Origin of the sequence: Pseudomonas sp. KCJK9016 (assembly GCF_046231795.1) — a bacterium.
Classification (GTDB): domain Bacteria; phylum Pseudomonadota; class Gammaproteobacteria; order Pseudomonadales; family Pseudomonadaceae; genus Aquipseudomonas; species Aquipseudomonas bananamidigenes.
Genome location: NZ_JBJJMM010000014.1, coordinates 56,729 through 165,386, shown reverse-complemented (window position 1 = coordinate 165,386; position 108,658 = coordinate 56,729). Strand labels below are relative to the sequence as shown.

At 60.9% G+C, this 108,658-nt stretch carries 91 protein-coding genes, 1 tRNA gene and 1 pseudogene (1 of these 93 only partly in view); 42 read left to right on the top strand and 51 right to left on the bottom strand.

Features of this window, described 5'->3' with window-relative positions:
* Window positions 1-167 precede the first annotated feature (167 nt).
* Together betB and betI are read right to left on the bottom strand one after the other, a co-directional pair.
* Window positions 168-1,640, bottom strand: coding sequence for a betaine-aldehyde dehydrogenase (gene betB / locus ACK6BI_RS15960; protein ID WP_065261009.1), 1,473 nt, complete (start codon window positions 1,638-1,640; stop codon window positions 168-170).
* Between the two features lie 79 nt (window positions 1,641-1,719).
* Window positions 1,720-2,322, bottom strand: coding sequence for a transcriptional regulator BetI (gene betI, locus ACK6BI_RS15955; RefSeq protein WP_409317811.1), 603 nt, complete (start codon window positions 2,320-2,322; stop codon window positions 1,720-1,722).
* A gap of 424 nt (window positions 2,323-2,746) precedes the next feature.
* Between betI and betT the strand changes: the two genes are divergently transcribed.
* Window positions 2,747-4,744: a choline BCCT transporter BetT gene (gene betT / locus ACK6BI_RS15950; protein ID WP_065261011.1), complete on the top strand. Its 1,998-nt coding sequence runs from the start codon at window positions 2,747-2,749 to the stop codon at window positions 4,742-4,744.
* Window positions 4,745-4,937: 193 nt separating this feature from the next.
* Here betT and choV read toward each other — a convergent pair whose 3' ends face one another.
* The 3 genes from choV to ACK6BI_RS15935 form a co-directional block, all read right to left on the bottom strand.
* Window positions 4,938-6,116 (bottom strand): choline ABC transporter ATP-binding protein, encoded by a 1,179-nt coding sequence (choV, locus tag ACK6BI_RS15945; protein ID WP_065260186.1) that lies wholly within the window; start codon window positions 6,114-6,116, stop codon window positions 4,938-4,940.
* The gene (gene choW, locus ACK6BI_RS15940; RefSeq protein WP_065260187.1) at window positions 6,113-6,958 is read right to left on the bottom strand and encodes a choline ABC transporter permease subunit; all 846 of its coding nucleotides are present in this window, start codon (window positions 6,956-6,958) and stop codon (window positions 6,113-6,115) included. The genes choV and choW overlap by 4 nt, the downstream gene beginning before the upstream one ends.
* Before the next feature lie 66 nt (window positions 6,959-7,024).
* The gene (locus ACK6BI_RS15935; RefSeq protein ID WP_409317810.1) at window positions 7,025-7,969 is read right to left on the bottom strand and encodes a choline ABC transporter substrate-binding protein; all 945 of its coding nucleotides are present in this window, start codon (window positions 7,967-7,969) and stop codon (window positions 7,025-7,027) included.
* Window positions 7,970-8,403: 434 nt separating this feature from the next.
* Here ACK6BI_RS15935 and ACK6BI_RS15930 point away from each other — a divergent pair, with 434 nt between their 5' ends.
* Together ACK6BI_RS15930 and ACK6BI_RS15925 are read left to right on the top strand one after the other, a co-directional pair.
* Window positions 8,404-9,780 carry an L-serine ammonia-lyase gene (locus tag ACK6BI_RS15930; protein ID WP_409317809.1) on the top strand — a complete coding sequence of 459 codons (1,377 nt, stop codon included), beginning with the start codon at window positions 8,404-8,406 and terminating at the stop codon, window positions 9,778-9,780.
* 445 nt (window positions 9,781-10,225) lie between these two features.
* Window positions 10,226-11,329: a GlxA family transcriptional regulator gene (locus ACK6BI_RS15925; protein WP_065260190.1), complete on the top strand. Its 1,104-nt coding sequence runs from the start codon at window positions 10,226-10,228 to the stop codon at window positions 11,327-11,329.
* Here the strand turns inward: ACK6BI_RS15925 and aac(6') are convergent, their stop codons facing one another.
* The 7 genes from aac(6') to ACK6BI_RS15890 all read right to left on the bottom strand — a co-directional run bounded on the left by aac(6') (window position 11,330) and on the right by ACK6BI_RS15890 (window position 17,159).
* Window positions 11,330-11,776 carry an aminoglycoside 6'-N-acetyltransferase gene (gene aac(6') / locus ACK6BI_RS15920; RefSeq protein WP_409317808.1) on the bottom strand — a complete coding sequence of 149 codons (447 nt, stop codon included), beginning with the start codon at window positions 11,774-11,776 and terminating at the stop codon, window positions 11,330-11,332.
* 55 nt (window positions 11,777-11,831) lie between these two features.
* Window positions 11,832-12,092, bottom strand: a complete 261-nt coding sequence (locus ACK6BI_RS15915) for a hypothetical protein (RefSeq protein ID WP_085688602.1) — start codon at window positions 12,090-12,092, stop codon at window positions 11,832-11,834.
* Window positions 12,093-12,351: 259 nt separating this feature from the next.
* Window positions 12,352-13,515, bottom strand: a complete 1,164-nt coding sequence (locus tag ACK6BI_RS15910) for a gamma-butyrobetaine dioxygenase (RefSeq protein WP_409317807.1) — start codon at window positions 13,513-13,515, stop codon at window positions 12,352-12,354.
* 24 nt (window positions 13,516-13,539) lie between these two features.
* Window positions 13,540-14,016, bottom strand: coding sequence for a thioesterase family protein (locus ACK6BI_RS15905; RefSeq protein WP_409317806.1), 477 nt, complete (start codon window positions 14,014-14,016; stop codon window positions 13,540-13,542).
* 129 nt (window positions 14,017-14,145) lie between these two features.
* Window positions 14,146-15,111, bottom strand: a complete 966-nt coding sequence (locus ACK6BI_RS15900) for an L-carnitine dehydrogenase (RefSeq protein WP_409317805.1) — start codon at window positions 15,109-15,111, stop codon at window positions 14,146-14,148.
* A gap of 141 nt (window positions 15,112-15,252) precedes the next feature.
* The gene (locus tag ACK6BI_RS15895; protein WP_409317804.1) at window positions 15,253-16,140 is read right to left on the bottom strand and encodes a 3-keto-5-aminohexanoate cleavage protein; all 888 of its coding nucleotides are present in this window, start codon (window positions 16,138-16,140) and stop codon (window positions 15,253-15,255) included.
* Between the two features lie 74 nt (window positions 16,141-16,214).
* On the bottom strand, window positions 16,215-17,159 hold the full coding sequence (locus ACK6BI_RS15890) for a choline ABC transporter substrate-binding protein (protein ID WP_409317803.1): 945 nt from the start codon (window positions 17,157-17,159) through the stop codon (window positions 16,215-16,217).
* Window positions 17,160-17,513: 354 nt separating this feature from the next.
* On the opposite strand from ACK6BI_RS15890, the gene ACK6BI_RS15885 reads away from it, so the two are divergent.
* Both ACK6BI_RS15885 and ACK6BI_RS15880 read left to right on the top strand, forming a co-directional pair.
* The gene (locus tag ACK6BI_RS15885; protein ID WP_065260197.1) at window positions 17,514-18,458 is read left to right on the top strand and encodes a GlxA family transcriptional regulator; all 945 of its coding nucleotides are present in this window, start codon (window positions 17,514-17,516) and stop codon (window positions 18,456-18,458) included.
* Window positions 18,459-18,526: 68 nt separating this feature from the next.
* Window positions 18,527-19,699, top strand: a complete 1,173-nt coding sequence (locus ACK6BI_RS15880) for a hypothetical protein (protein WP_409317802.1) — start codon at window positions 18,527-18,529, stop codon at window positions 19,697-19,699.
* Here the strand turns inward: ACK6BI_RS15880 and ACK6BI_RS15875 are convergent, their stop codons facing one another.
* The 3 genes and pseudogenes from ACK6BI_RS15875 to ACK6BI_RS15865 all read right to left on the bottom strand — a co-directional run bounded on the left by ACK6BI_RS15875 (window position 19,700) and on the right by ACK6BI_RS15865 (window position 20,709).
* The gene (locus tag ACK6BI_RS15875) at window positions 19,700-20,116 is read right to left on the bottom strand and encodes a DUF3010 family protein (RefSeq protein ID WP_409317801.1); all 417 of its coding nucleotides are present in this window, start codon (window positions 20,114-20,116) and stop codon (window positions 19,700-19,702) included.
* A gap of 32 nt (window positions 20,117-20,148) precedes the next feature.
* Window positions 20,149-20,472, bottom strand: coding sequence for a helix-turn-helix domain-containing protein (locus ACK6BI_RS15870; protein ID WP_409317800.1), 324 nt, complete (start codon window positions 20,470-20,472; stop codon window positions 20,149-20,151).
* Window positions 20,456-20,709 (bottom strand): annotated as a pseudogene (locus ACK6BI_RS15865) (type II toxin-antitoxin system RelE family toxin). The gene ACK6BI_RS15870 and the pseudogene ACK6BI_RS15865 overlap by 17 nt, the downstream one beginning before the upstream one ends.
* Window positions 20,710-21,113: 404 nt before the next feature.
* Between ACK6BI_RS15865 and ACK6BI_RS15860 the strand changes: the two are divergent.
* Window positions 21,114-21,731 (top strand): tyrosinase family protein, encoded by a 618-nt coding sequence (locus tag ACK6BI_RS15860; RefSeq protein WP_409317814.1) that lies wholly within the window; start codon window positions 21,114-21,116, stop codon window positions 21,729-21,731.
* On the opposite strand, the gene ACK6BI_RS15855 is transcribed toward ACK6BI_RS15860, so the two are convergent.
* Window positions 21,728-22,198: a hypothetical protein gene (locus tag ACK6BI_RS15855; RefSeq protein WP_409317799.1), complete on the bottom strand. Its 471-nt coding sequence runs from the start codon at window positions 22,196-22,198 to the stop codon at window positions 21,728-21,730. The two genes, ACK6BI_RS15860 and ACK6BI_RS15855, sit on opposite strands and share 4 nt — an antisense overlap.
* 145 nt (window positions 22,199-22,343) lie before the next feature.
* Window positions 22,344-22,745: a lysozyme inhibitor LprI family protein gene (locus ACK6BI_RS15850; protein WP_065260201.1), complete on the bottom strand. Its 402-nt coding sequence runs from the start codon at window positions 22,743-22,745 to the stop codon at window positions 22,344-22,346.
* A 231-nt stretch (window positions 22,746-22,976) separates the two neighbouring features.
* Between ACK6BI_RS15850 and ACK6BI_RS15845 the strand changes: the two genes are divergently transcribed.
* The 9 genes from ACK6BI_RS15845 to ACK6BI_RS15805 all read left to right on the top strand — a co-directional run bounded on the left by ACK6BI_RS15845 (window position 22,977) and on the right by ACK6BI_RS15805 (window position 38,417).
* Window positions 22,977-23,954 carry a dipeptidase gene (locus ACK6BI_RS15845; protein ID WP_007959776.1) on the top strand — a complete coding sequence of 326 codons (978 nt, stop codon included), beginning with the start codon at window positions 22,977-22,979 and terminating at the stop codon, window positions 23,952-23,954.
* A 77-nt stretch (window positions 23,955-24,031) separates the two neighbouring features.
* Window positions 24,032-24,562: a DUF5943 domain-containing protein gene (locus ACK6BI_RS15840; RefSeq protein ID WP_003228980.1), complete on the top strand. Its 531-nt coding sequence runs from the start codon at window positions 24,032-24,034 to the stop codon at window positions 24,560-24,562.
* A 15-nt stretch (window positions 24,563-24,577) separates the two neighbouring features.
* Window positions 24,578-26,638 carry a dimethylglycine demethylation protein DgcA gene (dgcA, locus tag ACK6BI_RS15835; protein ID WP_409317798.1) on the top strand — a complete coding sequence of 687 codons (2,061 nt, stop codon included), beginning with the start codon at window positions 24,578-24,580 and terminating at the stop codon, window positions 26,636-26,638.
* 155 nt (window positions 26,639-26,793) lie between these two features.
* Window positions 26,794-28,743, top strand: a complete 1,950-nt coding sequence (gene dgcB / locus ACK6BI_RS15830) for a dimethylglycine demethylation protein DgcB (RefSeq protein WP_409317797.1) — start codon at window positions 26,794-26,796, stop codon at window positions 28,741-28,743.
* Window positions 28,743-29,963 (top strand): electron transfer flavoprotein subunit alpha/FixB family protein, encoded by a 1,221-nt coding sequence (locus ACK6BI_RS15825; RefSeq protein ID WP_409317796.1) that lies wholly within the window; start codon window positions 28,743-28,745, stop codon window positions 29,961-29,963. The genes dgcB and ACK6BI_RS15825 overlap by 1 nt, the downstream gene beginning before the upstream one ends.
* A gap of 9 nt (window positions 29,964-29,972) precedes the next feature.
* The gene (locus ACK6BI_RS15820; RefSeq protein WP_409317795.1) at window positions 29,973-30,743 is read left to right on the top strand and encodes an electron transfer flavoprotein subunit beta; all 771 of its coding nucleotides are present in this window, start codon (window positions 29,973-29,975) and stop codon (window positions 30,741-30,743) included.
* A 986-nt stretch (window positions 30,744-31,729) separates the two neighbouring features.
* Complete coding sequence (locus ACK6BI_RS15815; protein WP_409317794.1) at window positions 31,730-35,182, top strand: alpha/beta fold hydrolase; 3,453 nt, start codon at window positions 31,730-31,732, stop codon at window positions 35,180-35,182.
* 96 nt (window positions 35,183-35,278) lie between these two features.
* The gene (locus ACK6BI_RS15810) at window positions 35,279-37,147 is read left to right on the top strand and encodes a hypothetical protein (RefSeq protein WP_409317793.1); all 1,869 of its coding nucleotides are present in this window, start codon (window positions 35,279-35,281) and stop codon (window positions 37,145-37,147) included.
* Between the two features lie 25 nt (window positions 37,148-37,172).
* The gene (locus ACK6BI_RS15805) at window positions 37,173-38,417 is read left to right on the top strand and encodes a metallophosphoesterase family protein (protein WP_409317792.1); all 1,245 of its coding nucleotides are present in this window, start codon (window positions 37,173-37,175) and stop codon (window positions 38,415-38,417) included.
* 111 nt (window positions 38,418-38,528) lie between these two features.
* Here the strand turns inward: ACK6BI_RS15805 and gbcA are convergent, their stop codons facing one another.
* Window positions 38,529-39,821 carry a glycine-betaine demethylase subunit GbcA gene (gbcA, locus tag ACK6BI_RS15800; RefSeq protein ID WP_409317791.1) on the bottom strand — a complete coding sequence of 431 codons (1,293 nt, stop codon included), beginning with the start codon at window positions 39,819-39,821 and terminating at the stop codon, window positions 38,529-38,531.
* Window positions 39,822-40,101: 280 nt separating this feature from the next.
* Between gbcA and gbcB the strand changes: the two genes are divergently transcribed.
* The gene (gene gbcB / locus ACK6BI_RS15795; protein ID WP_065260212.1) at window positions 40,102-41,202 is read left to right on the top strand and encodes a glycine-betaine demethylase subunit GbcB; all 1,101 of its coding nucleotides are present in this window, start codon (window positions 40,102-40,104) and stop codon (window positions 41,200-41,202) included.
* Between the two features lie 50 nt (window positions 41,203-41,252).
* Here gbcB and ACK6BI_RS15790 read toward each other — a convergent pair whose 3' ends face one another.
* Window positions 41,253-42,077, bottom strand: coding sequence for an SDR family oxidoreductase (locus ACK6BI_RS15790; protein WP_409317790.1), 825 nt, complete (start codon window positions 42,075-42,077; stop codon window positions 41,253-41,255).
* Between the two features lie 123 nt (window positions 42,078-42,200).
* A complete protein-coding gene (locus tag ACK6BI_RS15785) occupies window positions 42,201-43,241 on the bottom strand; it encodes a low specificity L-threonine aldolase (RefSeq protein WP_007959802.1) in 1,041 nt (346 codons plus the stop codon).
* A 127-nt stretch (window positions 43,242-43,368) separates the two neighbouring features.
* Between ACK6BI_RS15785 and ACK6BI_RS15780 the strand changes: the two genes are divergently transcribed.
* The 8 genes from ACK6BI_RS15780 to fdhA all read left to right on the top strand — a co-directional run bounded on the left by ACK6BI_RS15780 (window position 43,369) and on the right by fdhA (window position 53,331).
* Complete coding sequence (locus ACK6BI_RS15780; RefSeq protein ID WP_409317789.1) at window positions 43,369-44,079, top strand: TraX family protein; 711 nt, start codon at window positions 43,369-43,371, stop codon at window positions 44,077-44,079.
* Window positions 44,080-44,352: 273 nt separating this feature from the next.
* Window positions 44,353-45,606 carry a serine hydroxymethyltransferase gene (gene glyA / locus ACK6BI_RS15775; protein WP_260521292.1) on the top strand — a complete coding sequence of 418 codons (1,254 nt, stop codon included), beginning with the start codon at window positions 44,353-44,355 and terminating at the stop codon, window positions 45,604-45,606.
* A gap of 20 nt (window positions 45,607-45,626) precedes the next feature.
* Window positions 45,627-46,877, top strand: coding sequence for a sarcosine oxidase subunit beta (locus tag ACK6BI_RS15770; RefSeq protein ID WP_065260219.1), 1,251 nt, complete (start codon window positions 45,627-45,629; stop codon window positions 46,875-46,877).
* Window positions 46,878-46,891: 14 nt separating this feature from the next.
* Complete coding sequence (locus ACK6BI_RS15765) at window positions 46,892-47,221, top strand: sarcosine oxidase subunit delta (RefSeq protein WP_169432215.1); 330 nt, start codon at window positions 46,892-46,894, stop codon at window positions 47,219-47,221.
* Window positions 47,218-50,235 carry a sarcosine oxidase subunit alpha gene (locus ACK6BI_RS15760; RefSeq protein WP_409317788.1) on the top strand — a complete coding sequence of 1,006 codons (3,018 nt, stop codon included), beginning with the start codon at window positions 47,218-47,220 and terminating at the stop codon, window positions 50,233-50,235. Before ACK6BI_RS15765 ends, ACK6BI_RS15760 begins: the two co-directional genes overlap by 4 nt.
* Window positions 50,236-50,377: 142 nt before the next feature.
* Complete coding sequence (locus ACK6BI_RS15755) at window positions 50,378-51,010, top strand: sarcosine oxidase subunit gamma (protein WP_207863740.1); 633 nt, start codon at window positions 50,378-50,380, stop codon at window positions 51,008-51,010.
* Between the two features lie 49 nt (window positions 51,011-51,059).
* Complete coding sequence (purU, locus tag ACK6BI_RS15750; RefSeq protein WP_085688556.1) at window positions 51,060-51,917, top strand: formyltetrahydrofolate deformylase; 858 nt, start codon at window positions 51,060-51,062, stop codon at window positions 51,915-51,917.
* A gap of 214 nt (window positions 51,918-52,131) precedes the next feature.
* The gene (gene fdhA / locus ACK6BI_RS15745) at window positions 52,132-53,331 is read left to right on the top strand and encodes a formaldehyde dehydrogenase, glutathione-independent (protein WP_065261892.1); all 1,200 of its coding nucleotides are present in this window, start codon (window positions 52,132-52,134) and stop codon (window positions 53,329-53,331) included.
* A gap of 78 nt (window positions 53,332-53,409) precedes the next feature.
* Here fdhA and ACK6BI_RS15740 read toward each other — a convergent pair whose 3' ends face one another.
* Entirely contained in the window at window positions 53,410-53,796 is a 387-nt protein-coding gene (locus tag ACK6BI_RS15740) for a hypothetical protein (protein WP_409317787.1), read from the bottom strand.
* Between the two features lie 317 nt (window positions 53,797-54,113).
* Here ACK6BI_RS15740 and ACK6BI_RS15735 point away from each other — a divergent pair, with 317 nt between their 5' ends.
* A complete protein-coding gene (locus tag ACK6BI_RS15735) occupies window positions 54,114-54,665 on the top strand; it encodes a DUF2780 domain-containing protein (RefSeq protein ID WP_409317786.1) in 552 nt (183 codons plus the stop codon).
* On the opposite strand, the gene ACK6BI_RS15730 is transcribed toward ACK6BI_RS15735, so the two are convergent.
* Window positions 54,666-55,553 carry an acyltransferase gene (locus ACK6BI_RS15730; RefSeq protein WP_409317785.1) on the bottom strand — a complete coding sequence of 296 codons (888 nt, stop codon included), beginning with the start codon at window positions 55,551-55,553 and terminating at the stop codon, window positions 54,666-54,668.
* A 172-nt stretch (window positions 55,554-55,725) separates the two neighbouring features.
* On the opposite strand from ACK6BI_RS15730, the gene ACK6BI_RS15725 reads away from it, so the two are divergent.
* The 3 genes from ACK6BI_RS15725 to creC all read left to right on the top strand — a co-directional run bounded on the left by ACK6BI_RS15725 (window position 55,726) and on the right by creC (window position 58,426).
* Window positions 55,726-56,229, top strand: coding sequence for an ATP-dependent zinc protease (locus tag ACK6BI_RS15725; RefSeq protein WP_409317784.1), 504 nt, complete (start codon window positions 55,726-55,728; stop codon window positions 56,227-56,229).
* Between the two features lie 68 nt (window positions 56,230-56,297).
* The gene (creB, locus tag ACK6BI_RS15720) at window positions 56,298-56,978 is read left to right on the top strand and encodes a two-component system response regulator CreB (RefSeq protein ID WP_409317783.1); all 681 of its coding nucleotides are present in this window, start codon (window positions 56,298-56,300) and stop codon (window positions 56,976-56,978) included.
* A complete protein-coding gene (gene creC / locus ACK6BI_RS15715) occupies window positions 56,978-58,426 on the top strand; it encodes a two-component system sensor histidine kinase CreC (RefSeq protein ID WP_409317782.1) in 1,449 nt (482 codons plus the stop codon). The genes creB and creC overlap by 1 nt, the downstream gene beginning before the upstream one ends.
* On the opposite strand, the gene ACK6BI_RS15710 is transcribed toward creC, so the two are convergent.
* On the bottom strand, window positions 58,401-59,411 hold the full coding sequence (locus tag ACK6BI_RS15710) for an acyltransferase family protein (RefSeq protein ID WP_409317781.1): 1,011 nt from the start codon (window positions 59,409-59,411) through the stop codon (window positions 58,401-58,403). The two genes, creC and ACK6BI_RS15710, sit on opposite strands and share 26 nt — an antisense overlap.
* Before the next feature lie 164 nt (window positions 59,412-59,575).
* Between ACK6BI_RS15710 and creD the strand changes: the two genes are divergently transcribed.
* Window positions 59,576-60,946 (top strand): cell envelope integrity protein CreD, encoded by a 1,371-nt coding sequence (gene creD, locus ACK6BI_RS15705; RefSeq protein ID WP_409317780.1) that lies wholly within the window; start codon window positions 59,576-59,578, stop codon window positions 60,944-60,946.
* A gap of 87 nt (window positions 60,947-61,033) precedes the next feature.
* Here the strand turns inward: creD and ACK6BI_RS15700 are convergent, their stop codons facing one another.
* The 8 genes from ACK6BI_RS15700 to ACK6BI_RS15665 form a co-directional block, all read right to left on the bottom strand.
* Entirely contained in the window at window positions 61,034-61,663 is a 630-nt protein-coding gene (locus tag ACK6BI_RS15700; RefSeq protein ID WP_409317779.1) for a glutathione S-transferase, read from the bottom strand.
* Between the two features lie 66 nt (window positions 61,664-61,729).
* A complete protein-coding gene (locus ACK6BI_RS15695; protein ID WP_085709174.1) occupies window positions 61,730-61,909 on the bottom strand; it encodes a hypothetical protein in 180 nt (59 codons plus the stop codon).
* Complete coding sequence (locus ACK6BI_RS15690; RefSeq protein ID WP_409317778.1) at window positions 61,906-63,036, bottom strand: PepSY-associated TM helix domain-containing protein; 1,131 nt, start codon at window positions 63,034-63,036, stop codon at window positions 61,906-61,908. Before ACK6BI_RS15690 ends, ACK6BI_RS15695 begins: the two co-directional genes overlap by 4 nt.
* Before the next feature lie 74 nt (window positions 63,037-63,110).
* Window positions 63,111-65,537, bottom strand: a complete 2,427-nt coding sequence (locus ACK6BI_RS15685; RefSeq protein ID WP_409317777.1) for a TonB-dependent siderophore receptor — start codon at window positions 65,535-65,537, stop codon at window positions 63,111-63,113.
* Between the two features lie 150 nt (window positions 65,538-65,687).
* A complete protein-coding gene (locus ACK6BI_RS15680) occupies window positions 65,688-66,662 on the bottom strand; it encodes a FecR domain-containing protein (RefSeq protein WP_409317776.1) in 975 nt (324 codons plus the stop codon).
* Window positions 66,659-67,177 carry an RNA polymerase sigma factor gene (locus ACK6BI_RS15675; RefSeq protein WP_409317775.1) on the bottom strand — a complete coding sequence of 173 codons (519 nt, stop codon included), beginning with the start codon at window positions 67,175-67,177 and terminating at the stop codon, window positions 66,659-66,661. Before ACK6BI_RS15675 ends, ACK6BI_RS15680 begins: the two co-directional genes overlap by 4 nt.
* A gap of 112 nt (window positions 67,178-67,289) precedes the next feature.
* Entirely contained in the window at window positions 67,290-67,997 is a 708-nt protein-coding gene (locus tag ACK6BI_RS15670) for a PolC-type DNA polymerase III (protein ID WP_409317774.1), read from the bottom strand.
* On the bottom strand, window positions 67,994-69,928 hold the full coding sequence (locus ACK6BI_RS15665) for a putative nucleotidyltransferase substrate binding domain-containing protein (protein WP_409317773.1): 1,935 nt from the start codon (window positions 69,926-69,928) through the stop codon (window positions 67,994-67,996). The genes ACK6BI_RS15670 and ACK6BI_RS15665 overlap by 4 nt, the downstream gene beginning before the upstream one ends.
* Before the next feature lie 259 nt (window positions 69,929-70,187).
* On the opposite strand from ACK6BI_RS15665, the gene ACK6BI_RS15660 reads away from it, so the two are divergent.
* Window positions 70,188-70,652, top strand: coding sequence for a response regulator (locus ACK6BI_RS15660; protein WP_065259096.1), 465 nt, complete (start codon window positions 70,188-70,190; stop codon window positions 70,650-70,652).
* Window positions 70,653-70,716: 64 nt separating this feature from the next.
* Here ACK6BI_RS15660 and ACK6BI_RS15655 read toward each other — a convergent pair whose 3' ends face one another.
* A complete protein-coding gene (locus tag ACK6BI_RS15655) occupies window positions 70,717-72,894 on the bottom strand; it encodes a malate synthase G (protein WP_409317772.1) in 2,178 nt (725 codons plus the stop codon).
* A gap of 454 nt (window positions 72,895-73,348) precedes the next feature.
* On the opposite strand from ACK6BI_RS15655, the gene ACK6BI_RS15650 reads away from it, so the two are divergent.
* Entirely contained in the window at window positions 73,349-73,867 is a 519-nt protein-coding gene (locus tag ACK6BI_RS15650; RefSeq protein ID WP_065259098.1) for a glycine cleavage system protein R, read from the top strand.
* A 225-nt stretch (window positions 73,868-74,092) separates the two neighbouring features.
* Here the strand turns inward: ACK6BI_RS15650 and rarD are convergent, their stop codons facing one another.
* The 5 genes from rarD to ACK6BI_RS15625 all read right to left on the bottom strand — a co-directional run bounded on the left by rarD (window position 74,093) and on the right by ACK6BI_RS15625 (window position 79,675).
* Window positions 74,093-74,980 carry an EamA family transporter RarD gene (gene rarD, locus ACK6BI_RS15645; RefSeq protein ID WP_409317771.1) on the bottom strand — a complete coding sequence of 296 codons (888 nt, stop codon included), beginning with the start codon at window positions 74,978-74,980 and terminating at the stop codon, window positions 74,093-74,095.
* A gap of 66 nt (window positions 74,981-75,046) precedes the next feature.
* Window positions 75,047-76,021, bottom strand: coding sequence for a serine/threonine protein kinase (locus tag ACK6BI_RS15640; RefSeq protein ID WP_409317770.1), 975 nt, complete (start codon window positions 76,019-76,021; stop codon window positions 75,047-75,049).
* A 116-nt stretch (window positions 76,022-76,137) separates the two neighbouring features.
* Entirely contained in the window at window positions 76,138-78,039 is a 1,902-nt protein-coding gene (locus ACK6BI_RS15635; RefSeq protein ID WP_409317769.1) for a PhoX family protein, read from the bottom strand.
* Window positions 78,040-78,111: 72 nt separating this feature from the next.
* Window positions 78,112-78,876: a TOBE domain-containing protein gene (locus ACK6BI_RS15630; protein WP_409317768.1), complete on the bottom strand. Its 765-nt coding sequence runs from the start codon at window positions 78,874-78,876 to the stop codon at window positions 78,112-78,114.
* A 58-nt stretch (window positions 78,877-78,934) separates the two neighbouring features.
* Window positions 78,935-79,675 carry a ComF family protein gene (locus tag ACK6BI_RS15625; RefSeq protein WP_409317767.1) on the bottom strand — a complete coding sequence of 247 codons (741 nt, stop codon included), beginning with the start codon at window positions 79,673-79,675 and terminating at the stop codon, window positions 78,935-78,937.
* Window positions 79,676-79,766: 91 nt separating this feature from the next.
* Between ACK6BI_RS15625 and bioB the strand changes: the two genes are divergently transcribed.
* The 6 genes from bioB (at window position 79,767) to ACK6BI_RS15595 (ending at window position 84,678) form a co-directional block, all read left to right on the top strand.
* On the top strand, window positions 79,767-80,822 hold the full coding sequence (gene bioB, locus ACK6BI_RS15620; RefSeq protein WP_409317766.1) for a biotin synthase BioB: 1,056 nt from the start codon (window positions 79,767-79,769) through the stop codon (window positions 80,820-80,822).
* 68 nt (window positions 80,823-80,890) lie between these two features.
* Window positions 80,891-82,069, top strand: coding sequence for an 8-amino-7-oxononanoate synthase (gene bioF, locus ACK6BI_RS15615; protein WP_409317765.1), 1,179 nt, complete (start codon window positions 80,891-80,893; stop codon window positions 82,067-82,069).
* A complete protein-coding gene (locus ACK6BI_RS15610) occupies window positions 82,062-82,793 on the top strand; it encodes an alpha/beta fold hydrolase (RefSeq protein WP_409317764.1) in 732 nt (243 codons plus the stop codon). The genes bioF and ACK6BI_RS15610 overlap by 8 nt, the downstream gene beginning before the upstream one ends.
* Window positions 82,786-83,598 (top strand): malonyl-ACP O-methyltransferase BioC, encoded by an 813-nt coding sequence (gene bioC / locus ACK6BI_RS15605; RefSeq protein WP_409317763.1) that lies wholly within the window; start codon window positions 82,786-82,788, stop codon window positions 83,596-83,598. Before ACK6BI_RS15610 ends, bioC begins: the two co-directional genes overlap by 8 nt.
* Entirely contained in the window at window positions 83,595-84,275 is a 681-nt protein-coding gene (bioD, locus tag ACK6BI_RS15600; RefSeq protein WP_409317762.1) for a dethiobiotin synthase, read from the top strand. Before bioC ends, bioD begins: the two co-directional genes overlap by 4 nt.
* Before the next feature lie 106 nt (window positions 84,276-84,381).
* Window positions 84,382-84,678, top strand: coding sequence for a hypothetical protein (locus ACK6BI_RS15595; RefSeq protein WP_011336239.1), 297 nt, complete (start codon window positions 84,382-84,384; stop codon window positions 84,676-84,678).
* A gap of 79 nt (window positions 84,679-84,757) precedes the next feature.
* Here ACK6BI_RS15595 and ACK6BI_RS15590 read toward each other — a convergent pair whose 3' ends face one another.
* Window positions 84,758-85,993, bottom strand: a complete 1,236-nt coding sequence (locus ACK6BI_RS15590; RefSeq protein WP_409317761.1) for a hypothetical protein — start codon at window positions 85,991-85,993, stop codon at window positions 84,758-84,760.
* 345 nt (window positions 85,994-86,338) lie between these two features.
* On the opposite strand from ACK6BI_RS15590, the gene ACK6BI_RS15585 reads away from it, so the two are divergent.
* From ACK6BI_RS15585 to ACK6BI_RS15575, 3 genes are all read left to right on the top strand, one after another.
* Window positions 86,339-88,144: a phenylacyl-CoA dehydrogenase gene (locus ACK6BI_RS15585; RefSeq protein ID WP_409317760.1), complete on the top strand. Its 1,806-nt coding sequence runs from the start codon at window positions 86,339-86,341 to the stop codon at window positions 88,142-88,144.
* Window positions 88,145-88,477: 333 nt separating this feature from the next.
* Window positions 88,478-89,767: a GGDEF domain-containing protein gene (locus tag ACK6BI_RS15580; protein ID WP_065259111.1), complete on the top strand. Its 1,290-nt coding sequence runs from the start codon at window positions 88,478-88,480 to the stop codon at window positions 89,765-89,767.
* A gap of 202 nt (window positions 89,768-89,969) precedes the next feature.
* A complete protein-coding gene (locus ACK6BI_RS15575) occupies window positions 89,970-91,748 on the top strand; it encodes an acyl-CoA dehydrogenase C-terminal domain-containing protein (protein WP_409317759.1) in 1,779 nt (592 codons plus the stop codon).
* Between the two features lie 228 nt (window positions 91,749-91,976).
* Here ACK6BI_RS15575 and ACK6BI_RS15570 read toward each other — a convergent pair whose 3' ends face one another.
* Entirely contained in the window at window positions 91,977-92,906 is a 930-nt protein-coding gene (locus tag ACK6BI_RS15570; protein ID WP_409317758.1) for a LysR family transcriptional regulator, read from the bottom strand.
* Between the two features lie 169 nt (window positions 92,907-93,075).
* On the opposite strand from ACK6BI_RS15570, the gene ACK6BI_RS15565 reads away from it, so the two are divergent.
* Both ACK6BI_RS15565 and ACK6BI_RS15560 read left to right on the top strand, forming a co-directional pair.
* Window positions 93,076-94,359, top strand: coding sequence for an aspartate aminotransferase family protein (locus tag ACK6BI_RS15565; RefSeq protein WP_409317757.1), 1,284 nt, complete (start codon window positions 93,076-93,078; stop codon window positions 94,357-94,359).
* A 203-nt stretch (window positions 94,360-94,562) separates the two neighbouring features.
* Window positions 94,563-94,721, top strand: coding sequence for a YqaE/Pmp3 family membrane protein (locus ACK6BI_RS15560; RefSeq protein ID WP_065259115.1), 159 nt, complete (start codon window positions 94,563-94,565; stop codon window positions 94,719-94,721).
* Between the two features lie 3 nt (window positions 94,722-94,724).
* Here ACK6BI_RS15560 and ACK6BI_RS15555 read toward each other — a convergent pair whose 3' ends face one another.
* From ACK6BI_RS15555 to ACK6BI_RS15500, 12 genes are all read right to left on the bottom strand, one after another.
* Entirely contained in the window at window positions 94,725-96,533 is a 1,809-nt protein-coding gene (locus ACK6BI_RS15555) for a prolyl oligopeptidase family serine peptidase (protein ID WP_409317756.1), read from the bottom strand.
* Window positions 96,499-97,635: a pyrroloquinoline quinone biosynthesis protein PqqE gene (pqqE, locus tag ACK6BI_RS15550; RefSeq protein ID WP_409317813.1), complete on the bottom strand. Its 1,137-nt coding sequence runs from the start codon at window positions 97,633-97,635 to the stop codon at window positions 96,499-96,501. The genes ACK6BI_RS15555 and pqqE overlap by 35 nt, the downstream gene beginning before the upstream one ends.
* 7 nt (window positions 97,636-97,642) lie before the next feature.
* Entirely contained in the window at window positions 97,643-97,918 is a 276-nt protein-coding gene (gene pqqD, locus ACK6BI_RS15545) for a pyrroloquinoline quinone biosynthesis peptide chaperone PqqD (protein ID WP_409317755.1), read from the bottom strand.
* Entirely contained in the window at window positions 97,915-98,667 is a 753-nt protein-coding gene (gene pqqC, locus ACK6BI_RS15540; protein WP_409317754.1) for a pyrroloquinoline-quinone synthase PqqC, read from the bottom strand. Before pqqC ends, pqqD begins: the two co-directional genes overlap by 4 nt.
* A gap of 21 nt (window positions 98,668-98,688) precedes the next feature.
* Window positions 98,689-99,600: a pyrroloquinoline quinone biosynthesis protein PqqB gene (gene pqqB / locus ACK6BI_RS15535; protein WP_409317753.1), complete on the bottom strand. Its 912-nt coding sequence runs from the start codon at window positions 99,598-99,600 to the stop codon at window positions 98,689-98,691.
* An 84-nt stretch (window positions 99,601-99,684) separates the two neighbouring features.
* On the bottom strand, window positions 99,685-99,759 hold the full coding sequence (gene pqqA, locus ACK6BI_RS15530) for a pyrroloquinoline quinone precursor peptide PqqA (protein ID WP_003444522.1): 75 nt from the start codon (window positions 99,757-99,759) through the stop codon (window positions 99,685-99,687).
* Between the two features lie 159 nt (window positions 99,760-99,918).
* Entirely contained in the window at window positions 99,919-102,345 is a 2,427-nt protein-coding gene (gene pqqF / locus ACK6BI_RS15525) for a pyrroloquinoline quinone biosynthesis protein PqqF (protein WP_409317752.1), read from the bottom strand.
* Between the two features lie 38 nt (window positions 102,346-102,383).
* Window positions 102,384-103,178, bottom strand: coding sequence for a carbon-nitrogen hydrolase family protein (locus ACK6BI_RS15520; RefSeq protein WP_409317751.1), 795 nt, complete (start codon window positions 103,176-103,178; stop codon window positions 102,384-102,386).
* Between the two features lie 12 nt (window positions 103,179-103,190).
* Window positions 103,191-104,873 (bottom strand): flavin monoamine oxidase family protein, encoded by a 1,683-nt coding sequence (locus tag ACK6BI_RS15515; RefSeq protein ID WP_409317750.1) that lies wholly within the window; start codon window positions 104,871-104,873, stop codon window positions 103,191-103,193.
* A gap of 146 nt (window positions 104,874-105,019) precedes the next feature.
* On the bottom strand, window positions 105,020-105,481 hold the full coding sequence (locus ACK6BI_RS15510; RefSeq protein WP_409317749.1) for an Lrp/AsnC family transcriptional regulator: 462 nt from the start codon (window positions 105,479-105,481) through the stop codon (window positions 105,020-105,022).
* Window positions 105,482-105,538: 57 nt separating this feature from the next.
* Window positions 105,539-105,615 (bottom strand) — tRNA-Ile (locus ACK6BI_RS15505).
* A 15-nt stretch (window positions 105,616-105,630) separates the two neighbouring features.
* Window positions 105,631-108,658, bottom strand: partial view of a bifunctional diguanylate cyclase/phosphodiesterase gene (locus ACK6BI_RS15500; protein ID WP_409317748.1) — the 3' portion only. The gene runs 719 nt beyond the window's last position; 3,028 of the gene's 3,747 nt are visible here — the last part of the coding sequence; the start codon falls outside the window, past its right edge — the gene reads right to left on this strand; its stop codon occupies window positions 105,631-105,633.

The following is a 108,658-nucleotide window of genomic DNA, read 5'->3' as shown; positions in this document are numbered from 1 at the left end:
ATTGGTGGGGGGGGGGGTTCTGCCCCCCAGGGCACGCAGCGGAACCAAAACCCGCTCCACCGTGGCCGTGTGATGAAAAGGGGGGGGGGAGGGGGGGGGGCTGCTGCGCAGCCGGGCGGGAGCAAGCTCCCTCGCCACAAAGGCCCCGACTTCAACGTTGCGTCGGATCAGAACACCGAGACGTAATCGCCCAGCTCGACCTGTACCGATTTGATGCGAGTGAAGTTGTTCAGCGAGCTGATGCCGTTCTCACGACCGACGCCCGACTGCTTGTAACCGCCAACCGGCATTTTTGCGTCGGACTCGCCCCAGGCGTTGATCCAGCAGATACCGGCTTCCAGCTGATGGATGATGCGGTGGGCGCGGTTCAGGTCGCGGGTGACGATACCGGCGGCCAGGCCGAAGTCGGTGTCGTTGGCGCGACGGATCACTTCTTCTTCGGTTTCGTAGGTCAGGATCGACATTACCGGGCCGAAGATTTCTTCACGGACGATGGTCATGTCGTCGGTGCAGTCGGTGAACACGGTCGGTGCCACGAACGCGCCCTTGGCGAATTCGCCGTCGGTCATGCGCTCGCCGCCGCACAGAACGCGGGCGCCTTCTTCTTTACCCTTGGCGATGTAGCCCAGCACGTTTTCCATGTGCGCGAAGCTGACCAGCGGGCCGAAGTTGGTGTTTTCGTTTTCCGGGTTGCCAACGCGGATGCGGGCGACGCGCTCGACGATCTTGGCTTCGAAAGCGGCTTTCAGGTGGCTCGGCACGAACACGCGAGTGCCGTTGGTGCAGACCTGACCGGAGCTGTAGAAGTTGGCCATCATCGCGGTGTCGGCGGCGCGATCCAGATCGGCGTCGTCGCAGATGATCAGCGGGGACTTGCCGCCCAGCTCCATGGTCACGTCTTTGAGCGACGAGGCCGAAGCGCTGGCCATGACCTTCTTGCCGGTGTCGGTGCCGCCGGTGAAGGAGATTTTCTCGATGCGCGGGTGCTCGGTCAGCCAGGTGCCGACTTCACGGCCGCTGCCGGTCAGGACGTTGAACACACCGTTCGGCAGGCCTGCTTCGGTGTAGATCTCGGCCAGTTTCAGGGTGGTCAGCGAGGTGACTTCGCTTGGCTTGAAGATCATCGCGTTACCGGCCGCCAGGGCTGGCGCGGATTTCCACAGGGCGATCTGGATCGGGTAGTTCCACGCGCCGATGCCGGCGACGACGCCCAGAGGCTCGCGACGGGTGTAGACGAAAGAGGTATCACGCAGCGGGATCTGTTCGCCTTCGATGGCGGGTACCAGGCCGGCGTAGTATTCCAGCACGTCGGCGCCGGTGACGATGTCGACGTATTTGGTTTCGGAGAAGGCTTTACCGGTGTCCAAGGTTTCCAGGGCAGCCAGTTCATCGTTGCGCTCGCGCAGGATGTCGACGGCGCGACGCAGGATGCGCGAACGCTCCATGGCGGTCATCGCGGCCCAGATTTTCTGGCCCTTTTCGGCGCTGACCACAGCGCGCTCGACGTCTTCCTTGGTCGCACGTTGCACGTGTGCGAGGACTTCACCGTTAGCCGGGTTGATGGCTTCGAAGGTGGCATCGCTGCCGGCGTCGGAGTACGCGCCATCGATGTAGAGTTTTTGCAGTTCGAAACGGGCCATAGTGTCCTCGCAAGTGCATAAGTGGTTGGCCTTGGCCACCGCGATCAGGCTGCGGCGGCGTTCAGGGGCCGAGCGTTTTCTATGTGCTCTGGCTCACCTTCTTGGCCAATTGGAAATCCATGTATTCGTAAGCGATCTGTTGCGCCTGCGCAGTGTCGAAAGCGTCTCCCGACAGCGCGCCGCGCAACCACAAACCGTCAATCAGAGCTGCCAGTCCACGGGCGGCGCTGCGCGCGTCTTCGAGCGGCAGCACACGGCGGAACTCGCAGCACAGGTTGGAATACAGACGGTGATCGTTGATCCGCTGCAACCTGTGCAAAGACGGCTGGTGCATGCTGGTGGCCCAGAAGGCCAGCCAGGTTTTCATTGCCGGGCCATTGACCTGGCTGGCGTCGAAGTTGCCTTCGATGATCACCTGCAGATGCGCCCGGGGGCTGCTGTCTGCCAGCGCCTGACGGCGCGCGGTGACGTTCTCGCTGAGGACGCTCATCAGATACCGCATCGTGGCGGCGATCAGGCCGTTCTTGTCCTGAAAATAGTGACTGATGATGCCATTCGAGACACCGGCCAGACGGGCGATCAGCGCAATGCTGGCGTCCCCCATTCCGACCTGATCGACGGCCTGCAAAGTGGCTTCGATCAGTTGTTGGCGGCGGATGGGTTGCATACCGACCTTGGGCATCTTGCACATCTCCTTAGGCCTTCCGACGGGCGATGAACGCCGATCGGATCGAGGGCCAGTCTATTTTGTTTTGATTGAACGTTCAATCAACAAAGAATAAGATCTGCGACAAATCGTCGCTGCCTACAGTTTTTTCCTACGAGTAAGTGGCGATAAACCGACATCCGAAAATGCTCGAAACCTGCGCGGGGCAAGGCGCGGTTCGACGTTCGATGGACGTGTTGAATGGGCAAGACGCTCACGGCCAGGTTTCGGATGAACGTTCGGACCCCGGCCACGACGGCGATTCGCGGTGCCATCTCTGCAGGTTCGGGTTTTTTCGGGGTGTCTTTATATCACCCGCCGGTCGGCTGCCAACTAACCGATTGGTCGGGTTCCGTGTTGCCTTGTGTTCTTCTCTCGCACTGCCTGGAGCATTTGTGCCATGAGTTCTGCCTCGCTTATAAAGACCCCGCCCGAGAAGGTGACGGTCAACGGTTGGGTGTTCTACACCTCGACCGTGCTGATTCTGTTGTTGACCGCCATTCTGATCATCGCCCCGCAAGAGGCCGGCAGAATGCTGGGAGTGGCTCAGGCCTGGTTGTCCCGCAGCTTCGGCTGGTACTACATGGTGGTGATCGCCGCTTACCTGGTGTTTGTGGTGGGCCTGGCGTTTTCCTCCTACGGCAAACTCAAACTGGGTGGCAAGGACGATACCCCTGATTTCAGCTACGGCGCCTGGGCGGGGATGCTGTTCTCGTCGGGTATCGGTATTTCGCTGCTGTACTTCGGCGCATCCGAACCGCTGGATCATTACTTCAACCCGCCGGAAGGTGCTTCGGCCACCAACCTGGCGGCGCGTCAGGCTGTTCAGCTGACCTTCCTGCACTGGGGCCTGCACGGCTGGGCGATCTACGCACTGGTCGGTCTGGCCGTTGCCTATTTCGCCTACCGTCACAACCAGCCGCTGGCGCTGCGTTCGGCGCTGTACCCGCTGGCGGGCGAGCGTTGGGTCAAGGGCGCTGCCGGTCATGCGGTGGACGGCTTCGGCATGTTCGTGACCCTGCTGGGTCTGGTGACCAACCTGGGGATCGGTTCGCTGCAGGTGTCCTCCGGCCTGGAAAACCTGTTCGGCATGGAGCACAGCAACACCAATCTGCTGATCGTGATCATCGTGATGAGCACCGTGGCGACCATCGCTGCCGTGTCCGGTGTGGAAAACGGCATCCGTCGTCTGTCCAACCTCAACATCATTCTGTTCAGCGGCCTGCTGATTTTCGTGCTGCTGTTCGGCCCGACCCTGCACCTGCTCAACGGCTTCGTGCAGAACATCGGCGACTACCTCAACGGCGTGGTCATGAAGACGTTCGACCTGTACGTCTATGAAGGCGACAGCGCCAAGTCCGACCGCTGGCTGGGCCTGTGGACTCTGTTCTACTGGGCCTGGTGGATTTCCTGGGCGCCATTCGTAGGCATGTTCATCGCGCGTATTTCCCGTGGTCGTACCGTGCGTGAACTGGTAGCCGGCGTGCTGCTGATTCCGCTGGGCTTCACCCTGGCGTGGCTGTCGATCTTCGGTAACTCGGCGCTGGATCTGGTGATGAACCAGGGCGCAGTCGAACTCGGCAAGACGGCGCTGGAACAGCCGTCGATGGCGATCTATCAGTTGCTGGAACACTACCCGGCGTCGAAAGTCGTGATCGGTGTGTCGATTTTCGTGGGCTTCGTGCTGTTCCTGACGCCTGCGGACTCCGGTGCGGTGATGATGGCCAACCTGTCGTGCAAGGGCGGCACCGTCGACGAAGACGCGCCGCACTGGTTGCGTATCTTCTGGTCGGTCGTGATCACCCTGGTGACCATCGGCCTGCTCTTCGCCGGTAACTTCGAAGCCATGCAGACCATGGTGGTGCTGGCCGGTCTGCCGTTCTCGGTGGTGCTGGTGTTCTTCATGTTCGGCCTGCACAAGGCGATGCGTCAGGACACGCAGATCGAACAGGAGCAAGCGCAACTGGCTGAACGGGGTCGTCGTGGTTTCAGCGAGCGTCTGACTCAACTGGACCTGCAACCGAGCCAGTCGGTCGTGCAGCGTTTCATGGACAAACACGTGACTCCGGCGCTGGACGATGCGGCGGCGCAGCTGCGTGCCCAGGGTCTGGAAGTGCAGACGTTGCTCGGTAAATCCAAGCGCTGCATGGGCGTGCGGGTCGAGATGGAAGAGGGCAACCCTTTTGTCTACGAAGTGAGCCTGGACGGCTATCTGGCGACCCCGACCGAATCGGCCCAGTCCGATGAAGCGCGCCAGCGTTACTACCGCGCCGAGGTGTACCTGCACAACGGCAGCCAGGATTACGACCTGATGGGCTTCACGCAGGATCAGATCACGCGCGATGTGCTCGATCAGTTTGAAAGCCATCGGCAGCTCCTTGGCCGGGTGTACAGCTGAGTTGTAAGTGACGCGGTGTTTCAGTGAATCCGCGTCGCCTTCATCGCGGGCAAGCCCGCTCTCACATTGGAATGCGATTCTCTGTGGGAGCGGGCTTGCCCGCGAAGGGGCCATCAGATGCACAGATGATTTAGCCGATGCCCCAAAACAAAAACGCCGCGATCCTCTCGCGGCGTTTTTGTGTCTGCTCTCTTTACCCCAGGTTCTTGCCGAGCAGCGCGTGATACAGCTCGCTGTCGCCGAGAATCCCCACCACATGGTTGTTGTCGTGCAGCACCAGCTTGTTGCCGGTCTGATAGCGAATCTGCAACGCGTCACGCATGCCGATGTTCGAGTCCACCAGCGTCGGACGACGGTCCAGGCCTTCCACCGCTTGCCCCGGCACCCAGTTCTGCAGGTCGAGTACCGAGCCGTTCTTGCGTGCGCCCTTGATGGTGTTGCCTTCGGCCAGATCCAGCCAGGAGTCGGCGCCCGGATCCAGGCACACAGAACCGTTGATGCGCTTGCAGTTGTCCAGGGTGCGCATCAGGCTGCGACCGCACAGCACGTTCAGCGGGTTGGTGTGGGCGACGAAGGTCCGCACGTAATCGTCCGCAGGGTTGAGCACGATTTCTTCAGGCTTGCTGTACTGGATGATCCGGCCGTCTTTCATGATTGCGATGCGGCTGCCGAGTTTCAGCGCTTCGTCGAGGTCGTGGCTCACGAATACGATGGTTTTGCTCAGCTTGCGTTGCAGTTCCAGCAGTTCATCCTGCAGGCCCTGACGGATCAACGGGTCGAGGGCCGAGAACGGTTCGTCCATCAGCAGGATGTCGGCGTCCATCGCCAGCGCACGGGCCAGGCCCACGCGCTGCTGCATGCCGCCGGACAGCTCGTTGGGCTTCTTGTTGCGCCACTGGGTAAGGCCCACCAGCTCCAGCTTGTCGTCCACCAGTTTGCGCCGTTCCTTTTCAGGGCGGCCCTGCATTTCCAGACCGAAGCTGATGTTCTCGCGCACGGTCAGCCAAGGCATCAGGGCGAACTTCTGGAACACCATGGCAATGCGCTTGGTGCGCATCATTTTCAGTTCGGCAGGGCTGCAGGAGGCGATGTCGATCTGCTTGCCTTCGTGCTCGACGAACAGCTTGCCGCGACTCACGGTGTTGAGGCCGTTGATGCAGCGCAACAGGCTGGATTTGCCCGAACCGGACAGGCCCATCAGTACGCAGATTTCGCCTTTCTTGATATCCAGGCTGGCCTTTTCGACACCGACGATCTGTCCGGTCTTTTTCAGGATTTCATTGCGGGTCATGCCTTGATCCAGCAGCTTGAGCGCTTCACGTGGATCCTTGGCGAAGATAACGTCGACGTTATCGAAGCGAATAATGCTCATGCGTCACCCCCTGCTTTGGCATCGGGTTGTTTGCAGATACGGTCGAGCATGATCGCCAGCAGTACGATCGCCAGGCCTGCTTCGAAGCCCAGGGCGATATCAGCAGTGTTCAGTGCGTTGACCACCGGTTTGCCGAGTCCGTCGGCGCCCACCAGTGCCGCGATCACCACCATCGACAGCGACAGCATGATGCACTGGGTGATGCCGGCTGCGATGCTCGGCATCGCGTGAGGCAGTTCGATCCGTGAAAGCAGTTGACGACGCGAGCAGCCGAAGGCCTTGCCGGCGTCCATCAGTTCTTCCGGGACATCGCGGATGCCCAGGTAGGTCAGGCGGATCGGCGCAGCGATGGCGAACACCACCGTGGAGATCAGGCCCGGGACCACGCCCAGCCCGAAGAGGGTCAGGGTAGGAATGAGGTAAACGAAGGTCGGTACGGTCTGCATCAGATCGAGCACCGGCCTCATCAGCGTGTAGAACATCGGTTTGTGCGCGGCGACGATGCCCAGCGGCACGCCGATGACCACGCAGACCAGGGTCGCGAACATGACCTGGGCGAGGGTTTCCATGGTTTCCTGCCAGTACCCCAGATTGAGGATCAGCAGAAAGGAGGCGACCACGAACGCGGTCAGGCCCCATTTGCGTTGAATGAAGTGCGCGAGCAGGGCGATGAGACCGATCAACACCAGCGGGTTGAACCAGGTCAGCGCAAACGTCACGCCGTGGATCATCGTTTCCAGGGTCACGGCGATTGCGTCGAAGGTGCTGGCGCCGTGTTGCGTCAACCATTCGACGAAGCCCGCGATGTACTGGCCTAAAGGGATTTTCTGATCAATCAGCATGGTAGTGAACGTCCGCATGCAAGGAAATAAACAGCCCGGACGGCCGGAGCCGTCCGGCATAAACGATTACTGCAGTTTGGCTTTCACGGCCTCCAGGCCAGGTTTACCGTCAATGGTGGTCACGCCAGCGAGCCAGGTATCGAGCACCTGTGGATTCTTTTTCAGCCAGGCCTTGGCGGCCGCTTCAGGCTTCATCTTGTCGTCGAGGATGTTGCCCATCAGGGTACTTTCCATGTCGACGGTGAACTCCAGGTTTTTCAGCAACTGGCCGACATTGCTGCATTCCTCGACGTAGCCCTTGCGGGTGTTGGTCGCGACGGTCGCCGCGCCGAAGTCCGGGCCGAAGAAATCATCGCCGCCAGTCAGGTATTGAATCTTGAAGCGCTTGTTCATCGGGTGCGGCGCCCAGCCGAGGAACACCAAGGCGCTGTCGCGTTTCTGCGCGCGATCGACCTGCGAAAGCATGCCGGCTTCGGACGACTCGACGACCTTGAAGCCGGCGTCCTTCAGGCCGAAGGCATTCTTGTCGATCATGCTCTGGATCAGGCGGTTGCCGTCGTTGCCAGGCTCGATGCCGTAGATCTTGCCGTCGAGTTCCTTCTTGAACTTGGCGATGTCGGCGAAGTCATGCAGGCCCTTGTCGTACAGCGCCTGCGGAACGGCGAGGGTGTATTTGGCGCCCTTGAGGTTGGTACGCACCACTTCCACGGTGCCGGCATCGCGATAGGCCTTGATGTCGTTTTCCATGGTCGGCATCCAGTTGCCGAGGAACACGTCCATGTTCTTGCCGTCGGCCAGCGACTTGTAGGTCACGGGCACGGAGATCATGGTGGTCTTGGTCTTGTAGCCGAGGGCTTCGAGCACCACGCTGGTGGTGGCGGTTGTTGCGGTGATGTCGGTCCAGCCGACATCGGAGAAGTTAACGGTACTGCACTGCGCCGGTTCTGCGGCTTGAGCCAGCAACGGCAGACTCAGCATGGCGGCCAACAACAACGACGGGGAACCTTTCATGGATGGACTCCTTGGTGTTTTTTTTGGCAGTGTTCCGACTGGACCACCGCACTTATAGGTTGCGGTTGGGTGGCGTTCTGGAGACAGCTCTGTCACGGCGCCTTGCAATCGAGTCGATACGATCATGTACCAGTGAAAAACTGACGCCTACAGGGTGCGTCGTATCCAGTACAGGGATGGTCGCATCCAGTGTCGGTGACGTCGCTTACAGCTTTTTTCAGCCCTTTTTGGCCATCTGAACCGCATAAAAACGGCGAAAACACGGGGCGAAACCGGCACGGCGTTCGTGGGCATGAGTGCGTCGGTGTCAGACGCCGCACGACCCGGGAAAAGTCCGATGATGCGGGCATTCCGGCGGATCGCAGCTTGAGCGTAGCAGCTCCGCCAGCGGGCGCTTCACGCCCCGGACCGGCACTCTCAGGAGCTCTGCATCAATGGCTATCAGCGTTTTCGACCTGTTCAAAATCGGCATTGGTCCCTCCAGTTCTCACACCGTCGGGCCGATGCGCGCCGCGGCGCTGTTCGTCGAGTCATTGCGCGACAAGCACCTGCTGGAGCAGGTGCGGCGGATCGAAGTGCAGTTGTTCGGTTCGCTGTCGGCCACCGGCGTCGGTCACGGCAGCGACAATGCGGTGATCATGGGCCTGATGGGCGAGTGGCCGGACGCAATCGATCCGTCGCAGATCGGCCCGCGCATCCAGGCCCTGCGTGAAACCCACACCCTTTTGCTGGATGGTCGTCTGTCGGTGCCTTTTATATGGGCCCGGGACATGCGTCTGATCGACGAGAACCTTCCGTTCCACCCCAACGCCATGACCCTGGTTGCCGAAGGCGATCACGGCGAGATTCATCGCGACACCTACTATTCGGTCGGCGGCGGTTTTGTCGTCGATGAGGCGCAGGCGTCCAGCGGTGTAGTGGATCTGGATCGCACCGAATTGCCGTATGACTTCTCCAGCGCCGTCGAGCTGTTGGAATTGTGCAAGCAGAACAACCTGCGCGTGGCTGAACTGATGATGGCCAACGAGAAGGTCTGGCGCAGCGAAGAGGAAATACGCGCCGGGCTCATGAAACTCTGGCAGGCGATGCAGGATTGCGTCGAGCAGGGCCTCAAGCACGAAGGGATCCTGCCCGGCGGCCTGAACGTGCGTCGGCGGGCGGCAAAACTGCACCGCAGTCTTCAGGAGTTGAACAAGCCCAATGTGATCGGCTCGACCCTCAGCGCCATGGAGTGGGTCAACCTGTTCGCCCTGGCGGTGAATGAAGAGAACGCGGCCGGCGGGCGCATGGTCACGGCCCCGACCAACGGTGCGGCGGGGATCATTCCGGCGGTGTTGCACTACTTCATGAGGTTCAGCGAAGCGGTGACCGACGCCAACGTGGTCGACTTTTTCCTTGGCGCGGCGGCGGTGGGCATCCTGTGCAAGAAAAACGCTTCGATCTCCGGTGCCGAAGTCGGTTGCCAGGGCGAAGTCGGTTCGGCCTGCGCCATGGCGGCGGCGGGGCTGGCGGAAGTGCTCGGCGCCACGCCGGAACAATTGTGCAATGCGGCGGAAATCGGCCTGGAGCACAACCTCGGCCTGACCTGCGATCCGGTTGGCGGTCTCGTCCAGGTGCCGTGCATCGAGCGCAACGCGATTGCGGCGGTCAAGGCGATCAACGCGGCGCAGATGGCCTTGCGCGGCGACGGTCAGCACTTCATTTCCCTCGACCGGGTGATCCGCACCATGCGCGATACCGGCGCCGACATGCATGACAAATATAAAGAGACTTCGCGGGGCGGGTTGGCGGTCAGCGCGGTTGAGTGCTGATCCGCCGACAGCGCCAGACCAGTCAAAACTGCGCACCAAGTGAGCATCGACAATAAAGCGCGCCACCTTTTGGCGCGTCGCAATCAGATAAGAGCGTTTCCCACTTCCATGGCGGGCTCCGCTCAGCCTGCCGTTCGTCACCCGTGCCATCGGTGACACTGCAGGACAATCCCCCGCAGCCCTGTTCCCACAAGTGCTACCGATCTGCTCACGCATGCCGGGGCAGGGCTCTCTCCGCCGCTGATGGCACTTCGAATTGCCTTTCGTCGGACCGCTTGTATAGACGCGTCGCGACGTCGTTTTCAGGAGTTATTGAACAGCCATTCAATTTCAGGCATGGCAATTGCTCTGTCATAACAAAGCCCCGTCTCACGCAAGAGAACGATGGCAATAACAAGAGCCTCCGCCTGAGGCCATCACCCGCTTTGTGTGAGGAGATACCGCGATGACGTCGTTCAACTCCGGGGCTCAACCCCAGAACCGTGCGCCTCAATCCATCGGCTTTCTGCTGCTGGACAATTTCACGCTGATTTCCCTGGCTTCCGCAGTCGAACCGCTGCGCATGGCCAACCAGTTGTCCGGTCGCGAGCTGTATCGCTGGACCACCCTCACCGTCGATGGTGGCCAGGTCTGGGCCAGTGACGGCCTGCAGATCACACCCGACGCCTCCATGCACAAAGCCCCGGCCCTCGACACCATCATCGTGTGCGGCGGGATCGGCATTCAACGCACTGTTACCCGTGAACACGTCTCGTGGCTGCAAAGCCAGGCGCGCCAGTCCCGTCGCCTCGGCGCCGTGTGCACCGGCAGTTGGGCCCTGGCTTGCGCCGGGCTGCTCGATGGCTTCGATTGCAGCGTGCACTGGGAATGTCTGGCGGCGATGCAGGAAGCCTTTCCGCGCGTGGCGATGAGCACCCGTCTGTTCACGCTCGACCGCAACCGTTTCACCAGCTCCGGCGGTACCGCACCGCTTGACATGATGCTGCACCTGATCAGCCGCGATCACGGCCGTGAGCTGTCCGCCGCGATCTCCGAGATGTTCGTCTACGAGCGTATCCGCAACGAGCAGGATCACCAGCGCGTGCCGCTCAAGCACATGCTCGGCACCAACCAGCCGAAACTGCAGGAAATCGTTGCGCTGATGGAAGCCAACCTGGAAGAGCCGATCGACCTCGATGAACTGGCGGTGTACGTCGCCGTCTCCCGTCGCCAGCTCGAACGCCTGTTCCAGAAATACCTGCACTGCTCGCCGTCGCGCTACTACCTCAAGCTGCGCCTGATCCGCGCCCGGCAACTGCTCAAGCAGACGCCGATGTCGATCATCGAAGTGGCGTCGGTGTGTGGTTTCGTGTCGACGCCGCACTTCTCCAAGTGCTACCGCGAATACTTCGGCATTCCTCCGCGTGACGAGCGCGTCGGTTCCAACACCACCCAGCAGGTGGCGATGCTGCCGCTGCCGCAGGCCATCGTGATGTCGCCGCTGTCCGGGCCGATGTCGGCGCTGAGCCAGGCGCGCAACGAATCGACCTTCGCCAGCGTGCGTCTCTGATCAGAGCGCTCGTTTGAAGTACACGACGCGCTCGGTTTCCTCGAAGCCGAGCGCCTTGTGTGTTGCCTGACTGGTCAGGTTGTCGACGCCGGTGTCGGACGCCATTTCCACGCAGCCGTTTTCCCGTCCCCACTGCGCGACATGCTCGATCAACCGGGCCGCCACACCTTGGCGGCGTTGTTGCGGTATCACGTAGATACCTTCCAGGTACACCACTGGTGAACTTTCGGTGCCATTGACGTAATCGGTGCGTAGTGAGGCTTCGGCGAATCCGACCGGGTGGAGCTGTATGTCGTAGGCGACGAAGTTGATATAGCGCTGCGGCGCTTTCAGTTGCTGCGCGGTTTCATCACGATGCTCGTGTTCCGAAGCATCGGGCCAGAGGGCCTGGCGCAGGGGCAGCCAGCCCGGTTGTTCGCTGGACTGGCAGATCTGGATATGGAACATCGGCGTTCGCTCGTGATGGCCTTCAGGGCCGTCACTCTAGCAAACGCCACAGAGGTCAGGCGCGGGTCTGCTGATACTGCGCCAGGGCCGGCAGCAACTGCTTGTCGATGGCTTCGCGCACGATCGGCTGGATGCTCGCGCTGCTGGTGTACATTTGCTTGACCATGGTGCGCAGCGTGTTGGCGCGCACATCGTCCAGCCCCCGTACCGCGCACTCACAGGCCTGCTGGGCCGTCGAGCCGGACGGTACTTCGAATCCCAACGACTTGAGTTGGCCCAACAGGTCTTCCTGATCGATCAAATCGGCATACATCATGAGGCGAATCCTTCTTCGGCAACGGAGGTCGTGACTCGATTCTGGTAGGCCCGGACAGGCACGGCAAGGGCGATTTGTCGCAGTGGCCGCGACGACTATGAACAGGTCGTTTTCGGCTAACTTGCGGACCGGAGGAGTGGGCACACTGGCCTCAGCTCGCTTCACGAAGGTTTGGTCACCCTCGCCGCGGCAGCTCCTCAACAGTACCCTTGCCCCGATCCTGTCACGGCTTGTATCGGGGCTTTTTTTGTCGATGCTTTCAGCGTTGCAACACCAGTATCCGTGACAGCAATTCATCCCTGTCGATATAACAGCCCTGAAAATGCCGGGCCCCGGTGCTCGGATCAAACGCGTTGCGCGCATGCAGGGTGCGGCGGTTGTCGAAGCACCACAGTTCGCCCGGATTGAGCCGCTGCATCACCCGGAAGCGTGGCTCGCGGGTCATGGCGATAAAGCGCCGGTAAGCCCGGTACAGCAGCGGCATTTGCTCCACGGATGTGTCGAATGCGCCGCGCAGAAAGTTGGCCATGCGGATTTCCGCGACCCGGCCCGACGCATCCAGAGCGATGATCGGCGCCAGGCAGCGATAGTCGCTGTGGCGATCCTTGTTGCGAAATTCCACCGGGATCTCGCACAGCGCCTGAAACGACGATGGATCTTGCTGACGCAACGCTTCGGCAATCGCAAACCCATCGACAAAGATGCTCTCGCCACCCTCGGCGTCATTCACCAGACAATGCAGAAATTGCAGCCCCGGTTGCAGCTCGCGGGTCGGCAGGTCGGTATGCAATGGCAGGTTGAAAGCGGTGTAGGCATTGCTGTCGGCATCGGCCCTGGATTGCACGTTGAACAGCACACCGAAATTACTCTCGCGGATGAACGAAATGCGCTGGGCGATCAGCTTCAGCGAGCCGGGCTCGGTGGGCACACCGCGCACCAGGGTCAGGCCGATGTCGCGTACCGCCAGCAACCATTGCAACAGCGCGGCGTTGTCGTTCATCAGGGCTGCGTGGTCGAACACCGGCAACTGTAAATCGCTGTGCCACAAAAAGGCTTTCGGCCTGGCGGCGAGGCGTTCGGCGCGGGACGCGTCGTCATAAGCGTGGGCCCGCAGCCAGCCGGCATCGAAGCGGCTGCGGTGGCCGTCCTGCCAGTCGACGCGCAGGCAGCCGTCGGTGTCGATCTGCACGGTGGAGGGCGACAGGTCTTGCGCCGCATCGACGATCTCGAACACCTGCTCGCGGGTCACGCTGTAGACGCATTGCGGACACGGGCAGTTGTCCCGCAGCCACACATGGTGGAACGGGCTGGTGCGCCCGTCGGCCCAATCGATGAGGATGCGATCCGCCAGGTTCTGCGCGCCGTCCAGCGCGCTGATCAACGGATAGGTACGGTAATCGGCAACAGCGGCGGCGGTTTGCATGACGGCTCCTTGCGTTGGATGGATTTACCGGGTCGGGGGCAGGGCAATGACCCGGCCGATGTACGTCGGGGCGGGCAGGTCGGCCTGCTCGGCGACGATGGCTTGCAGACGGCTCAGGGTGTCCGGGGTAAAGGGTGCGGAACGCGGCCCGGCGAGGTCGACGTGCAGCAGCATCTGTTCGTTGCCGGCCAGTTCCTTGTCACCGCCGGCCAGATGCAGGCTGTGATAGAGGTGCAGGCGTTTCTGGTCGTGGCCGATGATCTGCGTGCGCACTTCGACTTCGGCATCGAGCTTCACTTCGTGCAAATAGTTGAGGTGCAGTTCGAGAGTGAACAGCGAGTGGCCGCTGGCTTCGCGGTTGTTGCTGTCCATGCCGAGGCGATCCATCAGGGCGTCGGTGGCGTAGCTGAAGATCAGCAGGTAGAAGGCGTCGCGCAGGTGGCCGTTGTAGTCGACCCAGTCGGGGATGATGCGGGTCTGGTAGGTGGTGAGGGTGGGCATGGTCTCTGTTCCGCCATTGAGGGTGTCTGGGCTGCAGTCTTCGCGAGCAGGCTCGCTCCCACAGGGGATTGCATTTCAACTGTGGGCGCGAGCCTGCTCGCGAAAAGGCCGGTATTGCTGGCGCAAGGATTATTCGCTGAAGCTCATCCCGTGTTTCTCTTTGGTGGTCTTCACCGCCTCAAGCACTGCCAGCAGACAATCATCACGATAGCGCTCCAGCGCCGAAATACTGTGCCGGCCCAGTTGAACGGTGGTGCCATCCACTACATCGTCGATCAACTTGTCGGTCAGTTCCGGTGCCGGCAGGTACGTCCATGGCAACTGCAATGCCGGGCCGAACTGCGACATGAAATGACGCATGCCCGCATCGCCGCCGGCCAGGGTGTAGGTCAAAAATGTGCCCATGAATGACCAGCGCAGACCGGCGCCAAAGCGGATCGCGTCGTCGATTTCACCGGTGGTCGCCACCCCATCGTTGACCAGGTGCAGCGCCTCGCGCCACAGCGCTTCGAGCAGACGGTCGGCGATGAAGCCCGGCACCTCCTTGCGCACATGCAGCGGGCGCATGCCGAGGGATTCGTAGACTTTCATCGCGGCCTGCACGGCTTGCGGCGCGGTGTTCTTGCCGCCGACCACTTCCACCAGCGGCAGCAGGTAAACCGGGTTGAATGGGTGGCCGACCACGCAGCGTTCCGGGTGGGTCGAACTCTCGTAGAACTCGCTTGGCAACAGGCCCGAGGTGCTGGAGCCGATGAGTGCATTGGGTTTGGCCGCCGCGCTGATCTTGCTGTGCAGCTCCAGTTTCAGTTCGAGGCGTTCCGGGGCGCTTTCCTGGATGAAATCCGCCTCGCGCACGCACTCTTCGATGGTCGCCACAAAACGCAGGCGATCCTGCGAAGCGCCCGGTGCCAGGCCGTTTTTCTCCAGCGCGCCCCAGGCATTGGCCACGCGTTTGCGCAGCGCCGCTTCGGCACCCGGCGCCGGGTCCCAGGCCACCACGTCGAGGCCATGGGCGAGGGCGCGGGCAACCCAGCCGCTGCCGATGACGCCGCTGCCCAGTGCTGCGAAGGTTTTGATTTCGGTGATAAAGCTCATGGTGATTTCCTAGGAAAATTCGGTGATTCCCTGTGGGAGCGAGCTTGCTCGCGAAAGCGGCGGCACAGCTGATGAAGATGCTTCGGATGTACCGGCCTCTTCGCGAGCAAGCTCGCTCCCACAGGGTTTGATGTGTGGCCGTCAGCCGCGCTGGGTCAGGCCCATCTTCTTGCGACCTTCCGCCGGGGTCAGTACCCGGGCGCCGAGGCGGCTGAGGATCTCGGTGGCGCGTTCGACCAGTTGGCCGTTGGTCGCCAGTACGCCTTTGTCCAGCCACAGATTGTCTTCCAGGCCGACCCGCACGTTGCCGCCGAGCAGCACCGCTTGCGCAGCCATTGGCATTTGCATCCGGCCGATGCCGAAGCCGGCCCATACGGCGTCGGTCGGCAGGTTGTCGACCATGGCTTTCATGGTGGTGGTGTCGGCCGGCGCGCCCCACGGGATGCCCAGGCACAACTGGAACAGCGGATTGTCGAGCAGGCCTTCCTTGATCATCTGCTTGGCGAACCACAGGTGACCGGTGTCGAAAATTTCCAGCTCCGCCTTCACGCCCAGCTCGGTGATGCGTCTGGCACCGGCGCGCAGCTGTGCAGGGGTGGAGACATAAATGGTGTCGCCGTCGCCGAAGTTCAGGGTGCCGCAATCCAGGGTGCAGATCTCCGGCAACAGCTCTTCGACGTGAGCCAGCCGGGTCAGCGGGCCGACCAGATCGGTGTTCGGACCGAATTCCATCGGTTTTTCGCCCGGGCCGATCTCCAGGTCGCCACCCATGCCGGCGGTGAGGTTGACGATGATGTCGACGTCGGCTTCGCGGATGCGCTCCATGACTTCTCGGTACAGCGCCACGTCGCGGCTGAACTTGCCGGTCTGCGGGTCGCGGACGTGGCAGTGCACGACCGTGGCGCCGGCCTTGGCCGCTTCGACGGCGGCTGCGGCGATCTGCTTGGGAGTGACCGGTACGTGAGGGCTCTTGGCGGTCGTGTCGCCAGCACCGGTGAGTGCGCAGGTGATGATGACGTCGTGGTTCATGGTGAGTTTTCCTTCAGGCGTGATGGGGCTGTCCGCAGCCCGTGCGGGCTGCGAAATGGTTCATTCGTTGCGGTTTATTTGCTGGTGAGCTGGAGGTTTTCAGCCGCCGGTTTGCCATCGAAAGTGGTGACACCTTCGAGCCAGCGCTGTTTGTCCTGCGGGTGATCCTTCAGCCACTGTTTGGCGGATTCGAAGGCGTCCTTGTGATCGAGCAGCGGCTGCATCATCCGGCTCTCGTCTTCGGCGGTGAACGTCAGGTTGCTCAGCAGGCGGCTGACGTTCGGGCATTGTTCGGCGTATTTCGGCGCGGTGACGGTCCACACGGTGGCCATGCCTTCGTTCGGGCCGAGGGCGTCTTCGCTGCCGGTCAGATAAGTCATTTGCACGTTGACGTTCATCGGGTGCGGCGCCCAGCCGAAGAACACCACGGCTTCCTTGCGGCGCACCGCGCGATCGACGGCGGCGAGCATGCCGGCCTCGCTGGATTCCACGAGCTGGAACTTGCCGAGGCCAAATTGATTCTTGGCGATCATCGCCTTGATCTGGGTGTTGGCACCCGAGCCTGGCTCGATGCCGTAGATCTTGCCGCCCAGCTCTTTCTCGAATTTGGCGATGTCGGCGAAGGTCTTCAGGCCCTTGTCTGCCAGATAGGTCGGCACGGCGAGTGTGGCGCGGGCGTCCTTGAGGCTCGGCGCTTCAAGGACCTTGACCTGGTTGGCGTCGACGAACGGGGTGATGGTCTGGGTCATCAGCGGGTTCCAGTAGCCGAGGAACAGATCCAGACGCTGATCGCGGATCCCGGCGAAAACGATCTGTTGGGACGCGCTGGTCTGTTTGGTGCTGTAGCCGAGACCGTCGAGCAGGACCTGGGCCATGGCACTGGTGGCGATCACGTCGGTCCAGTTCACCACGCCCATGCGCACGTTTTGGCACGACGCAGGTTCGGCCGCCATGACACTGGCGCTTAAAAACGCGGTACCGCTGAGTGCGAGAACACAGCTGCTGATCAGTCGTTTCATGTCGGGTTCCTCGGCAGGTCGTTATTGTGGGTTCCGGTGTCAGTATCCGGTCTTGCGGATAGCGCTCATATTTTGGCGAGTGGCTGTTGGCCTCATGCAAGACGCCGTGACGAGCCATAGCTGGCTATGGCGAGGAGCGGCAACGCAGCATGGGGTCAACAGACGCCGCCAAAATTGAGCAGCTATTCGTAAGACCGGATACCCCTGTGCCGGTGATGCTCAAATTACGCAGCAATGCCCCCGTAAAAACGCACTGCGGCGACCAGCTCTTGCACTGCAGCGACCTGTCCTCTTGAATGCCGCCGACAACTGGCGTATCAACGTTGCACGCTACCCGCTGACCGAGTGCGCGCCATGTCCCAGGATTTCTACTTTCTGTTGATGCCGGGTTTTTCCGCCATCGGTTTCATCTCCGCGATCGAACCGCTGCGGGTGGCCAACCGCTTTCGCGGCGAGCTGTATCGCTGGCACGTATTGAGCGCCGATGGCGGGGCGGTGCTGGCGAGCAATGGCATGTCGGTCAACGCCGATGCGGCGCTGGAGCCGTTGAAGAAAGGGGCGACATTGCTGGTGGTCGCCGGTTTTGAACCGCTGAAGTTTGCCACGCCTGCGCTGGAGCACTGGCTGCGACGGCTGGACAACGAAGGCGTGACGCTCGGCGCCATCGACACCGGCAGTTTCGTCCTCGCCGAGGCCGGCCTGCTCGATGGGCATCGCCTGACCCTGCACTGGGAAGCCATCGATGCCTTCAAGGAATCTTATCCACAGCTGAGTGTCACTCAGGAACTGTTCGAGATCGATCGCCGGCGCATCACGTCCGCCGGCGGCACCGCGTCCATCGACCTGATGCTCGACCTGATCGCCCAGGCCCACGGTCCACAACTGGCAATCCAGGTCAGCGAGCAATTCGTACTGGGGCGGATTCGTCCGCGCAAAGACCACCAGCGCATGGAAGTCGCCACGCGCTACGGCATCAGCAACAAGAAACTGGTGCATGTGATCGGGGAGATGGAGCAGCACAGCGAACCGCCGCTGACCACCCTGGAGCTGGCGGAATCGATCAAGGTGACCCGGCGACAACTCGAGCGCCTGTTCCGTCTGCACCTGAACGACACACCGAGCAATTTCTATCTGCGGTTAAGGCTGGAAAAGGCCCGGCAGCTGTTGCGCCAGACCGACATGAGCGTGCTGGAAGTCAGCATCGCCTGCGGGTTTGAATCACCGTCGTATTTCACCCGCAGCTACCGGGCGAAGTTTGCCCGGTGTCCGCGTGAGGATCGGCGGCGAGAGACCGTTTGACGGACAATTACAGTAAATTATAGTTTTTGCTATAAATTATAGTCATCGAAATAATTGAGTATAAAGTCATGTCCAGCAACAACGGCTTCGTCTTTCGCCGCCCCGCCCTGGCACGCAGCGTTGCCGATGGTCTTGTGGGCGCGGGCCTGCAGGATTTCACCTCCGGCCTTTTTCTGGCCGCGCCGCGTCGCACAGGCAAAAGTACCTTCCTGCGGGAGGATCTGATCCCGGAGTGCCAGGCCCGAGGCTGGCTGACGGTTTACGTCGACCTGTGGGCCGACAAGGAAAAAGACCCTGCCGAGCTGATCGCCAGTGCCATTGCAAGTGCGTTGGTACCCTTTGAAAAGGGCATTCGCAAACTGGCAAAGAGTATCGGCATCGAAAAACTCAGCTTTCTGCGCACCTTGTCCTGGGATTTCACCAAGCCGCAACTGCCGGCCGGCGCGACTCTGACTCAAGCGCTGGAACTGCTGCACAACGTCGCCGAAAAATCCATCGTGCTGGTGATCGATGAAGCCCAGCACGCGCTCACCACCGCTGCCGGCATCAACGCGATGTTCGCCCTGAAGGCCGCACGGGATCAGCTCAACCAGGGACGTGAAGGCGAGGGCAGCGGGTTGCATCTGGTATTCACCGGTTCCAATCGCGACAAGCTCGCCCATCTGGTGCTGGGCAAAAGCCAACCGTTCTTCGGCTCAAGCATTACGCCCTTTCCGTTGTTGGGGAAAGAGTTCACCCAGGCGTACACCTTGCACCTCAATGCCCATCTGGCCGAGACCAACCAGTTCAATGCGGCCGATATCGACGACGCCTTTGAATTGGTGGGGCGGCGCCCGGAAATGTTGCGCACCATCATCGGAGAGGTCGCGCTGGAGCTGGGCGAGGCCAGCAATCTGGGGCGGTTGCTGCAGAGCCGGGCCGAATTGTTGCGCGCCGGTGTCTGGACCGAGTTCGAGAGCGCCTGGAACGCTCTGACAATCCCTCAGCGCGCCGTGCTGGAGGTGATGGTTGAGCGCTCGCGAAACAACGAGCCTTTTGCGCCGTTCACCGACAGCACGCTCACGGCAGTCAGCAAGGCACTGGAAAACATGGGCAGCGACGTGGTGCCGGGTACCCAGACCATTCAGGCCTGCATCGATGCCCTGCGCGACAAGGAACTGGTGTGGAAGTCGAGCCGTGGAGGCTATGCGCTGGAGGACAAGTCCTTTGGCGACTGGCTCAGTGCGCGCAAAGCGGGCTAGTCACTTTTTCAGCAATGCCGAGCACGCAGCCCTGTAGGCTTCATGCTGATACTTGTTCAGCGTGCCCGGCAGCTGGAAATTGTGCTTTTTGGCCTGTGCGTTGATCGTCTGCGGCGATAGCAGTGTCACCTCACAACCGTCCAGCAATTGAAACACGCCCTCGATCTTGAACGTGGTCGGCCCGCCGGCAAACTCGCCTTTCTTGCTGCGCTTCTTGATTGCGATGCGATCAATCGAATTCTCGCGAACGAACGATGCCACTTGCGCGGCGAACAGCTTCACGTTCGCTGCATCGTCGTCATCGTCCAGGGCAATTTTTTTCGTGCTCAGAGCGACATGGCTCAATACCGAGCCGTCGAGGGACGCCACGGCGATGATCGCTTCACTGCCTTTGATTTCGATACCGCAGATGTTCATGTGAATCCCTTGATTGGCTGAAGAGGTGCAGCTTACAGCTCAAGCTGGTTGGCAGTGATACCAAACGCCGCTGCAATCTTCTCGCGAGTGGCCTTGCGCGGCTTTGCAACGGTTTCCTGCTGGGCAAAGGCTGGTTGCGAAATGCCCATTCGTTTCGCCACTTCTTCCTGAGTCAGGTTGAGATGTTCGCGCCAGGCCCTGATCGGAGTTGCCCCGTCGACAATGCGACTGACCACCTCATGGGGGATCAGGTCAGGCTCCATTTTCTGCGCGACATACTGTGCGTAGGGAATGACCACGAAAGCGGGCTTGCCCTCGGAGTCATTGATGATTTGGATTTCAGTAAGTGCGTTCATCGCGTTTTTTACCTCTTGAATACTGATCACTTTGATCGCGCCGTCCCAGTCGAACATGACTCGGTAATTACCGGCACGCAGTCGATACGCGTAGTCATGACCAACCAGCGCTTTCACATTGCCCACATCAGGCATGCCAGCGAGCACCGCGATGGCATCTCTGACCTGACACTGATGAACGGAATGCAATTTCAGGAGTTGCTTAACGGCCTTTCGAGTCCAGTGGATGCTGTTCATGGCAGGATATAAGTCTTTTATAAGATTTGCGAATCTTTACTTATATTTTTCAGGTGGCCAATAAACAACGTTCGACCGAATGTTGCAGGGTGCATTGCGGGGAAAATTTCGGACTTAGCTGTTATCCATGAATTACACAGAGGTAAGCACCGTTCATCTGAAACCGGGGGCGACCTGTTATTTCTGACAGTAGTTCCTTATCGACATTGCCTCGAAGATTGATGCGAGGGCCATCACCGGCTCTGAACCCAAGAACGACTGTTCCGGAAAAGGAGTCGCACAATGATCGTCAGGAAAAACATTCGCTCGCATACGGCCGTCTAGCGGGCAGCATTCATCAACTGTCTGCTTGCTCTCAAGCGTAAGGGGGGTACGAAAAATATGTGCACTGGCATCACCAAGTGATGGTGCCCACTACGCATCCCTGGGAACCGCAAGATCCCGAATATCGAAACGGGGCCCACCTTGGCCCGGCATTTCTGCCATGGCACCGAGAAATGCTGATGCAGTTCGAAACGGATTTGCGCGCGATTGATCCTCGAGTCGCTTTGCCGTATTGGGACTGGACTGAAGACGCTCCGGATCCGCTGAACGCTCCCGTCTGGCAGGATCAATGGTTCGGTGGCAATGGCCGTCAAGATGATCATTATCGAGTGCAGACCGGGCCCTTTGCTCACCAGTACGGAAACTGGCCGGTTCCGGCCTATCCGGAAAACGGTGAGACGGAACCTGGTCTCAAGCGTCAGTTCGGCGTTCTTGTGACCTCGCTTCCGACGTCGGCAGACGTGGGCATGGCGATGCGAGAGTGGTTGTACGATACGCCGCCCTACGATTCCGTTCCTTACACCAGAGGGTTTCGCAATCGACTGGAGGGGTGGATCACGCAACGAGGTGATTCTCAAGTCACCACCCCGGGTTCGCAGCTACACAACCGCGTTCATCTGTGGATAGGGGGCAACATGCTGGCCGTGACCGCCCCCGAAGATCCAGTGTTTTTCCTGCACCACTGCAATATCGTCTAAAGCGTAAATTCGTCAAACCCTTCGACATCAAACCTGCCATTCTTGATTTCGAAGACCGTTCCGTCAGCATTTTTGGTGGTGAATGAAAAAGTACCACTGAAGGTTTCTAGTGCATCATTTTTTGCAAAATTGATGAAGCCTGAATCCGCATCGTTGACGACGAAAACGGTCTCTCCATTCTCAGTCACCAGTTGCCAGTAAGCAGCACTGACTTTCCCGTCTTCAACTTTATGTTTGCCATCCTGCAGGTCGCGCAGGAAGGTGATTTCTATTCCATGGATGCTGAGTGGCAGCTGTTGCAGGGCTGAAAGTGTGAGGCGCATTTGCCTGTCAGTGGTGTAGTAGTCTCCAGCGAAATTGATGCCGCCAGATGTGAACGTAAGGGCGGGAACGCTTCCTACCGTGGCGGTCATATTCCCTTTGGACGGTGTGATGGCATTGTGCGGGATAGCATATCGGGTCGACATGGGCAGCTCCTGGCAATTGGTTCCGGGTGATCGAAGAGTTGGGATCACAAGCCCAACATAGACCCAGGATCAGCCGCGGTGAACTGTCAGAGTTGACAGTTGACAGTTGATTACCCGCTCAGGAGGTGGCCTGCCCTTTCTCTCTTTACTCCTGACCTATCGACTCCAGAAACTCCGACCGCTCATCACTCATCCGCGCCACGCAATCATTCTGCGCGATCTTGAACGCCTTGCTGCCGTCCGTTGCCGGGAAGGCTTCGACGGCGCAGTCGGCGTCGCGGGTTTTCAGCCATTGTTGTTGGGCGTTCTTGAGTTTTGCGCTGATGTCGGCCAGCTGCGCCGGGTTCTTGCCGTAGGTCGCCTGCATGCGCTCGTTCAGGCTTTTGTAGTTGTCCTTGAGCAGGTCTTCGGCGGTGGTGCGGCTGTAGGTCGAACATTCCAGGGTCTGGACGTCGTTTTCCACCGCGTCGCACGGGTTGTTGTCGGACTCTTCAGCGGCGTGTACGCCGGTCGCAATCAGTGCCAAAGCCAGGAAGATCGATTTCATTGATGTCGCTCTAATCCAGTGGTGTTTCCGGGATGCGGCAGATTCTGGCTCAAGCTCGCAGGCTTGAACAGGTGGCTGGTCGGACCGCCTGGCGACGCTTTGTCGCGGATTGACGCTTTCGGCAATTCCCCTGTCGTTTTTGCACCCGGCTGGTCGCGCACCGAGGCATATGCTGGCCCCAAAGCGCCGGCAGACGATTCGGCGCATGAATCGCCAATAAGGGGACGCCTGATGAGCCCAGCCGAATTACACGCCGACAGCATCGTTATCGACGGTCTGATCATTGCCAAATGGAACCGCGAGCTGTTCGAAGACATGCGCAAGGGCGGTCTGACGGCGGCCAACTGCACCGTGTCGGTGTGGGAGGGCTTTCAGGCCACGGTCAACAACATCGCCGCCAGCCAGAAACTGATCCGCGAAAACAGCGACCTGGTGATCCCCGTCCGCACCACTGCCGACATCCGCAAGGCCAAGGAGCAGGGCAAGACCGGCATCCTCTTCGGCTTTCAGAATGCCCACGCGTTCGAAGATCAGATCGGCTACGTCGAAGTGTTCAAGCAGCTCGGCGTCGGCATCGTGCAGATGTGCTACAACACCCAGAACCTGGTGGGCACCGGTTGCTACGAACGCGACGGCGGCCTGTCGGGCTTCGGTCGCGAAATCGTCGCCGAGATGAACCGTGTCGGCGTGATGTGCGACCTGTCCCACGTCGGCTCCAAGACATCCGAAGAAGTCATTCTCGAATCGAAAAAGCCGGTCTGCTATTCCCACTGCCTGCCGTCGGGGCTGAAAGAACACCCGCGCAACAAATCCGATGAGGAACTGAAGTTCATTGCTGACCACGGCGGTTTCGTCGGCGTGACCATGTTCGCGCCGTTCCTCGCCAAGGGCATCGATTCGACCATCGACGACTACGCCGAAGCCATCGAATACACCATGAACATCGTCGGCGAAGACGCCATCGGCATCGGCACCGACTTCACCCAGGGTCACGGTCAGGACTTCTTCGAATACCTGACCCACGACAAGGGCTACGCCCGCCGTCTGACCAACTTCGGCAAGATCATCAACCCGCTGGGCATCCGCACCGTCGGCGAGTTCCCGAACCTGACCGAAACCCTGCTCAAGCGCGGCCACTCCGAGCGAGTGGTGCGCAAGATCATGGGCGAGAACTGGGTGAACGTCCTCAAGGACGTCTGGGGCGAATAAGCCGCCGCTTCCCGAATACTTTCCCCCGGCCGTCCGCGCCGGGGGCAACACCAAAATTTTTCTGGAGTTAAGTTTCCATGGCCAAGATCGCCCCGCAATTGCCAATCGAAGTCGACAGCGAGACCGGTGTCTGGACCTCCGACGCCCTGCCGATGCTGTACGTGCCGCGGCATTTCTTCGTCAACAACCACATGGGTATCGAGGAAGTGCTGGGCGCCGAAGCCTACGCCGAAATCCTTTACAAGGCCGGCTACAAATCCGCCTGGCACTGGTGTGAAAAAGAAGCCGAGTGCCACGGCCTGGAAGGCGTCGCGGTGTTCGAGCACTACATGAAGCGCCTGTCGCAGCGTGGCTGGGGCCTGTTCAAAATCCAGGACATCGACCTCGACAAAGGCACCGCCAGCGTCAAACTCGAACACTCGGCATTCGTCTATGTCTACGGCAAGGTCGGACGCAAGGTCGACTACATGTTCACCGGCTGGTTTGCCGGTGCCATGGATCAGATCCTCGCCGCTCGCGGCAGCAAGATCCGCACCGTGGCCGAGCAGGTCTACGGTGGCTCCGAAGAAGGCCATGACGACGGCCTGTTCACCGTCAAGCCGTTGTAAGTCGAGGAACCCGCCATGGCTTTCGAAGCAATGTTCCAGCCGATCCAGATCGGCAAACTGACCATCCGCAACCGCGTGCTCAGCACCGCGCACGCCGAGGTCTACGCGACCGACGGCGGCATGACCACCGAACGCTACGTCAAATATTACGAAGAGAAAGCCAAGGGCGGCATCGGCCTGGCGATCTGTGGCGGTTCGTCCGTGGTGGCGATCGACAGCCCGCAGCAATGGTGGAGTTCGGTGAACCTGTCCACCGACCGGATCATTCCGCACTTCCAGAATCTCGCTGACGCCATGCACAAGCACGGCGCCAAGATCATGATCCAGATTACCCACATGGGCCGTCGCTCCCGTTGGGACGGTTACAACTGGCCGACCCTGATGTCCCCGTCAGGCATACGCGAACCGGTGCACCGCGCCACCTGCAAGACCATCGAGCCGGAAGAGATCTGGCGGGTGATCGGCAACTATGCGCAAGCCGCACGCCGCGCCAAGGCCGGTGGCCTGGACGGTGTCGAACTGTCGGCGGTGCACCAGCACATGATCGATCAGTTCTGGAGCCCGCGCGTCAACAAACGTACCGACGAATGGGGCGGTACCTTCGAAGGCCGCATGAAGTTCGGTCTGGAAGTTCTGAAAGCCGTGCGCGCCGAGGTGGGTGACGACTTCTGCGTCGGCATGCGCATCTGCGGTGACGAGTTCCACCCGGACGGTCTGTCCCATGAGGACATGAAACAGATCGCCAAGTATTACGACGACACCGGCATGCTTGATTTCATCGGCGTCGTCGGCTCGGGTTGCGACACCCACAACACCCTGGCCAACGTGATTCCGAACATGAGTTATCCGCCGGAGCCGTTCCTGCACCTGGCGGCCGGGATCAAGGAAGTGGTCAAGGTTCCGGTGCTGCATGCACAGAACATCAAGGACCCGAACCAGGCCACGCGGATCCTGGAGGGCGGTTATGTCGACATGGTCGGCATGACCCGCGCCCACATTGCCGACCCGCACCTGATCGCCAAGATCAAGATGGGCCAGGTCGACCAGATCAAACAGTGCGTCGGCGCCAACTACTGCATCGACCGTCAGTATCAGGGCCTGGATGTGCTGTGCATCCAGAACGCCGCGACCTCCCGTGAATACATGGGCGTGCCGCACATCATCGAGAAATCCACCGGGCCGAAACGCAAGGTGGTGATCGTCGGTGCCGGCCCGGCAGGGATGGAAGCGGCCCGGGTGGCAGCCGAACGTGGTCACGACGTGACGCTGTTCGAGAAGAAAGAATTCATCGGCGGCCAGATCACCACGGCAGCCAAGGCGCCGCAGCGTGACCAGATCGCCGGCATCACCCGCTGGTTCCAGCTGGAGCTGGCGCGGCTGAAAGTCGACCTGCGTCTGGGCACTGCCGCCGATGCCGACACCATCATGGACCTGCGTCCGGACATCGTCGTGCTGGCTGTTGGCGGTCACCCGTACCTGGAGCAGAACGAACACTGGGGCGCTGCCGAAGGGCTGGTGGTCAGCAGCTGGGACGTGCTCGACGGCAAGGTTGCGCCGGGCAAGAACGTGCTGGTCTACGACACCATCTGCGAGTTCACCGGGATGTCGGTGGCCGACTTCCTCGCGGACAAGGGCAGCCAGGTCGAGATTGTCACCGACGACATCAAGCCGGGCGTGGCCATCGGCGGTACGTCGTTCCCGACCTACTACCGCAGCATGTACCCGAAAGAAGTGATCATGACCGGGGACATGATGCTGGAGAAGGTCTACCGCGAAGGCGACAAACTCGTCGCCGTGCTGGAGAACGAGTACACCGGCGCCAAAGAGGAGCGGGTGGTGGATCAGGTGGTCGTCGAAAACGGCGTGCGCCCGGACGAAGAAATCTATTACGCGCTGAAGGACGGCTCGCGCAACAAGGGCCAGATCGATGTCGAGGCGCTGTTCGCGATCCAGCCGCAACCTTCGTTGAGCAGCAATGGCGACGGTTACCTGCTGTTCCGTATCGGTGACTGCGTGGCGCAGCGTAATACCCACGCTGCGATCTATGACGCCCTGCGGTTGTGCAAAGACTTCTAAAGATTTGCACATGACCCTGTGGGAGCGGGATTGCCCGCGAATGCATTCTGTCAGTCACCGCTGCATCGACTGACCCGGCGCTTTCGCGAGCAGGCTCGCTCCCACAGGAACACGCTGAACGTGTTTCTCCAGGCTGTACTGGTGGGAGCTTCACCATGTTGAACACCCTTCTTCCAATCCTGTTGTTCGCAGCCCTGGCCCTCGCGGTGCTGGGTGCGTTGCGGCGGGTGGCCATGTGGCGTCGGGGCCGGGCCTCGAAGGTCGATCTGATCGGCGGCCTGTTCGCCATGCCCAAGCGCTACATGGTCGATCTGCACCACGTGGTGGCGCGGGACAAATACATCGCCAACACTCACGTCGCCACGGCGGGTGGTGCGGTGGCGTCGATCGTGCTGGCGATTCTGGTGCACGGTTTCGGCCTGCATAACCGCATTCTTGGCTATGCGTTGCTGCTGATGACGGCGGTGATGTTCGTCGGGGCGATCTTCGTTTACCGGCGTCGGCTCGACCCGCCGTCGCGGCTGTCGAAAGGCCCGTGGATGCGCCTGCCGAAAAGCCTGCTGGCATTCTCGGCGTCGTTCTTCCTGGTGACCTTGCCGGTGGCCGGGATCCTCCCGGAAAACTTCGGCGGTTGGCTGCTGGCGGCCATTCTCGGGATCGGTGTGTTGTGGGGCGTGTCGGAACTGTTCTTCGGCATGACCTGGGGCGGCCCGATGAAGCACGCTTTCGCCGGGGCCCTGCATCTGGCCTGGCACCGTCGCGCTGAGCGTTTTGGCGGCGGTCGTTCCACCGGTTTGAAAGCGCTGGACCTGAATGATCCGACCGCGCCGCTGGGCGTAGAGAAGCCCAAGGATTTCACCTGGAACCAGTTGCTCGGTTTCGACGCCTGCGTGCAGTGCGGCAAGTGCGAAGCCGCGTGCCCGGCGTTCGCCGCCGGCCAGCCGCTGAATCCGAAGAAACTGATTCAGGACATGGTCGTCGGCCTCGCCGGCGGCACCGATGCCCAATTCGCCGGCAGCCCTTATCCGGGCAAGCCGGTGGGCGAACACAGCGGTAATCCGCATCAACCGATCGTCAACGGTCTGGTGGACGCCGAAACCCTGTGGTCGTGCACCACGTGTCGCGCCTGTGTCGAGGAATGCCCGATGATGATCGAGCACGTCGATGCGATCGTCGACATGCGCCGTCACCTGACTTTGGAAAAAGGCGCGACCCCGAACAAGGGTGCCGAAGTCCTGGAAAACCTGATCGCCACCGACAACCCTGGCGGTTTCGCCCCGGGCGGGCGGATGAACTGGGCAGCGGACCTGAACCTCGACCTGCTCAGCGAGAAGAAGTCCACCGACGTGCTGTTCTGGGTCGGCGACGGCGCCTTCGACATGCGCAACCAGCGCACCTTGCGCGCTTTCGTCAAAGTGCTGAAAGCGGCCAGGGTCGATTTCGCGGTGCTCGGCCTGGAAGAGCGTGACAGCGGCGACGTGGCCCGCCGTCTGGGCGACGAAGCGACCTTCCAGTTGCTGGCCAAGCGCAATATCCAGACCCTGGCCAAATACCGCTTCAACCGCATCGTCACTTGCGATCCGCACAGCTTCCATGTGCTGAAAAACGAATACGGCGCCTTCGACGGCAACTACCTGGTGCAGCACCACAGCACCTACTTGGCGGAAATCATTCAGGCCGGCGCGCTCAACCTCGGTCAGCACAAGGGCAGCAGCGTGACCTATCACGATCCGTGCTACCTCGGCCGCTACAACGGCGAATACGAGGCGCCCCGGGAAGTGCTGCGCGCCCTCGGTATCGAAGTGAAAGAGATGCAACGTTCCGGCTTCCGTTCGCGTTGCTGCGGTGGCGGTGGCGGGGCGCCGATCACCGACATTCCGGGCAAGCAGCGGATACCCGACATGCGCATGGAAGACATCCGCGAGACCGGTGCCGAGCTGGTGGCCGTGGGTTGTCCACAGTGCACGGCGATGCTCGAAGGTGTGGTCGAACCGCGTCCACTGATCAAGGACATTGCCGAACTGGTGGCCGACGCGCTGCTCGAAGACGCCGCGCCGAACAAGTCTGCTACCCCGGCCAGACGTGAACCTGCGGAGGCCCACTGATGAGCGACATTATCCGCCGCGATCCCCGCGCCGAATGGATCGCACGCAACCGCCTGCACCCGCTGCACGCGGCCATGCAGCCGGCGCAACACAGCTGGATGGGCCCCAACGGGATCGTCCGCAAGAACCTGCACGGCATCGGCTTCATCGGGCCGAACGGCATCAAGCGCATCGACCGCAGCGGCGCCCAGCAGGGCGGGGCGGTCAAACGTTCGGCAGCGGTGGAAGTGCAATTGCCGCTGCACCAGGTACCGGCCCCGGCGTTTTACATCAGCGTGGTGCCGGACATGGTCGGCGGGCGCTTGAGCAGCCACGACCGCGACTTGCTCGGCCTCGCTCATCAACTGGCCGGCAGCGACGGCGCGGTGCTGGCGGTGGTGTTCGGTGAGCACAAGGAAAACGCTTTTGCCACCGCCGGTGTGGATCGCTTGCTGGTGCTGGAAGGTGAGCAATTCAACGGTTATGCACCGGAGCAACGGATCCAGGGCCTGCGGGCTGTGGATAACCAGTTCAGCCCGCGCCACTGGCTGCTGCCGGACAGCCGCAGCGGTGGCGGCGAGCTCGGTCGGCGCTTTGCCGCGGCACTGGGCGAACGCCCGGCCACACGGGTGTGGCAGGTCAAGGACCAGGAATGCATCGGCCGCGCCGGTGCAGGCTTGCAGGATCTTGTCCGTCCGATTGCACGGCTGATTCTGGCCTCGGCCGAATGTGCCGAGCCGGTCAGCGAAACCCGTCACGAAGCGTTGCCGGTGGAGTTATCCACACCCGTGGCGCGCAGCCTGTCACGGATCGAAGATCTGGGTGCCGTGGCGGTGGACCCGGCGGCGATCCCGATGGCCGAAGCCGAGTTCATCTTCTCCGGCGGCAACGGGGTCAAGGACTGGGAGCTTTTCCACAGGACCGCTGCTGCACTGGGTGCCACAGAAGGCGCCTCGCGGGTGGCCGTGGATGACGGCTTCATGACCCGCGACCGTCAGGTCGGCGCGTCCGGCACCTGGGTCACCGCACGGGTTTACGTGGCGGTGGGGATTTCCGGGGCGATCCAGCACCTGCAGGGCATCGGTGCCTGCGACAAGGTGGTGGCGATCAACCTCGATCCGGGCTGCGACATGATCAAGCGTGCCGACCTGTCGGTGATCGGCGAAAGCGCGGAAATTCTTCAGGCCTTGATCGCGGCGGTAGAGGCTTACCGCAACGAAGCCAAGCGCGATGCGGCTTAAGGAACGGTTATGAGCACAAAGATCATCAGTCTGGTTTCAATCGGCGCACACCCGACTTCCGGTCGGCCACGACGCGCCGAACAGGATGCACGGGCGGTGGAGCTGGGCCTGCAACTGGCGGGTGACAGCCTGCAAGTGCTGCACGCCGGCGACGTAGCGGAGCCTGCACTGCGCGCCTATCTGGGCATGGGCCTGGATCAGATGCATGTGCTGGAACAATCGGCCGGTGCGGATGCGTTACCGGCGTTGACCGACTATCTGCGTGATGCCGGTGCCCAGGTCGTGCTGACCGGCAGTCAGGCGGAAACCGGCGAAGGCTCCGGCATGCTGCCGTTCCTGCTGGCTGAAGGGCTGGGTTGGCCGCTGGTGGTGGGATTGGCGCAGGTCGAATCGATCAACGACGGCTCAGCGCTGGTGCTGCAGGCTTTGCCGCGAGGGCAACGGCGCCGGCTGAAAGTGCGCCTGCCGTTTCTGGCGACTGTGGATAACGCCGCGCCCAAGCCTCGGCAGAGTGCTTACGGCCCGGCGCGACGCGGCGTTCTTCAGGCAAAAGATGTGGAAGTGGTGGATGACGAACTGCTTGCGCTCGCGACCCTGCAACCGGCCAGGCCCCGGCCGAAACGGTTGAAGGTGATCAAGGCCAAGAGCGGGGCTGACCGGATGAAGGCGGCAACGGCCAAGGCGAGTGGAGGTGGTGGGCAGGTGCTCAAGGGCGTGACTGCCCAAGCGGGGGCGGAAGCCATTCTCAAGTTGTTGATCGAAGAAGGTGTTGTCCGCTGAATGCCTGTTCGGCCCCTCTTCTGTCGAAAGAGGGGCGGTTACCCACAATCCCTGTTGGCGGATCTGTGGATAACGTGTTCGCCCCTCCCTGAACCCCACGCCAATCAAGCCTTCCAGCCCCCAGATCAAAAAACGATCAGCCTAACTTGCGGTTTTTTCGGGTTTTTTCCCAAGGATAACTTCTCAAGTTGCCCCCAATCTCTGTTGGCCCTTCTGTGGACAAGATGTTCGCTATCCGCTGCAAGCCATATAAATCGTGGCTTACGATGGGTTGATCGAAAAATGATCAATTCGACCTTTTGAAACAATAATCTTCACGTAGACCCGGATTTATCAAGTCTTCCGACGCTTTTCCACAGCACCCGCCAAGTTACCCCCGAACTCTGTTGGCGTTTCTGTGGATAAGGTGTTCGCCATCCTCTGCAGGCCATGTATTACATGGTCTTCAGGATGTTGATCAAAAAACATACAATCGCCACCGGAAACCCTTCTTCTGGATAAGTCACGGTTTTTCTTCACAAAAGCCCCGTTATTTTTCCGTGTCATCCACAGTTGTCCCCATTTGCTGTGGGTGCCTATGTGGATAACTTGTTCGCCAATCTCTGCAAGCCCCGGCGGCTATAGTCCAAATGGCAATTGATCAGATTTCATACAGTTCTAAGGGCCTGCCTTGACTTCAAACCGGGCGCTGTCTTCACTCCAATTGCACAAGGACCGCCGTCACTTATCCACATCCGGTTCAGGGAGAACGCGTGATGGATACCCAGCCACATCGCTCACCCCTCAATCCCCGCTTGCTGTCAGCCCAGAAGCCGCGCACGCGCACATTGCGCCGTGCCGCCAATCAGCACGCCCGTCTGTAGCGCCTGAAAACTGCCTTCACCGTTGTACTGCCGCCGGGCTTGCCCGGAGGCCAGGTGCCCGTTCGTCCATCGATTGCAGGCAACCGCAGAGTTGCCCCATCTGCCTGAGAGAGGAATCCCCTCATGACACGGATCGCAACGCCCATCAGCGACATCAAGGAACACTACGACGTGATCGTCATCGGCTCCGGGTATGGTGGCGGCATTGCCGCGTCGCGCCTGTCCCGGGCCGGAAAACGGGTGTGCCTGCTGGAGCGCGGCCGGGAAATCCAGCCCGGCGAATACCCCAACACCATGATCGCCGCAACCGAGGAGTTGCAGGTGCACGATCCTGACGGCCATATCGGCTCGCGCACCGGGCTGTTCGACCTGCACGTGAACGCGCAGCAAAACGTGGTGGTCGGCTGTGGTCTCGGCGGCACATCGCTGATCAATGCCAACGTTTCGCTGGAACCGACAGCCGATGTGTTCAAGGATCCACGCTGGCCGCTGGCGGTGCGCGAGGACCACGATGGCTTGCTCAAGGCGGGCTACGAAAAAGCCCGGGAGATGCTCAAGCCCAACCCTTACCCGGACACCGCGCCGGATCTGCCCAAGCTCGATGCCAACAAAAAATCCGCGGACTTCCTCCAGCAAGGCGCGCATTTCTACAAGCCGCCGATCAACGTGACCTTCGACAAACTGCCGAACAACCTCAATCACGTCGGTGTCGAGCAACTGCCCTGCAACCACTGCGGCGACTGCGTTTCGGGCTGTAACAACAAAGCCAAGAACACCACGCTGATGAACTATTTGCCGGACGCCACCAATCACGGCGCGGAGATTTTCTGTCAGGCCCAGGTGCGGCATCTGGAGCGCGATGGCGATGGCTGGATCGTGCACTTTCAGTATCTGGACAGTGGCCGCGAGAAATTCGACGCACCGACGCTGTTCGTGAAGGCCGACATCGTCGTGGTGTCTGCCGGCACCCTGGGCTCCACCGAAATCCTCCTGCGTTCGCGGGACAAGGGCCTGGTGATGTCCGGACAGCTCGGCGAGAACATGAGCGGCAACGGCGACATCCTCGGCTTCGGCCACAATTGCGCCCAGACCATCAACGGCATCGGTTTCGGCACCCATTCGGCCAAGGAGATGAAACCGGTCGGCCCGTGCATCACGTCGATCATCGACATGCGCACCGAAGGCGACAGAAGCAGCCAGATGGTTATCGAGGAGGGCTCGATCCCGGGCGCTCTCGGGCGGCCGATGGTGCCGGCAATGGCCGGGTTCGCCGAGCTGATCGGCGTGGCCACCGACGACAGCTTCAGCGGCAAGGTGAAGTACAAGGAGCGCGAAGCCGAAAGCTTCCTGCGCGGCCCGTATTACGGCGCGCTGCACAACATGCAGACGTACCTGATCATGAGTCACGACAGCGGCCAGGGGCGCATGGTCCTCGACGACAAGGATCAACTGCGCATCGACTGGCCGGGCGTTGGCGAACAGGAAAACTTCAGGATCGGCAACGAGCGGCTGCACCAGAGTACCAAGGCACTGGGCGGGATCTGGGTCGAGAACCCGATCTGGACCAAACTGCTCAGGCACAGCATCGTCTCGGTGCATCCGCTGGGCGGTTGCGTGATGGGCGAAGACGCTACGCAAGGTGTGGTCAACCACAAGGGCCAGGTGTTCAGCGGTGCCAGCGGCACCGATGTCTACACCAACCTGTACGTGACCGATGGTGCAGTGATTCCGACCTCATTGGCGGTCAACCCGCTGCTGACCATCTCCGCCGTCAGCGAACGCAACATGGGCCTGCTGGCCGCCGACCGCGGCTGGAAAATCGATTACACGCTACCCTCGGCGCCGCGCAAACAACCGGTGCCACCGACGCTCGGCGTGCAGTTCACCGAGACCATGAAAGGCTACTTCTCCCGAGCCTTCACCGCTGCGCAGAGCACGGATCTGAAGGTTTACGAGGCGGCGGCCAAACGCGGCGAAGCGGACAATTCGCCGATCGACTTCACCCTGACCATCACTGCCAACGACCTCAACCGGATGATCAAGGAGCCGGAGCACGCGGCAACCATCGTCGGTACGGTGATCGCCCCGGCGCTGTCGCCGCAGCCGCTGACTGCCAGCAACGGCGTGTTCAACCTGTTCGAGCAATTCGAGCAGCAGGTCGACACGCGCCACATGAAATACGACATGAAACTGACCGCCGAGGACGGCAACGATTATTTCTTCAGCGCCTTTAAAACCGTGCCGGAAGACAACGGCGTGCTGAACATCTGGCACGACACCAGCACGCTTTACGTGACCCTGTATCGCGGGCCGGACAAGTCCGGCGAGGTGATTGGCTCGGGGGTGATGCACATCGAGCCGGCGGATTTCGCCAAACAGATGACCACCATGAAGGTGCTCAATGCACGCAACGAGCGTGAGCGCATCGAAGGGATGGCGCGGTTCGGCAAGTTTTTCGCCGGGATTCTCTGGGAGAGTTACGGCGGGGTATTCGCCGGCGACAAATACTTCAATCCCGATGCACCGCCACGTTTGAAACGGCCGCTGGATGCGCCGGCACCGGATGTGCATTTCTTCCCCACCGAGGACGGGGTCCAATTGCGTCTGAGTCGCTATCAGGCCGGCAGCAAGGGTCCGGTGATGCTGGTGCACGGGCTGGGCGTGGGCTCGAATATCTTTTCGACCGATACGATCCAGACCAACCTGCTGGAGTATCTCTGCAAGAACGACTACGACGTGTGGCTGTTGGACTTCCGGGTGAGCATTCTGCTGCCGGCCAGCAAGAAGGAGTGGAACGGCGACCAGATCGCTCAGTACGACTTCAAGGCCGCCATCGGGCAGATCCAGCAGAAGACCGGCGCGAAGGATGTGCAATGCGTGGTGCATTGCTACGGCGCGACCACGTTCTTCATGTCGTTGCTGGCCGGGTTGCAGGGCGTGCGTTCGGTGGTCTGCTCGCAGATCGCCGCCGACACGGTGGTGGCGACGGCGACAGGGCTCAAGGCTGGCCTGCACTTGCCGGGGATGCTCGACGTCATCGGCATCAAATCGATGACGGCGTACGCCGACAGCAAGGAGAACTGGTTCAACCGCCTCTACGACAAAGCCCTCAACGGTTACGCACGGATCGAAGCCCAAGGTTACTGCACCAACCCGGTGTGCCACCGCATCACCTTCATGTACGCCTCGCTGTACCGCCACGACACCCTCAACGAGACGCTGCACGACAACCTGCATGAACTGTTCGGCGAATCGAACATCGAGACCTTCGAGCACCTGGCGCTGATCGTGCGCAAAGGGCACCTGGTGGATTTCAAGGGCAACGATGTGTACATGCCGCACTTCGATCGGCTGAGCATGCCGATCTGCTTCATCAGCGGTGCGGAAAACCAGTGTTATCTGCCGGAGAGCACGCTCAAGACCTATCAGCGGGTTTGCGAGAAGCACGGACCGGAGCGTTACAGCCGGCATGTGGTACCGGGTTACGGCCACATCGACTGCATGTTCGGCAAGAACGCGGTGGTCGATGTGTATCCGATCATCCTTGAACACCTGGAGAAAACGGCCCTCGGTTGATGAAGTGTTCCTGTGGCGAGGGAGCAAGCTCCCTCGCCACAAAGGCTCATTGATACCGGGTATTTTTCTTGAGGTCTGCACAAGGAAATGGATGACATGGACAGCTACATCCGCTGGTTTCAACGCTTCATCTGGCTCGGCATTGCGATGAACATGGTGTTCGCAATCCCGGCGCTGTTCGCGCCGGGGTTGCTGACATCGGTGGTCGGCCTGCCGCCGCAACTCTCCGACCCTTGGCTGGAAAACGCCGGGATGCTGCTGGTGGGCATCAGCGTGTTCTACATGCCGTCGGGCTTCAATGCACCGCGCTACGTGGTGCATTCCTGGCTGTGCGTGCTGACGCGGCTGATCGCCGTGGCGTTCTGGATCTACCTGATCGACACCAGCAGTCAGGGCTCGGTGTTCGTGCCGATGTTGATGGGTGACCTGAGCTTTTTCCTGATCCTCGGGGTTCTGCTGTATCTCGGCACCACTCCTGAGAATCGACCCCTGGCGCTGCTTTGTGACGGCTGGCGTGAATGGCGGGCGGCGTGGGCGCGGCACTGGCAAAGTCATGCATTCAAGGTCGGCACGCTGGTGGTGGTCGCGTTGCTGGCATTCATCGGCTACCAGACCTGGTATCAGATGCTGCGGGTGGTGCCGGAGCAGGAATATGCCTCTGACGAAGATCACTACAAGTACGCCGCGATCGGCCTCGGCATCGAAGCACGAATCCCGTATTACCTGTTTTCCGTGCTGCCGCAGATGTGCCCGGAAAAACTGCCGAAACCCGGCGGCTGGGAAGTCTTCGGCTTCCTGTTCGAGAACGGCAAGGACCTGCCGATCGGCATGGCCAAGCGGCAGATCGGTTACCCGACGGTGGAGCCGAACTGCGCCCTGTGCCACACCGGCTCGTACCGTGCCAATGCCGGCGACGTGGCGGTCAATGTGCCGAGCGCACCGGCCAATACCCTGCAACTGCAAGCCTTCCAGTGGTTCGCCTACGATTGCGCCAGCGACCCGAAATTCACCATCGACGCGGTCATGGCGGCGATCAACAGCAAGTTCCGGCTCGGCTTCTTCGAGCGGATCTACAACCGCTACCTGATCATCCCGATGGCCAAAACTGCGCTGCTCAAACAGAAGCAGGCCTATGCCTGGCAGAAACTGCGTCCGCCGCAGGGGCCTGGGCGTACCGACACCTTCAACCCGACGAAAATGGTGGTGTTCGGCTTCCCGGATGACTCGACCATCGGCACCGTCGACCTGCCGCAAGTGTGGAACCAGAAGCCCCGGGAGTCGATGTACCTGCACTGGGACGGCAATAACAACAAGATTCACGAGCGCAACTACGCCGCCGCCATGGCGGTGGGGGCGACGCCGGAATCGGTGCTGCCGCCGAGCTTCAACCGCGTGACCAACTGGCTGCTCGGGCACAAGGCTCCGGCCTGGCCGTGGGCACTGGATCAGGCCAAAGTCGCCCGGGGCAAACCGATCTGGGAAGCCAATTGCGCCGGTTGCCACGACTTCGGGCGTGCCGACACCGGGCAGGTCACCACCAACATCGACCAGCTCGGCACCGATCCGCATCGGCTGGATTCGTTCACCACCGGGCTGGTGGCGGCGTTTCACACCTTCAAGAAACCGCCGTTCGATTTCGGCGCCTACCGCAAGACCCAGAGCTACAGCAACACGCCCACTGACGGCATCTGGCTGCGCGCACCGTATCTGCACAACGGTTCGGTGCCGACCCTGTGGGACCTGCTGCAACCACCGGAAAAACGCCCGCAGGTGTTCATCACCGGATCCGATGTGTACGACCCGGTCAACGTCGGTTTCGTGACCAGCGGCGCCCAGGCGAAAGCCTCGGCGGACTTCAAATACGACACCCGCCTGGAGGGCAATCACAACAGCGGTCACTTGTATGGCACGACGCTGTCGGACGACGACAAACGTGCGCTGATCGAATTCATGAAAACCCTGTGAACCCCTACGGATAGAGGATTACGCCATGTCAGCGGTCGGTCATCTGAAACACGAGTACGACAAGGTCAAGGTTCGCCTGCACGGTTTGCTCACGCGCGTCGAAATGGCCTGGATGAAGCTCATCAGTGAGCTGGAACCCGAAGAGTTCCAGGCCATCATCAAGCTGCTGCAGCGGGGTCACGATCAGGCGCAGTACGTGCTGAAAAACGGCGAGTTGCCGGATGACGAACCAGCGGTGCCCTGGGAGTTGTCCCACGGTTTGTCGATCCTGCGTATCGGCAATGCAACGCCGTTGCCGCAATCGCCCGATCAACTGCAGACCCGGGTGCTCAAGGACGGCACGCTGCTGGGCTGTCGCAAATGGGAGCTGCTGGATCTGTTGTGGAGCGAAGCGCTGCTCAAATGGATCGAAAACCTGCGGCACCACGCCACCTTCGGCACCGATCCGGCCATGGTGACCATGGGGCGTGAAGTGACGCTGGCGATTGCCGGCGACTGGGGCACCGGGCCGTTCAACAGCCATGCGCCAGCGGTTTCAGTCGCCAACCAGATGCAACTGGCCAACGCCGACTTCACCATTCACCTGGGGGATGTCTATTACGCCGGTACCCATTCCCAGGAGGACACCGACATGTCCGGCTGGCCGATGGGCACACACGGCTCGTTCACCCTCAATTCCAACCATGAGATGTACAGCGGCGCCCACGGTTACTTCAAGGAGCTGGCCGCGCGTTTTCCGGGGCAGCAGGGCACCAGCTACTTTGCCCTGATCAATGACGACTGGCTGATTGTCGGGCTGGACACGGCGTATGCCTCGGACGTGATGAACCTGTACATGGACGGCACGTTGAACGAGCCGCAGATCGCCTGGATGAAGGGCTTGCCCAAACGCAAGAAACTCATGGTGCTCAGCCATCATCAGGGCTTCGATATCACCGGGCACAACAAGACCGCGTTGTATCAGCCGGTGTGCGATGCACTGGGGCGCGAGCCGGATTACTGGTACTGGGGGCACCTGCACAACGGCATCGTCTATGCCACCCAGGGCGGGTTGCATGCGCGCTGCGCCGGGCATGGCGCGATTCCCTATGGCACCACCAGCGAGCTGAACGGGCATTCGCGGATACTGTTTTCCGAGACGCAGGATGCGAAGGATCCGGATTATCCGCTACGGGTTTTGAATGGCTACGCGAAGATCAGGCTGGTGGGAGAGGAGATTTTCGAGGAGTTCATTGGCGAGGATGGATCGGTGAGGTGGTCGTCCACATGAGGCGGTGACCGTGGCGGTCTCTTCGTCGGATCGCCATCCGGACCAGGCTCGCTCCCACATTCGGAATGCGTTCCATCTGTGGGAGCGAGCCTGCTCGCGAAGCTTTTGCTTTTAGCCCTGTACTGGCACGCCCTTGAGGTACGGCGCAGGTTCGGCTCCGAGGTTGCTCAGCATCCGCTCGCTGTACCAGTCGACGAAGTTGACCACGCCAAACTCATAGGTCTTGGAGTACGGCCCTGGCTGGTACGCGGTGGAGTTGATGCCGCGCTGGTTCTCTTCGGCCAGGCGACGGTCCTGGTCATTGGTTGCGTCCCACACCTTGCGCATGCGCTCGACGTCATAGTCCACGCCTTCCACGGCATCCTTGTGCACGATCCACTTGGTGGTGACCATGGTTTCCTGGGCACTGATCGGCCACACGGTGAACACGATGATGTGGTCGCCCATGCAGTGGTTCCACGAGTGCGGCAGGTGCAGGATGCGCATCGAACCCAGGTCCGGGTTCTTGATCCGGCCCATCAGCTTGGCGCAGCCCTGTTTGCCGTCCATGGTCATCGATACGGTGCCCTTGAGCAGCGGCATGCGCACGATGCGGTTGCGCAGGCCGAAACTGGCGTGGGCGTAAGGGATTTTCTCGGCTTCCCAGGCAGCAGCAGAGGCGGCGACGTGATCCTTGAACGCCTGGTCGGCGCGTGGGTCGGTGACGTCGTCCCACTCCAGCAGGGTTTTCAGCAATTCCGGGTGCGAACCGTTGCAGTGGTAGCACTCGCGGTTGTTTTCCAGCACCAGTTTCCAGTTGGCCTTTTCCATCAAGGTGGTTTGCACCGCCACCTTGGTGTTCTCCATGTCGTAGGGTTCCATGTAGTGGTTCAGGGTCGACAGGAAGTCATCGATGGCCGGTGGGTTTTCCGCCAGGCTGACGAAGATATAGCCGCCGGCGGTCTTCACGTTCACCGGTTTGAGGCCGTACTGATTCATGTCGAAATCGGCGCCCATCTCGGTACCGGCGAACAGCAGGCGGCCGTCCAGTTCATAGGTCCACTGGTGGTAGTGGCAGACCAGTTTGGCGACCTTGCCCTTGTCGCTGGTGCACAGGCGCGAGCCACGGTGACGGCAGACGTTGTGGAATGCATGCACCACGCCTTCGGCGCCGCGAATGACGATGATCGGGTTCTTGCCGATCTGCAGGGTCAGGTAGTTGCCCTTGGCCGGGATTTCGCAGGTCATGCCGGCGATCAACCACTCCTTCTGGAAGATCTCCTGCATGTCGATATCGAACAGGCGATCGTCACTGTAGAACGGTTGCGGCAGCGAGAAGGTGCGTTCGCGCTCCTGCAGCATTTGTGCGGTGGCCTTGCGTGCGGGTTCCAGCGGGTCGCCCAGGCTGATTTTTGCGGTGTCCATCGATGAATTCCTCAAGGCCATCTGCGTGGCCGCGAAAGTGGCTGATCAGGGTTGCAGCGCAAGGTGTAAAGAAACCGTTTGTGTTGGGGCGAGTGTGGGGCCGGCGCAGGCGAGAACCTTATCCATGGGCGACATGGTGCAATCTGTTCCCGACGCGCAACCCCCGGTGCCTGAAGGCTGGTCGCGATAAGTATGTGAATGTCGCGGATAGGTAAACGGGCGGTCTGCGCTATACGCAGAATCGCCACATGAAGGCCGACAGTCGGCCGTGGAGAACAGCATGTCGAACAGCTTCCTGAATCCGGTCACCACCCAGACCTGGGCCAATGGCCGACACATCGTCCGTTGCGTCAAAGTCATCCAGGAAACCTGGGATGTGCGCACCTTCTGCTTCATGGCCGACCAGCCGATCCTGTTCTTTTTCAAGCCCGGGCAGTTCGTCACCCTGGAGCTGGAAATCGAAGGCCAGCCGATCATGCGTTCGTACACCATCTCCAGTTCGCCGTCGGTGCCCTACAGCTTTTCGGTCACCATCAAGCGCGTGCCGGGAGGCAAGGTGTCCAACTGGCTGCACGACACGTTGCACGAAGGCCAGGAACTGGCGGTGCACGGCCCGGTCGGGCTGTTCAACGCCATCGATTTCCCGAGCCCGAAAGTGCTGTACCTCAGCGGCGGCGTCGGCATCACCCCGGTGATGTCCATGGCGCGCTGGTTCTACGACACCAACGGCAACGTCGACATGACGTTCATCCACAGCGCCCGCTCGCCCAAAGACATCATTTACCACCGCGAGCTGGAACACATGGCGTCGCGGATCGACAACTTCAGCCTGCACCTGATCTGCGAGAAGCATGGCCTGGGCGAACCGTGGGCCGGGTATCGCGGTTACCTGAATCACAAGATGCTGGAACTGATGGTGCCGGACTTCCTCGAGCGCGAAGTGTTCTGCTGCGGTCCGACGCCTTACATGAACGCTGTCAAACGCCTGCTGGAAAACGCCGGCTACGACATGAAGCGCTACCACGAGGAATCCTTCGGCGCCACGCCGCCGGAAGCCCGCGCCGACGCGGTGGAACAGGCCGAACAGGCAGCCGAGGCACCGGAAATCCCGGCGGCGGATCTGCATCTGGTGGAATTCACCTCATCGGACAAGAGCATTCGCGTGGCCCCGGGCGAGACCGTGCATGCGGCGGCGGCCAAGGTCGGCCTGATGATCCCGAAAGCCTGCGGCATGGGGATCTGCGGGACGTGCAAGGTGCTGAAGCTCGGCGGCGAGGTGGAAATGGATCACAACGGCGGGATCACCGAGGACGACGAGGCGGAGGGGTACATTCTTTCTTGCTGCAGCGTGCCGAAGGGGGATGTGCGGATCGAGTATTGATGCAGGCATGAACCCTGTGGGAACGAGCTCGTTCCCACAGGGTTTGGCGTTCAGTCGACAAACAAATCCGTCATCAACTTCGCATCACTTCCCGGTTCAAAACGGTAATGATCGAACTCGGTCACGCCGCTCTCGCGCAAAATCTCCTCATCAATCAACAACCGTCCGGTAATCCGTCGCCCGCTGCTGCCCAGAATCACATGCGCCGCATCCGCCATGATCGCCGGCGTGCGCGCATGCTTGAAGGACTCCCGGTTGCCCAGCTGAAACTCGATCGCTGCTGTAGCGATCATGGTCTGCGGCCACAGCGAATTGACACTGATCCCGTAGTTGGCGAATTCCTCACTCATTCCGACCGTCAGCATGCTCATGCCGTACTTGGTCACGGTGTAGGGGCTGTACTGGGCGAACCATTTACTGGCCATATTCAACGGTGGCGACAGGTTGAGAATGTGCCCGGAAGATTTCTTCAGGTAGGGCAGGGCCGCCTGACTGCACAGCAACACGGCGCGGGTGTTGATCTGGTGCATCAGGTCGAAACGCTTGATTTCGATGTGCTGCACACCGGTCAGTTTGATCGCCCCGGCATTGTTCACCAGTGCATCGATTGCGCCGAAATGTTCGTTGGCCAGGGTCAGTGCCTGGCGCACCGCCTCTTCATCGCGAACATCCAGTTGCAGCGCCAGGGCCTGGCCGCCGGCCGCTTCGACTTCGGCGGCGACGCTGTGGATGGTGCCGGGCAACTTGGCGTGGGGTTCGGCGCTCTTGGCGGCGATCACGATGTTGGCCCCGTCCCGTGCAGCCCGCAGCGCAATCTCGCGCCCGATGCCACGGCTGGCGCCAGTGATGAACAACGTTTTGCCTTTTAGCGACATGCGCAAGCTCCTGTTTGTTGTCATGTGAGCGATGACTCGACAAACAATGTAGACGAAGGAGCTGAAGCGGGAAGGAGAGGCAGGCTGTGGCGGGGAGCAGGCTCCCGCGCCACGGGGAGGCGATCAGGCCGACATGACTTCGCGGATGTCGCGGGCCAGTTCACGCACGCGCTCTTCTTCGGTGTCCCACGAGCACATGAAGCGTGCGCCGCCCTTGCCGATGAAGGTGTAGAAGCGCCAGCCGCGTGCGGTCAGGGCGGCGATGGCCGGTTCCGAGAGTTGCAGGAACACGCCGTTGGCCTGGACCGGGAACATCAGTTCCACGCCCGGAATGTCGCTGACCAGTTCCGCCAGCAGTTGCGCGCAGTGGTTGGCGTGGCGGGCATATTTGAGCCAGGCGTCGTTTTCCAGGATGCCGACCCACGGGGCCGACAGGAAGCGCATCTTTGACGCAAGCTGCCCGGCCTGTTTGCAGCGGTAGTCGAAGTCTTCGGCCAGTTTGTGGTTGAAGAAGAGGATCGCTTCGCCCACCGCCATGCCGTTTTTCGTGCCGCCAAAGCACAGCACATCGACGCCGGCCTTCCAGGTCAGGTCCGCCGGCGAGCAGCCGAGGAATGCACAGGCGTTGGAGAAACGCGCGCCGTCCATATGCAGGTTAAGGCCCAGTTCCTTGCAGGTGTCGCTGATGGCGCGGACTTCTTCCGGGGTGTAGACGCTGCCGACTTCGGTGGCCTGGGTCAGGGTCACGACGCGGGGTTTGGGGTAGTGGATGTCCTGACGCTTGAGGGCGACTTCGCGGATCGAGGCCGGGGTGATCTTGCCGTTCTCGGTGCCGGCGATCAGCAGTTTCGAGCCGTTGGAGAAGAACTCCGGCGCGCCGCATTCGTCGGTTTCGACGTGGGCGGTTTCCGAGCAGATCACGCTGTGGTAACTCTGGCACAGCGACGACAGGGCCAGGGAGTTGGCGGCGGTGCCGTTGAAGGCGAAGAACACTTCGCAGTCGGTCTCGAACAGCTTGCGGAAATAATCCGAGGCGCGTGCTGTCCACTCATCGTCGCCATAGGCGCGCTGGTGGCCGTGGTTGGCCTGTTCCATGGCAGCCCAGGCTTCAGGGCAGATACCGGAGTAGTTGTCGCTGGCGAATTGTTGGCTCTTGTCGGTCATGGCCGGCTTCCGTGATCGAGGCGCTTGTGGCGCTTCGTTGGTCAATGATGGTGCGCACTTTACCGAAGATCATCCGGGGAGCACACGGGATGTCGCTGTCAGAACTGTACAAGGATGCGAGCCGATTATGCACCTGAGCCGGCGCGACGGCGCACTCGATCTGCTCAAGTGGCTGGCGCTGCTGAGCATGCTGCTCGATCACCTGCGATATGTCGGGATCAGCGCCGATTGGCTGTATGTGCCGGGGCGGCTGGCGTTCCCGTGGTTCTGTCTGGCGATGGCGGCGAACCTGGCCCGTGTCGGCCCCGTCGGGACCGAATGGCGCTATCTGTGCCGCTTGTTGCTGTTCAGTCTGCTCAGCGAGATTCCCTACCGTTTGTACGTTCCCGATCCCGACACCTTGAACGTGATGCCCACGCTGGCGCTGGGCCTGCTGGTAGCTCGGGGCTGGCAGCATCGGGCGCCGCTTTCACGGCTGCTGGGCGTCGGCGCCTTGCTGGTGGCGGGGTTCTTCCCGCAGTGGCTGATGTTCGGTCTGTTCGGTGTTCTGTTGCCGCTGGCGATGCTGCTGGTGTTTCGTCGGCACTGGGCCCTTGGCCTGTTGCCGGGGCTGGTGTGTCTGGCGGCGAATCAGTGGCAGGTGCTCTTCGAATCCGCGCAGTTCGGCAACCGTGTGGCGGCCTTCGGCATTGCGGCCTGCCTGATCGCGCCGCTGTGCGGAATGTTCCTGTTGCGACATGCCACTTTCCTCCGCGCGCCACCCCTGCGTCGCTGGGCGTACGCGCTCTATCCCGCGCATTTCCTTGTGCTGTTCGCTGTCCGCGCGGCATACACATAACCCTGTGGGAGCGAGCCTGCTCGCGAAAGCGGTCTGTCAGGCAACTTCAATGTTGGATGTGCCGTCCTCTTCGCGAGCAGGCTCGCTCCCACAGGGATCTGCGCCGATTCGAAAGAGGGCATTTCACGCCATGTCGTAAACGCACCTTTGCGTGGCGTCCGTAGGCATTTGAGCTGCCTGCGCCGGCCATACCATCGGCATCAAAGGGCACTGCCATCCTTGCCAGTGCCTTACCGAGACGAATGGCGCACAGATGCCGCTGGGAGAGACGCGATGTTCAGCAAGCAAGACCGGATCCAGGGTTACGACGATGCACTGCTGGCGGCGATGAATGCCGAGGAGCAACGTCAGGAAGATCACATCGAGCTGATCGCGTCGGAGAACTACACCAGCAAACGCGTGATGGAAGCGCAGGGCAGCGGCCTGACCAACAAATACGCCGAAGGTTATCCGGGCAAGCGCTACTACGGTGGTTGCGAGCACGTCGACAAGGTTGAAGCGCTGGCCATCGAGCGCGCCAAACAATTGTTCGGCGCCGATTACGCCAACGTCCAGCCGCATTCCGGCTCCTCGGCCAACAGCGCCGTGTACCTGGCCCTGCTGCAGGCCGGCGACACCATTCTCGGCATGAGCCTGGCCCATGGTGGTCACCTGACCCACGGCGCCAAGGTGTCGTCCTCGGGCAAGCTGTACAACGCCGTGCAGTACGGCATCGACACCAGCACCGGTCTGATCGATTACGACGAAGTCGAGCGTCTGGCCGTCGAGCACAAACCGAAGATGATCGTCGCCGGTTTCTCGGCCTACTCGAAAACCCTCGACTTCCCGCGCTTCCGTCAGATCGCCGACAAGGTCGGTGCGCTGCTGTTCGTCGACATGGCCCACGTCGCCGGTCTGGTGGCCGCCGGTCTGTACCCGAATCCGTTGCCGTACGCTGACGTGGTCACCACCACCACCCACAAGACCCTGCGCGGTCCCCGTGGCGGCCTGATCCTGGCCAAGGCCAACGAAGAAATCGAGAAGAAGCTCAACGCCGCGGTATTCCCCGGCGCCCAGGGCGGCCCGCTGATGCACGTCATCGCCGCCAAGGCCGTGTGCTTCAAGGAAGCGCTGGAACCAGGCTTCAAGGCCTATCAGCGACAAGTGATCGACAACGCCCAGGCGATGGCGAGCGTCTTTATCAAACGTGGCTACGATGTAGTGTCCGGCGGCACCGACAACCATCTGTTCCTGGTCAGCCTGATCCGTCAGGGCCTCACCGGTAAAGACGCGGACGCCGCTCTCGGTCGCGCTCACATCACCGTCAACAAGAACGCCGTACCGAACGACCCGCAGTCACCGTTCGTCACTTCCGGCCTGCGCATCGGCACCCCGGCGGTGACCACGCGCGGCTTCAAGGTGGCGCAGTGCGTAACGCTGGCCGGCTGGATCTGCGACATCCTCGACAACCTCGGCGATGCCGATGTCGAGGCCAATGTCGCCCAGCAGGTTGCGGCCCTGTGCGCAGATTTCCCGGTTTATCGCTGAGCGTCCTGGAGTAAATGACTATGCAACGTTATTCGGGCTTCGGCCTCTTCAAGCACTCCCTCAGCCACCACGAAAACTGGCAGCGCATGTGGCGCACGCCGACCCCGAAAAAGGTCTACGACGTGGTCATCGTCGGCGGCGGCGGACACGGTCTGGCGACGGCCTACTATCTGGCCAAGGAACATGGCATCACCAACGTGGCCGTGGTCGAGAAGGGCTGGCTGGGCGGCGGCAACACCGCGCGCAACACCACCATCGTGCGCTCCAACTACCTGTGGGACGAGTCGGCGCACCTGTACGAACACGCGATGAAACTGTGGGAAGGTCTGTCTCAGGACTTGAACTACAACGTGATGTTCTCCCAGCGCGGCGTCTACAACCTGTGCCACACCCTGCAGGACATCCGTGATTCCGAACGTCGGGTGAGCGCCAACCGCCTCAACGGCGTCGACGGTGAATTGCTCAACGCCAAGCAGGTTGCGGACGAAATCCCGTACCTCGACTGCTCGAAAAACACCCGTTACCCGGTGATGGGCGCCACCGTCCAGCGTCGCGGCGGCGTGGCCCGTCACGATGCCGTGGCGTGGGGCTTTGCCCGTGCCGCCGATGCACTCGGCGTGGACCTGATCCAGCAGACCGAAGTGATCGGTTTTCGCAAGGAAAACGGCGTGTGCATCGGCGTCGAAACCAACAAGGGCTTCATCGGCGCCAAGCGCGTCGGCGTGGTCACCGCCGGTAACTCCGGGCACATGGCCAGGCTCGCCGGTTTCCGCCTGCCGATCGAATCCCACCCGCTGCAAGCGCTGGTGTCCGAACCGATCAAACCGATTATCGACAGCGTGATCATGTCCAACGCCGTGCACGGTTACATCAGCCAGTCCGACAAGGGCGACTTGGTGATCGGCGCCGGTATCGACGGCTACAACGGCTACGGCCAGCGTGGTTCGTACCCGGTGATCGAACACACCATCCAGGCCATCGTCGAGATGTTCCCGGTGCTGTCGCGGGTACGCATGAACCGCCAGTGGGGCGGCATCGTCGACACCACGCCGGACGCCTGCCCGATCATTTCGAAAACCCCGGTACCGAACATGTTCTTCAACTGCGGCTGGGGCACCGGCGGCTTCAAGGCCACACCGGGCTCGGGCAACGTGTTTGCCGCGAGCCTGGCCAAGGGTGAAATGCACCCGCTGGCCGCCCCGTTCTCCATCGACCGCTTCCACAGCGGTGCGTTGATCGACGAACACGGCGCTGCGGCTGTCGCCCACTAACAGGAGAAATTCCCATGTTGCACATCTTCTGTCCTCACTGCGGCGAACTGCGCTCCGAAGAGGAATTCCACGCTTCCGGCCAGGCGCACATCCCGCGTCCGCTGGATCCGAACAGCTGCACCGACGAGGAGTGGGGCGACTACATGTTCTTCCGCGACAACCCTCGCGGTCTGCACCACGAGTTGTGGGATCACGTCGCCGGTTGCCGCCAGTACTTCAACGTCACCCGCGACACCGTGACCTACGAGATCCTCGAAACCTACAAGATCGGCACCAAGCCGCAATTCACCGACAAGGCTGACCCTGCGAAAACAGCCACGACGGCGCTGGGAGAGAAGGTATGAGCCAGACCAATCGCCTGTCCAACGGTGGACGGATCGACCGCAACAAAGTGCTGAGCTTCACCTTCAACGGTCAGAGCTACAAAGGCTTCGAGGGCGACTCGCTGGCCTCGGCGCTGATCGCCAACGGCGTCGACATCATTGGCCGCAGCTTCAAGTATTCCCGCCCTCGCGGCATCTTCGCCGCCGGTGCCGAAGAGCCGAACGCGGTACTGCAGATCGGTGCGACCGAAGCCACTCAGATCCCTAACGTGCGCGCCACGCAGCAGGCGTTGTACCAGGGCCTGGTCGCCGCCAGCACCAACGGCTGGCCGAGCGTCAACAACGACATGATGGGGATTCTCGGCAAGGTCGGCGGCAAGCTGATGCCGCCGGGTTTCTACTACAAAACCTTCATGTACCCGCAATCGTTCTGGATGACGTACGAGAAGTACATTCGCAAGGCTGCCGGTCTCGGGCGCTCGCCGACCGAAGTCGATCCGGACACCTACGACTACATGAACCAGCACTGCGACGTGCTGATCGTCGGCGCCGGCCCGGCCGGTCTGGCTGCTGCCCTGGCCGCTGCGCGCAGCGGCGCCCGGGTGATCATCGCCGATGAACAGGAAGAGTTCGGCGGCAGCCTGCTCGACTCCCGCGAAAGCCTCGACGGCAAGCCTGCGATGGAGTGGGTCGCCAGTGTGGTGGCCGAACTGAAGAACACTCCGGACGTGCTGCTGTTGCCGCGCGCCACGGTCAACGGTTATCACGACCATAACTTCCTGACCATTCATGAGCGCCTCACCGATCACCTCGGCGACCGCGCGCCGATCGGACAGGTGCGTCAGCGTATCCACCGCGTCCGCGCCAAGCGTGTGGTGCTGGCCACAGGCGCCCACGAGCGTCCGCTGGTCTACGGCAACAACGACGTGCCGGGCAACATGTTGGCCGGTGCAGTCTCGACTTACGTGCGCCGTTACGGCGTGGCACCGGGTAAAAAACTGGTGCTGACCACCAACAACGATCATGCCTACCGCGTGGCGCTGGACTGGCTCGACGCCAGCCTGCAAGTGGTGGCCATCGCCGACGCCCGCAGCAATCCACGGGGTGCGCTGGTGGAAGAGGCCCGCGCCAAAGGCATTCGCATCCTCACCGGCAGCGCTGTGATCGAGGCCCGTGGCAGCAAGCGTGTGACCGCTGCCCGGGTGGCGGCCATCGACGTGAAAGGCCATGCCGTGACCAGTCCCGGCGAATGGCTGGACTGCGACGTGATCGCCAGTTCCGGCGGCTACAGCCCGGTGGTGCACCTGGCTTCGCACCTGGGTGGCAAGCCGATCTGGCGCGAAGACATCCTCGGTTTCGTACCGGGGGAAGCACCGCAGAAACGCGTGTGTGTCGGTGGCATCAATGGCGTCTACGGCCTCGGCGATTCCCTGGCCGATGGTTTTGAAGGTGGCGTGCGCGCTGCGGCCGAAGCCGGTTTCCAGACTGTGGAAGGCGTGTTGCCGAAAGCCTTGAGCCGCCACGAAGAACCGACGCTGGCGCTGTTCCAGGTGCCGCACGAGAAGGGTACTTCCCGGGCGCCGAAGCAATTCGTCGACCTGCAGAACGACGTGACCGCCGCCGCCATCGAACTGGCGACCCGCGAAGGTTTCGAGTCGGTCGAGCACGTCAAACGCTACACCGCCCTGGGCTTCGGCACCGATCAGGGCAAGCTTGGCAACGTCAACGGCCTGGCGATTGCCGCCCGTTCGCTGAACGTGACCATCCCGCAGATGGGCACCACGATGTTCCGTCCGAACTACACGCCGGTCACGTTCGGTGCGGTAGCGGGCCGTCACTGTGGGCACATCTTCGAGCCTGTGCGTTACACCGCGCTGCATCAGTGGCACCTGAAAAACGGCGCCGAGTTCGAAGACGTCGGCCAGTGGAAACGTCCGTGGTACTTCCCGAAAAACGGCGAAGACATGCATGCCGCCGTCAAACGCGAGTGCAAGGCCGTGCGTGACAGCGTCGGTCTGCTGGACGCTTCGACCCTGGGCAAGATCGACATCCAGGGCCCGGACGCCCGCGAGTTCCTCAACCGCGTGTACACCAACGCCTGGACCAAGCTCGACGTGGGCAAGGCCCGCTACGGCCTGATGTGCAAGGAAGACGGCATGGTCTTCGACGACGGTGTGACGGCGTGTCTGGCCGACAACCATTTCGTCATGACCACCACCACTGGCGGCGCGGCTCGCGTACTGCAGTGGCTGGAGCTGTACCACCAGACCGAATGGCCAGAGATGAAGGTGTACTTCACCTCCGTCACCGACCACTGGGCGACCATGACCCTGTCCGGCCCGAACAGCCGCAAGCTGCTCAGCGCCGTGACCGACATCGATCTGGGTAATGAAGCGTTCCCGTTCATGACCTGGAAAGAAGGGCTGGTCGGCGGTGTGCCGGCGCGGGTGTTCCGTATCTCGTTCACCGGCGAGCTGTCGTACGAAGTCAACGTCCAGGCCGACTACGCGATGGGCGTGCTGGAAAAAATCGTCGAGGCTGGCAAGCAGTACAACCTGACCCCGTACGGCACCGAAACCATGCACGTGCTGCGGGCCGAGAAGGGCTTCATCATCGTCGGCCAGGACACCGACGGCTCGATGACCCCGGACGACCTGAACATGGGCTGGTGTGTCGGCCGTACCAAACCGTTCTCGTGGATCGGCCAGCGCGGCATGAACCGTGAAGACTGCGTGCGTGACCAGCGCAAACAACTGGTGGGCCTGAAGCCGATCGACCCGACCAAATGGCTGCCGGAAGGTGCGCAACTGGTGTTCAACACCAAGCAGGCGATCCCGATGACCATGGTCGGCCACGTGACCTCCAGCTACGCGCACAACTCCCTCGGCTATTCGTTTGCCCTGGGCGTGGTCAAGGGCGGTCTGAAGCGCATGGGCGAGCGGGTGTTCGCACCGCTGGCGGATGGCAGCGTGATCGAGGCGGAAATCGTTTCTTCGGTGTTCTTCGATCCGAAGGGTGATCGCCAGAACATCTGACGGCTCGAGAATGGTGGGCGGGCGGCTATTCGCGAGCAGGCTCGCTCCCACATTCGACCGCGTTCCCCTGTGGGAGCGAGCCTGCTCGCGAAAGCGGCAGATCAGCCACTACAGGAACCAACAGAATTCAGGAAGGTGCTTTATGACCGCAGCCAACGTTTACCAACAACGCCCGACCACCGGTGCCAAGGCCGAGTCGTCGCTGCATCACGCCGACCTCGCCAGCCTGGTCGGCAAGGGTCGCAAGAATGCCGGCGTGATCGTGCGTGAAAAGAAACTTCTCGGCCATCTGACCATTCGTGGCGACGGCCACGATGCCGCGTTCGCTGCCGGCGTGCACAAGGCCCTGGGCATCGAGTTGCCGGGTGCCCTGAGCGTGATCGTCAAAGGTGAAACCAGTCTGCAATGGATGGGGCCGGACGAATGGCTGCTGATCGTGCCAAGCGGCGAAGAGTTCGCCGCCGAGCAGAAGCTGCGCGAAGCGCTGGGCGATCTGCATATCGCGATCGTCAACGTCAGCGGCGGCCAGCAAGTGCTCGAACTGAGCGGCCCGAACGTGCGTCAGGTGCTGATGAAATCCACCAGCTATGACGTGCACCCGAACAACTTCCCGGTCGGCAAGGCCGTGGGCACGGTGTTCGCCAAGTCGCAGCTGATGATTCGCCACACCGCCGAAGACACCTGGGAACTGCTCATCCGTCGCAGCTTCTCGGATTACTGGTGGTTGTGGTTGCAGGATGCGTCCGCCGAATACGGCCTTAGCGTTCAGGCGTAATGATCGTTCCCACGCTGTGCGTGGGAACGAGTAGAGGAGAAAAACAACAATGAGCCGCGCCCCGGATACATGGATTCTGACCGCCGACTGCCCCAGCGTGCTCGGCACCGTGGACGCGGTGACGCGTTTTCTGTTCGAGCAGGGCTGCTACGTCACCGAGCACCACTCGTTCGACGACCGGCTCTCGGGCCGGTTCTTCATTCGGGTGGAATTCCGTCAGCCCGAGGGTTTTGACGAGCAATCCTTCCGTGCCGGCCTCGCCGAGCGTGGGCAGGCGTTCGGGATGATCTTCGAGCTGACCGCGCCAAATTACCGGCCAAAAGTAGTGATCATGGTCTCCAAGGCCGATCACTGCCTCAATGACTTGCTCTACCGCCAGCGCATCGGCCAGTTGTCCATGGACGTGGCGGCGGTGGTGTCCAACCACCCGGACCTCAAGCCGCTGGCCGACTGGCACCAGATTCCCTACTACCATTTCCCCCTCGACCCCAACGACAAACCGGCCCAGGAGCGTCAGGTGTGGCAGGTGATCGAGGAGGCCGGCGCCGAACTGGTGATCCTCGCCCGCTACATGCAGGTGCTTTCACCGGAGCTGTGCCGCAAGCTCGATGGCAAGGCGATCAACATTCATCACTCGCTGCTGCCGGGCTTCAAGGGCGCCAAGCCGTATCACCAGGCCTACAACAAGGGCGTGAAACTGGTGGGGGCCACGGCGCATTACATCAACAACGACCTAGACGAGGGGCCGATCATCGCCCAGGGCGTCGAGGCGGTGGATCACAGTCATTACCCCGAAGACCTGATTGCCAAGGGCCGCGACATCGAAGGCCTGACCCTGGCACGGGCCGTCGGGTATCACATCGAAAGAAGGGTTTTTTTGAACGCCAATCGCACCGTCGTTCTTTAAATTGCTATCGCGAGCAAGCTCGCTCCCACAGGGTTTTGTGTCGTTCACAAAATTTGAAACCAACAGGACCTTGTGGGAGCTGCGGTTCGACGGTTCGACTTGACGGCGATTAGGCCATAACAGGCAACACAAGAATCAGCATCTGTACCCGAGCACTTAACGCGCTGCCTGCCTGGGCGGCGCAGTTCCATAAAAACAACAGCGAGGTGAAAGCATGTCTGGCAATCGTGGTGTGGTGTATCTCGGCGCTGGCAAGGTCGAAGTGCAGAAAATCGACTATCCGAAAATGCAGGATCCGCGCGGCAGGAAGATCGAGCACGGTGTCATCCTGCGTGTGGTTTCAACCAACATTTGCGGCTCCGACCAGCACATGGTGCGTGGCCGCACCACCGCCCAGGTCGGTCTGGTGCTGGGGCACGAGATCACCGGTGAAGTGATCGAGAAGGGCAGCGACGTCGAAAGCCTGAAAATCGGCGACCTGGTGTCCGTTCCGTTCAACGTGGCTTGCGGACGCTGCCGTTCCTGCAAGGAGCAACACACCGGCGTCTGCCTGACCGTCAACCCGGCCCGCGCCGGCGGTGCCTATGGTTACGTCGACATGGGCGACTGGACCGGTGGCCAGGCCGAATACGTGCTGGTGCCGTACGCCGACTTCAACCTGCTGAAACTGCCGGACCGCGACAAGGCCATGGAGAAAATCCGTGACCTGACCTGCCTCTCCGACATTCTGCCGACCGGTTACCACGGCGCCGTCACCGCGGGCGTTGGACCGGGCAGTACCGTTTACATTGCCGGTGCAGGCCCGGTCGGTCTGGCTGCTGCCGCCTCCGCCCGTTTGCTCGGCGCTGCGGTGGTGATCGTCGGCGACGTCAACACCATTCGCCTGGCCCACGCCAAGGCACAGGGTTTCGAAATCGTCGACCTGTCGAAAGACACCCCGTTGCATGAACAGATCGCTGCATTGCTGGGCGAGCCTGAAGTGGATTGTGCGGTGGACTGCGTGGGCTTCGAAGCCCGCGGCCATGGTCACGACGGCGTCAAGCACGAAGCCCCGGCCACGGTGCTCAACTCGCTGATGGGGGTGGTACGCGTGGCGGGCAAGATCGGTATTCCGGGCCTGTACGTGACCGAGGATCCGGGCGCTGTCGATGCCGCTGCCAAGACGGGCAGCCTGAGCATCCGCTTTGGTCTGGGCTGGGCCAAATCTCATAGCTTCCACACCGGACAGACTCCGGTGATGAAGTACAACCGCCAACTGATGCAGGCGATCATGTGGGACCGCATCAACATCGCCGAAGTGGTGGGGGTGCAGGTCATCAGCCTCGACCAGGCGCCGGAAGGCTACGGCGAGTTCGATGCCGGTGTGCCGAAGAAGTTTGTGATTGATCCGCACAAGTTGTTCAGTGCGGCGTAAGTTGTAACCAGGAAAAAGGGCGACCGTCAGGTCGCCCTTTTTCTTTGAGTGGGTGTGTCTTGCCACAGAGGCTTTCGATTAATGGAAAGCGCACGTTTGAACGTCACCGCCCTGGGTCGCGCAATCATCGTTACTCCAGCCGTTTCCCGTCAGGCTGATCGGCGAGCCCTTTTTCAAGACCAGTGAGGCGCCGATTTCCGACCCCTTGCTTTCATATTGGCAGATGACTCTGGCCGCGTTGGTCGTCGTTTCTTTTGCCCGTGCGGCTGTGAATGGCAGCGCCCGGACATCACTCTCACTGGCATTGCCGGGATCGACATCGACTTCAACCACGCCATAGGGGCTCGTTGCTTCGAACTTGCCGTCACTCAGTTTTTTGAATGAAGTTGCCTCCAGGCAGTCCGCGTAGGCAGTGCCGCCAAGCGTCAGGACGATGACGGAACCGGCAATCAGATACTTGAGCATGGGTCGTACTCCGTTACAGGGTTGGAGTACGCATGTTCAAGGATTGTCGTTTTTGCAGGTACTGTCAGATCTGACAGTCAATAAGTCTGTTTCGGAATAAAGGACGGGCTGTACTCGCCGGTTTCGGCAGGTATACAGACAAATGCGGCCCTGCTGCCCCTGCCGTTCATCAGCGGGTCGGCGGTGTTTCACTTTTTCTGTACATGGCCGCGTTCAAAATGCATGCGCTGCGCTCGGAACATGCCGATGGATACTCGGTCAAATCCGCAGTTTTCCCTTCGTTACTGAAGGGTTTCACGCCACAAGAGGATGTCTGAATGAAGATTTCACGCGGTTTTGCCCTGGCATCGCTCCTGACCCTGGCGGCAGGGCCGGTGTTTGCCGGTTTCAGTCTGAATGACGTGGCCGGTGCGGTATCGGGCATGCAGGGCGGGGACAAGGCCGCCGCTGCAGCGCCGACTTCGGAAACCGCCGGTCTGTTGAGTGCCTTGAGCGCGCTGAACGTCACGCCGCAGCAAGCGGTCGGCGGCACCAGTGCCATGCTGGGGCTGGCGAAAAACCAGCTCAGCAACACGGATTATTCGCAACTGGCCAAGGATGTGCCGGGGATCGACAAACTCTCCGGCGGCGGTGGCAATCTGGCGGCCCTGAGCGGATTGCTGGGTTCGTCCGGCAAGTCCGCCGGACTGGAAAATGCTCTGGGCAACGTCAAGGACACCAATGACCTGAACAACGCTTTCGGTGCGCTGGGCATGGACAGCAGCATGGTTGGCCAGTTTGCCCCGATTCTTCTGCAGTATCTCGGTCAGCAGGGTGTCGGCGGCTCGCTGCTGCAAAGTCTGGGCAGCATCTGGGGCACCGGCAACTGATCAGCCGCGCTCGTTGCGCAGCTCGGCAATGCGCCGGTCCTTCTCGTTCCAGAGCTGGTTGACCCAGCTCTGGATTTTCTCGCGAAACAGCGGATCGTTCTCGTAGTCGCCCTGCCACAGCGACGGGTCCAGCTCACGGGTTCGGATGTCGATGATCACCCGTGGGACGTTGCCGCTGATCAGGTCCCAGAAACCCGGAATCCTCGGCTGCGGATAAACCACAGTCACATCCAGAATCGCGTCCAGCTGTTCGCCCATTGCCGCCAGCACGAATGCCACACCGCCAGCCTTGGGCTTGAGCAGGTGATTGAACGGTGACTGCTGCTGGGTGCTTTTGGCGGCGGTATAGCGGGTGCCTTCCAGATAGTTCACCACGGTCACCGGCTGACGCTTGAACAGCTCGCACGCCGCTTTGGTGATTTCCAGATCCTTGCCGGCGAGCTCCGGGTTTTTCGCCAGGAACGCCTTGGTGTAGCGCTTCATGAACGGGTAATCCAGCGCCCACCAGGCCAGGCCCAGGAACGGCACCCAGATCAATTCCTTTTTGAGGAAGAATTTGAAGAATGGCGTGCGCCGGTTGAGGGTCTGGATCAGGGCCGGGATATCGACCCAGGACTGATGGTTGCTGATCACCAGATAGGACGTGTCACCGCGCAGGTCATCGCCGCCACGGATGTCCCATTGCGTGGGGATGCACAGACGGAAGATCAGTTTGTCGATTTCCGCCCAGGTCTCGGCGATCCACATCACCGCCCATGAGGCGTAGTCCCGAAAGCGTCCCGGCAGGATCAGCTTGAGCAGGGCGAACACCATCAATGGGCCGAACAGCACCAGGGTGTTGAGCAACAGCAGCAGGGTGACGAGACAGCCGGTGAGCAGGCGGCGCATAAGCAACTCTTGAAGGCGGATGGGCGCGCCATGATAAGTGGCTTCGGGCGACAGGCCAAATCGGCGGTGACGAATGTTTCACCTTTGGCGCGTTAGCCTTGCGGGAACGATCAAGCGGACAACGGTCTAAAATCTCGCTTCAGAGCCCCCATTTCCCAAGGAAGTCTTTTACGTGAAATCTCTCCTTGCATTGCTTTCCTTCATCGCCCTGCCGGTGCTGGCGGCCGAGCCGACCCTTTACGGGCGCTACGAATACATCGCGCTGCCGGAAATCGGCGGCCAGGTGCTCAAGGCGAAAATGGACACCGGCGCGCTGACCGCGTCGTTGTCGGCCAAGGACATCGAGACCTTTACCCGTGATGGTGAAGACTGGGTTCGTTTCCGCCTCGCCACCAAAGACGCGAGTAACCAGGTGTACGAACACAAGATCGCGCGGATCAGCAAGATCAAGAATCGTTCTGATGAAGAGGACGAGGGCGATAGCACCGAAGTGGCCAAGCGTCCCGTGGTCGATCTGGAACTGTGCCTGGGCAACGTCAAGCGCACCGTCGAGGTCAACCTGACCGACCGCAGCCATTTCAATTATCCGTTGCTGATCGGTGCCAAGGCTCTGCGTGAGTTCGGTGCGGCGGTGAACCCGGCCCGGCGTTTCACCGCCGACAAGCCGGACTGCTAAGTGGTCTCATTGACGTAACGTCAGGCTTGGGGCACCGTTCGCGCACTCATTCCACAGGCTTGGACGCCATGCCTCATATCCTGATTGTCGAAGACGAAGCGGCGATTGCCGATACGCTGATTTTTGCCTTGCAGGGCGAGGGCTTCACCACGACCTGGCTGAGCCTCGGCGCGGCAGCGCTGGACTATCAGCGCCAGACACCGGCCGATCTGATCATCCTCGACATCGGCTTGCCGGATATCAGCGGTTTCGAAACCTGCAAGCAACTGCGTCGGTTCAGCGAAGTGCCGGTGCTGTTCCTCAGTGCCCGGGATGCTGAAATCGACCGGGTGGTGGGCCTGGAAATCGGCGCCGACGACTACGTGGTCAAGCCGTTCAGCCCACGGGAAGTGGCGGCGCGGGTCCGGGCGATCCTCAAGCGCATGGCCCCACGTGCGCCGGTCGACGCATGGTCGGGGATGTTCAGCATCGATCCCGAACGAGTGAAGATCAGTTATCGCGGGCAGCCCCTGAACCTGACCCGGCACGAATTCCGTCTGCTGCAATGCCTGCTTGAACAACCGGAACGGGTATTCAGCCGCGAGCAGTTGCTCGATGCGTTGGGCGTGGCAGCCGACGCCGGTTACGAACGCAGCATCGATAGCCACATCAAAAGCGTGCGCGCCAAGCTGCGTCTGGTGCGCGCCGAGGCCGAGCCGATCCAGACCCATCGCGGCCTCGGTTACAGCTACAGCCCGGGGCACAGCTGATGCCGCTCGGGCTGCGAATTTTTCTGGTCTATGTGCTGTTCATCGGCCTCACCGGTTATTTCGTGCTCAACACCGTGATGGAAGAAATCCGTCCCGGCGTGCGTCAGTCCACCGAAGAAACCCTGGTCGACACCGCCAACCTGATGGCGGAAATTCTCAAGGATGATTTCAAGGCCGGTACCCTCAGCCAGAATCGCTGGCCCGAGCTGCTCCGGGCCTACGGCGAGCGCCAGCCGAAAGCGACGATCTGGGGCCTCCCGAAGAACCAGGTCAACCACCGCATTTACGTTACCGACGCCAAGGGCATCGTGGTGCTGGACTCCAGCGGTCTGGCGGTCGGTCAGGATTACTCGCGCTGGAACGACGTCTACCTGACCCTGCGCGGCGAATACGGCGCGCGCTCCAGCCGCAGTGACCCCAATGATCCGAACTCGTCGGTCATGCACGTCGGCGCGCCGATCCGCGACGATGGCCGGATCATCGGTGTGGTCACGGTGGCCAAGCCCAACAGTTCATTGCAGCCCTACGTCGACCGGACCGAGCGCCGGTTGCTGGCTTATGGCGCTGGGTTGATCGCGCTGGGCCTGCTGTTTGGGGCGTTGTTGTCGTGGTGGCTGAGCCGGGCGCTGCACCGTTTGACCGGTTATGCCCAGGCGGTCAGCGAGGGACGGCGGGTGGAAGTACCGCACTATCGCGGTGGCGAGCTGAAACAACTGGCAGGCGCCGTCGAGCAGATGCGTACTCAGCTCGAGGGCAAGGCCTATGTCGAGCGCTATGTCCACACCCTGACCCATGAGTTGAAGAGCCCGCTGGCGGCGATTCGCGGTGCCGCCGAGTTGCTGCAGAGTGAAATGCCACGGGCGCAACGGCAGCGATTTGTCGGCAACATCGACAGCGAAAGTGCGCGCATGCAGCAATTGATCGAGCGGCTGCTCGATCTGGCTCAGGTTGAACAGCGCCAGGCGCTGGAAGAGCGTGTCGCCGTGCCGCTCGCGGCGCTGGTGGATGAGGTGTTGCACGCGCAGGCCGCGCGCATTGAAAGCAAACAGCTGCGAGTCGAGTGCACTGTCGCGGCGGAGTTGACGCTGATCGGTGAGCCGTTTCTGTTGCGTCAAGCCTTGGGCAATCTGCTGGAAAATGCGCTGGATTTCACCCCGTCAGGGGGGCTGCTGCGATTTGACGCCGAACGAGTTGGCGAGCAGGTCGAGTTTTGCCTGTTCAATGAGGCCGAGCCGATTCCCGATTACGCATTGGCGCGCCTGACCGAGCGCTTCTACTCACTGCCGCGCCCCGAGAGTGGACGCAAAAGCACCGGGCTTGGGCTGAACTTCGTCGAGGAAGTGGCCAAGCTGCATGGAGGCTCTCTGCACATCGACAACCTTGAAGGTGGCGTGCAGGTGCGATTGCACCTGCCGGGATCACTCAGGACAGGGTCGCCGTCTCGCTGAGGCGGGCCTTGCTTTTGCGATGCGCCCATTGCAACGCCGGTCGTTCAATGCAGATCCAGGAAGCGGCGGCCAGCACGATCACGACCAGCGCCGACACGATCATGGACGGCACGAATGGCAGCGAGGTCTTGTTGATCACCAACTGCTGCACGGGAAACGCATACAAATAGATGCCGTAAGACAGATCGAACCGGCCCCGAAGGGTGCCGTCGACATACAGCAGACCCAGACTCAGTGTCGCCAGGCAAATGCACAGCGTGACGACGACGCCGGCCATCGGCGTACCCGTTGCAAGCGGAATCAGGCCGAGGCAGGCCGCCAGCGTTATTGCTAATCGATGTCTGGCGCCCAGGTATTGCTTGTAGAAAGCCAGGAGCGACCCGGCAAAAAAGGCGATACCGGCATAGCCATACACCGCCAGTTTCTGAGCCAGCGCCGAGGCGGGGCCATTGCCCAGCACATAGGTCGCAATACAGAACGCCACCAGCGTTGCACTGACCATCGCCGCCCGGCGGTACAGACTCAACGCGGCCGCCACCAGCAGATAAAAGGCGAATTCGATCTTCAGCGTCCACAGACTGCCATTGAAAGACTCGCTGAAGATAAAGCCGTTGGTGATTTCATCGATTGCCGCGCGACCGAACAACGAGATGCGCAGGAAGTCGATCAGCGCCGCGGGACCGGTGACATAGCCGTCGGCCAATATCCCGCCCGCCACAAACGTCATGATGAATGCGCAAGCGATCAGCGCCGGGAAAATCCGCGCGACACGCTTGGCCAGATAGTCGGTTACGCTGCTGGCATTGAGGAAACTATGGGTGATCAGCAGGCCGGAGATCGAGAAGAAGGCGATGACGGCGATGCCCCCCAATGAGTTGTAACCGGCGATGCCGGGCTCTTCCAGGCCTGAAAGCGCGAAGTGGTGACTGACCAGCACCATCAGTGCCGCAAAATGCCTGATCAAGTCGAATGAGTTGTTTCTCAACTGAATAATCCTTGTTCGAAACCGGCCCGCACTGTTCGCATGGTCCTGTATTCAATGACGGGAACAGCGTTTTACAGGTATTTCCACACAAAGCCCACAAAACCGCCATCACAAACCCATACAGCATTTGCAGACTCGCCCCATTCCAACAAGGGAGCGTTCTGATGAACCGAAATCTGACATTCAAGCTCGGGGCCATTGCCCTGTTGATCCTGTTACTGCTGATTCCGCTGCTGATGATCGATGGCGTTATCGATGACCGTCAGCAACGGCGTGACGGCGTCCTCGAAGAGATCGCCAGAAGTTCCAGCTACAGCCAGCAGATAAGCGGGCCGGTGATGGTGGTGCCGTATCGCAAAGTGGTGCGCACCTGGAAAACCAAAGACAAGAGCGGCGAGCGTTACCAGGAAATCGGCGAAGAGCGTGGGCGTCTGTATTTCCTGCCGGAGCGTTTTGAGCTCGACGGCCAGGTACAGACCGAGCTGCGCGCCCGGGGCATTTACGAAGCGCGGCTGTTCCATGCCGACAACCGCATCAGCGGGCACTTCGCGCTGCCGGCACAGTTGGGGATCAAGGAGGACTTTGCCGATTACACCTTCGATGCGCCGTTCCTGGCGGTCGGCATCAGCGATATTCGCGGGATCGAAAATGCCCTGAAGCTGGAGCTGGGCGCGCAGCGTCTGGACTTCGTGCCCGGCACCCAGGTTGGCTGGCTGGGCGAGGGTGTGCGAGTGACGCTGCCGGCGCTGGACACCAGCAAGACCACGGAACTGGCCTTCGGTTTCGACCTGCGCTTGCAAGGCACTGGCTCGTTACAGGTGCTGCCGGTGGGCAAGACCAGCCGCGTGAACCTGGCTGCCAACTGGCCGCACCCGAGTTTCATCGGCAATTTCCTGCCGGCCAGGCGTGAAGTCAGCGATCAGGGGTTCAGTGCCGACTGGCAGACCTCGTTCTTCTCTACCAACCTGCAAGAAGCCATGAATCGTTGCGCTTCGGGAGACGACTGCGAGGCGTTCAACAGCCGCAGCTTCGGGGTGAGTTTCATCGATCCGGTGGATCAGTACCTGAAGAGTGACCGGGCGATCAAATATGCGCTGTTGTTCATCGTTCTGACGTTCGCCGGTTTCTTTCTGTTCGAGATATTGAAAAGCCTGGCGGTGCACCCGGTGCAGTACGCGCTGGTGGGGGTGGCGCTGGCGTTCTTCTATCTGTTGCTGCTGTCGTTGTCTGAACACCTGGGGTTTGCCCTGGCGTATCTGCTGTCGGCCAGTGGTTGCGTGTTGCTGATCGGTTTTTATGTCTGCCATGTGCTGCGCAGCGTGCGCCACGGCCTGAGTTTTTCGGCAGGGCTGGCGGCGCTGTATGGCCTGCTGTATGGCTTGCTGAGCGCCGAGGACTATGCGCTGCTGATGGGCTCGCTGTTGCTGTTCGGCCTGCTGGGCGTGTTCATGGTGCTGACCCGTAACCTGGACTGGTACGGCGTCGGGCAGAAACCGGCCAAGCCCCTGGAGTTTGATCTCGGAGCGGTGCAATGAGCCGGTTCGTGGGGTTGCGTGAGGAGCAGCGGGAGGCAGAGGTATTGATGACGCTGATCTTCGCCTCATTGCCTCCCGCGCCGGGCTTCAGACCTTTGGCATCGTCGCAATCATCGACGGCCGCTGGCTCACTTCGAAGTACCAGTGGGCCAGTTGCGGGTTGGCCTCACGCCAGCCGAAATCCGCAAAGCGCAGATCCAGATAGCCCAACGCACAGGCCACGCTGATCGCGGCGATGTCGAAATGGCTGGTCAGTTCGGCAATGGCGTCGTGCTCCAGCAGCGCCAGGGTGCGGCGGATCTTGTCGCGCTGGGCTTCGAGCCATTCGTCCCAGTGCTTCTCCGGGGCGCGCAGCACTTGCTCGTAACGCACCATGACGGAGGCGTCCATGATCCCGTCGGCCATCGAGGCCAGGGTCAGGCGCCGCCAGCGGGCCGAACCGTCCCGAGGGATCAGTGGATTGCCGACGTGCTGGTGGTCGAGGTAGTCGAGGATCACTCGGCTGTCATGGATGACGTTGCCGTCGGCCAGACGCAGTGCGGGGATCTTGCCCAGCGGGTTGTCCTGGTTCAGCGCAGCATCGGGACTGACCGGTGTCAGGACGCACTCCTGCAGGGCGACGCGATCCTGCTGGCCGGTCTCGTGCAGCAGCACCATGACTTTGCGCACGAACGGGGACAGGGTGTTGTGGAACAGGGTCATGCTGGGAGCGGACATCGGCAGGGTCTCGGTCAAGGGCAATGAACGGGCAGCATAGCGCGTTACCCGTCAGGCTCAAGCCAATCAGCGCCGTTGCAACAGACCGCGCAAGGCGAGTGCGGCCGGCACGCCCAGACCGATCCAGCTCAAGCCGTCCCAGATTCCGTCGCCCAGCAGTGCGGCGAACAGCCCCGCCGCGCTGAGTAACGCGATCACCAGCGGTGTGCTGAAGACTTTCCAGAAGTTCGACTGACGCGGTTTCATGTCGAAGCCTCCGCCGTTTCCGGCACCGGTCTTGCCGCCTTGCGCCGCACCAGCCACAAGTACACACCGCTGCCGAGGACGATGATGGTCAGCACATCGAGAGTGGCCCAGAGGATCTTCATCGGCATGCCGCCGTAGTCGCCAAAGTGCAGCGGTTGGGACATGCCCATGGCGTCCATGTACCACGGTCGCTCGGCCACCGCCGTAACCTGCAGGGTGCTGGCGTCGATCAGCACCGGCGTCAGCAAATGCGAAGTCAGGTGGGTGCCGCCCTTCATGAACACCGAGTAATGGTGCTCGCTGGAAAACCGCGTGCCGGGGAACGCGATGAAGTCCGGTTTCATCCCCGGTGCGACTTCGCCGGCGATGTCCAGCAGGCGGGTGGCAGGGGCGAGGTGAGTCAGCGGTGGGGCATCGCGGTAGGGCGCGATCATGGCGTTGAGCGAGTCGTTGCGCCAGGCCACGATGATCAGGTCGGCACAGGCGCTGATCACCCCGGTGACGCCGACCACCAGCGCCCAGGTCAGGGTCACCACGCCGATTAGATTGTGCAGGTCGAGCCAGCGCAGCCGGGTGGATTTGTCCCCGCGCACGGTGCCGAAATCCAGGCGACGCATGAACGGCAGGTACAACACCGTCCCGGACACGATCGCCAGCACGAACAGCACGCCCATGAACGCCAGCAGCAACTTGCCCGGCAGGCCTGCGAACATGTCGACGTGCAGACGCAGGATGAACAGCATCAGCCCGCCGTTGGCCGAGGGCGTTTCCAGCGCTTCACCGGTGCGGGCGTCGAGCATGAAGGTGTGCGAGGAATTCGGCTCGGTGCCGGCGGTTTTCGCCATGATCGTCAACACGGCGTTGGGCTCGTCGTCTTCGAAACCGAAGTACTGCACGACTTCGCCGGGGCGATGGGCCTCTGCGGCTTTAACCAGTTGCGCCAGGTCGAGGTGCGGTGTGTTGGCCGGCATCTCCCGCACTTCGGGGGCGTCACCGAGCAGATGCTCGATCTCATGATGAAAGATCAGCGGCAGGCCGGTCAGGGCCAATAGCAGCAAAAACACGGTGCAGATCAGGCTGGTCCAGGTGTGGACGAACGACCAGCGGCGGATTGTTTTACTTTTCATTTCATGACCTTCAAAAACACCAAAGCCGTCCACGAGGGACGGCCTGGTTGCGGCACCTGTTTCAGCTCAAGCCATTACCATTTGTAGGTGGCACTGGCGACGACGCTGCGCTGGTCGCCGTAGTAGCAGTAGAAGCTGTCGCAGGTGGAAATGTAGTCCTTGTCGAACAGGTTGGTGGCGTTGATTGCCACCGATGCGCCTTTGAGGCTGTTGTCCAGACGACCGAGATCGTAATGCACGCTGGCATCGAACACGGTGTAGGCATCCGCCTTGCCCAGCCAGGTGTTGGCCTTGTCGCCGTAGGTGTTGCCGGTGTAACGCACGCCACCACCGATACCGAAACCATCGAACACGCCACTGTGCCAGGTGTAGTCGGTCCACAGCGAAGCCTGCTGGTTCGGCATCAGTTGCAGGCGATTGCCCTTGTCGACGCCGTTCTGCACTTCGGACTTGGCCAGGGTGTAGGCGGCGATGACTTTCAGGTTATCGGTGACATCGGAGGTGGCTTCCAGCTCCAGACCCTTGACCTTCACTTCGCCGGTCTGGCTGGTGATCGATACGCCGTTGACGAACGAGCTTACCGAAACGTTTTTCTGGGTCAGGTCATACACCGCAGCGCTGAGCAGGGTTTTGCTGCCCGGTGGCTGGTATTTGATCCCCAGTTCCCACTGTTTGCCTTCGGTCGGCTTGAGCGATTCCGTGGAGGACGCGTCGGCGCCACTGGTGGGCTGGAAGGACTCGGCGTAGGAAAGGTACGGCACGAAGCCCGAGTCGAACACGTAGCTCAGTGCGGCGTTGCCGCTGAAAGCCTTGTCACGATCGGTGTTGGTCGCATCGCCCTTGTTGATGAACTTCGTACCGGTGTGCACCCAGTCTTCACGACCGCCGAGGGTCAGGCGCCACTGGTCGAGGGCCATCTGGTCCTGCACATACAGGCCGGTCTGGTTGGTCTTCTGCTCATAGTCGTAGAACGCGGTGGAGCGCGCCGGACGCACGATCGGCTGACCGTAAATCGGGTTGAGCACGTTGGTGGTCAGGCCGTCACCGAAGATCGAGGTGTAGTTGTTGTTGCTGCGCTGGTGATCCAGACCCAGCAACAGCGTGTGGCGGATGTCGCCGGTGGCAAAGTCGGCCTGGAAGTTGTTGTCCACGGCGAACTGGCTGATGTCCTCATTGACACTGGTGCTGGTGCGGCCGACGTTGCCGGCGTTGTCCACCTGAGTGTACGGGTACGAACCCGGGGTCAGGCTCTGGAACGACAGCTCCGACTTGGTGTAGCGCAGGTTCTGCTTGAACTGCCACACATCGTTCAGGCGATGTTCGAAGGCATAGCCCAGCGCGTAGTAAGTGCGGTCGTAGTATTCCCAGTCCGGATCGCCAAGATTCTTGTGATGGGAAACCTTGCCGAACGGCATGTCGATCTTGGTGCCCTGCACCGGCAGGAACTGGCTGGTGATTCCGGTATCGTCGCGGGTGAACTGGGTCAGCAGCGTGAATCTGGTGTCGTCGTCGATGTTCCAGGTCAGGCTCGGCGCGATGTTGTAGCGCTTGTTATCGACATGATCGACCTGCGTGCCGCTGTCGCGCACCACACCGCTGAGGCCGTAGAGAAACTGCCCGGCGTCGTCGATCTTGCCCGTGCTGGCGAAGTTGATCTGACGGTGATTGTCGCTGCCGTACTGCAACTGGATTTCACTGCTCTGCACATCGCTTGGGCGGCGGCTGACCATGTCCAGCAGACCACCCGGCGGGGTCTGGCCGTAAACCGACGAGGCCGGGCCGCGGAGCAGGGCGAGGCGGTCGAGGTTCCAGGTTTCCTGTTTCGGGTTGGCGTACACGCCTTTGGGCAGTGGCAGGCCGTCGAGGAACTGGGTCGGTTCGAAACCGCGCACTCTCAGCCAGTCGGAGCGGGTGTCGCTGCCATAGCTGCTGGCGGTGATGCCCGGCATGTAGCGCACGGCGTCATCGAGGCTGTGGACGCTGCGATCGTCCATCTGCTGGCGGGTGGCGACGGAGATCGAGCGCGGTGCTTCGACCAGCGCGGTATCGGTCTTGGTGCCGGCGGCGGTGCGAGTGGCGGTGTAGCCCTCGACCGGGCCCCAGGCACTTTCCATGTTTTCCACACTGATCACGGAAGTTTCGGGCAACGCCAACACGCCATCCGGCACGGCAACCAGCGAGTAGGTTCCGGCGCTGCTCTGTTGCAGTTGCAGACCGGTTCCCAGCAGGGCTGCGCGCAGGGCCCCCACCGCGTCATATTGGCCGTTGACCGGGGCCGAGGTCTTGCCTGCGGCCAGCGCCGGGCTCAGCGACAGCGCAAGGCCGCCCTGGCTGGCGATCTGATTGAGGGTGGTCGCCAGTGGTGCGGCCGGCAGGTTGTAGGCGCGAACGCTCGATGCCTGTTCAGCGGCGATCGACGGGCTGCTGGCCAGCGGTGTGCAGAGGGCAATGGCGACCGCCAGCAAACTGGGGCGCAACAAGGTGTCTAGCGAACGGGACATACGGCGGCTCCTGAATGGAAATATTTCTCAATTGCCTGTGTGCCGGACGAGATTCGAAAAGTGATAGGGCTGGATGAAAATAATTTCGATTAACGGACAGCATGGCGGCTGAAATCAGCTGAAAGTCCGTTTTCAGGGGGAACGGGATTTTTATCGGGGCTTCGGATCAGCCTTGGCCACGGTGACCCACCATGGCGTGTGCTGCTCGATCTGCACCGGCAGGGTCGGTAACAGGGCGTTCAGAGCCTTGTCGGTATCGTGCAGCGGGAAACTGCCGGTGATGCGCAAATCGGCGACTTCCGGCGCGACACCCAGATGGCCTCGACGATAGCGGCCGAGTTCGTGCACCAGATCGGCCAGGCGCGTGTTGTCCACCACCAGCATGCCGCGAGTCCAGGCATCGGCGCCGGGGCTGAGCGTCGCAACCGTGTCCAGCCCGTTGTCGCGAATCAACACTTGCTGGCCTTCGCGCAGGATCTGCTCCTGCGGATCGGATTGCGCGTGTGCGGCGACGGCCGACTGCAGCACGCTCAGGCGCGTACCCTGTTCTTCGCGCTTGACCAGAAACCGCGTGCCCAGCGCACGCATGCGGCCTTCGCGGGTCTCGACAATGAACGGTCGTGCATCGCCATGGCCGGTTTCGATGAGGATTTCGCCGTCCTGCAACACCACCAGCCGCTGTTTGTCATCAAAGCGCACGTCCACGGCGCTGTGGGTGTTGAGATTGATCACGGTGCCGTCCGCCAGCCGCACGGTGCGTTGTTCGCCGGTGGCGGTGCGCTGGTCGGCGAGCCAGTAATCCAGCGGCAGATAGTGTTCTGCGGCGAACAGCGACAGGCCGATCACCGCGACAACACTGGCCAGACCGCTGCCAAGTTTGCGCACACGCCGCCGGATACCTTCGCGCGATTGCAGCAACGCAGCGCGGGCCGGGCCATTAGCCACCTTGAAACGCTGATCGAGCATGCCCAATTGGCGCCAGGCGCGGGCGTGCTCTTCGTGGGCGGCGTGCCACTTGGCGAACTCTTCGTGCTCCAGCGGGCTGCTGGAATCGAGGGTCAATTGCCACGCGATCGCGGCATCCAGCACATGGGTCGGGACGGGTCTTGAGCTGGCCGGGTTCACGTCGGCTCACCGTACAGGGCGATGTAACACTGACGGATGCCCTGGGCCAGATACTGGCGCACGCGCGGCACCGACACGCCGAGCTTGTCGGCGATCTCGGCATGGGTCAGACCATCGAGACGGTTATAGAGGAACGCAGCGCGGGCCTTGGTCGACAATTGGCCGAGCAGGCGGTCGATGGCTTTGAGGTCTTCGAGAATCAGTTGCTGCTCTTCCACCGACGGCTGTTCACCTTCGGGAATCAGCATCAGTTCGGCGAGATAGGCCTGCTCCAGCGCGGCACGACGGAAGTAGTCGAACAGCAGGCCTTTGGCGATCGCCACCAGAAACGCTCGGGGCTCGCGGGGTGTCAGCAGTTCTTCGCGGCCGAGCAGGCGGACGAAGGTGTCCTGGCTCAGGTCTTCTGCACGTTGCGGGCAGGCCACGTTGCGCCGCAGCCAGGCCAGCAGCCAGCTGCGATGGTCGCGATACAACGCACCGACGAGCTCACTGTGAGGGCTTTGGGCTGACGACACGAAGGCACCGACTGGGAAATATTAACCAACGAGAATTGTTCGCGATTGTGGCAGAGGTGGGAATGGTTAGCAATTGGCCACCGGTCGGGTTGTCGGGTGACAGCCCCGGGGCTCAGAACGAATGCGTCTGTTGGCGGCGCTTCCACTGATTCACGCGGTGCTGCAGATTCAGCGGACTGTGGATCTGTTGCTGACGCGCGCGGCTGAACAGAATCAACGCCAGCTCCGCCGTTGCCAAGGCATCGGCGCTGGCATTGTGGCGTTCGAACACATCGAGCCTGAACCAGTTGATCCACTCGTCCAGCCCGGCTTCACGGATGTGCGCCTGCGGACAAACCAGCGGCGCAATGTCGGCTACATCGAGAAATACCTGCTGCAGCTTGTGGCCCAAGTGTTCTTTCATGGCCCGGCCCAACATGTGCTGATCGAACGGTGCATGAAACGCCAGTACCGGACTGTTTCCCATGAATTCCAGCAGGTCGACCAGCGCCTCGGCCGGTTCGCTGCCGGCGGCAATCGCATTCGGCCCCAACCCATGGATCAATACGCTGGGCCCGAGTTTGAGTTCGCGACATTGCAGGGTCCGTTCGAACTGCTGGCCGAAGTCGATGGCGCCGTCCTCGATCACCACCGCGCCAATCGACAGCACCCGATCTTTGTTCAGGTTGAGCCCGGTGGTTTCCAGATCCAGCACGACCCAGCGCTGTTCGCGCAGGCTGCACTCGCTCAGTTCGCCGATTGCCGGCAGTTGCGCCAGGCGTTGTCGCAGTTCGTCCGGCAGAACGGGGCTGGCCGGACGCAGCCACGAGAACAGGCTCATAGCTGATACCGCAGGGTAAGGCTGCTCTGTAGGCGTTGGGCCTGACGCAGGGATTCGCGCAGGATGCGTCGGTCCAGATGATTGAGGCTGTCGGGATCGACCCGGTTCGAATACGGCAGGTTTGCCCGTGTCTGTAACTGATGCTGTTGCAGGCGGGTCTGCTGGATGAAGTGATAGGCCTCTTCGTATGCCGCGCCATCCAGCCGGTCGATGACTTCTTTGTTCACCAGTTGGCGAAAGCGTTCGAGGGTATTGTTGGCGTCGATGCCGTTGGCCAGCGCCAACAGGCGGGCCCCGTCGACAAACGGGGTCAAGCCCTGGATCTTCAGGTCCAGCGTGGCTTTCTCGCCGTTCTTTTTCGTCAGCACGAACTCACGGAAACGCCCCACTGGAGGACGGTTGCGCAAGGCGTTCTCGGCCATCATCCGCTGGAACAAACGATTGTCGCCGACCTGATCGAGAATGCCCCGGCGCAGTTGCGCACAGCCCTGCTCGTCGCCCCAGACCACCCGTAGATCGAAATAAATGCTGGAGCCCAGCAGGTTTTCCGGCGTCGCTTCGCGGATGAACGCGGCAAAGCGCCGGGCCCATTCGGCGCGGGACAGACACAATTGCGGATTGCCGGCCATGACGTTGCCCTTGCACAGGGTGAAGCCGCATTGCGCCAGGCTGTTATTGATCTGTTGCGCAATGGGCAACAATTTGCCGCGAATCTCCGCGGCATGCGCGGCATCCCGGGCTTCGAACAGAATGCCGTTGTCCTGATCGGTGTGCAGGGTCTGCTCGCGCCGGCCTTCGCTGCCGAAGCACAGCCAACTGAACGGCACACCGGGGTCGCCTTTATCGGCGAGGGTCAGCTCGATCACCCGGCACACGGTGTGATCGTTGAGCAGGGTGATGATGTGGGTGATCTGGGTCGAGGACGCACCGTGAGCCAGCATGCGCTCCACCAGCTGGCCGATCTCGCCACGCAGGTTTACCAGTTGCTCGATCCGTTGGGCGCTGCGGATGGTGCGCGCCAAGTGCACCAGATCGACCCGTTGCAGCGAAAACAGATCCCGTTCGGAAACCACGCCGCACAATCGCTGATCCTTGACCAGGCAAACGTGGGCGATGTGCCGCTCGGTCATCGCAATCGCCGCGTCGAAGGCGCTGTGATCCGGCGACAGATAAAACGGCGAGGGCGTCATGTGGCGTTCGATGGGGTCGCTGAAATCACCAATGCCTTCAGCCACCACATGACGCAGGTCGCGCAGGGTGAAAATCCCCAGCGGCGCCTTGTGCTCATCCACTGCGACGATGCTGCCGACCTGTTGTTCATGCATCAGCTTCACCGCTTCACGCAGGGGAGTCGAAGGGCTGCAGGTCACTGGATGACGCATGGCCAATTCGCCGAGACGGGTATTGAGCGAATACTGCGTGCCGAGGGTTTCCACGGCCTTCTGCTGCACCTGTTGGTTGACCTGATCCAGCAGGCTGCTCACCCCGCGCAGGGCGAAATCGCGGAAAGTATTGGAGAGGGCGAACAGCTTGATGAACGCCGGTTTGTTCAGTTGCAGGCAGAAGGTGTCTTCGCCGGCCAGGTGGGCGGTGCGGGTCGCTCGCTCGCCGAGCAGGGCGGCCAGGGGAAAACATTCGCCGGAAGTGATTTCAAACGTGGTTTCGGTGCCGCCCTTGGCCGTGTGCGGACGCTCACCGACGACCCGGCCCTGCTTGACGATGTAGAAGTGTTCGACCGGCCCGTCGGCGGGTTTGATGATCGTCTCGCCCTGAGCGTAAAAACGCAGTTGGCACTGCTCCACCAGATAGGCGAGGTGGGCGTGTTCCATCTGATTGAAAGGGGGGAAGCGCTGAAGGAATTGCAATGTGCCCTGAATGTTTTGCAACACCGCGGTTTTCCCTGCCTGGGTGAAGGCGTCCGCTTTACTCATAACCATTACCGCAGTCTTTTTCGAATTGTTGTTATTGGATCGTTGCAGCCATGGTCGGCTCCCGGGCGCGGGGTGCCCATTGGACGTAAGTCTAGGTTTTCACGACCGTCGGGCGGTTTCGGACATACCCTACAGAAATACTCGGAATTTCCTCGGTTCGCCTATTGGAAAAGTTTCCGACGAAGTGCACATTGAAGCTCTGCCCTGCGATGTCTGACCACTGTGCCAGAGGATCGATTTCGAGAATGTAGAGAACGCCATGTCCGACCACGATATTTTGAGCGACGCCGAACAGGAGGCGCTGCGGGAGCTGATGTTCGAGCCCGAATTGCCTCCTCAGCGGGTTTTGATCGTCGATGACGACAAGGACGCTCGAGAACTGCTGGCGGATATTCTCGGTCTGGACGGCATTGACTGCGTAACGGCCGCCAGCGGCGAAGAAGCGCTGAGGATGCTGATGCCCGATACGGATAACCGGCGAAGGATCGGGCTGGTGATCACTGACCTGCGCATGGGGAATGTGGGAGGGCTGGAACTGATCCGGCGGGTGCGGGAATCTGAACGCGCCGCACTGCCGATCATCATTGTCTCCGGCGATGCATCGGTGAAGGATGCCATTGCGGCAATGCACCTCAGCGTGGTGGATTTTCTGCTCAAGCCGATTGATACGGCGAAGTTGCTGGGGCTGGTCAAACATGAATTGGGGATCGAGCCCTGGGGATAGCGGCCCAAAAGAAAAAGCCCTGATCGAAGGATCAGGGCTTTTTCATTTCCGGCATCAGCGCAGGTTACAGGCCGTTGGCAGCCTTGAACTCGCGACGACGACGGTGCAGGACCGGCTCGGTGTAGCCGTTCGGCTGTTTGGTGCCTTCGATCACCAATTCGACCGCCGCCTGGAAGGCGATGTTGCTGTCGAAGTTCGGGGCCAGCGGACGGTACAGCGGGTCGTTGGCGTTCTGACGGTCGACCACCGGCGCCATGCGCTTGAGGCTTTCCATCACTTGCGCTTCGGTCACGATGCCGTGGCGCAGCCAATTGGCAATGTGTTGGCTGGAGATACGCAGCGTTGCACGGTCTTCCATCAGGCCGACGTCGTTGATGTCCGGCACTTTCGAGCAACCCACGCCCTGATCGATCCAGCGCACCACGTAACCGAGAATGCCCTGGGCGTTGTTGTCCAGTTCGTTCTTGATCTGCTCCGGCGTCCAGTTCGGGTTGACCGCCAGCGGAATGGTCAGGATGTCATCGACCGAAGCGCGGGCACGTTTGGCCAGCTCGGCCTGACGGGCGAACACGTCGACCTTGTGGTAGTGCAGCGCGTGCAACGCAGCGGCGGTTGGCGACGGAACCCAGGCAGTGTTGGCGCCGGCCAGCGGGTGAGCGATTTTCTGTTCCAGCATCGCTGCCATCAGGTCGGGCATCGCCCACATGCCTTTACCGATTTGTGCACGACCCTGCAGGCCGGTGCTCAGACCGATATCGACGTTCCAGTTCTCGTAGGCGCCGATCCACTTCTCGGCCTTCATGTCGGCCTTGCGCACCATCGGGCCGGCTTCCATGGAGGTGTGGATTTCGTCGCCGGTGCGGTCGAGGAAACCGGTATTGATGAATACCACACGCTCGCTGGCCGCCTGGATACAGGCCTTGAGGTTGACCGTGGTACGGCGTTCCTCGTCCATGATCCCGACTTTCAGGGTGTTGCGCTTGAGGCCCAGCACGTCTTCGATGCGACCGAACAGCTCGTTGGTGAACGCTGCTTCTTCCGGGCCGTGCATCTTCGGTTTGACGATGTAGACCGAACCGGTGCGGGTGTTCTTGCGCGAGGTGTTGCCGCTCAGGTTATGCATCGCCGCCAGGCAAGTCACCAGACCGTCGAGGATGCCTTCCGGCACTTCATTGCCGTGTTTGTCGAGGATCGCGTCGATGGTCATCAGGTGACCGACGTTGCGCACGAACAGCAGCGAGCGACCGTGCAGCGTCAGTTCGCTGCCGTCGACTCTGGTGTAGGTGCGATCCGGGTTCATGGTACGGGTGAAGGTCTGGCCGCCCTTGGTGACGGATTCCGCCAGGTCGCCCTTCATCAGGCCCAGCCAGTTGCGGTAGATCACCACCTTGTCGTCGGCATCGACGGCGGCGACGGAGTCTTCGCAGTCCATGATGGTGGTCAGTGCCGCTTCCATCAGGATGTCTTTGACGCCGGCGGCGTCGGTCTGGCCGACCGGGGTGCTGGCGTCGATCTGAATTTCGAAATGCAGACCGTTGTTCTTCAGCAGGATCGCGATCGGTGCCGATGCGTCGCCCTGGAAACCGATCAGTTGTGCGTCGTTGCGCAGGCCGCTGTTGCTGCCGCCCTTGAGGGTGACGACCAGTTTGCCGTCAGCAATCTTGTAACCGGTGGAATCGACGTGGGAGCCGGCGGCCAGTGGTGCCGCTTCGTCGAGGAAGGCGCGGGCGAAGGCGATGACCTTGTCGCCGCGCACCTTGTTGTAGCCTTTGCCTTTTTCCGCGCCGCCGGCTTCGCTGATGGCGTCGGTGCCATACAGGGCGTCGTACAGCGAGCCCCAGCGGGCGTTCGAGGCGTTGAGGGCGAAGCGGGCGTTCATCACCGGAACCACGAGTTGCGGGCCGGCGGTACGGGCGATTTCGTCATCGACGTTTTGCGTCGTTGCCTGGAAATCAGCCGCTTCTGGCAGCAGATAACCGATCTCTTGCAGGAAGGCTTTGTAGGCCACGGCGTCGTGCGGCTGACCGGCACGGCTCTGGTGCCAGCCATCGATACGGGCCTGGAAGTCGTCGCGTTTGGCGAGTAGGGCTTTGTTCTTCGGCGCCAGGTCGTGAATGACCTTGTCGGCACCTTCCCAGAATTTGTCGGCGGTGAGGCCGGTACCGGGAATGGCTTCGTTGTTCACGAAGTCGAACAGGACTTTGGCGACCTGCAGGCCACCGACTTGAACGTGTTCAGTCATTGCTTGCCTCACTCTGCTCAGCTATTTCGCTTTTCAGCTCTTCAATTTAACAATGAAGCCTCTGGCCATTTAAACCACAAACCCCTCGACCAGTACATGCCATCGCTGGCGGCTGGGCTGGGACCAATCAACGGCTTGGGGGCCTTGCTGACGGGGCTTTCAGGGTTGCGAACGTGCCTTGGGCAGACATCGATCCAACGTTATGTAGTGCGCGCTGCGGCATACTACATGATGAGTTGCGGTTGTGAAAATCAGACTAATTACGTCGTTCTGCGACCCCATGACGCATTGCGGTCACGGCGCGGAACGGGATGTTCTCAAAAAACCAATGGATTGTTCCAGCTAAATATAAAAAGTTGTACACGATTTGTGATTTCGAGCGTCTGAGGCGCCGGTCGAACGCTTGCCTATACTTGGTTTTCCACTACAAGCGTCATGAGAAGAGGGCTGCGCCATGGATCACCTCGTACTCACCGTCTTCGCGCCGGACAAGCCCGGACAGGTCGAGCGCATCGCCCAATGCATCGCCGAGCACGGCGGCAACTGGCTGGAAAGCCGTATGTCGCGGATGGCCGGGCAGTTCGCCGGGATTCTGCGGGTCGGTGTGCCGGCGGAGGCTTACGACGAATTAGTCGATGCCTTACAGGCGCTGTCGGCACAGGGCATTCGTGTCCTGGTGGCCGAAAGCGGAATCGAACAGGCGTGCACCTGGAAACCGATTGCCATGGAACTGGTGGGGAATGATCGGCCGGGCATCGTCCGGGATATCACCCGGTTGCTGAGTGAGCAGGGCGTGAACCTCGAACGGCTGGTGACCGAAGTGCGTCCGGCGCCGATGAGCAGCGAGCCGTTGTTTCATGCCGAGGCGATTCTGGCCTTGCCGCTCACCTTGTCGCTGGACGTGTTGAAATCACGTCTGGAGACCCTGGCTGATGACTTGATGGTGGAATTGAGTTTGCGTGCAGAGGAATGAAACGTCGTGGCAGGTTATCCAGTGATAACGTGCATCCGCTTGTGGATAACCTGTAGAGACTGCCTTCCAGGCCACGTCCGCCGTGGCTTTGCCAAGATTGATCAAAAAACCGCCAGCATTCAGTGACTTGCGCACAAACGGCGGGGATCACGCTGTGGATAACCTTGGGAAGGAACGGTGCAGGCCACGAGAACCGTGGCCTGTGGAGAGTTGTTTGTTTTTTGATCAGCTGCGCCGGCGCAGACTTATCCACGCATCGACGCTGTACACCGCCAGACCGGCCCAGATAAACATGAACGCAATCAGCGTGCTGGACGACAAGTGCTCGCCGAACAGCAGCACGGCTTGCAGCAGCACCAGGGTCGGCGCCAGATACTGGAGGAAACCGAGGGTGGTGTAAGGCAGGTGTCGTGCGGCCGCGTTGAAGCAGACCAGCGGAATGAGCGTCACCGGACCGGCCGCCACCAGCCACCAGGCTTCGGAGGTGGTCCAGAACGCGGCCTGGGCGCTGGTAGCGGTCGGATTCAGCAGCAGCCACGCGAGGGCAATCGGCACCAGCATCCAGGTTTCCACCACCAGCCCCGGCAACGCCTTGACCGGCGCCTGTTTGCGGATCAGCCCGTAGAAACCGAAGGTCAGCGCCAGCACCAGCGACACCCACGGCAGACTGCCGACCTGCCATACCTGCTGTGCTACACCCACGGCGGCCAGGCCGACGGCGATCCACTGCATCCGCCGCAGACGCTCGCCGAGGATCAGCATGCCCAGCAGCACGTTAACCAATGGGTTGATGTAGTAACCCAGACTCGCTTCAAGCATCCGACCGTTGTTCACCGACCACACATAAGTCAGCCAGTTGGCCGCGATCAACGTGCCGCTGAGCGCGAGAATCGCCAGACGTTTCGGATTGTCGCGCAGTTCCTGCCACCAGCCCGGATGTTTCCAGACCAGCAGCAACAGCCCGCCGAACAGCGCAGACCACAGCACGCGGTGAATGATGATCTCCACTGCCGGCACTTCGGCGATGGCTTTGAAGTAAAGCGGGAAAAGGCCCCAGATGATGTAGGCACTCAGGCCCAGAATGTACCCGCGGCGCGGGTTGGCGGCTTGCATGCAGAGTCCTTGCTCAGGCAACTGACAAAGCGGTGATTGTACGGGCAGTTGTATAGACGTGTCGTGTCAGAAAAGCTTCAACGGCTCTTCACTCAATGCCGCCAGCTGTTCGCGCAACGCCAGCACCTGATCACCCCAATAACGCTCGCTGCCGAACCACGGAAAACTGTGGGGGAATGCCGGATCGTCCCAGCGTCGGGCCAGCCAGGCGCTGTAGTGCATCAGGCGCAGAGCGCGCAGCGGTTCGATCAGCGCCAGTTCGCGCGGATCGAAATCATGGAATTCGTTGTAACCGTCCATCAATTCCGACAGCTGTACGAGACATTCCTGACGGTCGCCGGCGAGCATCATCCAGATGTCCTGCACCGCCGGGCCCATGCGGCAGTCGTCGAGGTCGACGATGTGGAACATCTCGTCGCGGCACATCATGTTGCCGGGGTGGCAGTCGCCGTGCATGCGGATGTTCTGGTGCGGCGTGGCGGCGTAGATGTCCTCCACCCGCTTGAGCAGGTCGCGGGCGACGGACTCGTAGGCCGGCAGCAGGCTCTTGGGGATGAAGTTGCCTTCCAGCAAAGTGCGCAGCGAGTCATGGCCGAAGTTCTTCACGGCAAGCGCTTCGCGGTGTTCGAAAGGCCTGTTTTCTCCGACCGCGTGCATGCGCCCGAGCAGCTGGCCGAGACGATACAACTGATCGAGATTGCCCGGCTCCGGCGCCCGGCCACCGCGTCGGGGAAACAGGGTGAAACGAAAACCGGCGTGTTCGTGCAGGGTCTGGCCGTTGTGGACAAGTGGCGCCACCACCGGGATCTCGACGTCCGCCAGTTCGAAGGTGAACCGGTGTTCTTCGAGAATGGCTTCGTTGCTCCAGCGCTGCGGGCGATAGAACTTGGCGATCAGCGGTTCGGCGTCTTCGATGCCGATCTGATAGACGCGGTTTTCGTAACTGTTGAGCGCCAGGATGCGCGCGTCGCTGAGAAAACCGATGCTCTCGACGGCATCGAGCACGAGGTCTGGGGTGAGGGTTTCAAACGGGTGGGCCATGCTGACTCCTGCGCGCGGCAGGCTGCCGCGTCCGGCCCAGCATGGTAGCGCAGACGGGCTGTCTTGAGGGGGATCGTTCCCGTGCAGGGCACGGGAACGATTAAAGCGTCGCAGAATCAGGCGCCGATGATCCCGCCATCCTCGCGGGTAATCGCCATCACCGAAGAGCGCGGCTTGCCGTTCGGCAAATGCTCGGGGAAGGTCGAACCGCCGTTCTCGCCCGGATGCTGAATCCCGACAAACAGAGTTTTCTGGTCAGGCGAGAAGGCGATCCCGGTGACCTCGCAACCGATCGGCCCGACCATGAAGCGGCGAATCTCGCCGGTCCCGGGGTCGGCGCAGAGCATCTGGTTGTTGCCCATCCCGGCAAAATCCCCGGCGTTGCTCGAATCACCGTCGGTGAGAATCCACAGTCGGCCCGCCTTGTCGAAGCCGAGGCCGTCCGGGCTGTTGAACATGTTCTGCGGGGTGATATTCGACGAGCCGCCTTTCGGTGTACCGGCGTGCACGCTCGGGTTGCCGGCCACCACGAACAGATCCCAGCCGAAAGTCTTCGAACCGTGATCGTCGCGGTCGGTGCGCCAACGCAGGATCTGCCCGTAGACGTTCTTCGCGCGCGGGTTCGGGCCACCCACCGGTTGCCCGTCTTCGCCGCGTTTGGCGTTGTTGGTCAGGGTGCAATAGACCTGGCCGTCTTTCGGGCTGACCACGATCCACTCCGGACGGTCCATGCGTGTGGCGCCGACCACGCTGGCTGCCAGGCGTGCGTGGATCAGCACCTCTGCCTGATCGGCAAAACCGCTGCTGGCGTCGATGCCGTTCTTGCCGTGGGTCAGCTCGATCCACTGGCCCTGGCCTTTTGGATGGTCCGGATTGCCGTCGCCCGCGTCGAACTTCGCCACGTACAGGGTGCCGTGATCGAGGATGTCGCGGTTGGCTTTGGCGTTGCGGTAATTGATGCGGTCGCGACTGACGAATTTGTAGATGAACTCGCCGCGTTCGTCGTCGCCCATGTACACCACGGCGCGACCATCGTCGGTCTCGGCCAGGGCGGCGTTTTCGTGTTTGAAGCGACCCAGCGCGGTGCGTTTGACCGGGATCGACTGCGGGTCGAACGGGTCGATTTCCACCACCCAGCCGTGACGGTTCAGCTCGTTCGGGTTCTTCGCCATGTCGAAGCGCGGATCGAACGGATGCCAGTTGATCTCGCGGCTGGCGGCTGTCACGCCGTAGCGTTTCTGCGCCGGGTCGAACTGTTGCTGGGCGTTGCTGCTGCCGAAGCAGTCGGTGAAGTTTTCTTCACAGGTCAGGTAAGTGCCCCACGGTGTCTTGCCGTTGGCGCAGTTCTGGAAGGTGCCGAGGACTTTCCTGCCATGCTTGTCGGCACTGGTTTTCATCAGTTCATGGCCGGCCGCCGGACCGCTGATGCGCAGCGGCGAGTTGCCGTGAATGCGCCGGTTGTAACGTGAGCCCTGGACGAACTGCCACTGGCCGTTCTTGCGCGCCACTTCGATCACCGACACACCTTCGCAGGCCAGCGCCTTGCGCACGTCTTCCGCCGACTGCGGCAGGCCGCCGTGGGGGTAGAGATAGCGGTAGTTGGTGTATTCATTGTTGATCGCCATCAGGGCGCGATTTTTGTCGTCCGGAAAGGCGAACAGGCTCATGCCGTCGTTGTTGTCACCGAACTGCACTTCCTGTGCAGCCGCGGTGCCGTTGCCGCTCGGGTCGAAGGCCGGGCCGTTCTTGTGCAGGGGCTGGCCCCAACTGATCAGCACCGACGAGTTGTAGCCCTTGGGCAGGTGGATGGTGTCAGTAGTGGCGGCCGGAATGCTGTCGAAGCCGAGCAGGCGGCTGTTGCCGGCGCTGACACCGGTGGCCAGCGCGCTACGGCTCAACAGGCTGCCACCGAGGAACATCGCCGCGCCGCACAGTGCGCCGGCACCGATGAAACCGCGACGGCTCATGCCGACCATTTTTTCCAGGTCAGTGGATTGGTTTTCTTCTAATAGGCTCACATCAGGCTCCCTGCTTGGTTTTGGCAGCCACCTTAATGAGAGGCGATGAAGCTTTTGTTGCAGGGCTTGCGACTAGAGCGGTGTGCCGATCAGCACATTGGACGGCGAGAACTGCACCCGCACCGGTTGTTCGACGCTCAGTTTGCTGGTGCGCAAGTGCAGCGGCTCGGCCAGGGCGCAGAGTGTCTGGCCATTGGGCAGGGCGATGCGCACTTCGCTGGGGCCGTCCTCGGCGTCGAGAATCGCTTCGAGAGTGCCTTCGAGAAGATTGTGACCAGATGTTGCAGCTTGCCCGTTGCCCAACAGTTCGAGCCAGCCAGCCTTGATCAATGCCACCACTTCGGTGCCGGTTTGCAGTTCCAGATGCACGGTGCTGTCATGAGTGATTTGCGCGTCGATGCACAGGCCTTCTGCCAGTTCGAGGCGGATCAGGTCATTGCGGCCCTGAGGCTCGATGCCGAGGACTTTGCCGTGCAGCTGATTGCGAGCGCTGGTCCTGAGCATCAAACGCCCGAGCAGATCCAGATCGCTGGCGTCTTCGGCAGCTTCCAGCACCTGCGCCTGCAAGGCTTGCAGCTTCTGATAAAGACGCAGCACCCGTTCACCTTCGCTGGACAGTTTCGCGCCACCGCCGCCCTTGCCGCCGACAGCCCGTTCAACCAGAGGTTTTTGTGCGAGGTTGTTCAACTCATCGATGGCGTCCCATGCCGCCTTGTAACTCAGGCCTGCGCTTTTGGCGGCGCGTGTGATCGAACCCTGTTCGGCGATGTGTTGCAGCAGGGCGATGCGCTGCGGGCGGCGGACGATGTGCTGGGACAACAGGCTGGGCAGGGACATGTCGGGTGCTTTGTGCTGGGTTGGTGGAGGAGGAAGTTGGCCGCTTGGCGCGTGCGAGTCAAGCCGCGTCGCCAGGTTTCGGTGTGCGGGCCAGGCAGTACACGTCGACCCGCGTGGCGCCGGCGTCCACCAGCAGCCGCGCCAGTGCCTGAGCCGTGGCACCGGTGGTCAGTACATCATCGACCAATGCCAGATGCCGGCCGCGCACATTGGCCTGCGGCAGCAGATTGAAGGCGTTGCGCAGATTGCGCTTGCGCGCCTTGGCATCCAGTGCCTGCTGGGCGTCGGTGTCCTGGATACGTCGCAGGAGATGTTCTTCACAGGGCAGATCCAGTCGCTTGCCGAGCCACCGCGCGAGCATGGCCGCCTGATTGAAGCCGCGTTGCCGCAGACGCTTGTCCGCCAATGGCACCGGCAGCAAGGCATCCGGGCGCGGGAGGTCTTCGTCGAAGCGATGTTGCAGGAATTGCCCGAGAACCTCGCCCATCAGGTTGCCAAAGGGCCATTTGGCGTTATGTTTGAAGCGGGTGATCAGGCTGTCCACCGGAAACCCGTAAGACCAGGGCGCCACCACCTGTTCGAAGGCGGGCGGATTCCTCTGGCAGTCGCCGCAGGTCAGGCCTGCTGCGGGCAGCGGCAATGCGCAAGTCATGCATTGATCGCCCAGCCAGGGCAGGTCGGTTTCGCATGCCGTGCAGAGAGGGGTATCGGTTTCCGCCGGCTCATCGCAAAGCAAGCAGGTTTGGTTATTATTTAACCAGATGTAAACCGATCTATGTTGATGTGGTTGACAGTGCATGGCTCTTCCTTAAATATGCCGAACATCCGTGTCGTGCCTGTGGGTATTGCGTTTCCCCGGGCACAAGCCAAGCATAACCAAGGAATCGCCCATGAGCGCCAGCACCACTGCCACCCTGCGTCACGACTGGACTTTGGCCGAAGTCAAAGCACTCTTCGTTCAGCCGTTCAACGATTTGCTGTTCCAGGCGCAGACGGTGCACCGCGCGCATTTCGACGCCAACCGCGTCCAGGTTTCCACCCTGTTGTCGATCAAGACCGGCGCCTGCCCGGAAGATTGCAAATATTGTCCGCAGTCCGGTCACTACAACACCGGGCTGGAAAAAGAAAAGCTGATGGAAGTGCAGAAAGTCCTCGAAGAGGCTGCCCGCGCCAAGGCCATCGGTTCGACCCGTTTCTGCATGGGCGCCGCGTGGAAGCACCCGTCGGCCAAGGACATGCCGTACGTGTTGAAAATGGTCGAAGGCGTTAAGGCCATGGGCCTTGAAACCTGCATGACCCTCGGTCGTCTCGATCAGGAGCAGACCGAAGCGCTGGCCAAGGCCGGCCTCGATTACTACAACCATAACCTCGACACTTCGCCGGAGTTCTACGGCAGCATCATCACCACCCGCACCTACAGCGAGCGTCTGCAGACCCTGGCCTACGTGCGCGATGCCGGCATGAAAATCTGCTCCGGCGGCATCCTCGGCATGGGCGAGTCCCTCGATGACCGTGCGAACCTGCTGATCCAGCTGGCCAACCTGCCGGAGCATCCAGAGTCGGTGCCGATCAACATGCTGGTGAAAGTGGCCGGCACGCCGCTGGAAAACGCCGACGACGTCGATCCGTTCGACTTCATCCGCATGCTCGCCGTGGCGCGGATCCTGATGCCGCAATCACACGTTCGCCTGTCAGCCGGCCGCGAAGCGATGAACGAGCAGATGCAGGCCCTGGCGTTCTTCGCCGGCGCCAACTCGATTTTCTACGGCGACAAACTGCTGACCACCGCCAACCCGCAGGCCGACAAGGACATGCAGCTGTTTGCACGTCTGGGCATTCAGCCGGAAGCCCGTGAAGAGCACGCCGACGAAGTGCACCAGGCCGCCATCGAACAGGCACTGGTGGAGCAGAAGAGCAGCGAGCAGTTCTATAACGCCGCTGTCTGACCGCCCGTTCTTCTCAGGCGCTGCCTCGGGCGGCGCCTGCTGATTCATTTGCCACCCGTGAGGCTTGCATGTCTTTCGATCTCGCCGCACGCCTTGCTGCCCGTCGTGCCGAAAATCTCTATCGCCGGCGACCGCTGCTTGAAAGCCCGCAAGGGCCACAAGTGGTGGTTGACGGTCAGCCGCTGCTGGCGTTCTGCAACAACGATTACCTGGGCCTGGCCAATCACCCGCAAGTGATCGAAGCCTGGCGTCACGGTGCCTCGAAGTGGGGCGTCGGCGGCGGAGCCTCGCATCTGGTGATCGGCCACAGCGGCCCGCATCACGAACTGGAAGAGGCCCTGGCCGACCTCACCGGCCGCCCGCGTGCGCTATTGTTCACCACCGGTTACATGGCCAACCTCGGCGCGGTCACGGCACTGGTCGGGCAGGGCGATACGGTGCTGCAAGACCGGCTCAATCATGCGTCGCTACTGGATGCCGGACTGTTGTCCGGAGCACGCTTCAATCGTTATCTGCACAACGACGCCGACAGCCTGGCCAAGCGTCTGGAGAAAGCCACCGGAAATACGCTGGTGGTTACTGACGGCGTGTTCAGCATGGACGGCGACCTTGCCGATCTGCCAGCGCTGGCCCGGGAAACCAGGGCCAAGGGCGCGTGGTTGATGGTCGATGACGCTCACGGCTTCGGTCCTCTGGGCGCGAACGGTGGCGGGATCGTCGAGCATTTCGGTCTGAGCCAGGAGGACGTGCCGGTTCTGGTCGGTACGCTCGGCAAAGCGTTCGGTACGGCGGGCGCATTCGTGGCCGGCAGTGAAGAATTGATCGAAAGCCTGATCCAGTTCGCCCGCCCTTACATTTACACCACCAGCCAGCCGCCGGCGCTGGCCTGCGCGACGCTTAAAAGCCTGGAACTGCTACGCAGCGAGCATTGGCGCCGCGAGCATCTGCAAACGCTGATCCGCCAGTTCCGCCACGGCGCCGAACAGATCGGACTGGAACTGATGGACAGCTTCACGCCGATCCAGCCGATCCTGATCGGTGATGCCGGTCGTGCCGTGCGTTTGTCGCAGATGCTGCGCGAGCGTGGACTGATGGTCACCGCGATCCGACCGCCGACTGTGCCTGCCGGCAGTGCGCGGCTGCGGGTCACCCTGACCGCCGCCCACAGTGAGGCGCAGGTGCAACTATTGTTGGAAGGACTGGCCGATTGCTTTGCCCAACTGAAGTCGGAGCCAAGCCATGCGTGATCGATTGATTCTGCTCCCCGGCTGGGGCCTTGGTGTTTCCCCGCTGGAGCCGTTGGCGGCGGCGCTGCGTGGGCTCGATGAACACCTGACGGTGGAGATCGAACCGTTGCCGGAGCTGGAATCCAGTGATCCTGCAGACTGGCTCGACGAACTCGATGAGCGCATTCCCCAGGATGCATGGCTCGGTGGCTGGTCGCTGGGCGGCATGCTGGCTTCTGAACTGGCGGCGCGGCGTGGCGAACATTGCTGTGGCCTGCTGACGTTGGCGAGTAATCCTTCTTTCGTTGTTCATGAACAATGGCCGAGCGCGATGCCGGCGGAAACCTTCGATGCGTTTTTGGCCGGTTGCAGTGCTGACCCGCGCCAGACCCTCAAGCGTTTTTCTCTGTTATGTGCTCAAGGTGCGCAAGACCCGCGTGGCTTGTCGCGGCTGTTGCTCGGCGGAGCGCCGAACACTTCGCCGGCGGCACTGGTGGCAGGTCTGGAGTTGTTGGCACAGATCGATACGCGTAATGCCTTGCAGGTGTTTCGAGGTCCGCAATTGCATCTGTTTGGCGGGTTGGACGGGTTGGTGCCGGCGGAGGCTGCAGGCGAGTTGTTCGCGTTGCTGGCGGATGTCGAAGTCGGGCTGATCGAGCAGGCCAGCCATGCGTTTCTTCTGGAGGATCCCCACGGTGTGGCCGGTGCTATCCAGGCGTTTTTAAGTGAGTGCGGTGATGACTGATTTGTCTGTTGCGGCGTTGCCTGGCGGCTTGCCAGACAAGCGCCAGGTGGCGGCTTCCTTTTCCCGTGCAGCGGCCAGCTACGACAGCGTCGCCGAGTTGCAGCGTGATGTCGGCACGCAATTGTTGAATCGCTTGCCGGTGGGTTTTCTTCCCTCACGCTGGCTGGATCTGGGCTGTGGCACCGGCTATTTCACCCGGGCGCTGGCCGAATGTTTTGTTGATAACGAAGGGCTGGCGCTGGACATCGCCGAGGGCATGCTCAATCACGCCCGGCCTTTGGGCGGTGCCACACACTTTATTGCTGGCGATGCCGAACGCTTGCCGTTGCAGGATTCGACCTGCGATCTGATTTTCTCCAGCCTCGCCGTGCAGTGGTGTGCGGACTTCGAATCGGTGCTCGGCGAAGCCTTCCGGGTGCTGAAACCGGGGGGGATTTTCGCGTTTGCTAGTCTTTGTGTAGGGACGCTGTATGAATTGCGCAACAGCTGGCGTCAGGTCGATGGCCTGGTGCACGTCAACCGCTTCCGCGAGTTCGCCCGCTACGAACAATTGTGCGTGGCCAGTGGTTTGCGCACGGTCAGTCTGGAGAATCGGCCACATGTGCTGCATTACCCGGATGTGCGCAGCCTGACGCATGAACTCAAGGCGCTGGGCGCGCATAACCTGAATCCCGGTCGGCCGGGCGGATTGACCGGGCGGGCGCGGATTCTGGGGCTGATCGAAGCCTACGAGCATTTCCGTCAACCTGCGGGACTGCCGGCGACTTATCAGGTGGTTTACGCCGTGTTGGAGAAACCCTTATGAGCGCAGCCTATTTCATCACCGGAACCGACACCGACGTCGGCAAGACTACCGTGGCCGCCGGGTTGCTGCATGCTGCCAAATCAGCAGGGTTGAGCACGGCGGCGGGCAAGCCGGTGGCGTCCGGTTGTGTCGTGACGCCCAAAGGCCTGCGCAACTCAGATGCTCTGGCATTGCAGGCCGAGTGCTCTTTGCCGCTGACTTATCAACAGGTCAATCCGGTAGCGTTCGAGCCGGCGATCGCGCCGCATCTGGCGGCACGAGAGGCAGGTGTGGCGCTGACCGTGCAATCGCTGCTGGCACCGATGCGCGAGATTCTGGCCATGAACGCCGACTTCACTTTGATTGAAGGCGCGGGTGGCTGGCGGGTGCCTTTGGCGGATCAGGACAATCTGTCGGACCTGGCGATAGCGTTGCAGTTGCCGGTGATTCTGGTGGTGGGTGTGCGTCTTGGGTGCATCAGCCATGCTTTGCTGACGGCCGAAGCGATTGCCCGAGACGGACTGCAACTGGCGGGATGGGTGGCGAACATCATTGATCCGAAGACGTCGCGGCTTGAAGAAAACCTCGCGACACTGGCCGAGCGCATTCCGGCGCCGTGCCTGGGGCGAGTGCCGAAACTCAAGGCCGTGAGCGCCGAGGCGGTCGCCGACCATTTGCAACTGGATCTGCTCGACTGATTTTGGCTATGACAAGGCACTGTGCCATTAGTGTTTTTGACGGGTATTTTTCTGACGCCTCTGGTTCAATGGCAGCCATTGATCCTTCCCAAGGATGAGAGCTCCCATGGAAATCTCCGGAAACACAGCTTTTTATGCAGGTCTGAGCACCATTCAGACCGGGCAGAATCGCGTCGATCAGGCTGCCAGCCAGATCGCCAACAACACCATCGAGCGCTCGGTCACCAGCCAGTCTTCCGAGGCCCAGATCGATCGCCTGCGCGGTGTGGATCGCAGTCAGCAAATGGATCCGGGCAGCGCCATGGCCGAGATGGCCCAGGGCAAGTTTCAAGTGGAGCTGGGCACGAAAGTCGCCAAGGCATCCGATGAAATGCTCGGTACGATCATTGATACGTTTGCCTGAGTTCCGCGCGTACGCGTTTCAAGACTTTCATGAAAAAGAGCGCTCAAGACACTGTTGAGCGCTCTTTTTCATTGTGTGGTCATGATGTCGCCGGGGTCGTGAGCACGCCCAAAACGAGGGGGTTATCGCTCGGTTCAGGTACTAACGAGGATCTGACGGCGACAATCAGCCTTGTGGATGTCTGCATCACGGCGTCTGCTGTGCCACCGGGTAGTGGTAGCCATTGACGTTCAGTATTTGGTGTACCGTCCTCGTTAAAGCGTCGAATGATAATAGAGGCCGGATTTTCCACGCTCCCCACTGTAATGATTCCGCCGTTTTTTTGAATAATGGCTGAATTCCATTGGAGATCTGTGAAGGGTGCATTCGTCAGTACTGGCTCACCGCCATTGAAGGTTTGGTCAAAATTGCCTTCAGCCGTCAATCGCATTAGCAGAGCACTTCGTATGGGACCCGTAACATTGCCTGCAATCCACAACTTCTCACCCATCACGCCAAGCCAGTTCGGAACGGTATTGTGCTGCGGTGAATGTCTGAATTTGAAATAGCCATTTTCACCAAAGGACTTATCGATTTGCCCGTGGCTATCGTATCGAGCTATGACGAGAGTTTCGAAAGCGTTTGTTCCCGTGCTGCCCAGCGCTACGATGTTCCCACTATCCTGGATTTGAACATCTGACACAAAAGTACGCGCCCCTCCAAAGTTCAGATCGATACGACCCGATGTGCCGAAGGTGAGATCATCTGACCCGTCGATATTTAAACGTATCAGCTGGCTGATGAAGTCCGAAGAGTTTGGACTGCCCGTTTGATAAGCGCACGCTATCAGGATTTTGCCGTCGGCTTGAACGCATCCATCAACGAGCTTTTTTTCGAATCTTGGGGTTGTCGTTCCCTGGGGAATGGGCGACAGCAATTTGCGCCCGAACACCAGATCCGGTGTTCCATTGCTATTGAACCTCGTTACACCCGCCAGGCTTGCGTCATCGGAGTATCGTCTGAAAGCGCCCAGCATGAGGATCTTGCCGTCGCTCTGACGCAAAAGCCGGTATGGAGTAAATGAGCCATCGGGACCAAACGGCGCGATGGTCGGGGTAAAGCCCGGGATTTGACGGCCGTCCGCCGTCGCCCTGTCGAATTGAAACTTTCCATCGCTCAATCTGATGGCCAGATTGATGGACTCATCGACATTCAATCCGACGGCGCGGACGTCGCCGAACTGATTTGAAACTGGATGATAGAGTCCGTCTTGGCCAAAGGTGGAATCGAGATCCGGGTTCTTTGCCTGCGCACCAATATGAGATGGGTTAATCATGTCGATCTCCTGATACTGCTCAAGGCTGGGCTGCCTCTTCGCCTGCTCATGAAATCCGCAAATCAGAAGCGTGCCAACTGGCAAAAATGACAGGTTTTATTGGCTTTGGAAGCCATTTCTATATCTTCGAAAGCCAATGGCGGTTTTTGTGTGAAATTCGCTATTCCGAAGGAATGCGTCTCCACTCAGGCATCTTTGGTTAACAAACAAACTGAGAGACGAACGGCAAAAGATCGGCGCTTGACAAGATTTCGGCGTAAACGTATGTTTCAAACAACTGTTTGACCGTCACAACAAATCAATGCGGTCGTTCATTCCCGGTTACATCAGCAGAGGTTTATCGCTATGCCTGACTACAAGGCCCCCTTGCGTGATATTCGCTTCGTACGTGACGAACTGCTCGGCTATGAAGCGCACTATCAGAGCCTTCCAGCCTGCGCAGACGCAACGCCGGACATGGTTGACGCCATTCTCGAAGAGGGCGCCAAGTTCTGTGAGCAGGTGCTGGCGCCGCTGAACCGCGTGGGTGACATCGAAGGTTGTACCTGGAGCGAGTCTGGCGTGAAAACCCCGACTGGCTTCAAAGAAGCCTACAAGCAATTCGTTGAAGGCGGCTGGCCAAGCCTGGCCCATGACGTCGAGCACGGCGGTCAAGGCCTGCCTGAGTCGCTGGGCCTGGCTGTCAGCGAGATGGTCGGCGAAGCCAACTGGTCGTGGGGCATGTACCCGGGCCTGTCGCACGGCGCGATGAACACCATCTCCGAGCACGGCACTCCAGAGCAGCAAGAAGCCTATCTGACCAAGTTGGTGTCGGGCGAATGGACAGGCACCATGTGCCTGACCGAACCTCACTGCGGCACCGACCTGGGCATGCTGCGCACCAAGGCCGAACCTCAGGCCGACGGCTCCTACAAAGTCTCCGGCACCAAGATCTTCATCTCGGCCGGTGAACACGACATGGCCGACAACATCGTCCACATCGTACTGGCCCGTCTGCCGGATGCACCGGCCGGCACCAAAGGCATTTCCCTGTTCATCGTTCCGAAGTTCCTGCCGAACGCCGACGGCACCATCGGTGCTCGCAATGCAGTGAGCTGTGGCTCCATCGAACACAAGATGGGCATCCACGGCAACGCCACCTGCGTCATGAACTTCGACGGCGCGACCGGTTTCCTGATCGGCCCGGCGAACAAAGGCCTGAACTGCATGTTCACTTTCATGAACACCGCACGTCTGGGTACCGCGCTGCAAGGTCTGGCCCATGCCGAAATCGCCTTCCAGGGTGGTCTGAAATACGCCCGCGACCGTCTGCAAATGCGTTCCCTGACTGGCCCGAAAGCGCCGGAAAAGGCCGCTGACCCGATCATCGTGCACCCAGACGTACGCCGCATGCTGTTGACCATGAAGGCATTCGCCGAAGGCAACCGTGCGATGGTGTACTTCACTGCCAAGCAGGTCGACATCGTCAAATACGGCGTGGACGAAGAAGAGAAAAAGAAAGCCGACGCACTGCTGGCCTTCATGACTCCGATCGCCAAGGCGTTCATGACTGAAGTCGGTTTCGAATCCGCCAACCACGGCGTGCAGATTTACGGCGGCCATGGCTTCATCGCCGAGTGGGGCATGGAGCAGAACGTTCGCGACAGCCGTATCTCGATGCTGTATGAAGGCACCACCGGCATCCAGGCACTCGACCTGTTGGGCCGTAAAGTGTTGATGACCCAGGGCGAGGCTCTCAAAGGCTTCACCAAGATCGTCCACAAGTTCTGCCAGAACAACGAAGGCAACGAAGCCGTCAAGGAATTCGTCGCACCGCTGGCTGCACTGAACAAGGAATGGGGCGAACTGACCATGAAGGTCGGTATGGCCGCCATGAAAGATCGTGAAGAAGTCGGCGCGGCCTCCGTGGACTACCTGATGTACTCCGGTTACGCCTGCCTGGCTTACTTCTGGGCCGACATGGCACGTCTGGCTGCCGAGAAACTGGCCGCCGGCACCACCGACGAGGCGTTTTACACCGCCAAGCTGCAAACCGCGCGCTTCTACTTCCAGCGCATCCTGCCGCGTACCCGTACGCACGTGGCGGCCATGCTGTCGGGCGCCAACAACCTGATGGACATGAAGGAAGAGAACTTCTCGCTGGGCTACTAAGCCTCGGTGCGGGTTCCATGAAACCGTCGCTCCTCGGGAGCGGCGGTTTTTTTTTGTCCTGGATTTTCTCGATCGTATCGAACGGAGGATGATTGGGCGCCGCACCCACCAGCGACGATCTCTCAGAGGAAATGGCCGTGGTGTCCATCATGTAGGGCGGTCATCGCGCAAGTTTCATGTTTATCAGGGAAAAAACCTTGATTGAAGGCTCAGAAACCGAGGGATTCAGCCGTTAAAGAGACAACCTGTGATCTGGATCACATTGTGTGTGCCTAACTGGTCACATTGCAGGCACAATGCCATCTCTTTGCCAAGACGGTCGGAGCTTTACCCTTGCCGCGTTCTTCCGCTGTACGTTTCAGTCACTTTTTACCTTCACTGCTGTTGTTGCTTGCGGGGTTGGCGGCTGCGTACGTCAAAGACCTCAACGTGTTCTTCACCTCACTGTTCAACGTGCTGCCAACCCTGGTGCTGTTACTGGGCGGTTCGTATTGCGCGGTCTATCGACGCCAGCGTGAACTGTTTCTGATGGTCACGGTGTACATCGCCTACTTTCTGCTCGACACCCAGACCGACTATTACCGTGACAACGGCAAGGTGCGCGAAGACGCCGCTGTGGTGTTCCATCTGGTCTGTCTGCTGCTGCCGTTGCTGTTCGGTTTGTTCGCGGCGTGGCAGGAACGCACGCATCTGTTCCAGGACATGGTGGCGCGTTTCGCCGTGCTGCTGGCTTTTGGCAGCGTGGCGCTGGGACTCGAGCAAAGTTATCCCCAGGCTCTGTTGATGTGGCTTTCGGAGATCCGCTGGCCGGCTTTGCACGGGGCCTGGATGAGTCTGATCCAGATGTGCTACCCGGTATTTCTTTCGGCGTTCCTGCTGCTGGCCTGGCAATATTGGCGACATCCGCGTCCGCTGCACGCGGCGCAACTGGTGGGGTTGCTCGGGGTGTTCTGGATGCTGCCGAAAACCTTCATTCTGCCGTTCACGCTGAACATCATGTGCAGCCAGGTGATGCTGATGATTGCCGCTGCGGTGGCGCATGAAGCCTATCAAATGGCTTTTCGCGACGAGCTCACCGGTCTTCCGGGGCGTCGCGCACTCAACGAACGCATGCAGCGTCTGGGACGCAACTATGTGCTGGCGATGAGCGATGTCGATCACTTCAAGAAATTCAACGACACCCATGGCCACGACGTGGGTGACCAGGTTTTGCGGCTGGTTGCCAGCAAACTGTCGAAAGTCAGTGGCGGCGGTCGGGCGTATCGCTACGGCGGTGAAGAGTTTGCCCTGGTGTTCGCGGGCAAGACACTCGAGGAATGCATGCCGCACCTGGAAGTCATCCGGGAATCGATTGCGTCCTACAACATCCAGCTGCGCAACCAGGAAAGCCGTCCGCAGGACGATCAACAGGGGCGCCAGCGTCGTGGCGGCTCCGGTGCGTCCAGCGTATCGGTCACGGTCAGTATCGGTGTCGCCGAAAGAGTGGAGCAGCGCACGCCGGAAGACGTGCTCAAGTCCGCCGACCAGGCGCTCTACGCCGCCAAGGGCGCGGGCCGGAACTGTGTGATGGCGTTCGGTCAGAACCGCCGTGGCGCGGTACGTATGGACAGCGCAGCGGGTTGAGCGATGAGGCGCGTTCAACGCCCGGCACTGATAAACAAAAGAGCCCGCTGACTGCGGGCTTTTTTACGGCTAATCTGGTGACCAAAAATAACAAACAAGTCATGGCTTGACCCTATGTGTCGCAAAAGTTGTTGGGTTACACTCGGGCTCAACGAAAACTTCCTTCCACGAATCACCTGTTTTGATCTTTGCGAGGTTTGCCATGGCTGACTATAAAGCGCCGCTGCGCGATATGCGCTTTGTCCTCAATGAAGTGTTCGAAGTCGCCAAGCTCTGGGCCGAACTACCGGCACTGGCCGAGACTGTCGACGCCGAAACCGTCGAAGCCATTCTTGAAGAGGCCGGCAAGGTCACCAGCAAAAGCATCGCGCCCCTGAGCCGCGCGGCCGACGAAGAAGGCTGTCACTGGGCCGAGGGTGCCGTCACCACACCGGCCGGTTTCCCGCAGGCCTATCAGACTTATGCCGAAGGCGGCTGGGTCGGCGTCGGCGGTGATCCGGCCTACGGTGGCATGGGCATGCCCAAGGCCGTGTCGGCCCAGGTCGAAGAGATGGTCAACTCCGCCAGCCTGTCCTTTGGTCTGTACCCGATGCTGACCGCCGGCGCGTGCCTGTCGATCAACGCCCACGCCAGCGAAGAACTTAAAGCCGCTTACCTGCCGAACATGTACGCCGGCATCTGGGCCGGTTCCATGTGCCTGACCGAGCCGCATGCGGGCACCGATCTGGGCATCATCCGCACCAAGGCCGAGCCTCAGGCCGACGGTTCCTACAAGGTCAGCGGCACGAAAATCTTCATCACCGGCGGTGAACATGATCTGACCGAAAACATCATCCACCTGGTGCTGGCCAAGCTGCCGGATGCACCGGCGGGGCCGAAAGGCATTTCGCTGTTTCTGGTGCCGAAGTTCCTGGTCAATGCCGATGGCAGCCTGGGTGCGCGCAACCCGGCCAACTGTGGTTCGATCGAACACAAGATGGGCATCCAGGCCTCGGCTACATGCGTGATGAATTTCGACGAAGCCGTGGGTTATCTCGTCGGCGAGCCGAACAAAGGCCTGGCCGCGATGTTCACCATGATGAATTACGAGCGCCTGGGCGTCGGCATTCAGGGTCTGGCTTCCGGTGAGCGCTCTTACCAGAACGCCATTGAATACGCTCGCGATCGCTTGCAGAGCCGCGCGCCGACCGGCGCGCAGAACAAGGACAAGGTCGCCGACCCGATCATCGTCCATCCGGACGTGCGTCGCATGCTGCTGACCATGAAAGCCTCGAACGAGGGCGGTCGCGCGTTCTCCACTTACGTGGCGATGCAGCTTGATACCGCCAAGTTCAGCGAGGACGCAGCCACCCGTAAACGCGCCGAGGATCTGGTGGCGCTGCTGACGCCGGTGGCCAAGGCGTTCCTGACCGACCTGGGTCTGGAAACCACCGTGCACGGCCAGCAAATCTTCGGTGGTCACGGCTACATTCGTGAGTGGGGTCAGGAGCAACTGGTGCGTGATGTGCGCATCACCCAGATCTACGAAGGCACCAACGGCATTCAGGCGCTGGATCTGGTCGGTCGCAAGATCGTTGGCAGCGGTGGGGCGTTCTACAAACTGTTCGCCGACGAGATCCGTCATTTCACCGCGACCGCGAGTGCCGACCTCGGCGAATTCACCAAACCGCTGAGCGATGCCGTCGATACTCTCGACGAACTGACCTCGTGGCTGCTGGACCGGGCGAAAACCAACCCGAACGAAATCGGCGCAGCGTCGGTCGAATACTTGCAAGCCTTCGGTTATACCGCTTATGCGTACATGTGGGCGCTGATGGCCAAGGCGTCGTTGGGCAAGGAAGCGCAGGACGATTTTTATGCGAGCAAACTCGGCACAGCGCGGTTCTACTTTGCCCGTCTGCTGCCGCGGATTCACTCGTTGAGCGCATCGGTGAAAGCGGGCAGCGAATCCCTGTTCCTGCTGGATGCCTCACAGTTTTGAGGATGTGACGTCATGTAAGCGATCTCTTACATGACGTGCTGCTGTTCTCCCATAGGCGCAGATTGGATCCAGAGCTAATCTACTTTCCATGGACGTAGCGCAGGAAGCGCAAAGCAATAACACGGACACGTAAGGATTCTGCCAGGGTGGCGGAGTGAAATGGATGTCAGGGAAACAGTCTGCAAAACCCCGCTTCGGCGGGGTTTTCTTATGCCCGCAAAAAAGTTTTCAGCCCAACGAATCCAGGGCCGGCGTGCCTTTGAGAGGTTTGTCCTCGCGTTGCATCACTTCTTCCAGCAAGGTCCTGAGCAAGGCCAATGACGCCTGTTGGCGTTGCACATCACGGCACACCAGACCCACCTTCAGCGGTACTCGTGGCTCGCTGATCGGTTTCCACAGCAAATCCTGATCGTCGTATTCCTTTTGTGAGCGCCCGGGCAGCACCGTCGCCAGCCGTGTATGGGGCAGACTGTCGAGAATCCCCACCATGTTGTTCAGCTCTGCCTGCACCTGCGGGCGTCGCCCGAGGCTGGCCAGTTGCGCCTGCCAGATCTGGCGAATCTGGAATTCTTCGCCCAGCAACAACATCGGCAATTCTGCAGCCTGACTCATCGAGACCTTCTTGAACTCCCGCAACGGATGATCTGCCGGGATGACCAGTGTCAGTTCATCTTCATACAACATCACGCCATGCAGCCCCGGCTGGCGCGGCGGCAGATAGCTGATGCCGATATCCAGCGAGCCATTGAGCAGGCGTCGCTCGATCTCCAGTCCCGTTAGTTCATAAATCTGCACCACCAGATGCGGCTGGGCCTTGCGTACCCGTTCGAGCATTTGCGGCACCAGGCTGGTGTGCACGGTTTGCAGCACGCCGATCGCCAGCGTGCGCAGTGCCTGTCCCTTGAAGTTGCCCAATGCCTCGCGAGCCCGCTGCATACCGTCGAGCAATGGCAGTGCATGGTTGTACAACGTGTGAGCGGCCAGAGTCGGCAGCAGGCGTTTACTGCTGCGCTCGAACAGGGTGACGTCGAGATTCTGTTCCAGATGACGGATCTGCTGGGACAACGCCGGTTGAGAGATCGACAGGCGTTCGGCGGCGCGACCCACATGGCCCTCCTCGTAGACCGCGACGAAATAACGCAGTTGTTTGAAATCCATAAGTGTTACTTATCGAAAATACTGGGAAAACGAAATGGCCGTCAGCCGTGAGTGAGCCTAGTCTAACCGCTTCCTCAGGGCTTCAGGGCCGGACAAGGGCGATGATCAGCGTTGTTTTCGATAACGTTTACTTAGGCAGTTCAAAAAGCCTTTCGCGAGGTTTTATTCAATGAGTCTGTTCAGCTTGCGGCGTCAGGCGCCAAGCCTCGATGACCTGGCTTTCGAACCCCACGAGTCGGTGGGCGCTGATAGCCTTAATGCCGAACACCTGATGCCTAGCGTGGAACGCCCGCAGCAGGTTTTCGTTCGTGGTCAAGGCTCCTGGCTTTGGGACAGCAACGACCGCGCCTACCTGGATTTCGCCCAGGCCGGCGGTGCCAACAGCCTCGGCCACAGCCCTTCGGCGCTGGTAAAAGCCATTGCCGGTCAGGCCCAGGCCCTGATCAACCCCGGATTCCATCTGCACAACCGCGGCATGCTCAATCTTGCCGAGCGCCTGTGCGCTGGCACTTCCAGCGATCAGGCGTACCTGCTCAACAGTGGCAGCGAGGCCTGTGAAGCCGCGATCAAACTGGCGCGCAAATGGGGTCAGCTGCATCGCGGCGGCGCGTCGCGGATCATTGTCGCCAGACAAGGCTGCCACGGGCATAGTCTGGCGACGATCTCGGCGTCGGACAGTTGCAACCTGCACAACCGCTTCGCGCCGCTGTTGCCGGGCTTCGATCCGGTGCCGTTCAATGATCTGCCGGCACTGCATGCGGCCGTCGATGCGCAGACCGTGGCGATCATGCTCGAGCCGATCCAGAGCGATGCCGGTGTGATTCCAGCGACCGAGCATTACCTCAAGGGTGTCGAGCGCCTGTGCCGTGAACTGGGGATTCTGCTGATTTTCGACGAGGTGCAGACCGGTATCGGCCGCTGTGGCACGTTGCTCGCCGAACAGTCCTATGGTGTGCGTGCCGATATTGTCGTGTTGGGCAAGGGTCTGGGCGGTGGTGTCCCGCTGGCTGCGCTCCTGGCGCGCGGCAAAGCGTGTTGTTTCAACCCCGGTGAACTGGGCGGAACCCATCACGGCAATGCGCTGATGACCGCCGCCGGCCTGGTGGTACTCGACACTGTGCAGGACCGTACATTCCTCGAGCAGGTCAGGGATAACGGCCAGCATCTGCGCGAAGGTCTCGCCCGTCTGGCGCACCGTTACGAGCATGGAGAGTTGCGTGGACAAGGGCTGTTCTGGGGGCTGACGCTGTCGGAAGACTCTGCCGAAGCCGTCGTCAAAGCTGCGCTCCACGAAGGCTTGCTGCTCAATGCGCCACAAGCCGACTGCCTGCGCTTCACGCCTGCGCTCACGGTCAGCAAGGCCAACATCGACGAAATGCTCCTGCGCCTGGCCCGCGCTTTCTCCCGGGTACGCACTGCGCAACTGCAATGCCGCAAAGGGATTGCCGTTTGAGCTGCAGTTTCCTACCCGAATTAAAGAACCGTCTCGCGGTATAACGCACGCCCCACGCCTGATTCTTTTGGCGTGGGGCGTTTTTTTGTGGGTGGGTGATAAACAAATGGCGAGATCGCGGGTTGCACTGAACCCTGACAAACGGCACAGGTCGATTAGCTTGTATGGCTCAGTCGAGCCAGCCCCCAATCAGGAGCTGCCCCATGGACTTCATCCGCATCATCATCGCCATTATCTTGCCGCCGCTGGGCGTGTTTCTGCAGGTCGGGTTCGGCGGCGCGTTCTGGCTGAATATCCTGCTGACGCTGTGTGGCTATATCCCCGGGATCGTGCATGCGGTGTACATCATCGCCAAGCGCTGAGTTTCAATCCGACAGGCCCATCACTCGCCGATAGAAACGCCACTCCTGCTCCAGCGCGTGGGCCTGGTTCGCGGCCCGGCGAAAGCCGTGGCGTTCGTCGGCGTAGTAATGCGCTTCGACCTCAATGCCGTTGTGCTCCAGGGCCGCGACCATGTCGCGGGTCTGTTGCGGCACGACGACCGCGTCCAGTTCTCCCTGAAAGAAAATCACCGGCACGCGAATGTTGTTTGCATGCAGTAACGGCGTGCGTGCGGCGTAGCAGTCGGCATCTTTCTCCGGATCACCAATCAGCCAGTCCAGATAGTCGCCTTCGAACTTGTGAGTCGCCCGGCCCAGAGCCACCGGATCGCTGACGCCATACAGGCTGGCGCCGGCACGAAACACCCGATGGAACGCCAAGGCGCACAGCGTCGTGTAGCCACCGGCACTGCCGCCTCGAATGAATGCACGCTCGCCGTCGATCATGCCGCGATCGTTCAGGTAAGCCACCACCGCGCACGCATCCTCGACATCCACCGCGCCCCAGCTCAGATGCAGCGCTTGCCGATACTCCCGACCATAACCGCTGCTGCCCCGGTAGTTGAGATCCGCAACAGCGAAGCCGCGCTGCGTCCAGTACTGGATACGCGGGTCGAGCATCGGGTAGCAGGCCGATGTCGGGCCACCGTGGATGAACACCACCAGCGGCGGTTTCGCATCGCTGCTCGTGGCTGGATAAAAGAAACCGTGCGCCTCGCCCGAGCCGCTGGGATAACGCAGGGTTTGCGGTCGGCTGATGCGTTCGGCGGGCAGCGGCGCGACACCGCCGGCCAGCACTGTTGCTTCACGGGATTGGCGATCGATGGCGAGCACCGCTGAAGGGCTGACCGGTGAGGCGGCGATGCAGTAAACGAACCGATCATCGACTGCCAGATGACGAAAGCGACTGTAGTCCCCGGTGAAGTCATCACCGTTGAAAGCCAGACGACCGAAACCGCCTTCGCTCCAACTCGCCAAAAAGCCTTCGTCGACGGGCAGCCAGGTGCAGCCACCGAGTTGCCAAGGGGCTGGCGCGTGATCGGCTGCGGCACAGGGCAACGGTTGCAACCCGTCTGCAGACTCAATCCACGGCTGCCAATAGCCGCCACGGTCGGTCAGGCAGCCCAGTCGGCTATTGGCATCGAAGCGAGGTTGTTGGATCGATTCTTCAAGCGTTTCTCCGGCCACGCAACGTGGGGCAGACAATCCATTATCTGTGCGCTCGGCGAGCATCAAACGGGTGGACGTCCACGGCTGGTGCGGGCGGCTCCACTCGATCCACGCCAGGCGCTGACCGTCCGGGCTGATGATCGGCGATGCGTAAAAATCCGCGCCTTCAACCAGCATATGGCGGATACCGGTCGCCAGATCGATGGCCACCAGCCGATGGCGATCACCGTTCTCTTCAACGGCCAGCACATGACCGTTGAAAAAATTCAGATCGCCATATCGGCACTCGCCCGACGTCAGAATCTCGGGCTCTCCATCCAAAGTCTGGCGATACAGCTGTTGATCCGCCTCGTTGACGAAAACCACTCCGCCGGGCGTCAGACAAAATGCCCCTCCACCATATTCGTACACTCGGCTGCGCACGCTGAAACCCGCAGGCGTCAGACATTTCGCCTCGCCGTCGCGCCACTGCCAGATCCGGCACGCGGCATCGGCGGGACGGTATTCATTCCAGAACAAACCGTTGGCGCCGAGCTGCAATTCGGCGAAATCCACACCGGCAGCAACGGCGGCAGTGGCGCTGAAAGGTTCAGCCTTTGGCGATGAGGCGCGAGTTTCGTTCATTGCGAAAGGCCAGTTGTTCGATGGTCTGGGTGGCGTGCTCGGCTTCTTCGCGGGCCTTGAGGATCACGCCGTGATGTTCGGATTTGCTGCACACCGGGTCGGCATTGCTGGCATCGCCGGTGAGCATGAACGCCTGGCAGCGGCAGCCGCCGAAGTCCTGTTCTTTCTCGTCGCAGGAACGGCACGGCTCGGGCATCCAGTCATAACCGCGAAAGCGGTTGAAGCCGAACGAGTCGTACCAGATGTGCTGCATGCTGTGGTCGCGCACATTGGGAAATTGTACCGGCAGCTGTCGGGCGCCATGACAAGGCAGGGCTGTGCCGTCCGGCGTGACCGTCAGAAACAGACTGCCCCAGCCGTTCATGCAGGCTTTCGGTCGCTCTTCGTAATAGTCCGGGGTAACGAAAATCAGCTTGCATGGATGCCCCTCGGCTTCCAGTTTGGCGCGGTATTCGTTGGTGATGCGTTCGGCGCGGACCAGTTGCTCCTTGGTCGGCAACAGACCGACACGATTGAGCTGCGCCCAGCCATAGAACTGGCAGGTAGCAAGTTCGACGAAATCCGCTTCCAGAGCGATGCACAGTTCGATGATGCGGTCGATCCTGTCGATGTTGTGCCGATGGGTGACGAAGTTCAGCACCATCGGATAGCCGTGGGCCTTCACGGCGCGAGCCATTTCCAGTTTCTGCGCGAAGGCTTTTTTCGAGCCGGCGAGCAGGTTGTTCACTTGCTCGTCGCTGGCCTGGAAACTGATCTGGATGTGGTCGAGACCGGCCTTCTTGAAGTCGCTGATCTTCTGCTCGGTCAGGCCGATGCCGGAGGTAATCAGGTTGGTGTAAAAGCCCAGCTGACGCGCTTCACGGATCAGTTCGGCGAGATCCTGACGCACCAGCGGTTCACCCCCGGAAAAGCCCAGTTGTGCCGCACCCATCTCCCGGGCTTCGCGGAACACCTTGATCCACTGCTCGGTGCTCAGTTCTTTGCCCTGCTCGGCGAAATCCAGTGGATTGGAACAATACGGGCATTGCAGCGGGCAGCGGTAGGTCAGCTCGGCGAGCAGCCACAGCGGCAGGCCGATTTCCGGTTTGGCCGGGACTTGCACCGATGACTCAGGCAAGTTCGATCCAGTGCTGCGCACGGGCAACCTCCATGAATTGCTCGATGTCGTCACCGAGCTCGGGGACGCCGGGGAACTGTCTGTCGAGTTCGGCGATGATCGCCGCGACATCCCGCTCACCGTCGATCAGGCCGCCGATCAGCGCGGCACTTTCGTTGAGCTTGATCATGCCTTCCGGGTACAGCAGCACATGGCCTTTCTGGGCCGGTTCGTACTGGAAGCGGTAGCCGGGACGCCAGCGCGGGGTCTTGCTGCGGTCGAAACTCATAAGGCGATTCCTTTATGCCAGACCCGTTGATCGGTGACGCTGTGATACGGCGGGCGGTTCAGTTCGTAGGCCATGCTCATGGCGTCGAGCATGCTCCAAAGAATGTCCAGTTTGAACTGGAGAATTTCCAGCATGCGCTCCTGGCCTTCGCGGGTTTTGTAGTGTTCGAGCGTGATCGCCAGACCGTGCTCGACATCACGCCGCGCCTGACCCAGGCGAGTGCGGAAGTACTCGTAACCGGTCGGGTCGATCCACGGGTAATGCTGCGGCCAGCTGTCGAGGCGCGACTGGTGGATCTGTGGCGCGAACAGCTCGGTCAGCGAGCTGCTGGCGGCTTCCTGCCAATTGGCGCGGCGGGCGAAGTTGACGTAGGCGTCCACGGCGAAACGCACGCCGGGCAATACCAGTTCCTGGGAGCGCAGTTGATCCGGATCGAGGCCGACGGCCTGGCCAAGACGCAGCCAGGCCTCGATGCCGCCGTCTTCGCCGGGGGCGCCGTCGTGGTCGAGCAGGCGCTGGATCCACTCGCGGCGGATCTCGCGATCCGGGCAATTGGCGAGGATCGCCGCGTCTTTCAGAGGAATGTTCACCTGGTAGTAGAAGCGGTTGGCAACCCAGCCCTGAATCTGCTCGCGGGTGGCCCGGCCTTCATACATCGCCACGTGGTACGGGTGATGTATGTGGTAATAGGCGCCCTTGGCGCGCAGGGCCGCTTCGAATTCGGCGGGGGACAGCGGGGTGTCGGTCATTGCGGTTCTCCGGGCCATTCGTTACAGGACGATGCTCATGCCGTCATACGCCACTTCTACATTGCGCCGAACCAGTTCTGCGCGCTCAGGCGAGTCTTCGTCGAGAATCGGGTTGGTGTTGTTGATGTGGATAAGCACCTTGCGCTGCTCGGGAAGCTGTTCCAGCACTTCGAGCATGCCACCGGGGCCATTTTGCGCGAGGTGGCCCATTTCACGACCGGTGCGGGTGCCGACGCCACGGCGCTGCATTTCATCATCGTCCCACAGCGTGCCGTCCACCAGCACGCAGTCGCTGCCGGCCATGATGTCCAGCAGCGGTGCGTCGACCTTGCCCAGGCCTGGGGCATAGAACAGTTTGCCGCCAGTGCCGAGGTCTTCGACGATCAGACCGATGTTGTCGCCCGGATGCGGATCGAAGCGGTGCGGCGAGTAGGGTGGAGCGGCGCTGCGCAACGGCAGCGGGGTGAAGCGCAGGTTCGGGCAGGCGGCGACGGTGAAGCTCTGATCGAGTTCGATGCGGTTCCAGTCCAGCCCGCCGTTCCAGTGCTTGAGCATGGTGAACAGCGGGAAACCGGTGCTCAGGTCCTCATGAACCATGTCCGTGCACCAGACCTGATGCGGGCAGCCTTCGCGCAGGCTGAGCAGGCCGGTGGTGTGGTCAATCTGGCTGTCCATCAGGATGATCGCGCTGATGCCGGTATCACGCAGGGCCCGGCCCGGCTGCATCGGGGCGAAGCTCTGGAGTTGCGCACGGATGTCCGGCGAGGCATTGCACAGCACCCAGTTCACGCCGTCATCGGAAAGGGCGATGGACGATTGGGTACGGGCCCGGGCATTCAGGCTGCCGTCGCGAAAACCGGCGCAATTGACGCAGTTGCAGTTCCACTGCGGAAAACCGCCACCGGCGGCCGAACCCAGAATCTGGACGAACATGAACGCTCCATCATTTCAACGCGGAAAATAAAACGCCCCGGCGAGCCGAGGCGTTGCACTGCAATGTTCTGCTTGAGGCAGAACTCAGCGGCTGGCGAAGTACATGGTGACTTCGAAGCCGATGCGCAGGTCGGTGTAAGCAGGTTTGGTCCAGGCCATCGGGTGACTCCTTCTTCAGGTGGGTGAGATAGCGCTATCCATAGGTATAGTCCACGGCAGCGCCGAGATGTTCCAAATAGTTAGGTTGCTATGTTACTCAAAATTTCAAAGGGATTGCCCGTGAATCTTTGAGAAAGCTCCTTGCAGCCCCGGTAATGATCATTGTGTCGCTTGCCATGGCGCGCCCGGCGCAGGGTCACTGGACAGGCCGTGCCAGCCACCCTCGGCGCGGATCAGGCGTTGTGCAGCGGCCAGTAATGCCGGGCGATCCAGTTGAGCGATGGCCTTGACCAATCGCGGCAGATAATCCGACGAGTGGCCGGCAAGCCGGGCCTGCCACAGGTATTCGGCTGCCTCTTTGCCGGACAGGACGCTTTCATCGAATTGATCGGCAAGCGTCTGGCGTTGCATGGCAAGGGCGGCATCATCGAGTCGTTCGATAATGGCCGGCAAGCCGTAGAAGAACTGCTCGATGTGCTGGAGCAATTGTGCGGCGGTGACAGTGGGTGATTGCACGCCGAACAACAGCCCGGTCTGTCCATGAATCTGACGCAAGCCGCTGAAAACGGCATACCCCAGTTGCAGTTCGACTCGCAGGCGTTGGTAGAACGGAGTCTGGCAAAAGTGGGCGAGCAGGCGCCACGCGGCTTCGTCGTCTATTTCGTGGCTGGCGGCCGGGCAGAACAGCAGCAAGGCATGTTCGCTGGAATCGCTGGCGATCCGGGTCCATCGGTATCCGGTGCCGATGGCCGATGGAACAGCGCTTTGATCGCTCGCAGTCCCGGGGATGCGACTCAGCGCCAGGCCCATGGCAGACTGGATCTGCGGGGTGAGGCCCAGCGCCAGACCGTCCCATCGGGAAGTTGTCCACAGGTGTGCCGCATCGTCGGACGTTTCGGTGGTAACCAGTAAATGTACCGCAAGTGCCTTGAGCAGTTGCCGAATCGGCATCAATGGCACTTGCGGCTCACATGGCGCGCCATTGTCGTCAGGTTGTTTCAGATGTTTCAGCGCGTGCTCCAGAACGCCGGGCAGTATTTCCTGCAGGCCGTTCAACTTGAGTTGCCACTGGTTACCTGTAGTGCTGAGCGACAACTCGACCCCGGCCTGACGTGCGTCTTCAGAGACGTCCCGCAGACTGCGCTGCAATTTCGCTTGCAGGTCGACCGTGGCCGCCGCTTCAGTCTGCCAGCGCACATACACTGCGCCTTCGCCATTGTTGTCCGACAGCGCCTGGCTGAATTGCATCGGCGAGCGTTCACGGCGACTGCGCGAGCGGTCTTGAGCAAATGTGCGCAAACCGCGGTGAGCGCTGGTCTGGCCACGGATCAGGCCGGCATTGGCCAGCGGTTCGGCCGTGCGCAGGAATGGATTGGCGGCAGGCAGATGCCAGTGGCGGCTGAAGTTATCCACAGTGCCGATTTTGCCAAGAATCTCTTTGAGCGCCGCAACGGCGGAATCGGACAGGCCGCTTTCGAGTTGCTCACTGTCGAGCCGCGCCAGTTGCAGTGCGCCGCTGACTTGCTGTCGGCGTAGATGCAGTGCCGAATATTCCTCACGCAATGTCGACCAGTCCTGTTGCGCGGCGAAGAAACTCAGCCAGTCCAGGCATTGCGCGCGAATGAGGTCGAAGGAACCGGCAACTGCGGTGAGCTGAAGATGCAGCAATGCTTGCCCTGCGAACTGGTACTGCACGCAGGCGTGCAAGTTGTCTGCAAGCCCTTGCTGCCGCAAATGAGCGAGCAATCCGCCGGGCTTGGCGCTGTTCAGCCAGTGGCAGAGGAACCCCAGCGCCTCGGCGGACGACGCCGGCAAGCCTTCCAATGCAAACAGCAGATTGCCGCGCCGCTCGCCGACCTGTTGATAACTTGCCTGGGGGGTGTCCATCAAACGAACGGGGGTTGTCTGTTCGGTTTTATCCCCAGGTGTCAACGTGGCGGCGAACTGCTCGGCCAGGGCTCTCAGTTCTTCGATGCTCTGCGGTCCGGCCAGGCTCAGGATCATCTGTCCGGTGCGGTAAAACCGGTGATGGAAATCTTTCAGTGCCCGCTGAAATTCCGCCTGGTCTACCGGCAGGCTGTCGCGGTTCCCGGCATGAAAGCCACGCAACGGATGCGCTGCTGACAATCCTTCGAACAGAGCTTCTTTCTGTTGTGCGGCAGCGTCCTGGGACCATGCGACGAACTCCGCCTGCAACACTTCCCGTTCCCGCAACTGTTCCTCCGTGTTCATGCGAGGACGAGTGAGCATGTCTGACAGACGCTCCAGCCCACCGCTGAAGGTTGCCGGCGGCAACTCAAAAAAGAAGTCGGTTGTGCGCTCGCGAGTGCTGGCATTCACCTGGCCGCCATGCGATTGCACGTAAGCCATCAATCCTTGGCCGGCAGGAAAACGCTCGGTGCCGAGAAACAGCAAATGCTCAAGGAAATGCGCCAGCCCCGGCCACGCCAATGGCACGTCATGGCTGCCAGCAGCCACCCGCAGCGCCGCGGCGCTGCGTTTCAGGCCGGGCACATGACGCAGGTTCACGCGCAAGCCGTTGGCCAGGGTTTCAGTGTGAGGGCGAGGGTGAGTCGGCGCAGGCATGGGCACTTCCAGAACGGTGAGGTGCCCATGCTAGCGGATTAGCGCTTTATGAGCGCGTCGTAAAGTTCGGGACGGCGGTCGTTGAAGTAGCGGTTGGCATTGCGCGAATCGACCATCAACTGGCGATCCAACTCACCGACGATCAAGGCTTCGTCCAGTCCGGCCTGAGCGATACGACTGCCATCCGGCGCGGCTATGCTGCTTTGCCCGCAATAATGGATGTCGCCCTCCTGGCCGCAATAGTTGGCGTAAGCCACGTAGCACTGGTTTTCGAAGGCGCGGGATCGCACCGAGACGTCGGCAATGAAATCGAAAGGAATCATGTTCGCCGTCGGCACCAGAATCAGCTCGGCGCCTTCGAGGGCCAGGCGCCGCGCGTTTTCCGGGAACTCCAGGTCGTAGCAAATCAGGAAGCCGAGCTTCCAGCCGTTGAGCTCGACGATGGGAAACTCGCCATCGCCGGGGCTGAACATCGAGCGGTCGAGATCGCCGAACAGATGCGTCTTTCGGTAATTGCACAAGCGCTCACCGTTCGAATCGATCAACTGCACGGCGTTGTAGATCTGCCCTTCAGCGGTGCGCTCGGGGTAGCCGTAAAGGATCGCCAGCCCGGCCGCCTTGGCGATCCGTCCGACTTGCTGAGCCCACTCTCCGTTGTAGACCTCGGCCAATGTCGCGACCGCTTCTTTGCCGATGTTGTAGCCGGTCAGAAACATCTCCGGTACCACCAGCAGGTCGGCACCTTTGGCCTCCATCGCCAGTTGATGCAGGCGCTGGAGATTGTTGGCCGGTTCCAGTGGCAGCGGTGGGCATTGGTAAAGGGCTACGCGCATCGGGGATTCCTCTTATTCAGGCAGGGCGATCGGGCCGATGTCGTTGAACACATCACCCGGGCCGGGGTTCTCTTTATGAGTGGACCCGCCGAAGTGCTTCATGATTCCCCACACCGCGTTGAGCGAGGTCTGTACCGCGCCTTCGACCCAGGCGGGCGTCCACGACACGTCGTCGCCGGCGATGAAAATCCCGCGCTGCTCCGGCGGCATGTCGTCCTGCATGAAGTGTGCGTACATGCGCTGGTTGTAGCGGTAATGGCCGGGCAGGGCACCTTTGAATGCACCGAGGAAATGCGGATCCGCTTCCCAGGATACGGTGATCGGATCGCCGATGATTCGCGCGGCGATGTCGACTTTCGGGTAGATCTTCTTCAATGCATCCAGCGCCAGTTTCACGCGTTTTTCCACCGGGTGCGGGAGCATTTTCAGTGCATCGCTCATCCACGAATACGACAGGCAGATCACGCCCGGCTTGTCGTCGCCGTTGTCGAACAGGTAGGTGCCGCGGGTCAGGCGATCGGTGAGGGTCATGCTCATCAGGTCGCGACCGGTTTCCGGGTCCTTGTCCTTCCAGAACGGGCGGTCGACCATCACGAAAGTCTTCGACGATTGCATGTAGCGCGTGCGGTCCAGCGCCATCCACATCTTCTGCGAGAACAGGGTCTCGTCGCATTCGATCTGGGTGGTCAGCAGCCAGCTCTGGCAAGTGGTCAGTACGGCAGCGTATTCGCGGGTGTCGCCATTGTTGTCGGTGACTGCGAAACGTCCGCCAGGCGCGTGGGCGATTTTCTTCACCCCGGAGCGCGGCGCACCGTGGTGCAAGGATTTCAGGCTGGTGCCCTGCGGCCAGTGAACGCAGCGTTCCGGCGCATGACGCCAGATGCCCTGCGGCACTTGCTCCACACCGCCGACCACCAAGTGCTGGTGATCGTCGCAGTTGGTCATCACCACGCGGAAGATTTCCAGCATCGAGTTGGGGAAGTCCGAGTCCCAGCCGCCGGTGCCGAAACCGACCTGACCGAACACTTCGCGGTGATGGAACGACAGTTTGGCGAAGGCTTTCGACGTGGCGACGAAGTCGTAGAAGGTGCGGTCGTCCCATAGCGGCACCAGAGTGTTCCACAGTTCCTTGAGTCGTGGCACATCGCGGTCGCGGATGGCTTGCTGGATATCGGCGAACTGCGAGCCCGCCTCCAGAGCATCGGCCCAGGCGTCAGCCACTTCCTGGAACAGTGCAGGAAGATCCTTCAGGCTCTGTGCGTAATGGGTTTTGCCTTCCAGGTCGATCACGGTGCTGCCGGAAGCCGGGGTCAGCGGGTTGGGGAAGGGCCTGGTTTCCAGACCGAGTTTGTCGACGTAATGATAAAACGCGGTGGAAGACACCGGGAAACGCATGCCGCCGAGTTCTGCGACGATGCCGTCGGTGCCGTTGAAGGCCTGCGAGCGCAAGCGGCCTCCGAGCTTCGAAGCCTCATAAACGACCGGCTTCAAACCGAGTTTCATCAACTCGTAAGCCGCCACCAGACCGGCGATGCCGGCACCGACGATCGCCACTTCGGCGCCGTGGTTGTGCTCGGGAATGCTGCCCAGGCCGGCTGGATGTTCGATCCAGTCGTCGAAGGCGAACGGAAAGTCCGGGCCGAAAATGGTGATCGGTTTTTTACCGTCTGCAGGATGGCGATTGTTCTTGTTCATGGCTGACCTTGCTGGCGACCCGACGCTGGAGGCGCGTCTGAGTATAGGAAAAGATGCCAGCCATTCTAGGGAGCGTGGAACACGTTAATAAGACGCAAAGTGTCGTCGTTTTGAGCGTTGGCGCATCAATTTGACGACCCTCTTGGTCAGACTGGATGCCCGCGATCGATTTTGCTGCTGAGGATGATCGAGGTCGTGGTCTTGTCCACACCGTCTACGCTGCCGATCTGATCCAGCAATTGATCCAACTGTTCCGGCGAGTCGGTTCGCAGCCACGCCACATAATCGAATTCGCCGCTTACCGCACACAGTTGCTGCACTTGGGCCATCGCACTCAAGCGTCGCAATACTTCTTTGCCGGAGCGCGGTTGTACCTTGATCCCGACGTAGGCCTGCAACCCGCCATCCACGACACGTTGACCCAGACGAACGCCGTAGCCGGTGATGACTTTGGTTTTCTCCAGGCGCGCCAGCCGTGAGGTCACCGTGGTGCGGGCAATCCCCAATTGCCTGGCCAGCATTGCCACGCTTTCGCGAGCGTTGATTTGCAGGGCTGCGATCAGCTGGCGGTCGATTTCATCGAGCACGGGTGGGCGGATGTCGGGCAAGAGACTTCTCCACGCAGATACGAAAAAGCCGCACACAGGTGCGGCTTTTTTCATGTTTGGTGGGCCCACACGGACTCGAACCGTGGACCAAAGGATTATGAGTCCTCTGCTCTAACCAACTGAGCTATAGGCCCTCAGTAGGTCGCGGATTATAACGACGGTTTCTCGGCTGTGCTATCCGAAAAATCTGATACGGCTATGCGAAGAAACGTTGCGGCGAATTCCTCTGGCGGCAACGGCAGACTGACGATGTAGCCCTGGATCTGTTCGCAGCCTTCGGCGGCGAGGAATTGCTGCTGGGCCCGGGTTTCCACGCCTTCGGCAATCACGGTGAATTGCATGCTGCGGCCCAGGGCGATGATGGCGCGCACAATCGCTGCGTCGTGGGGGTCGTCGGGCAGACCCCGGACAAAGGACTGGTCGATCTTGAGGATGTCCAGCGGCAGGCGTTTGAGGTAACTCAGCGAGGAATAGCCGGTGCCGAAGTCGTCGATGGCCAGCTGTACGCCGAGGTGTTTGAGTTGGTGCAGCACCGCCAGCGCCTCTTCGGCCTGGCTCATGATGAAGTTTTCGGTAATTTCCAGTTGCAGCAAGTCCGGTTTCAGGCGGTTGTCCTTGAGTAACTGTTCGATGCGCCCCAACAAGTTCGGCTGGCGCAGTTGTGCGCCGGCGAGGTTCACCGACAGCGGTCCCAGGGATTCGTAAATCTGGTTCCACTCGAACATCTGCCGGCAGGCGGTTTCCAGCACCCAGTCGCCGATCTGCAGAATCATGCCGTTTTCTTCGGCCAGCGGGATGAAATGTTCCGGCGGAACTTCGCCGAAGTTCGGATGACGCCAGCGGATCAGGGCTTCGGCACCGACCAGGCGGTGATCGTCGAGGCTGATTTTCGGCTGGTAGTAGAGGTACAACTCTTCGCGCTCGATGGCACGGCGCAGCTCATGTTCCAGCGCCACCCGTTCGCTGGCCTGGGCGGTGAGGTCGCGGGTGTAGCTCTCGACGCGGTTGCGGCCCTTGGCCTTGGAGCGATACATGGCCGCGTCGGCGTTCTTGATCAGTGTGGCGACGTCGCAGCCGTCGCGGGGATAGAGGCTGGTGCCGATGCTGGCGCTGATAAAAAACTCGTGCTCGCCGGCCTGGAACGGTGCGCCAAAGCAGTTCAGCAACTTGGAGGCGATATTGTCGGCATCACCGGCCTGTTGCAGGCCTGGCAGGAGGATGATGAATTCATCGCCTCCCAGCCGCGCCACCGTGTCGATATCGCGAAGCTGCTCCTTCAAGCGCACGGCAATGCCCTTAAGCAACAGGTCGCCGACCGGATGGCCGAGACTGTCGTTGATGTGTTTGAAACGGTCGAGATCGAGGAACAGCACGGCACCCAGACCACCATTTTCCTGCTGACTGTTCAATGCTGTCAGCAGGCGGCTTTCGAACAGCGTGCGGTTGGGCAGGCCGGTCAGCGGGTCGTGGTGGGCCTGGTAGTCGAGTTTCGCCTGGGCGTGCTTGAGGCTGGAAATATCGGCAAACACCGCGACAAAGTGAGTGATGAGCCTGTCGCGATTGCGCACGGCGCTGATGGTCAGCCAGCTGGGGTACAACTCGCCATTCTTGCGCCGGTTGGAAATTTCGCCTTGCCAGTGGCCTTCGTCGGTCAATTGATGCCACATCGCCGCATAGAACGCGCTGTCATGCAGTCCGGAGGCGAGCAGGCGCGGGGTATGGCCGAGCGCCTCACTTTCGCTGTAGCCGGTGATTTCAGTGAATGCGCGATTCACGGCGCTGATGTGCTGTTGAGTATCGGTGATCAATACGCCTTCGGCGGTACTTTCGAACACCGTTGCGGCCTGTTGCAGTTTTTCCTGCATCAGGTGGCGTTCGGTGATGTCCCGGGCGATGGTCAGCATGCAATCGTCATCACCGATCGGCAGCGGACGGCTGGAGACTTCACAGAGACGGATCTGCCCGTCGCTGCGGCGAATATGACAGGTGAAGTCACGAACGAAACCGTCACGGTGCAACAGATCGAGCATCTGCTTGCGCTCGTTGAGGTTGACCCAGATTCCCAGGTCCAGTGCCGAGCGGTCCACCGACATCGCACTGTTGAAGCCGGTGATACGGCTGAAACCTTCATTGACTTCCAGTAACAGGCCATCGCTCTGACGCGAGAGCAACAGGCCGTCCGGCGATGCGTGGAAGGCTTTGGCGAACTTTTCTTCGGAGGTTTGCAGCAGCTGTTGGGTTTCCTTGAGCTGGGTGATGTCGCGAACCACAACGACCAGTGCAGGTGTGGTGTCGAGCTCGAAGGGCTCGGCGGAAATCAATCCGGTGAACACTTGCCCGTTGCTGCGGCGAAAGGGCATCTCCAGATTGCGAATGCTGCCCGCCTGCAGCCGTTGCAGCAGGCCGGGGCCAACGCCGGGGATGCCCCAGATGTTGAGTTCGGTGGCGGTCTGACCGATGACGTCTGCCGCCTTGAGCCCGATCTGCTCTTCAAATGCTTCGTTGACCTCCAGCAGGCAGCCATCGGACAGGCGCGCGATGACCAGAATGTCCGGACACTGCTGGAAAACCGAGGCGAATTTCTGTTCGGACAGGCGCAGGGCTTCTTCGGTGCGCTTGGTTTCGCTGATATCGATCATCAGGCCGCGCATGACCGGTTCGTGACCGTGCTCGATCAGGCTGACAATGTCCCGCACCCACAGGCAGCGACCGTCGGCGGTGATCACCCGATAATCCAGGCTGTGGTCCCGCCCGGCAAGTACCTCGTGATCGCAGAAACTCTGCGCACGGGTGAGGTCTGCCGGGTGAATGATGTTGCGCCAGAACCCAGGAATCAGCCAGTGAGACAGCGGATAGCCGAGCAAGTCCTCGGCATGGGGCGACACGTAGCTGTAGGTGAAATCACTGATCCGCGCTTCCCAGGCAATCGCCGACAGACTCTCCACCAGGCCACGATAGTGATATTCGCTGCTGCGCAGTTCCTGTTCGAGGTCGATGCGCCGGGCGATTTCCGAGCTCAGACGGCGGTTGATACGGATGACCATCGCCAGAACGATGATCAGAAACAGCAGGCCAGGCAGCCCGTAGATCAAAAGATCGGACCAGAATGTCCGATGATCGAGAACGTTGCCTACCCAATGCTCCTGAATGCTGCTGATTTGCTCCGGGGGCATGTCG

What these genes read in the sequence shown, in the direction of transcription:
- betB (WP_065261009.1), bottom strand. Translation starts at nt 1,640, where the DNA reads ATGGCCCGTTTCGAACTGCAAAAACTCTACATCGATGGCGCGTACTCC.
- betI (WP_409317811.1), bottom strand. Translation starts at nt 2,322, where the DNA reads ATGCCCAAGGTCGGTATGCAACCCATCCGCCGCCAACAACTGATCGAA.
- betT (WP_065261011.1), top strand. Translation starts at nt 2,747, where the DNA reads ATGAGTTCTGCCTCGCTTATAAAGACCCCGCCCGAGAAGGTGACGGTC.
- choV (WP_065260186.1), bottom strand. Translation starts at nt 6,116, where the DNA reads ATGAGCATTATTCGCTTCGATAACGTCGACGTTATCTTCGCCAAGGAT.
- choW (WP_065260187.1), bottom strand. Translation starts at nt 6,958, where the DNA reads ATGCTGATTGATCAGAAAATCCCTTTAGGCCAGTACATCGCGGGCTTC.
- ACK6BI_RS15935 (WP_409317810.1), bottom strand. Translation starts at nt 7,969, where the DNA reads ATGAAAGGTTCCCCGTCGTTGTTGTTGGCCGCCATGCTGAGTCTGCCG.
- ACK6BI_RS15930 (WP_409317809.1), top strand. Translation starts at nt 8,404, where the DNA reads ATGGCTATCAGCGTTTTCGACCTGTTCAAAATCGGCATTGGTCCCTCC.
- ACK6BI_RS15925 (WP_065260190.1), top strand. Translation starts at nt 10,226, where the DNA reads ATGACGTCGTTCAACTCCGGGGCTCAACCCCAGAACCGTGCGCCTCAA.
- ACK6BI_RS15915 (WP_085688602.1), bottom strand. Translation starts at nt 12,092, where the DNA reads ATGATGTATGCCGATTTGATCGATCAGGAAGACCTGTTGGGCCAACTC.
- ACK6BI_RS15910 (WP_409317807.1), bottom strand. Translation starts at nt 13,515, where the DNA reads ATGCAAACCGCCGCCGCTGTTGCCGATTACCGTACCTATCCGTTGATC.
- ACK6BI_RS15905 (WP_409317806.1), bottom strand. Translation starts at nt 14,016, where the DNA reads ATGCCCACCCTCACCACCTACCAGACCCGCATCATCCCCGACTGGGTC.
- ACK6BI_RS15900 (WP_409317805.1), bottom strand. Translation starts at nt 15,111, where the DNA reads ATGAGCTTTATCACCGAAATCAAAACCTTCGCAGCACTGGGCAGCGGC.
- ACK6BI_RS15895 (WP_409317804.1), bottom strand. Translation starts at nt 16,140, where the DNA reads ATGAACCACGACGTCATCATCACCTGCGCACTCACCGGTGCTGGCGAC.
- ACK6BI_RS15890 (WP_409317803.1), bottom strand. Translation starts at nt 17,159, where the DNA reads ATGAAACGACTGATCAGCAGCTGTGTTCTCGCACTCAGCGGTACCGCG.
- ACK6BI_RS15885 (WP_065260197.1), top strand. Translation starts at nt 17,514, where the DNA reads ATGTCCCAGGATTTCTACTTTCTGTTGATGCCGGGTTTTTCCGCCATC.
- ACK6BI_RS15880 (WP_409317802.1), top strand. Translation starts at nt 18,527, where the DNA reads ATGTCCAGCAACAACGGCTTCGTCTTTCGCCGCCCCGCCCTGGCACGC.
- ACK6BI_RS15875 (WP_409317801.1), bottom strand. Translation starts at nt 20,116, where the DNA reads ATGAACATCTGCGGTATCGAAATCAAAGGCAGTGAAGCGATCATCGCC.
- ACK6BI_RS15870 (WP_409317800.1), bottom strand. Translation starts at nt 20,472, where the DNA reads ATGAACGCACTTACTGAAATCCAAATCATCAATGACTCCGAGGGCAAG.
- ACK6BI_RS15860 (WP_409317814.1), top strand. Translation starts at nt 21,114, where the DNA reads ATGGTGCCCACTACGCATCCCTGGGAACCGCAAGATCCCGAATATCGA.
- ACK6BI_RS15855 (WP_409317799.1), bottom strand. Translation starts at nt 22,198, where the DNA reads ATGTCGACCCGATATGCTATCCCGCACAATGCCATCACACCGTCCAAA.
- ACK6BI_RS15850 (WP_065260201.1), bottom strand. Translation starts at nt 22,745, where the DNA reads ATGAAATCGATCTTCCTGGCTTTGGCACTGATTGCGACCGGCGTACAC.
- ACK6BI_RS15845 (WP_007959776.1), top strand. Translation starts at nt 22,977, where the DNA reads ATGAGCCCAGCCGAATTACACGCCGACAGCATCGTTATCGACGGTCTG.
- ACK6BI_RS15840 (WP_003228980.1), top strand. Translation starts at nt 24,032, where the DNA reads ATGGCCAAGATCGCCCCGCAATTGCCAATCGAAGTCGACAGCGAGACC.
- dgcA (WP_409317798.1), top strand. Translation starts at nt 24,578, where the DNA reads ATGGCTTTCGAAGCAATGTTCCAGCCGATCCAGATCGGCAAACTGACC.
- dgcB (WP_409317797.1), top strand. Translation starts at nt 26,794, where the DNA reads ATGTTGAACACCCTTCTTCCAATCCTGTTGTTCGCAGCCCTGGCCCTC.
- ACK6BI_RS15825 (WP_409317796.1), top strand. Translation starts at nt 28,743, where the DNA reads ATGAGCGACATTATCCGCCGCGATCCCCGCGCCGAATGGATCGCACGC.
- ACK6BI_RS15820 (WP_409317795.1), top strand. Translation starts at nt 29,973, where the DNA reads ATGAGCACAAAGATCATCAGTCTGGTTTCAATCGGCGCACACCCGACT.
- ACK6BI_RS15815 (WP_409317794.1), top strand. Translation starts at nt 31,730, where the DNA reads ATGACACGGATCGCAACGCCCATCAGCGACATCAAGGAACACTACGAC.
- ACK6BI_RS15810 (WP_409317793.1), top strand. Translation starts at nt 35,279, where the DNA reads ATGGACAGCTACATCCGCTGGTTTCAACGCTTCATCTGGCTCGGCATT.
- ACK6BI_RS15805 (WP_409317792.1), top strand. Translation starts at nt 37,173, where the DNA reads ATGTCAGCGGTCGGTCATCTGAAACACGAGTACGACAAGGTCAAGGTT.
- gbcA (WP_409317791.1), bottom strand. Translation starts at nt 39,821, where the DNA reads ATGGACACCGCAAAAATCAGCCTGGGCGACCCGCTGGAACCCGCACGC.
- gbcB (WP_065260212.1), top strand. Translation starts at nt 40,102, where the DNA reads ATGTCGAACAGCTTCCTGAATCCGGTCACCACCCAGACCTGGGCCAAT.
- ACK6BI_RS15790 (WP_409317790.1), bottom strand. Translation starts at nt 42,077, where the DNA reads ATGTCGCTAAAAGGCAAAACGTTGTTCATCACTGGCGCCAGCCGTGGC.
- ACK6BI_RS15785 (WP_007959802.1), bottom strand. Translation starts at nt 43,241, where the DNA reads ATGACCGACAAGAGCCAACAATTCGCCAGCGACAACTACTCCGGTATC.
- ACK6BI_RS15780 (WP_409317789.1), top strand. Translation starts at nt 43,369, where the DNA reads ATGCACCTGAGCCGGCGCGACGGCGCACTCGATCTGCTCAAGTGGCTG.
- glyA (WP_260521292.1), top strand. Translation starts at nt 44,353, where the DNA reads ATGTTCAGCAAGCAAGACCGGATCCAGGGTTACGACGATGCACTGCTG.
- ACK6BI_RS15770 (WP_065260219.1), top strand. Translation starts at nt 45,627, where the DNA reads ATGCAACGTTATTCGGGCTTCGGCCTCTTCAAGCACTCCCTCAGCCAC.
- ACK6BI_RS15765 (WP_169432215.1), top strand. Translation starts at nt 46,892, where the DNA reads ATGTTGCACATCTTCTGTCCTCACTGCGGCGAACTGCGCTCCGAAGAG.
- ACK6BI_RS15760 (WP_409317788.1), top strand. Translation starts at nt 47,218, where the DNA reads ATGAGCCAGACCAATCGCCTGTCCAACGGTGGACGGATCGACCGCAAC.
- ACK6BI_RS15755 (WP_207863740.1), top strand. Translation starts at nt 50,378, where the DNA reads ATGACCGCAGCCAACGTTTACCAACAACGCCCGACCACCGGTGCCAAG.
- purU (WP_085688556.1), top strand. Translation starts at nt 51,060, where the DNA reads ATGAGCCGCGCCCCGGATACATGGATTCTGACCGCCGACTGCCCCAGC.
- fdhA (WP_065261892.1), top strand. Translation starts at nt 52,132, where the DNA reads ATGTCTGGCAATCGTGGTGTGGTGTATCTCGGCGCTGGCAAGGTCGAA.
- ACK6BI_RS15740 (WP_409317787.1), bottom strand. Translation starts at nt 53,796, where the DNA reads ATGCTCAAGTATCTGATTGCCGGTTCCGTCATCGTCCTGACGCTTGGC.
- ACK6BI_RS15735 (WP_409317786.1), top strand. Translation starts at nt 54,114, where the DNA reads ATGAAGATTTCACGCGGTTTTGCCCTGGCATCGCTCCTGACCCTGGCG.
- ACK6BI_RS15730 (WP_409317785.1), bottom strand. Translation starts at nt 55,553, where the DNA reads ATGCGCCGCCTGCTCACCGGCTGTCTCGTCACCCTGCTGCTGTTGCTC.
- creB (WP_409317783.1), top strand. Translation starts at nt 56,298, where the DNA reads ATGCCTCATATCCTGATTGTCGAAGACGAAGCGGCGATTGCCGATACG.
- creC (WP_409317782.1), top strand. Translation starts at nt 56,978, where the DNA reads ATGCCGCTCGGGCTGCGAATTTTTCTGGTCTATGTGCTGTTCATCGGC.
- creD (WP_409317780.1), top strand. Translation starts at nt 59,576, where the DNA reads ATGAACCGAAATCTGACATTCAAGCTCGGGGCCATTGCCCTGTTGATC.
- ACK6BI_RS15700 (WP_409317779.1), bottom strand. Translation starts at nt 61,663, where the DNA reads ATGTCCGCTCCCAGCATGACCCTGTTCCACAACACCCTGTCCCCGTTC.
- ACK6BI_RS15695 (WP_085709174.1), bottom strand. Translation starts at nt 61,909, where the DNA reads ATGAAACCGCGTCAGTCGAACTTCTGGAAAGTCTTCAGCACACCGCTG.
- ACK6BI_RS15690 (WP_409317778.1), bottom strand. Translation starts at nt 63,036, where the DNA reads ATGAAAAGTAAAACAATCCGCCGCTGGTCGTTCGTCCACACCTGGACC.
- ACK6BI_RS15685 (WP_409317777.1), bottom strand. Translation starts at nt 65,537, where the DNA reads ATGTCCCGTTCGCTAGACACCTTGTTGCGCCCCAGTTTGCTGGCGGTC.
- ACK6BI_RS15670 (WP_409317774.1), bottom strand. Translation starts at nt 67,997, where the DNA reads ATGAGCCTGTTCTCGTGGCTGCGTCCGGCCAGCCCCGTTCTGCCGGAC.
- ACK6BI_RS15665 (WP_409317773.1), bottom strand. Translation starts at nt 69,928, where the DNA reads ATGAGTAAAGCGGACGCCTTCACCCAGGCAGGGAAAACCGCGGTGTTG.
- ACK6BI_RS15660 (WP_065259096.1), top strand. Translation starts at nt 70,188, where the DNA reads ATGTCCGACCACGATATTTTGAGCGACGCCGAACAGGAGGCGCTGCGG.
- ACK6BI_RS15655 (WP_409317772.1), bottom strand. Translation starts at nt 72,894, where the DNA reads ATGACTGAACACGTTCAAGTCGGTGGCCTGCAGGTCGCCAAAGTCCTG.
- ACK6BI_RS15650 (WP_065259098.1), top strand. Translation starts at nt 73,349, where the DNA reads ATGGATCACCTCGTACTCACCGTCTTCGCGCCGGACAAGCCCGGACAG.
- rarD (WP_409317771.1), bottom strand. Translation starts at nt 74,980, where the DNA reads ATGCAAGCCGCCAACCCGCGCCGCGGGTACATTCTGGGCCTGAGTGCC.
- ACK6BI_RS15640 (WP_409317770.1), bottom strand. Translation starts at nt 76,021, where the DNA reads ATGGCCCACCCGTTTGAAACCCTCACCCCAGACCTCGTGCTCGATGCC.
- ACK6BI_RS15630 (WP_409317768.1), bottom strand. Translation starts at nt 78,876, where the DNA reads ATGTCCCTGCCCAGCCTGTTGTCCCAGCACATCGTCCGCCGCCCGCAG.
- ACK6BI_RS15625 (WP_409317767.1), bottom strand. Translation starts at nt 79,675, where the DNA reads ATGCACTGTCAACCACATCAACATAGATCGGTTTACATCTGGTTAAAT.
- bioB (WP_409317766.1), top strand. Translation starts at nt 79,767, where the DNA reads ATGAGCGCCAGCACCACTGCCACCCTGCGTCACGACTGGACTTTGGCC.
- bioF (WP_409317765.1), top strand. Translation starts at nt 80,891, where the DNA reads ATGTCTTTCGATCTCGCCGCACGCCTTGCTGCCCGTCGTGCCGAAAAT.
- ACK6BI_RS15610 (WP_409317764.1), top strand. Translation starts at nt 82,062, where the DNA reads ATGCGTGATCGATTGATTCTGCTCCCCGGCTGGGGCCTTGGTGTTTCC.
- bioC (WP_409317763.1), top strand. Translation starts at nt 82,786, where the DNA reads ATGACTGATTTGTCTGTTGCGGCGTTGCCTGGCGGCTTGCCAGACAAG.
- bioD (WP_409317762.1), top strand. Translation starts at nt 83,595, where the DNA reads ATGAGCGCAGCCTATTTCATCACCGGAACCGACACCGACGTCGGCAAG.
- ACK6BI_RS15595 (WP_011336239.1), top strand. Translation starts at nt 84,382, where the DNA reads ATGGAAATCTCCGGAAACACAGCTTTTTATGCAGGTCTGAGCACCATT.
- ACK6BI_RS15590 (WP_409317761.1), bottom strand. Translation starts at nt 85,993, where the DNA reads ATGATTAACCCATCTCATATTGGTGCGCAGGCAAAGAACCCGGATCTC.
- ACK6BI_RS15585 (WP_409317760.1), top strand. Translation starts at nt 86,339, where the DNA reads ATGCCTGACTACAAGGCCCCCTTGCGTGATATTCGCTTCGTACGTGAC.
- ACK6BI_RS15575 (WP_409317759.1), top strand. Translation starts at nt 89,970, where the DNA reads ATGGCTGACTATAAAGCGCCGCTGCGCGATATGCGCTTTGTCCTCAAT.
- ACK6BI_RS15570 (WP_409317758.1), bottom strand. Translation starts at nt 92,906, where the DNA reads ATGGATTTCAAACAACTGCGTTATTTCGTCGCGGTCTACGAGGAGGGC.
- ACK6BI_RS15565 (WP_409317757.1), top strand. Translation starts at nt 93,076, where the DNA reads ATGAGTCTGTTCAGCTTGCGGCGTCAGGCGCCAAGCCTCGATGACCTG.
- ACK6BI_RS15560 (WP_065259115.1), top strand. Translation starts at nt 94,563, where the DNA reads ATGGACTTCATCCGCATCATCATCGCCATTATCTTGCCGCCGCTGGGC.
- ACK6BI_RS15555 (WP_409317756.1), bottom strand. Translation starts at nt 96,533, where the DNA reads ATGAACGAAACTCGCGCCTCATCGCCAAAGGCTGAACCTTTCAGCGCC.
- pqqD (WP_409317755.1), bottom strand. Translation starts at nt 97,918, where the DNA reads ATGAGTTTCGACCGCAGCAAGACCCCGCGCTGGCGTCCCGGCTACCGC.
- pqqC (WP_409317754.1), bottom strand. Translation starts at nt 98,667, where the DNA reads ATGACCGACACCCCGCTGTCCCCCGCCGAATTCGAAGCGGCCCTGCGC.
- pqqB (WP_409317753.1), bottom strand. Translation starts at nt 99,600, where the DNA reads ATGTTCGTCCAGATTCTGGGTTCGGCCGCCGGTGGCGGTTTTCCGCAG.
- pqqF (WP_409317752.1), bottom strand. Translation starts at nt 102,345, where the DNA reads ATGCCTGCGCCGACTCACCCTCGCCCTCACACTGAAACCCTGGCCAAC.
- ACK6BI_RS15520 (WP_409317751.1), bottom strand. Translation starts at nt 103,178, where the DNA reads ATGCGCGTAGCCCTTTACCAATGCCCACCGCTGCCACTGGAACCGGCC.
- ACK6BI_RS15515 (WP_409317750.1), bottom strand. Translation starts at nt 104,873, where the DNA reads ATGAACAAGAACAATCGCCATCCTGCAGACGGTAAAAAACCGATCACC.